Source organism: Mycobacterium sp. NGS50 (genome assembly GCF_059812545.1).
The window spans coordinates 1-108,240 of record NZ_JCALCW010000019.1 but is presented as its reverse complement, the minus strand read 5'-3'; the positions used below and the strand labels follow the sequence as shown (position 1 = coordinate 108,240).

105 protein-coding genes and 2 pseudogenes are annotated in these 108,240 nt (G+C 66.4%); 62 read left to right on the top strand and 45 right to left on the bottom strand.

The features are described from left to right. Nucleotides 1-78: 78 nt before the first annotated feature. A complete protein-coding gene (locus AC5Y36_RS15225) occupies nucleotides 79-1,521 on the top strand; it encodes a CCA tRNA nucleotidyltransferase (RefSeq protein ID WP_500041759.1) in 1,443 nt (480 codons plus the stop codon). A gap of 24 nt (nucleotides 1,522-1,545) precedes the next feature. Further along, nucleotides 1,546-2,049 carry a pullulanase gene (locus AC5Y36_RS15220; protein ID WP_500041758.1) on the top strand — a complete coding sequence of 168 codons (504 nt, stop codon included), beginning with the start codon at nucleotides 1,546-1,548 and terminating at the stop codon, nucleotides 2,047-2,049. Nucleotides 2,050-2,115: 66 nt separating this feature from the next. Here the strand turns inward: AC5Y36_RS15220 and AC5Y36_RS15215 are convergent, their stop codons facing one another. Both AC5Y36_RS15215 and AC5Y36_RS15210 read right to left on the bottom strand, forming a co-directional pair. Beyond that, the gene (locus tag AC5Y36_RS15215) at nucleotides 2,116-2,889 is read right to left on the bottom strand and encodes a TIGR03084 family metal-binding protein (protein WP_500041757.1); all 774 of its coding nucleotides are present in this window, start codon (nucleotides 2,887-2,889) and stop codon (nucleotides 2,116-2,118) included. Between the two features lie 72 nt (nucleotides 2,890-2,961). After that, entirely contained in the window at nucleotides 2,962-4,251 is a 1,290-nt protein-coding gene (locus tag AC5Y36_RS15210) for an MFS transporter (protein ID WP_500041756.1), read from the bottom strand. 124 nt (nucleotides 4,252-4,375) lie between these two features. Between AC5Y36_RS15210 and AC5Y36_RS15205 the strand changes: the two genes are divergently transcribed. Further along, complete coding sequence (locus tag AC5Y36_RS15205; protein ID WP_500041755.1) at nucleotides 4,376-4,981, top strand: YqgE/AlgH family protein; 606 nt, start codon at nucleotides 4,376-4,378, stop codon at nucleotides 4,979-4,981. On the opposite strand, the gene AC5Y36_RS15200 is transcribed toward AC5Y36_RS15205, so the two are convergent. The 3 genes from AC5Y36_RS15200 to AC5Y36_RS15190 form a co-directional block, all read right to left on the bottom strand. Continuing rightward, nucleotides 4,978-5,946 (bottom strand): bile acid:sodium symporter family protein, encoded by a 969-nt coding sequence (locus tag AC5Y36_RS15200; RefSeq protein WP_500041764.1) that lies wholly within the window; start codon nucleotides 5,944-5,946, stop codon nucleotides 4,978-4,980. The genes AC5Y36_RS15205 and AC5Y36_RS15200 overlap by 4 nt on opposite strands. Nucleotides 5,947-5,956: 10 nt before the next feature. Continuing rightward, a complete protein-coding gene (locus tag AC5Y36_RS15195; RefSeq protein WP_500041754.1) occupies nucleotides 5,957-6,289 on the bottom strand; it encodes a hypothetical protein in 333 nt (110 codons plus the stop codon). Between the two features lie 68 nt (nucleotides 6,290-6,357). Continuing rightward, nucleotides 6,358-7,371 (bottom strand): LpqN/LpqT family lipoprotein, encoded by a 1,014-nt coding sequence (locus AC5Y36_RS15190; protein WP_500041753.1) that lies wholly within the window; start codon nucleotides 7,369-7,371, stop codon nucleotides 6,358-6,360. 196 nt (nucleotides 7,372-7,567) lie between these two features. Between AC5Y36_RS15190 and leuS the strand changes: the two genes are divergently transcribed. Next, nucleotides 7,568-10,447, top strand: coding sequence for a leucine--tRNA ligase (leuS, locus tag AC5Y36_RS15185; protein ID WP_500041752.1), 2,880 nt, complete (start codon nucleotides 7,568-7,570; stop codon nucleotides 10,445-10,447). An 80-nt stretch (nucleotides 10,448-10,527) separates the two neighbouring features. Here leuS and AC5Y36_RS15180 read toward each other — a convergent pair whose 3' ends face one another. From AC5Y36_RS15180 to AC5Y36_RS15140, 9 genes are all read right to left on the bottom strand, one after another. Continuing rightward, on the bottom strand, nucleotides 10,528-11,193 hold the full coding sequence (locus tag AC5Y36_RS15180; RefSeq protein ID WP_500041751.1) for an SDR family oxidoreductase: 666 nt from the start codon (nucleotides 11,191-11,193) through the stop codon (nucleotides 10,528-10,530). Nucleotides 11,194-11,198: 5 nt separating this feature from the next. Next, nucleotides 11,199-11,699 carry a MarR family winged helix-turn-helix transcriptional regulator gene (locus AC5Y36_RS15175; RefSeq protein ID WP_500041750.1) on the bottom strand — a complete coding sequence of 167 codons (501 nt, stop codon included), beginning with the start codon at nucleotides 11,697-11,699 and terminating at the stop codon, nucleotides 11,199-11,201. A gap of 69 nt (nucleotides 11,700-11,768) precedes the next feature. Continuing rightward, nucleotides 11,769-12,515 carry an amino acid ABC transporter ATP-binding protein gene (locus AC5Y36_RS15170; protein ID WP_500041749.1) on the bottom strand — a complete coding sequence of 249 codons (747 nt, stop codon included), beginning with the start codon at nucleotides 12,513-12,515 and terminating at the stop codon, nucleotides 11,769-11,771. Then, entirely contained in the window at nucleotides 12,515-14,314 is a 1,800-nt protein-coding gene (locus tag AC5Y36_RS15165; protein WP_500041748.1) for an ABC transporter substrate-binding protein/permease, read from the bottom strand. Before AC5Y36_RS15165 ends, AC5Y36_RS15170 begins: the two co-directional genes overlap by 1 nt. 4 nt (nucleotides 14,315-14,318) lie before the next feature. Continuing rightward, on the bottom strand, nucleotides 14,319-15,116 hold the full coding sequence (locus tag AC5Y36_RS15160; protein ID WP_500041747.1) for an LLM class F420-dependent oxidoreductase: 798 nt from the start codon (nucleotides 15,114-15,116) through the stop codon (nucleotides 14,319-14,321). A gap of 31 nt (nucleotides 15,117-15,147) precedes the next feature. Further along, the gene (locus tag AC5Y36_RS15155) at nucleotides 15,148-16,035 is read right to left on the bottom strand and encodes an Rv0045c family esterase (RefSeq protein ID WP_500041746.1); all 888 of its coding nucleotides are present in this window, start codon (nucleotides 16,033-16,035) and stop codon (nucleotides 15,148-15,150) included. A gap of 82 nt (nucleotides 16,036-16,117) precedes the next feature. Continuing rightward, nucleotides 16,118-17,218 carry an inositol-3-phosphate synthase gene (locus AC5Y36_RS15150; RefSeq protein WP_500041745.1) on the bottom strand — a complete coding sequence of 367 codons (1,101 nt, stop codon included), beginning with the start codon at nucleotides 17,216-17,218 and terminating at the stop codon, nucleotides 16,118-16,120. Nucleotides 17,219-17,281: 63 nt separating this feature from the next. Beyond that, entirely contained in the window at nucleotides 17,282-17,824 is a 543-nt protein-coding gene (locus AC5Y36_RS15145) for a PadR family transcriptional regulator (RefSeq protein WP_500041744.1), read from the bottom strand. 189 nt (nucleotides 17,825-18,013) lie between these two features. Next, nucleotides 18,014-18,898: a DUF1707 SHOCT-like domain-containing protein gene (locus AC5Y36_RS15140; protein WP_500041743.1), complete on the bottom strand. Its 885-nt coding sequence runs from the start codon at nucleotides 18,896-18,898 to the stop codon at nucleotides 18,014-18,016. 82 nt (nucleotides 18,899-18,980) lie between these two features. Here AC5Y36_RS15140 and AC5Y36_RS15135 point away from each other — a divergent pair, with 82 nt between their 5' ends. Genes AC5Y36_RS15135 through AC5Y36_RS15125 form a run of 3 tightly spaced genes read left to right on the top strand, consistent with a single transcriptional unit; the run spans nucleotide 18,981 to nucleotide 23,465 of the window. After that, on the top strand, nucleotides 18,981-19,427 hold the full coding sequence (locus AC5Y36_RS15135) for a DUF5318 domain-containing protein (RefSeq protein ID WP_500041742.1): 447 nt from the start codon (nucleotides 18,981-18,983) through the stop codon (nucleotides 19,425-19,427). Then, complete coding sequence (locus AC5Y36_RS15130) at nucleotides 19,420-21,867, top strand: transglycosylase domain-containing protein (RefSeq protein WP_500041741.1); 2,448 nt, start codon at nucleotides 19,420-19,422, stop codon at nucleotides 21,865-21,867. The genes AC5Y36_RS15135 and AC5Y36_RS15130 overlap by 8 nt, the downstream gene beginning before the upstream one ends. Continuing rightward, on the top strand, nucleotides 21,864-23,465 hold the full coding sequence (locus AC5Y36_RS15125; protein WP_500041740.1) for a glycosyltransferase family 87 protein: 1,602 nt from the start codon (nucleotides 21,864-21,866) through the stop codon (nucleotides 23,463-23,465). The genes AC5Y36_RS15130 and AC5Y36_RS15125 overlap by 4 nt, the downstream gene beginning before the upstream one ends. A 51-nt stretch (nucleotides 23,466-23,516) precedes the next feature. On the opposite strand, the gene AC5Y36_RS15120 is transcribed toward AC5Y36_RS15125, so the two are convergent. Beyond that, nucleotides 23,517-24,026: a hypothetical protein gene (locus tag AC5Y36_RS15120; RefSeq protein WP_500041739.1), complete on the bottom strand. Its 510-nt coding sequence runs from the start codon at nucleotides 24,024-24,026 to the stop codon at nucleotides 23,517-23,519. 153 nt (nucleotides 24,027-24,179) lie between these two features. On the opposite strand from AC5Y36_RS15120, the gene rpsF reads away from it, so the two are divergent. From rpsF to AC5Y36_RS15090, 6 genes are all read left to right on the top strand, one after another. Further along, nucleotides 24,180-24,470: a 30S ribosomal protein S6 gene (gene rpsF, locus AC5Y36_RS15115; protein ID WP_500041738.1), complete on the top strand. Its 291-nt coding sequence runs from the start codon at nucleotides 24,180-24,182 to the stop codon at nucleotides 24,468-24,470. Between the two features lie 82 nt (nucleotides 24,471-24,552). Beyond that, nucleotides 24,553-25,071, top strand: coding sequence for a single-stranded DNA-binding protein (locus tag AC5Y36_RS15110; RefSeq protein WP_500041737.1), 519 nt, complete (start codon nucleotides 24,553-24,555; stop codon nucleotides 25,069-25,071). A 60-nt stretch (nucleotides 25,072-25,131) separates the two neighbouring features. Next, entirely contained in the window at nucleotides 25,132-25,392 is a 261-nt protein-coding gene (rpsR, locus tag AC5Y36_RS15105) for a 30S ribosomal protein S18 (protein WP_500041736.1), read from the top strand. 20 nt (nucleotides 25,393-25,412) lie between these two features. Then, the gene (gene rplI / locus AC5Y36_RS15100) at nucleotides 25,413-25,871 is read left to right on the top strand and encodes a 50S ribosomal protein L9 (protein WP_500041735.1); all 459 of its coding nucleotides are present in this window, start codon (nucleotides 25,413-25,415) and stop codon (nucleotides 25,869-25,871) included. Between the two features lie 466 nt (nucleotides 25,872-26,337). Continuing rightward, nucleotides 26,338-27,714, top strand: coding sequence for a replicative DNA helicase (dnaB, locus tag AC5Y36_RS15095; protein WP_500041734.1), 1,377 nt, complete (start codon nucleotides 26,338-26,340; stop codon nucleotides 27,712-27,714). A 154-nt stretch (nucleotides 27,715-27,868) separates the two neighbouring features. Then, nucleotides 27,869-29,206: an LAGLIDADG family homing endonuclease gene (locus AC5Y36_RS15090; protein WP_500041733.1), complete on the top strand. Its 1,338-nt coding sequence runs from the start codon at nucleotides 27,869-27,871 to the stop codon at nucleotides 29,204-29,206. Between the two features lie 102 nt (nucleotides 29,207-29,308). Here AC5Y36_RS15090 and AC5Y36_RS15085 read toward each other — a convergent pair whose 3' ends face one another. After that, nucleotides 29,309-29,911 (bottom strand): PaaI family thioesterase, encoded by a 603-nt coding sequence (locus AC5Y36_RS15085; RefSeq protein ID WP_500041732.1) that lies wholly within the window; start codon nucleotides 29,909-29,911, stop codon nucleotides 29,309-29,311. Nucleotides 29,912-30,152: 241 nt separating this feature from the next. On the opposite strand from AC5Y36_RS15085, the gene AC5Y36_RS15080 reads away from it, so the two are divergent. Continuing rightward, nucleotides 30,153-30,818, top strand: a complete 666-nt coding sequence (locus AC5Y36_RS15080) for a PadR family transcriptional regulator (RefSeq protein WP_500041731.1) — start codon at nucleotides 30,153-30,155, stop codon at nucleotides 30,816-30,818. Between the two features lie 10 nt (nucleotides 30,819-30,828). On the opposite strand, the gene AC5Y36_RS15075 is transcribed toward AC5Y36_RS15080, so the two are convergent. After that, nucleotides 30,829-32,535 (bottom strand): 3-ketosteroid-delta-1-dehydrogenase, encoded by a 1,707-nt coding sequence (locus AC5Y36_RS15075; RefSeq protein WP_500041730.1) that lies wholly within the window; start codon nucleotides 32,533-32,535, stop codon nucleotides 30,829-30,831. 143 nt (nucleotides 32,536-32,678) lie between these two features. Between AC5Y36_RS15075 and AC5Y36_RS15070 the strand changes: the two genes are divergently transcribed. The 8 genes and pseudogenes from AC5Y36_RS15070 to AC5Y36_RS15035 all read left to right on the top strand — a co-directional run bounded on the left by AC5Y36_RS15070 (nucleotide 32,679) and on the right by AC5Y36_RS15035 (nucleotide 40,908). Then, nucleotides 32,679-33,824 carry a 3-ketosteroid-9-alpha-monooxygenase, oxygenase component gene (locus AC5Y36_RS15070; RefSeq protein WP_500041729.1) on the top strand — a complete coding sequence of 382 codons (1,146 nt, stop codon included), beginning with the start codon at nucleotides 32,679-32,681 and terminating at the stop codon, nucleotides 33,822-33,824. After that, complete coding sequence (locus AC5Y36_RS15065; RefSeq protein WP_500041728.1) at nucleotides 33,821-34,111, top strand: ferredoxin; 291 nt, start codon at nucleotides 33,821-33,823, stop codon at nucleotides 34,109-34,111. Before AC5Y36_RS15070 ends, AC5Y36_RS15065 begins: the two co-directional genes overlap by 4 nt. Then, on the top strand, nucleotides 34,108-36,573 hold the full coding sequence (locus tag AC5Y36_RS15060; RefSeq protein ID WP_500041726.1) for a cellulase family glycosylhydrolase: 2,466 nt from the start codon (nucleotides 34,108-34,110) through the stop codon (nucleotides 36,571-36,573). The genes AC5Y36_RS15065 and AC5Y36_RS15060 overlap by 4 nt, the downstream gene beginning before the upstream one ends. An 82-nt stretch (nucleotides 36,574-36,655) precedes the next feature. After that, entirely contained in the window at nucleotides 36,656-37,147 is a 492-nt protein-coding gene (locus AC5Y36_RS15055; RefSeq protein ID WP_500041725.1) for a nuclear transport factor 2 family protein, read from the top strand. Beyond that, nucleotides 37,144-38,003, top strand: a pseudogene (locus AC5Y36_RS15050) (SDR family NAD(P)-dependent oxidoreductase). The gene AC5Y36_RS15055 and the pseudogene AC5Y36_RS15050 overlap by 4 nt, the downstream one beginning before the upstream one ends. Before the next feature lies 1 nt (nucleotide 38,004). Next, the gene (locus AC5Y36_RS15045; RefSeq protein WP_500041724.1) at nucleotides 38,005-39,027 is read left to right on the top strand and encodes an alpha/beta hydrolase; all 1,023 of its coding nucleotides are present in this window, start codon (nucleotides 38,005-38,007) and stop codon (nucleotides 39,025-39,027) included. A 2-nt stretch (nucleotides 39,028-39,029) separates the two neighbouring features. Beyond that, nucleotides 39,030-40,106 carry a hypothetical protein gene (locus tag AC5Y36_RS15040; protein WP_500041723.1) on the top strand — a complete coding sequence of 359 codons (1,077 nt, stop codon included), beginning with the start codon at nucleotides 39,030-39,032 and terminating at the stop codon, nucleotides 40,104-40,106. Nucleotides 40,107-40,125: 19 nt separating this feature from the next. Further along, entirely contained in the window at nucleotides 40,126-40,908 is a 783-nt protein-coding gene (locus AC5Y36_RS15035; RefSeq protein WP_500041722.1) for an SDR family NAD(P)-dependent oxidoreductase, read from the top strand. A 66-nt stretch (nucleotides 40,909-40,974) separates the two neighbouring features. Here AC5Y36_RS15035 and AC5Y36_RS15030 read toward each other — a convergent pair whose 3' ends face one another. From AC5Y36_RS15030 to AC5Y36_RS15005, 6 genes are read right to left on the bottom strand one after another with little or no spacing between them, the layout of a single operon-like run. Then, nucleotides 40,975-41,994 (bottom strand): acyl-CoA dehydrogenase family protein, encoded by a 1,020-nt coding sequence (locus tag AC5Y36_RS15030; RefSeq protein ID WP_500041763.1) that lies wholly within the window; start codon nucleotides 41,992-41,994, stop codon nucleotides 40,975-40,977. Between the two features lie 50 nt (nucleotides 41,995-42,044). Next, nucleotides 42,045-43,199, bottom strand: coding sequence for an acyl-CoA dehydrogenase family protein (locus AC5Y36_RS15025; RefSeq protein ID WP_500041721.1), 1,155 nt, complete (start codon nucleotides 43,197-43,199; stop codon nucleotides 42,045-42,047). Next, nucleotides 43,196-43,972: a crotonase/enoyl-CoA hydratase family protein gene (locus AC5Y36_RS15020; RefSeq protein ID WP_500041720.1), complete on the bottom strand. Its 777-nt coding sequence runs from the start codon at nucleotides 43,970-43,972 to the stop codon at nucleotides 43,196-43,198. Before AC5Y36_RS15020 ends, AC5Y36_RS15025 begins: the two co-directional genes overlap by 4 nt. Beyond that, nucleotides 43,969-45,393: an aldehyde dehydrogenase family protein gene (locus AC5Y36_RS15015; protein WP_500041719.1), complete on the bottom strand. Its 1,425-nt coding sequence runs from the start codon at nucleotides 45,391-45,393 to the stop codon at nucleotides 43,969-43,971. Before AC5Y36_RS15015 ends, AC5Y36_RS15020 begins: the two co-directional genes overlap by 4 nt. 18 nt (nucleotides 45,394-45,411) lie before the next feature. Then, nucleotides 45,412-46,518 carry a zinc-binding dehydrogenase gene (locus AC5Y36_RS15010; protein WP_500041718.1) on the bottom strand — a complete coding sequence of 369 codons (1,107 nt, stop codon included), beginning with the start codon at nucleotides 46,516-46,518 and terminating at the stop codon, nucleotides 45,412-45,414. 11 nt (nucleotides 46,519-46,529) lie between these two features. Next, entirely contained in the window at nucleotides 46,530-48,116 is a 1,587-nt protein-coding gene (locus AC5Y36_RS15005) for an acyl-CoA synthetase (RefSeq protein WP_500041717.1), read from the bottom strand. Nucleotides 48,117-48,215: 99 nt separating this feature from the next. Here AC5Y36_RS15005 and AC5Y36_RS15000 point away from each other — a divergent pair, with 99 nt between their 5' ends. Continuing rightward, the gene (locus AC5Y36_RS15000; protein ID WP_500041716.1) at nucleotides 48,216-50,141 is read left to right on the top strand and encodes a flavin-containing monooxygenase; all 1,926 of its coding nucleotides are present in this window, start codon (nucleotides 48,216-48,218) and stop codon (nucleotides 50,139-50,141) included. Continuing rightward, nucleotides 50,138-51,025 carry an SDR family NAD(P)-dependent oxidoreductase gene (locus AC5Y36_RS14995; protein WP_500041715.1) on the top strand — a complete coding sequence of 296 codons (888 nt, stop codon included), beginning with the start codon at nucleotides 50,138-50,140 and terminating at the stop codon, nucleotides 51,023-51,025. Before AC5Y36_RS15000 ends, AC5Y36_RS14995 begins: the two co-directional genes overlap by 4 nt. A gap of 4 nt (nucleotides 51,026-51,029) precedes the next feature. Here the strand turns inward: AC5Y36_RS14995 and AC5Y36_RS14990 are convergent, their stop codons facing one another. Both AC5Y36_RS14990 and AC5Y36_RS14985 read right to left on the bottom strand, forming a co-directional pair. Further along, nucleotides 51,030-51,641 (bottom strand): Dabb family protein, encoded by a 612-nt coding sequence (locus tag AC5Y36_RS14990; RefSeq protein WP_500041714.1) that lies wholly within the window; start codon nucleotides 51,639-51,641, stop codon nucleotides 51,030-51,032. Continuing rightward, nucleotides 51,634-51,975, bottom strand: a complete 342-nt coding sequence (locus AC5Y36_RS14985) for a hypothetical protein (protein ID WP_500041713.1) — start codon at nucleotides 51,973-51,975, stop codon at nucleotides 51,634-51,636. The genes AC5Y36_RS14990 and AC5Y36_RS14985 overlap by 8 nt, the downstream gene beginning before the upstream one ends. Nucleotides 51,976-52,075: 100 nt before the next feature. Here AC5Y36_RS14985 and AC5Y36_RS14980 point away from each other — a divergent pair, with 100 nt between their 5' ends. After that, on the top strand, nucleotides 52,076-53,311 hold the full coding sequence (locus AC5Y36_RS14980) for an NADH:flavin oxidoreductase (protein WP_500041712.1): 1,236 nt from the start codon (nucleotides 52,076-52,078) through the stop codon (nucleotides 53,309-53,311). On the opposite strand, the gene lipP1 is transcribed toward AC5Y36_RS14980, so the two are convergent. From lipP1 to AC5Y36_RS14950, 6 genes are all read right to left on the bottom strand, one after another. Further along, entirely contained in the window at nucleotides 53,288-54,211 is a 924-nt protein-coding gene (gene lipP1 / locus AC5Y36_RS14975) for a LipP1 family hormone-sensitive lipase (protein ID WP_500041711.1), read from the bottom strand. The genes AC5Y36_RS14980 and lipP1 overlap by 24 nt on opposite strands. Beyond that, on the bottom strand, nucleotides 54,208-55,056 hold the full coding sequence (locus tag AC5Y36_RS14970) for an IclR family transcriptional regulator (protein ID WP_500041710.1): 849 nt from the start codon (nucleotides 55,054-55,056) through the stop codon (nucleotides 54,208-54,210). Before AC5Y36_RS14970 ends, lipP1 begins: the two co-directional genes overlap by 4 nt. Before the next feature lie 203 nt (nucleotides 55,057-55,259). After that, nucleotides 55,260-56,726, bottom strand: a complete 1,467-nt coding sequence (locus AC5Y36_RS14965) for an FAD-dependent oxidoreductase (protein ID WP_500041709.1) — start codon at nucleotides 56,724-56,726, stop codon at nucleotides 55,260-55,262. Further along, the gene (bphC, locus tag AC5Y36_RS14960; RefSeq protein ID WP_500041708.1) at nucleotides 56,723-57,631 is read right to left on the bottom strand and encodes a biphenyl-2,3-diol 1,2-dioxygenase; all 909 of its coding nucleotides are present in this window, start codon (nucleotides 57,629-57,631) and stop codon (nucleotides 56,723-56,725) included. Before bphC ends, AC5Y36_RS14965 begins: the two co-directional genes overlap by 4 nt. Nucleotides 57,632-57,645: 14 nt before the next feature. Further along, nucleotides 57,646-58,827: an acyl-CoA dehydrogenase family protein gene (locus AC5Y36_RS14955; RefSeq protein WP_500041707.1), complete on the bottom strand. Its 1,182-nt coding sequence runs from the start codon at nucleotides 58,825-58,827 to the stop codon at nucleotides 57,646-57,648. A gap of 109 nt (nucleotides 58,828-58,936) precedes the next feature. Continuing rightward, a complete protein-coding gene (locus AC5Y36_RS14950; protein ID WP_500041706.1) occupies nucleotides 58,937-60,016 on the bottom strand; it encodes a 2Fe-2S iron-sulfur cluster-binding protein in 1,080 nt (359 codons plus the stop codon). 72 nt (nucleotides 60,017-60,088) lie between these two features. On the opposite strand from AC5Y36_RS14950, the gene AC5Y36_RS14945 reads away from it, so the two are divergent. The 13 genes from AC5Y36_RS14945 (at nucleotide 60,089) to AC5Y36_RS14885 (ending at nucleotide 72,930) form a co-directional block, all read left to right on the top strand. Then, complete coding sequence (locus AC5Y36_RS14945; RefSeq protein WP_500041705.1) at nucleotides 60,089-60,229, top strand: hypothetical protein; 141 nt, start codon at nucleotides 60,089-60,091, stop codon at nucleotides 60,227-60,229. Next, on the top strand, nucleotides 60,229-61,032 hold the full coding sequence (locus AC5Y36_RS14940) for a mycofactocin-coupled SDR family oxidoreductase (protein WP_500041704.1): 804 nt from the start codon (nucleotides 60,229-60,231) through the stop codon (nucleotides 61,030-61,032). Before AC5Y36_RS14945 ends, AC5Y36_RS14940 begins: the two co-directional genes overlap by 1 nt. Nucleotides 61,033-61,129: 97 nt before the next feature. After that, nucleotides 61,130-61,924, top strand: coding sequence for an SDR family NAD(P)-dependent oxidoreductase (locus AC5Y36_RS14935; RefSeq protein ID WP_500041703.1), 795 nt, complete (start codon nucleotides 61,130-61,132; stop codon nucleotides 61,922-61,924). 2 nt (nucleotides 61,925-61,926) lie between these two features. Then, on the top strand, nucleotides 61,927-62,775 hold the full coding sequence (locus AC5Y36_RS14930) for an LLM class F420-dependent oxidoreductase (RefSeq protein ID WP_500041702.1): 849 nt from the start codon (nucleotides 61,927-61,929) through the stop codon (nucleotides 62,773-62,775). Then, nucleotides 62,772-63,290 carry a nuclear transport factor 2 family protein gene (locus AC5Y36_RS14925; protein WP_500041701.1) on the top strand — a complete coding sequence of 173 codons (519 nt, stop codon included), beginning with the start codon at nucleotides 62,772-62,774 and terminating at the stop codon, nucleotides 63,288-63,290. The genes AC5Y36_RS14930 and AC5Y36_RS14925 overlap by 4 nt, the downstream gene beginning before the upstream one ends. Nucleotides 63,291-63,686: 396 nt before the next feature. After that, entirely contained in the window at nucleotides 63,687-64,460 is a 774-nt protein-coding gene (locus AC5Y36_RS14920; protein ID WP_500041700.1) for an MlaE family ABC transporter permease, read from the top strand. Next, nucleotides 64,457-65,317: an ABC transporter permease gene (locus AC5Y36_RS14915; RefSeq protein ID WP_500041699.1), complete on the top strand. Its 861-nt coding sequence runs from the start codon at nucleotides 64,457-64,459 to the stop codon at nucleotides 65,315-65,317. The genes AC5Y36_RS14920 and AC5Y36_RS14915 overlap by 4 nt, the downstream gene beginning before the upstream one ends. Before the next feature lie 10 nt (nucleotides 65,318-65,327). Then, nucleotides 65,328-66,515 carry an MCE family protein gene (locus tag AC5Y36_RS14910; RefSeq protein WP_500041698.1) on the top strand — a complete coding sequence of 396 codons (1,188 nt, stop codon included), beginning with the start codon at nucleotides 65,328-65,330 and terminating at the stop codon, nucleotides 66,513-66,515. Then, complete coding sequence (locus tag AC5Y36_RS14905) at nucleotides 66,512-67,543, top strand: MCE family protein (RefSeq protein WP_500041697.1); 1,032 nt, start codon at nucleotides 66,512-66,514, stop codon at nucleotides 67,541-67,543. The genes AC5Y36_RS14910 and AC5Y36_RS14905 overlap by 4 nt, the downstream gene beginning before the upstream one ends. Next, nucleotides 67,543-68,625 carry an MCE family protein gene (locus AC5Y36_RS14900; protein ID WP_500041696.1) on the top strand — a complete coding sequence of 361 codons (1,083 nt, stop codon included), beginning with the start codon at nucleotides 67,543-67,545 and terminating at the stop codon, nucleotides 68,623-68,625. The genes AC5Y36_RS14905 and AC5Y36_RS14900 overlap by 1 nt, the downstream gene beginning before the upstream one ends. Beyond that, nucleotides 68,622-70,094 (top strand): MCE family protein, encoded by a 1,473-nt coding sequence (locus AC5Y36_RS14895; protein WP_500041695.1) that lies wholly within the window; start codon nucleotides 68,622-68,624, stop codon nucleotides 70,092-70,094. The genes AC5Y36_RS14900 and AC5Y36_RS14895 overlap by 4 nt, the downstream gene beginning before the upstream one ends. Beyond that, nucleotides 70,091-71,356 carry an MCE family protein gene (locus tag AC5Y36_RS14890; protein ID WP_500041694.1) on the top strand — a complete coding sequence of 422 codons (1,266 nt, stop codon included), beginning with the start codon at nucleotides 70,091-70,093 and terminating at the stop codon, nucleotides 71,354-71,356. The genes AC5Y36_RS14895 and AC5Y36_RS14890 overlap by 4 nt, the downstream gene beginning before the upstream one ends. Next, nucleotides 71,356-72,930, top strand: coding sequence for an MCE family protein (locus tag AC5Y36_RS14885; RefSeq protein WP_500041693.1), 1,575 nt, complete (start codon nucleotides 71,356-71,358; stop codon nucleotides 72,928-72,930). The genes AC5Y36_RS14890 and AC5Y36_RS14885 overlap by 1 nt, the downstream gene beginning before the upstream one ends. A 6-nt stretch (nucleotides 72,931-72,936) precedes the next feature. Here the strand turns inward: AC5Y36_RS14885 and AC5Y36_RS14880 are convergent, their stop codons facing one another. Next, complete coding sequence (locus AC5Y36_RS14880; RefSeq protein ID WP_500041692.1) at nucleotides 72,937-73,443, bottom strand: Rv2253/PknI dimerization domain-containing protein; 507 nt, start codon at nucleotides 73,441-73,443, stop codon at nucleotides 72,937-72,939. A 256-nt stretch (nucleotides 73,444-73,699) separates the two neighbouring features. On the opposite strand from AC5Y36_RS14880, the gene AC5Y36_RS14875 reads away from it, so the two are divergent. The 5 genes and pseudogenes from AC5Y36_RS14875 to AC5Y36_RS14855 form a co-directional block, all read left to right on the top strand. Next, a complete protein-coding gene (locus AC5Y36_RS14875) occupies nucleotides 73,700-74,029 on the top strand; it encodes a hypothetical protein (RefSeq protein WP_500041691.1) in 330 nt (109 codons plus the stop codon). A 127-nt stretch (nucleotides 74,030-74,156) separates the two neighbouring features. Beyond that, a complete protein-coding gene (locus tag AC5Y36_RS14870) occupies nucleotides 74,157-74,477 on the top strand; it encodes an Rv2576c family protein (protein ID WP_500041690.1) in 321 nt (106 codons plus the stop codon). 323 nt (nucleotides 74,478-74,800) lie between these two features. After that, entirely contained in the window at nucleotides 74,801-75,391 is a 591-nt protein-coding gene (locus AC5Y36_RS14865; RefSeq protein WP_500041689.1) for an Rv1363c family protein, read from the top strand. Continuing rightward, nucleotides 75,388-75,993: a twin-arginine translocation pathway signal gene (locus tag AC5Y36_RS14860; protein WP_500041688.1), complete on the top strand. Its 606-nt coding sequence runs from the start codon at nucleotides 75,388-75,390 to the stop codon at nucleotides 75,991-75,993. Before AC5Y36_RS14865 ends, AC5Y36_RS14860 begins: the two co-directional genes overlap by 4 nt. 113 nt (nucleotides 75,994-76,106) lie before the next feature. After that, nucleotides 76,107-76,274: pseudogene (locus tag AC5Y36_RS14855) on the top strand (enoyl-CoA hydratase); the annotation flags it as partial. 183 nt (nucleotides 76,275-76,457) lie between these two features. Here the strand turns inward: AC5Y36_RS14855 and AC5Y36_RS14850 are convergent. Then, entirely contained in the window at nucleotides 76,458-76,892 is a 435-nt protein-coding gene (locus AC5Y36_RS14850; protein WP_500041687.1) for a hypothetical protein, read from the bottom strand. Between the two features lie 386 nt (nucleotides 76,893-77,278). On the opposite strand from AC5Y36_RS14850, the gene AC5Y36_RS14845 reads away from it, so the two are divergent. The 4 genes from AC5Y36_RS14845 to AC5Y36_RS14830 all read left to right on the top strand — a co-directional run bounded on the left by AC5Y36_RS14845 (nucleotide 77,279) and on the right by AC5Y36_RS14830 (nucleotide 80,150). Further along, entirely contained in the window at nucleotides 77,279-77,716 is a 438-nt protein-coding gene (locus tag AC5Y36_RS14845; RefSeq protein ID WP_500041686.1) for a nuclear transport factor 2 family protein, read from the top strand. Between the two features lie 369 nt (nucleotides 77,717-78,085). Next, nucleotides 78,086-78,337, top strand: coding sequence for a hypothetical protein (locus tag AC5Y36_RS14840; RefSeq protein WP_500041685.1), 252 nt, complete (start codon nucleotides 78,086-78,088; stop codon nucleotides 78,335-78,337). Then, nucleotides 78,334-78,942, top strand: a complete 609-nt coding sequence (locus AC5Y36_RS14835; RefSeq protein ID WP_500041684.1) for a hypothetical protein — start codon at nucleotides 78,334-78,336, stop codon at nucleotides 78,940-78,942. The genes AC5Y36_RS14840 and AC5Y36_RS14835 overlap by 4 nt, the downstream gene beginning before the upstream one ends. Before the next feature lie 317 nt (nucleotides 78,943-79,259). Further along, the gene (locus AC5Y36_RS14830) at nucleotides 79,260-80,150 is read left to right on the top strand and encodes an alpha/beta fold hydrolase (RefSeq protein WP_500041762.1); all 891 of its coding nucleotides are present in this window, start codon (nucleotides 79,260-79,262) and stop codon (nucleotides 80,148-80,150) included. 54 nt (nucleotides 80,151-80,204) lie between these two features. On the opposite strand, the gene AC5Y36_RS14825 is transcribed toward AC5Y36_RS14830, so the two are convergent. Beyond that, complete coding sequence (locus AC5Y36_RS14825) at nucleotides 80,205-82,343, bottom strand: DNA gyrase subunit A (protein WP_500041683.1); 2,139 nt, start codon at nucleotides 82,341-82,343, stop codon at nucleotides 80,205-80,207. 9 nt (nucleotides 82,344-82,352) lie between these two features. Then, nucleotides 82,353-84,386 carry a toprim domain-containing protein gene (locus AC5Y36_RS14820; protein WP_500041682.1) on the bottom strand — a complete coding sequence of 678 codons (2,034 nt, stop codon included), beginning with the start codon at nucleotides 84,384-84,386 and terminating at the stop codon, nucleotides 82,353-82,355. A 141-nt stretch (nucleotides 84,387-84,527) separates the two neighbouring features. On the opposite strand from AC5Y36_RS14820, the gene AC5Y36_RS14815 reads away from it, so the two are divergent. Then, the gene (locus AC5Y36_RS14815; protein WP_500041681.1) at nucleotides 84,528-84,773 is read left to right on the top strand and encodes an AbrB/MazE/SpoVT family DNA-binding domain-containing protein; all 246 of its coding nucleotides are present in this window, start codon (nucleotides 84,528-84,530) and stop codon (nucleotides 84,771-84,773) included. Further along, the gene (locus AC5Y36_RS14810) at nucleotides 84,733-85,179 is read left to right on the top strand and encodes a type II toxin-antitoxin system VapC family toxin (RefSeq protein WP_500041680.1); all 447 of its coding nucleotides are present in this window, start codon (nucleotides 84,733-84,735) and stop codon (nucleotides 85,177-85,179) included. Before AC5Y36_RS14815 ends, AC5Y36_RS14810 begins: the two co-directional genes overlap by 41 nt. A gap of 18 nt (nucleotides 85,180-85,197) precedes the next feature. Here AC5Y36_RS14810 and AC5Y36_RS14805 read toward each other — a convergent pair whose 3' ends face one another. Beyond that, entirely contained in the window at nucleotides 85,198-87,210 is a 2,013-nt protein-coding gene (locus tag AC5Y36_RS14805; RefSeq protein WP_500041679.1) for a zinc ribbon domain-containing protein, read from the bottom strand. A 132-nt stretch (nucleotides 87,211-87,342) separates the two neighbouring features. Here AC5Y36_RS14805 and AC5Y36_RS14800 point away from each other — a divergent pair, with 132 nt between their 5' ends. The 3 genes from AC5Y36_RS14800 to AC5Y36_RS14790 all read left to right on the top strand — a co-directional run bounded on the left by AC5Y36_RS14800 (nucleotide 87,343) and on the right by AC5Y36_RS14790 (nucleotide 89,243). Further along, complete coding sequence (locus AC5Y36_RS14800; RefSeq protein ID WP_500041678.1) at nucleotides 87,343-87,669, top strand: helix-turn-helix domain-containing protein; 327 nt, start codon at nucleotides 87,343-87,345, stop codon at nucleotides 87,667-87,669. Beyond that, nucleotides 87,576-88,016, top strand: coding sequence for a transposase (locus AC5Y36_RS14795; RefSeq protein WP_500041677.1), 441 nt, complete (start codon nucleotides 87,576-87,578; stop codon nucleotides 88,014-88,016). Before AC5Y36_RS14800 ends, AC5Y36_RS14795 begins: the two co-directional genes overlap by 94 nt. 336 nt (nucleotides 88,017-88,352) lie before the next feature. Next, nucleotides 88,353-89,243 (top strand): alpha/beta fold hydrolase, encoded by an 891-nt coding sequence (locus AC5Y36_RS14790; protein ID WP_500041761.1) that lies wholly within the window; start codon nucleotides 88,353-88,355, stop codon nucleotides 89,241-89,243. Between the two features lie 26 nt (nucleotides 89,244-89,269). On the opposite strand, the gene AC5Y36_RS14785 is transcribed toward AC5Y36_RS14790, so the two are convergent. The 4 genes from AC5Y36_RS14785 to AC5Y36_RS14770 all read right to left on the bottom strand — a co-directional run bounded on the left by AC5Y36_RS14785 (nucleotide 89,270) and on the right by AC5Y36_RS14770 (nucleotide 93,972). Beyond that, the gene (locus AC5Y36_RS14785) at nucleotides 89,270-90,286 is read right to left on the bottom strand and encodes a CobW family GTP-binding protein (protein WP_500041676.1); all 1,017 of its coding nucleotides are present in this window, start codon (nucleotides 90,284-90,286) and stop codon (nucleotides 89,270-89,272) included. 47 nt (nucleotides 90,287-90,333) lie between these two features. Beyond that, nucleotides 90,334-91,314 carry a PE-PPE domain-containing protein gene (locus AC5Y36_RS14780; RefSeq protein WP_500041675.1) on the bottom strand — a complete coding sequence of 327 codons (981 nt, stop codon included), beginning with the start codon at nucleotides 91,312-91,314 and terminating at the stop codon, nucleotides 90,334-90,336. A 167-nt stretch (nucleotides 91,315-91,481) separates the two neighbouring features. Continuing rightward, nucleotides 91,482-92,999 carry a serine hydrolase domain-containing protein gene (locus AC5Y36_RS14775; protein WP_500041674.1) on the bottom strand — a complete coding sequence of 506 codons (1,518 nt, stop codon included), beginning with the start codon at nucleotides 92,997-92,999 and terminating at the stop codon, nucleotides 91,482-91,484. Nucleotides 93,000-93,255: 256 nt separating this feature from the next. Further along, nucleotides 93,256-93,972, bottom strand: coding sequence for a hypothetical protein (locus AC5Y36_RS14770; protein WP_500041673.1), 717 nt, complete (start codon nucleotides 93,970-93,972; stop codon nucleotides 93,256-93,258). Between the two features lie 221 nt (nucleotides 93,973-94,193). Between AC5Y36_RS14770 and AC5Y36_RS14765 the strand changes: the two genes are divergently transcribed. From AC5Y36_RS14765 to AC5Y36_RS14755, 3 genes are read left to right on the top strand one after another with little or no spacing between them, the layout of a single operon-like run. After that, nucleotides 94,194-94,526 (top strand): hypothetical protein, encoded by a 333-nt coding sequence (locus AC5Y36_RS14765; protein WP_500041672.1) that lies wholly within the window; start codon nucleotides 94,194-94,196, stop codon nucleotides 94,524-94,526. Continuing rightward, complete coding sequence (locus tag AC5Y36_RS14760) at nucleotides 94,526-94,699, top strand: hypothetical protein (protein ID WP_500041671.1); 174 nt, start codon at nucleotides 94,526-94,528, stop codon at nucleotides 94,697-94,699. The genes AC5Y36_RS14765 and AC5Y36_RS14760 overlap by 1 nt, the downstream gene beginning before the upstream one ends. Next, a complete protein-coding gene (locus tag AC5Y36_RS14755) occupies nucleotides 94,683-95,666 on the top strand; it encodes a sigma-70 family RNA polymerase sigma factor (RefSeq protein WP_500041670.1) in 984 nt (327 codons plus the stop codon). The genes AC5Y36_RS14760 and AC5Y36_RS14755 overlap by 17 nt, the downstream gene beginning before the upstream one ends. Before the next feature lie 118 nt (nucleotides 95,667-95,784). Here the strand turns inward: AC5Y36_RS14755 and AC5Y36_RS14750 are convergent, their stop codons facing one another. Together AC5Y36_RS14750 and AC5Y36_RS14745 are read right to left on the bottom strand one after the other, a co-directional pair. Then, complete coding sequence (locus AC5Y36_RS14750; protein ID WP_500041760.1) at nucleotides 95,785-96,393, bottom strand: cutinase family protein; 609 nt, start codon at nucleotides 96,391-96,393, stop codon at nucleotides 95,785-95,787. A 241-nt stretch (nucleotides 96,394-96,634) separates the two neighbouring features. After that, nucleotides 96,635-97,858 carry a PucR family transcriptional regulator gene (locus tag AC5Y36_RS14745; RefSeq protein ID WP_500041669.1) on the bottom strand — a complete coding sequence of 408 codons (1,224 nt, stop codon included), beginning with the start codon at nucleotides 97,856-97,858 and terminating at the stop codon, nucleotides 96,635-96,637. Nucleotides 97,859-97,930: 72 nt separating this feature from the next. Here AC5Y36_RS14745 and AC5Y36_RS14740 point away from each other — a divergent pair, with 72 nt between their 5' ends. The 4 genes from AC5Y36_RS14740 (at nucleotide 97,931) to AC5Y36_RS14725 (ending at nucleotide 101,811) form a co-directional block, all read left to right on the top strand. Next, entirely contained in the window at nucleotides 97,931-99,022 is a 1,092-nt protein-coding gene (locus AC5Y36_RS14740) for a ferredoxin reductase (RefSeq protein WP_500041668.1), read from the top strand. 26 nt (nucleotides 99,023-99,048) lie between these two features. Continuing rightward, the gene (locus AC5Y36_RS14735; protein ID WP_500041667.1) at nucleotides 99,049-100,218 is read left to right on the top strand and encodes a fatty acid desaturase family protein; all 1,170 of its coding nucleotides are present in this window, start codon (nucleotides 99,049-99,051) and stop codon (nucleotides 100,216-100,218) included. Nucleotides 100,219-100,343: 125 nt separating this feature from the next. Beyond that, nucleotides 100,344-101,036 (top strand): DUF1906 domain-containing protein, encoded by a 693-nt coding sequence (locus AC5Y36_RS14730; protein ID WP_500041666.1) that lies wholly within the window; start codon nucleotides 100,344-100,346, stop codon nucleotides 101,034-101,036. Between the two features lie 19 nt (nucleotides 101,037-101,055). Then, nucleotides 101,056-101,811 (top strand): SCO6745 family protein, encoded by a 756-nt coding sequence (locus AC5Y36_RS14725; protein ID WP_500041665.1) that lies wholly within the window; start codon nucleotides 101,056-101,058, stop codon nucleotides 101,809-101,811. Nucleotides 101,812-101,827: 16 nt separating this feature from the next. Here AC5Y36_RS14725 and AC5Y36_RS14720 read toward each other — a convergent pair whose 3' ends face one another. Then, nucleotides 101,828-102,706 (bottom strand): alpha/beta fold hydrolase, encoded by an 879-nt coding sequence (locus tag AC5Y36_RS14720; protein ID WP_500041664.1) that lies wholly within the window; start codon nucleotides 102,704-102,706, stop codon nucleotides 101,828-101,830. Between the two features lie 8 nt (nucleotides 102,707-102,714). Further along, nucleotides 102,715-103,743 (bottom strand): fused (3R)-hydroxyacyl-ACP dehydratase subunits HadA/HadB, encoded by a 1,029-nt coding sequence (locus tag AC5Y36_RS14715; protein WP_500041663.1) that lies wholly within the window; start codon nucleotides 103,741-103,743, stop codon nucleotides 102,715-102,717. A 157-nt stretch (nucleotides 103,744-103,900) separates the two neighbouring features. On the opposite strand from AC5Y36_RS14715, the gene AC5Y36_RS14710 reads away from it, so the two are divergent. Further along, the gene (locus AC5Y36_RS14710) at nucleotides 103,901-104,902 is read left to right on the top strand and encodes a glycoside hydrolase family 6 protein (RefSeq protein WP_500041662.1); all 1,002 of its coding nucleotides are present in this window, start codon (nucleotides 103,901-103,903) and stop codon (nucleotides 104,900-104,902) included. 16 nt (nucleotides 104,903-104,918) lie between these two features. On the opposite strand, the gene AC5Y36_RS14705 is transcribed toward AC5Y36_RS14710, so the two are convergent. Then, nucleotides 104,919-106,091, bottom strand: coding sequence for a TerC family protein (locus tag AC5Y36_RS14705; RefSeq protein ID WP_500041661.1), 1,173 nt, complete (start codon nucleotides 106,089-106,091; stop codon nucleotides 104,919-104,921). 98 nt (nucleotides 106,092-106,189) lie between these two features. On the opposite strand from AC5Y36_RS14705, the gene AC5Y36_RS14700 reads away from it, so the two are divergent. Together AC5Y36_RS14700 and AC5Y36_RS14695 are read left to right on the top strand one after the other, a co-directional pair. Then, entirely contained in the window at nucleotides 106,190-107,647 is a 1,458-nt protein-coding gene (locus AC5Y36_RS14700) for an amidase (protein WP_500041660.1), read from the top strand. Nucleotides 107,648-107,725: 78 nt separating this feature from the next. Next, nucleotides 107,726-108,094 (top strand): SpoIIAA family protein, encoded by a 369-nt coding sequence (locus tag AC5Y36_RS14695; RefSeq protein ID WP_500041659.1) that lies wholly within the window; start codon nucleotides 107,726-107,728, stop codon nucleotides 108,092-108,094. Nucleotides 108,095-108,240: the final 146 nt, after the last annotated feature.

The window sequence follows — 108,240 nt, the reverse complement described above, 5'->3', positions numbered from 1 at the left end:
GAGGGCGTGTACCTCGACGCAATCTCGGCGCGAACCACCGGACGGTGCTGATGGTCCAGCGGACTAAACTGCCGCGACGTGTCCGAAACCGCCCCCGACCCCGAGCTGCTGACCGCGGCCGCCGTCGCCCTGCACCGGTACGCACCGGTACTGCGCGATCTCGGCGAGCTGTTCAGCGCGGCCGGTCACCAGCTGTACCTGGTCGGCGGGTCGGTGCGGGACGCGCTGCTGGGCCGGTTGAGCCCCGATCTGGATTTCACCACCGACGCCCACCCCGAGCAGGTGCAGCAGCTGCTGCGCAAGTGGGCCGACGCGCTGTGGGACACCGGCATCGAGTTCGGCACCATCGGCGTCGGCAAAAACGACCAGCGGCTGGAGATCACCACCTTCCGGGCCGACAGCTACGACCAGGTGTCGCGCAATCCGGAGGTCCGGTTCGGTGAGCGCCTCGACGACGACCTGGTGCGCCGCGACTTCACCGTGAACGCGATGGCGGTGCGGATCACCCCCACCGGTCTGGGCGACTTCCTGGATCCGCTGGATGGTCTGACGGCGCTGCGGGCCGGGGTGCTGGACACCCCGTCGGCGCCGGAGGTGTCGTTCGGCGACGACCCGCTGCGGATGCTGCGGGCCGCCCGCTTCGTCGCGCAGTTGGGGTTCACCGTCGCCCCGCGGGTGCGCACCGCCATCGAGGAGATGGCGCCGCAGCTGGCCCGCATCACCGCCGAACGGGTGGCCGCCGAAATGGACAAGCTGGTGCTGGGCGCCGACCCGGCGGCCGGCATCGACCTGATGGTGCAGACCGGCATGGGTGAGGTGGTGCTGCCCGAGATCGGCGGCATGCAGATGGCCATCGACGAACACCACCAGCACAAGGACGTCTACCAGCATTCGCTGACCGTGCTGCGCCAGGCGATCGCCCTTGAGGACACCGGCCCCGACCTGGTGTTGCGGTGGGCGGCGTTGCTGCACGACATCGGCAAACCCGACACCCGCCGCCACGAACCCAACGGCGGGGTGTCCTTCCACCACCATGAGGTGGTCGGCGCGAAGATGACCCGAAAACGGATGCGGGCGCTGAAGTACTCCAAGCAGATGGTCGACGACGTCTCGCAGCTGGTGTATCTGCATCTGCGGTTCCACGGCTACGGGGACGGGAAGTGGACCGACTCCGCGGTGCGCCGCTATGTCACCGACGCCGGCCCGCTGCTCGACCGGCTCAACAAGCTGGTCCGCGCGGATTGCACCACCCGCAACAAGCGCCGCGCGGCTCGGCTGCAGGCCAACTATGACCAGCTTGAGCAGCGGATCGCCGCGTTGGCGGCGAAGGAAGACCTGCAGCGGGTGCGCCCGGATCTGGACGGCAACGCGATCATGGAGTTGCTGGGTATTCCGGCCGGCCCGCAGGTCGGCGAGGCGTGGCGGTTCCTCAAGGAGCTGCGTCTGGATCGCGGGCCGCTGTCACCCGACGAGGCTACGGCCGAGCTGCTGTCCTGGTGGGAGTCGCGCGGGAACCGGTAGCGGCCGGGGGCCGTCTGACCCGGCATGGAGTACTGCTTGGGCGTCGGTGACGGCGCCGCGACGATAGGGGACGCCGCCCCCGACCTCGATCTCAACGGGGACGGCCGGCTGGACGCGATCAGTCTCGATTTCGACGGGGACGGCCTGCGCGACGACGCACTGGCCGACCTGGACGGTGACGGGATCGTCGACCACGCCGTGCTGGATCTGAACAACGACGGCCTTCCGGAGACCTACTTCACCGATGACGGGTCGGGGACCTGGGCGGTGACCGAGGGCATGCGCTGGTTCGGCCTCGACGGTGTCGAGCACGACGGCAGCGCCGTGGTGGACTTCGACGGGGACGGCGTGGCGAGCGATCGGCTGCTGGACAGCAACGGGGACGGGGTCGCCGATCGGGTGCTGCTGGGCGACGGTGCCGGCGGGTATCGCTCGGCCTATCTGGACACCGACGGTGATGGCAGTTGGGACCTCAAGCTCACCGATACCGACGGCGACGGAGCCGCCGACAGCGCGACGGCGCTCTGATGCCGAGTGTGCGGTTTCATACGCGACATGCCGCCGTTCGCGTACCAATTCGCACAGTCGGTGGCGCTAACGGCCCGCACCCGGTGGTCCCGCGAAAGCCTGCGCGATACCCAGCCACTGCCGGGCGTCGTCACCGGTCGCGGTCAGGTCCAGGCCCGCCAATGCCCGCCGCTGGGTGACCAGGAAACAGAAGTCCAGCGCCGAGCCGGTGACCCGCTGCGCGGCGTCCGCCGGGCCCCACGTCCAGACCTCGTCGTCGGGGCCGCGCAACTCGACGCGGAACTCCTCGGTGGGCGGGGTCAGGCGGTTCACCGCGTAGGCGTAGTCGCGGGTGCGCACCCCCAGGTGGGCGATGGAACGCAGTCGTGCGGTCGCCGGCCGCGTCACACCCAGGGCGTCGGCGACATCGGCGCCGTGCGCCCAGGTCTCCATCAGCCGTGCGGTGGCCATCGACGGTGCACTCATCGGCGGCCCGAACCAGGGCAGCTTGCGGCCCTCGGCGACCCCCAGCAGCGCGTCGTGCAGCCGGTGGCGGGTGCTGCGCCAGTCGGCGAGCAATTCGGCAGCCGGGGCCGCGGCCAGCTCGGCGGCCCCGGCGTCGACGAACCCGGTCGGGTCGGCGGCCGCCGCGGTGAGCTGCTCGGCGAAGCCGGCCTCGTCGGTGACCGAGATCAGTGCGACCCGGTCGGTCCACAGCAGGTGGGCGATCTGGTGGGCGATGCTCCAGCCGGGCGCCGGCGTCGGCGCGGCCCAGCGGTCCTCGGCAAGGGGTGCAACCAGGGCGTCGAGCTCGTCGCTCTCGGCGCGCAAGTCGGCGACGATCGGGTCAGCAGCGGCCATGGGTGCAGACTAACGCCCCCGTTGGCGCACCGAGGTCGACGTCGGCGCGGCGCGCACTCGCGATTGTCCGCGCTAGCGTCGATCTCGCGGCACCGAAGCGCGGCCGATCAGCGCGTGCGCGGCCAGCCCGGCGAGGTAGACCACCGCGCCGGTCAGCAGCAGCAACGGCGCGTGCCCGTCGGTGGGCATCACGGCGGCCGCCGCGCTGACCGACGCGATGAACGACATCCAGAACAGCGAATCCTGCACCGCGAACACGTGCCCGCGCAGCGCGTCGTCGACGTCGATCTGCATGGCCGTGTCGGCGCACAGCTTGACGGTCTGTCCCGCGAGCCCGAGCAGGAACCCGCACACCATCAACACCGGCAGGTACAGCGTGACCCCGGCGATCTGGACGACCGCCGCGGCGGCTAGGGCGCCGTTGGCGGTGGCGTAGCGGCCCCACCGCCGCACCGCCGCCGGGGTCACCACGTTGGCCAGGAACGATCCGGTTCCCGCGGCCGCGACGAACAGCGCCGCCGCACCCAGCCCCGCCACCCCTTCCGCGCCGACATGGCGGACCAGCACCAACACCAGCAGCGTGTTGATGCCGAACACCGTGCGGTGCGCGACCAGCCCGCTCAGGGTGGCTGCCACCGTCGGACGGTGGCGCACGGTGCGGATGCCGTGCAGCCAGCCGCTGGTCACCGCGTAGACCACCGATCCGTGGATGGCGCGTTTGGTGTCGTCGGGACCGAGCACCCGGGGCGCAAACCGCAGCGACTGCAGCAACGCGATCGCCACCGGGATCGCGACCAGGAAGATGATCGTGGCCGCGGCGTCGTCGTCGGCGCCGATCAGCCAGCGCGGCAGCAGCATGAAGTTGGCGCCCAGGAACGCCGCGGCCGCACCGGTGGCGACGGCCACCGAGTTCATCGTCACCACCTGCTCGGGCGGCACCACGTGCGGCAGCGCCGCCGACACCCCCGACGAGACGAACCGGGTCAGGCCGTTGGCGATCAGCGCGGCGCTGAGCACGGCCAGATCGCCGGCCCCGACGGCCAGCAGCGTGCCGATCACGATGACGACCGTCAGCCGGGCCAGGTTCGCCGCGATCAGCACCACCCGCCGGTCCCAGCGGTCCAGCAGCGCCCCGGCGAACGGGCCCAGCAACGAGTACGGCAGGAACAGCACCGCGAACGCGCCGGCGATCTCCCAGGGATCCGCGGCCCGGTCCGGGTTGAACAACAGGGCGCCCGCCAGGCCGGCCTGAAACAGTCCGTCGCCGAACTGGCTCGCCACCCGCAATTCCAGCAGCCGCCAATACGACGGCAGGCCGCGCGCCGCCCGCCACAGGCTGACGTGAGCACGCGGGTGAGCCACGGGACCTACTTCCGGATGCGGGGTGAGGCGGACGCGGGGCGCCCACCGAAATCAACAGTACAAATGTCGGACTGCGCTGTTCCTGTTCGCCACCGAGAGACGGTGCGGATGCCATGATGGGGAGATGGCCGCATCCGAGGACCCCGAGGACTATCTGGCACCCGTGGCCCACCGGGTGCGTGCGGGCACGCTGCTGCTGGCCAACACCGATCTGCTGGAGCCGACCTTCCGGCGCAGCGTGATCTACATCGTCGAGCACAACGACGGCGGCACTCTCGGTGTCGTGCTCAACCGGCCCAGCGACACCGCGGTCTACAACGTGTTGCCGCAGTGGGCCACCCTGGCGGGTAAGCCGAAAACGATGTTCGTCGGAGGGCCGGTGAAACGCGATGCGGCGCTGTGCCTGGCGGTGCTGCGGGTCGGCGCCGAACCGTACGACGTACCCGGTGTACGGGCGGTGGCGGGACGCACGGTGATGGTCGACCTGGATTCCGACCCCGAGGAGATCAGCCCGTTCGTGGAGGGGGTCCGGATCTTCGCCGGGTATTCCGGCTGGACGGTCGGCCAGCTGGACGGTGAGATCGAGCGGGACGACTGGATTGTCCTGTCGGCGTTGCCGTCCGATGTGCTGGCAGAGCCGGGCGTCGATCTGTGGGGCCGGGTGCTGCGACGGCAGCCGCTGCCGCTGTCGATGCTGGCGACGCACCCGATCGACGTCAGCCGCAACTAAGTCGGCTCGTTGGCCAGCCGGCTGGCGATCACCGCGCACACCACCAGCTGGATCTGGTGAAAGAGCATCAGCGGCAACATGATCAACCCGACGGTCGGCGGGGGGAACAGCACCAGCGCCATCGGCAGACCGGAGGCCAGGCTCTTCTTGGAGCCGCAGAACAGCAGCACGATCCGGTCGCCGCGATCGAACCCGGCCAGCTGTCCGACCGCGGTGGTGAAACCCAGCACTACGGCCAGCAGGGCGGCGCTGACCGCGGCGACGGCCAGCACCCGCCAGGCGTCGACGCTGCTCCAGATGTGCTCGGTCATCCCGATGGAGAAGGCGGCGTAGACCACCAGCAGGATCGAGCCGCGGTCCACGACTTTGGTCATCAGCGTGTGCCGGGCGATGAGCTCACCCAGCCACGGCCGCATCAGCTGCCCGACCGCGAACGGCAGCAGCAGCTGCAGCACGATGTCGCGGATCGCGGTGGCGTCCACCCGCGGCGCCCCGCTGGTGTGCATCAGCAGCAACACCAGCAGCGGGGTCAGCACCACGCCGACGATGTTGGACACCGAGGCGCTGACGATGGCGGCCGACACGTGCCCGCGCGCGATCGAGGTGAAGGCGATCGACGACTGCACCGTCGAGGGCACCAGACACAGGAACAGCAGGCCGTTGTAGAGGTCGATGGACAGCACCGACGGCACCAGGGTTCGGGCCGCGATCCCCAGGATCGGGAACACCACGAACGTCGTCGCCAGCACCAGCAGGTGCAGCCGCCATTGCCGCAGACCGTGCCAGGCCTGCTGGGGTGACAGCCGGGTGCCGTAGAGCCAGAACAGCACGGCGATCGCGATCTTGGTGACCACGGACAGAATCTCGGCGCCGGTACCGCGGGCCGGGAACGCGGTGGCCAACGCCACCACCGCGGCAAGGGCCAGCAGGAACGTGTCGACCGGGATGGCCGACAGCCGCCTCAGCACGGCGCGCTCAGCCGCAGGGCAGCGAGCACCCCGCGCAGCTCCCGCCGCAGGCGGGCTCGGTTTCGCGGCGCGCGATGTAGCGCGCGCCCTGCCAGGACGCGGCAGCGATGGTGCCCACCGCGCCGAGGACGCACACCACCACCACAACGGCGCCGCTGGGCGGATCGAGCAGCGCCACGGTCCCGGCCGCAGCCAGCATGAATGCCGCCGCCAACTGCGCCGGCGCCAGCGCACGCAACACGATGCCGGGGTCCCCCGAGCGGGGCCGGACCAGTGTCCGCAGCCCGAACAGCAGGGATGCGAGGGCCACGCAGAGGCACACCACACCCGTGATCAGCATGGATCCAGGATACGAGGCGTGTGCCGGTGGTCGTTGCCCGGCTCATCGCCGCAGCGCGAATCGGGAAGCTAACGGGCCGCTCCGGGTGCGGTGGCCTGCTGCGGTACGGCGGCGGGCGCGGGTGCCAGTGCCCGCCCGGGTGCGGTGCCCGGCCCGGGCGTCGACACCGGCCCGGGTGCGGGCGCGGCGGGCGCGGGGGCGGCGGGTGCAACGGGAGCGGGTGCGGTCCCCGGCGCACTGGCCGGCGCGGCCGCCTGCGCATGCCCGGGTGCGGCCACCCGGAAGCCGTTGATGATGGCATCGGTCGCGGGTGCGTTGCCGATGGAGCCGGCCGCGGCGGTGGTCACCGCCAGCGACACCAGATACCGCTCGGATCCTGACGTCGCGATGACGTAGCGCTGCGAGGTGTTGAGCAGCATTTCGTTCTGCCGGTAGGTGCCCTCGATGATCGACGACGGGAAGCCGTCGAAGGTCGCCAGGGAGGCGTTCGTGGCCCGCCACCCCTGTTGCAGCTGGTTGTCGACGAACCCGTGCGTGATCGCCTCGTTGGGATCGAAGTCACCGACCAGGCGGTACACCACAAGCTGCGCGTTGGGCGTGTACAGGGCACCCGAGCGCCGGTTGGCGATCACCGCGAACGCGTCGACCACGTTGGGGTCGGGTACCTGGGTCCAGCCGGCCGGTACCGGAAGGGTGATGTCCAGCGCGGTGAATCCCGCCGCCTGCTGCGGTTCGAGCCGGACGTTGTGGGCCGCGAAGTATTCGCGCAACGTGCCCGAGGTGGCCGGGACCAGCGTCGGCTGCACCGGTCCGGGCGGCAGGATCGCCGGGGCGGGCAGCCCGGGCGCGGTGTTCGGCGCCGGCGCCGCCGCGGGCACCGCAGGGGAGGGGACCGACGGAGCTACCGCCGACGGCCCGGCGCCGACTGCCTGAGGAGTGACATTGACCGGGGCCGGCAGCGGCGGGGCCGGGACCAGCGGATCCGCCGCGGCGATCCCGCCGGCACCGCAGCCCAGAATCGCGACCACGCCCGCGGCGAGGCCACCGATCAATCGCTGCCGGCTGCGAGCTGTGAGCGCCATGGCTGGTCCTTCCGAATTACCCCCGGTCCGGGCCGCGCTGCCCGACTCGAGGCGACTGTAAGCACGGCGGGGTGCAGGTCACCAGCACCGGAATGGAGCTGGAATCGAGCTGGAATGAAGCCCTGACCGCTCCGCAACGCTTCCGAGACCAACCGGGGCGGCCGGGCCGCGCAACCGCCCTCGTTACCCTGTGACGGTGAGTGAATCCCCGACCGGCGCCGGCGACGCGACCGCCGCGGACGCCCCCGCGCACCGTTACACCGCGGAGATGGCCGGGCGCATCGAAGCGACCTGGCAGGACAACTGGTTGCAGCGGGGCACGTTCAACGTGGCCAACCCGGTCGGCGATCTGGCACTGGCCGACGGCACCGACCTCTTGAAGGCGTCCGGCTCCAAGATGTTCGTCCAGGACATGTTCCCCTATCCGTCGGGCGACGGACTGCACGTCGGGCACCCGCTGGGCTATATCGCGACCGATGTCTACGCCCGCTACTTCCGGATGACCGGTCGCAACGTGCTGCACGCGCTGGGTTTCGACGCGTTCGGACTGCCCGCCGAGCAGTACGCCGTCCAGACCGGCACCCATCCGCGCACCCGCACCGAGGCCAACATCGTCAACTTCCGGCGTCAGCTGGGCCGACTCGGCCTGGGCCATGACAGCCGGCGCAGCTTCGCCACCACCGACGTCGAGTTCTACAAATGGACGCAGTGGATCTTCTTGAAGATCTACAACGCGTGGTTCGACGCCGCCGCCAACAAGGCGCGCCCGATCGCCGAGCTGATCGCCGAATTCGATTCCGGTGCGCGCACCCTCGATGACGGCCGGGACTGGGCACAGCTGTCCGCGGGTGAGCGCAGCGACGTGATCGACGCGCATCGGCTGGTCTACCGCGCCGACTCGATGGTGAACTGGTGCCCCGGACTGGGCACGGTGCTGGCCAACGAAGAAGTCACCGCCGACGGCCGCAGCGAGCGGGGCAACTTCCCGGTGTTCCGGAAGCGGTTGCGGCAATGGATGATGCGCATCACCGCCTACTCCGATCGACTGCTCAACGACCTCGAGCTGCTGGACTGGCCGGACAAGGTCAAGGCGATGCAGCGCAACTGGATCGGCCGATCCACCGGCGCAGCAGTGCTGTTCGGCACCGCCGGCGGCGACGTCGAAGTCTTCACCACCCGACCCGACACCTTGTTCGGCGCGACCTATCTGGTGCTGGCGCCCGAACATGAGCTGGTCGACGAACTGGCGGTCGAGACGTGGCCGGCCGACGTCGACCCGCGATGGACGAACTCCGCGGCCACCCCCCGCGAGGCGGTGGCCGCCTACCGTGCCGCCATTGCCGCCAAGTCCGACCTGGAGCGCCAGGAGAACAAGGCCAAGACGGGAGTCTTCCTCGGCAGCTACGCCACCAATCCGGTCAACGGTCAACCGGTGCCGGTCTTCATCGCCGACTACGTGTTGAGTGGTTACGGCACGGGGGCCATCATGGCGGTCCCCGGCCACGACCAGCGTGACTGGGAGTTCGCCCAGACGCTGGGCCTACCGATCGTGGAAGTCATTGCCGGCGGTGACATTACGGAATCGGCCTATGCCGGCGACGGCGTGCTGGTGAACTCCGGCTATCTCGACGGGCTGGAGGTGACGGCAGCCAAAAAGGCCGTCACCGAGAAGTTGACTGCCGATGGCCGCGGCTGGCAGCGCACCGAATTCAAGCTGCGGGACTGGCTTTTCGCTCGTCAGCGCTACTGGGGTGAGCCGTTCCCGATCGTCTACGACAGCGACGGGCGCGCCCACGCCCTGGATGAGTCGGCGTTACCGGTTGCGCTGCCCGACGTATCGGACTACGCCCCGGTCGCCTTCGACCCCGACGACGCCGGCAGCGAGCCGTCGCCGCCACTGGCCAAAGCCAGCGACTGGGTGCACGTCGAGCTGGACCTCGGCGACGGCCTGCAGTCCTACACCCGCGACACCAACACCATGCCGCAGTGGGCGGGCAGCTCCTGGTATGAGCTGCGCTACACCGATCCGCACAACTCAGAGCGACTGTGCGACAAGGAGAACGAGGCGTACTGGATGGGGCCGCGCCCCGACGAGCACGGCCCCGACGATCCGGGCGGCGTGGATATGTACGTCGGCGGTGCCGAGCACGCGGTGCTGCACCTGCTGTATTGCCGGTTCTGGCACAAGGTGCTCTACGACCTGGGTGAGGTCAGCTCCCGCGAGCCGTACCGCCGGCTGGTCAACCAGGGTTACATCCAGGCGTTCGCCTACACCGACTCCCGCGGTGCCTACGTGCCGGCCGCCGAGGTGGAGGAACGCGACGGCAAGTTCTACTACTCCGACTCAAGTGGCGAAGTCGAGGTTGCCCAGGAGTTCGGCAAAATCGGTAAGAGCCTGAAGAATTCGGTCTCACCCGACGAGATCTGCGACAGCTACGGCGCGGACACCCTACGGGTCTACGAGATGTCGATGGGCCCGCTGGAGATGTCGCGGCCGTGGGCAACCAAGGACGTCGTCGGCGCCTACCGGTTCTTGCAGCGGGTGTGGCGGGTGGTTGTGGACGAGAACACCGGGCAGACCCGGGTCGCCGGGCATGCCGCGGTCGACGACGACACGCTGCGGGTGCTGCACCGTACCATCGCGGGGGTGTCGGAAGACTATGCGGCGCTGCGGAACAACACCGCGGCCGCCAAGCTGATCGAATACACCAACCACCTCACCAAGGAGTACCGGGAGACGGTGCCGCGGTCCGCGGTCGAGCCGCTGGTGTTGATGCTGGCACCGCTGGCGCCGCACCTGGCCGAGGAGTTGTGGCATCGGCTGGGCCATGAGACCTCGCTGGCGCACGGCCCGTTCCCGGTCGCCGATCAGGCGTATCTGGTGAGCGACACCGTCGAATTCCCGGTTCAGGTCAACGGGAAGAAGCGCGGCGTCATCACGGTGGCCGCCGACGCGGACGCCGACGCCCTGGAGGCGGCGGCACTGGCGGATGAGAAGGTGCAGGCGTTCTTGGACGGCGCGGTCCCGAAGAAGGTGATCGTCGTCCCCGGCCGGCTGGTCAACCTGGTGGTCTAGGCGCCAGCTTTTACCGCGAGCAGACGCAAAAGTGCCCATTTTGACCGGAAATAGGGCACATTTGCGTCTGCTCGCCACACCTAGCGAGGCCGGATCACGACCTCGTGCAGATGGGCGTCGGGCGGTGCCGTCGCCACCTGGGCCACCACCGCCGCCACCGTCTCCGGCCGCAGAAAACGCTCGGGCCGGTACTCGCCACCTTCGTAGGCGACCAGATCACGCTGCATCGCGGTGTCGGTGCGACCCGGATACACGGTGGTCACCCGCAGCGACGGCTCGTCGTCGCGCAGCGAATCAGCAAACGCCCGCAGCGCGAACTTGCTGGCCGAGTAGGCGGCCATCCCCGGCGAAACCTTGCGTCCCGCACCGGAGTTGATGAACACCACCCGGCCCTCGCCGCTGCGTAGCGCCGGCAGCAACGCCAGCGTCAAGTCCACCGCGCCGAGCAGGTTGACTTCGAAGGTGGCCCGCCACTCCTCGACGTAGGATTCCGCGACACGGCCGGGCACGCAGACACCGGCGTTGTGCACCAGCACATCCAGCGAGTCGACGACCTCGGTGGTGGCGGCGATCATCTCGGGGTCGGTGAGATCGAGTTCCCAGGTGCTGGCTCCCAGCTGCATGGCAAGCTCGTCGAGCCGGGCCGAGGGTCGCCCGCCCAGCAGCAGGGTGTGCGTCGGGGCCAACGCAGTGGCGATAGCCGCGCCGATACCGCCGGCCGCGCCGGTGATCAATGCGGTGGGCATCGATGTCAGGACTGATGGTCGTCGGCCGAGGTGTCCTGGTCGCAGACCGTCTCAAAGGCGGCCAACCGCTCCAGCGGCGCCAACGCCTGCATCAGGATGTCCAGTTCGGGTTCGGACAACGCCGAGAGCATCGCCGCCAGGTGCGCGCGCCGGCTGGCCAGCGACTCACGGTGCACGGCCAACCCCTGCGGGGTGATGTCGACCAGCACCGCCCGCAGGTCGGACGGGTCACGGGTGCGGTTGACCAGGCCGATCTTCTCCAGGCGACGGATCGCGACGGTGGTGGTCGGGGTCCGCACCCGGGAGTGTGCGGCCAACTCGGTCATCCGGATCGGCCCACGGTCGATCAGGGTGACCAGGATCGACAGCTGGGCCAAGGTGAGCTCACCGGTGGTGGCCCCGTTGGGGTCACCACGACGAAGGATGGAGAACAGCATGGACAGGGCCCGGTGCAGCCCCTCCGCCAATGCCGTCACCTCGGGGGCGCTGGCTTTGCTCTCCGCCATAGTTTGCTAGTCTAACGTGCTTGCCGGTCCCGGCGAGGAAGGATCGGCCAGTCGGAGCGTCCTGGCTCGTCAGAGCACCTGGGACAGGAACTTTTGCAGCCGCTCGGTCTCCGCGGATTCGAAGATCTGCTCCGGGGGCCCGAATTCCACCACTTTGCCGTGATCCATGAACACCACGGAGTCCGACGTCGAACGGGCAAAACCCATTTCGTGGGTGACCACCACCATGGTCATACCTTCGGCCCCCAGATCGGCGATCAACGCCAGGATGCCCTTGACCAACTCGGGATCCAGCGCGGAGGTCGCCTCGTCGAACAGCATCACCTGGGGCTGCATCGCCAGCGCCCGGGCGATCGCCACACGTTGCTGCTGGCCACCCGAGAGCGCACCGGGCCGGGCCTCGGCCTTGTGTTTGAGACCGACCCGATCCAACAGCGTCAGCGCCACCGCGCGGGCGTCGTCCTCGGACAGCCCGCGCAGCCGCCGCGGCGCCAGCGCGACGTTGTCCAGCACGCTGCGATGCGGAAACAGGTTGAAATGCTGGAACACCATGCCGATGCGTTGGCGCAGCTGATCCGGGTCGTCGGTCAACACCGAACGACCACCCAGCAGCACGTCCCCGCTGTCGGGCTCGTGCAGCCGGTTCAGGGTCCGCAGCATGGTGGACTTGCCCGAACCGGACGGTCCGATCACCGCTGTCGTGGCGCCGGCGGGAACATCGATGTCCACCCCGCGCAGCACCTGGTTCTTCCCGAACGACAGGTGAATGTCCTTGCCCGTCAGCGAAACCGGCTCCCGAGTCTGCTCGTCGGCCATCACGTCATCTCCCCGGCGGCGGTAGCGGTCAGCAGGCCGGTGTCCTCGGCGTCCGCCGGCCGGCCCCGCCGCAGCCGGTCATCGACGACATTCACCAGGTAGGTCAGCGGAATCGTCAACGCCAGGTAGAGCACTCCCGCCGCAACCAGCGGGGACAGGCTTCCGGACTGGGCGTTGAAGTCGCGGCCGACCTGGAACAGTTCGCGCTGGCCGGCGATCAGGCCCAGGAAGTAAACCAGCGCAGACCCTTTCAGCAACGCGACGAACTGATTGACCAACGCGGGCAGCACCCGCCGGACGCCCTGCGGGATCACCACCAGACGCATCGCCGACGGGTAGCTGAACCCGAGTGCCCGGGCGGCCTCCAGCTGGCCGGACTCCACGCTTTGAATGCCGGAGCGGAAGATCTCGCCGATGTAGGCCGCCGCGGTCAGCCCCAGTGCGGCGATGCCCAGCGGATACGGGTTGTTTCCGGTCAACCCGCCGACCAGCGGGCCCAGCCCCAGCCCGATGAACAAGATGATCAGCACTTCGGGCAGGCCGCGGAAGATGTCGGTGTAGACCCGCGCCGGCCAGCGCAGCCAGCGGACCCGGGAGATTCCGGCGACCGCCAGTGCCATCCCGGCGACCAGGCCGATCAGCCCGGCGCTGATGGTCAGCAGCAGCGTGTTCGGCAACCCGACGGTGATCAGAACCGGCAGCGACTCGCGGTACAGCTCCCAGTCGAAGAAGGAGTCCCGCAGCTGGGCTAGCGTCGACTTCGGTTGGGGGGCCTCGGCTACCGGCTTGTGATGGTGTTCGGCGATCGCGGCGAAGTCGGGCAGGTGCACGGTGGCGGCGGACTTGGAGCCGGGTCGCCAACCCGGCGGCAGCGGTCGGGGCACCCAGTCGGTGTACAGCTGCGGCCAGGTGCCATCGGCGATGACGGCGTCCAGACCCGAGTTCAGCGCATTGAGCAGCGCCCGGTTCCGTTTGGACACCGCGTACGCCTCGAAGTTGCCCAGGCTGAACGTGTTCCCGACGACGGCGGCCGGGTCGCCCGGGCGAATGGTGTTGAGCGCCTCCAACGCCGGTGCCACCCAGGCGTCGACCTGCCGGCTCTTCAGGGTGGCGTAGAGGGTGATGTAGTCGGGAAAACGCACCGGCTGCATCTCCAGGGTGTCGACGACGTAGGCGTCCTCGACGGTGCCCTGCACGACACCGATCCGCTGCCCGGGGGCCAGGTCGTCATAGCCGGTGATCGCCGAGCCGGTCGGGACCACCAGCGACATGTAGCCGAAGTTGTAGCCGTTGGTGAAGTCAACCGTGCGTCGCCGCGAGTCGGTCGCGGTGATCGACGCCGAGCCGACGTCGAATCGCCCGGATGCCACCTGCGCCAGCATCCCGAAGAAGTCGGTGCCGACGAAGTTGACCTTCAGCCCCAACTTGCGGGCGATGGCCCGCAGCAGTTCGTTGTCGAAGCCGGTGTAGTGCCCCGCCGCGTTGATGCAGGTGGCGGGCGGGCTTTGCGACAGGGTTCCGACGGTCAGCACGCCGGGGGTGGACAGCCCGAGGGCGTTGACGTCCACCTCGTCGAGCGGGTCGACGTCGGCGGTCGTGTACTTGTCCTCGCGCGGCAGTTTGGCGTTGGCGAGTTTGGGCGGCAGCGCGATCGCGCTCTCCACACCCGGCGGCGAACACTGATCGGGTGCAGCCGTCGCGACCGGTGCCGCCGCCAGGCTGCCGACAATCAGCAGGGTGGCGACCAGTGCCGACCCCTTTCTGCCGAGCTGAGCTGCCCGGCTCGCGCAGAACCGCATTCGCCTACCGCTGATCGCGCCATCGACACAGCGCCTCGGCGCCGGTCAGGTCGTAGTCGGGGCCGCTGCTGCCGATGGTCAGCAGCCCCACCCCGAGGTCTGCCAGTGCGTCGGCCTCGGCGAGCAGCTCGTCGACCGTTCCCCGGGTCTGATCGCCACCGAGTGCCGCCGAGTGTTCGATCGTCGCCGGGTCGCGGCCCACCGCGGCGCAGTGCTCGGCCAGCACCGCGGCCTTGTGCGGGTAGTCCTCGGCGGTGGCGAAGCTGTGCCACATGTCGGCGTGTTCGGCGACCAGACGCAGGGTTTTGCGCTCGCCGCCGCCGCCGATCAGGATCGGGATCGATCGGACCGCCGGTGGATTCAGTTGGGCCAGCCGGGTTTTGATCCGCGGCATCGCGGAGGCCAGCTCGTCGAGGCGGCTGCCCGCAGTCCCGAACTCGTAGCCGTATTCGCGGTAGTCCCGGTGTTTCCAGCCCGAGCCGATGCCCAGGATCAGCCGGCCGTCGCCGATGTGGTCGACGGTGCGGGCCATGTCGGCCAGCAGCTCAGGGTTGCGGTAGGAGTTGCAGGAAACCAGTGCACCGATCTCGATGCGTGAGGTCTGCTCGGCCCACGCGCCCAGCATGGTCCAGCATTCGAAGTGCGGTCCGTCGCGGTCGCCGTAGAGCGGGAAGAAATGATCCCAGTTGAACGCGATGTCGACACCGAGATCCTCACAGCGCCGGACGGCGTCGCGGATCGCGCGATACTGCGGGGCGTGCTGGGGTTGCAGTTGCACGCCGATGCGGATGGGTCGGGTCATCTCGCCACCATATCGCCGGAATCAATGGGCATCAGGCCAGCGCCATGCGCAGCAGTTCGACCAGCACACGCGGCCGATCGCTCTGGACGGCATGCCCGGCGCCGGTCACCACGTGGCTCACCAGGCCCGGCGAGCGCTGGGCGTACTCGGCGACGTCCTCGGCGGTGACGAACGCGGAGTCCCCGCCGCGGACCAAAGTGGTGGGCGCGGTGATCGCCGACACATCGGTCCACAGCTCGGTGAAGTCCCCGACGGTGCGGATGGAGTCGTAGCGCCACGTCCAGCTGCCGTCGGGCAGTCGGCGCGTGTTGTGGAACAGGCCGCGCCGCAACGATTCCCGATCCCGGTGCGGGGCGGCCAGCGCGGTGGCCTCGAGCATCGAGGCGAAATCGGGAAACGTCCTATCGCCCTGGGCCAAGGCGACCGTCCCGCGATCGGCGACGCTCATCTGCGAATGCCGTTGCAACGCCGAGGGAGTGACGTCGACGATCGCCAGCCGGCGGACCAGCTCTGGTGCGGTGGCCGCCAGCCGGATCGCGGTCAGCCCGCCCAGCGACATCCCGACCACCAGATCGGCAGCCGGGGCCAGTTCACGCAGCACCGGTGCCAGGGCCGCGGCATTCTGCTGGGGCGAGTAGTCGCCGTCGTCGCGCCAGCCGGAGCGGCCGTGCCCGGGCAGGTCCACAGCCAGCGCGGGCTCACCGAGTCCGAGGATGACGGTGTCCCAGGTGTGCGCGTTCTGTGCGCCACCGTGCAGGAATACCACCCGCGGTGACGCGGTCCCCCAGCGCAACGCGCTGATCGCACCGACCTCGACGCGCTCCACCTCGGGCAACAGACCGACCACGCCGGCCTGTTCGGCGTTGCCGGGCAGCATCGCGAACTCGGACAGGCCCGCCAGTTCGTCGTCGGATAGCACTCTGGCGACGTTACTCCGGGTTGGCACCGCGATTACCCGGCAAAATTCGAACGGCTTGCCGGGTCAGCGCAGGGTCGCGGACCTAGCCGACGATGAACTCTTCGAGCTGGGTGCGCGCGACGTCGTCGGCCAGCTGCTTCGGCGGGCTCTTCATCAGGTACGCCGACGCCGGGATGATCGGGCCGCCGATACCGCGGTCCTTGGCGATCTTGGCGGCGCGCACCGCGTCGATGATGATGCCGGCCGAGTTGGGCGAGTCCCAGACCTCGAGCTTGTACTCCAGGTTCAGCGGAGCGTCGCCGAAGGCGCGGCCTTCCAGGCGCACGTAGGCCCACTTGCGGTCATCGAGCCAGGCCACGTGGTCGGACGGGCCGATGTGCACGTTTTTGTCCTCGACCTTGCCGGCCAGTGAGCCGGTCAGGTTGGAGGTCACGGCCTGGGTCTTGGAGACCTTCTTGGACTCCAACCGCTCGCGCTCGAGCATGTTCTTGAAGTCCATGTTGCCGCCGACGTTGAGCTGGTAGGTGCGGTCCAGCGTGACACCGCGGTCCTCGAACAGCTTGGCCATCACCCGGTGGGTGATGGTGGCGCCGACCTGGCTCTTGATGTCGTCGCCGACGATCGGCACGCCGGCGTCGGCGAATTTCTTGGCCCACACTGGGTCGGAGGCGATGAACACCGGTAGGGCGTTGACGAACGCCACGTTGGCGTCGATGGCGCACTGGGCGTAGAACTTGTCGGCCTCTTCCGAACCCACCGGCAGGTAGGAGACCAGCACGTCGACCTCGGCGTCGCGCAGGGCCTTGACCACGTCGACGGCCTCGGCGTCGGAGATCTCGATGGTGTCGGCGTAGTACTTGCCGATGCCGTCGAGGGTCGGGCCGCGCTGCACGATTACGTTGGTGGGGGGCACGTCGGCGATCTTGATGGTGTTGTTCTCCGAGGCGAAGATCGCCTCAGAGAGGTCGAAGCCCACCTTCTTGGCGTCGACGTCGAACGCGGCGACGAACTTCACGTCGCGGACGTGGTAGGGGCCGAACCGCACGTGCATCAGGCCCGGAACGTTCGAGGCGTCGTCGGCGTCCTGGTAGTACTGGACACCTTGTACCAGCGAGGACGCGCAGTTCCCGACGCCGACAATGGCGACTCGCACATCCGTCGACTGCGCGGTTTGCTCACTCATGGACGGTCTCCTTCTCCTACCTTCTGTCATGCTGTGTACTGCTGTGGGGTTACCCGGTTTGCTTCAGGTTTGTTCAGCTCGGCGCTGGGCCAAGTGCTCGGCGTCGATCAGCTCGTTGAGCCATTGGACTTCCCGTTCGCTGGACTCCAGCCCCAGCTGATGCAGTTGGCTGGTGTACCGGTCGAACGAGCTGCTGGCGCGGGCGACCGCGTTGCGCAGGCCTTCGCGGCGTTCCTCGACCTGCCGGCGGCGGCCTTCCAGGATCCGCATCCGCGCCTCGGCGGGGGTGCGATTGAAGAACGCCAGGTGGACGCCGAAGCCGTCGTCGGTGTAGTTCTGCGGCCCGGTGTCGGCGACGAGTTCGGTGAAACGACGCCGCCCGGCGTCGGTCAGCTGATACACCCGGCGCGCCCGGCGCACCGGGGTGCCGGCCGGTGCCGCGTCCTCGGCGATCAGGCCGTCGGCCTGCATCCGGCGCAACGCGGGATACAGCGATCCGTAGGAAAAGGCGCGGAAGGCTCCGAGCAGCCCGGTCAGCCGCTTGCGCAGCTCATAGCCGTGCATGGGCGATTCGAGCAGAAGGCCCAAGATGGCAAGTTCCAGCATCGAATCACCTCCTTTTGCTCCACGGTTACCGGCAGGCTGCTCGCCCGTTACCGCGTGGCGACGCTTCGCGCCATAGTATCGCTCCGATATATTTGCGCCAAGCCGACGGTGTTCGCCTGCTGTTCAGCGGCTGTATTACCTGGCAACGGCGACCCGCTGCGCCCGGCTTCGCCGCACTTGCGATCGCCGCTAGGACGGGTAGTTCACCCGCTTCACCGTGCCGTCGCCGGCGAACTCGATGGAGCCGCCGCCGTAATCGCTGGACACATACACCGACAGCGTCAGGGTTCCGGGCGCGGTCGGGTCGTTCGCCGGATCGATGATCAAATACGTGGTCTTGACGTCGGCGGACTTGATGCCGAGCGTCTCCGGGGCTCCGCGCAGGATCCCGACGGTGGCCTTCACGTCGAATGCACCCAGATCGACCAGGGTGGACCGATCGCTTTTGGCCGAGCTGGTCGGGTCGGAAAAGCCGCCGCGGTAGTAGTAGTCCAGCACCCGGCGCTCCTCGTGGGGGTCGGGGCGATCCAGCGACGCGTAGTCGGGGTAGATGACCAGCCGATAGCCCTTGGTGTCGCCGAACTTCTGGCGCATCTGCTCGAACAGGCCGGTCAGGCCGCCCAGCGAATGCAGCTGCTTGGGCGGGGTCAGCACCACCGGTGTGACGCCGTCGGACTTGGCGCCGGGATCGGACGTGAAGCTCAGCGGCGAGCTGGTGTTGCCGTAGACCATCCAGCCGATGCCGACACCCAGCACCACGGCGACGATCAGGGTGGCTGCCGTGACACCCCAGTTCCCGACCGGCAGCCGCGGCCGCAACGCCGGCAGCTGGACCGGTGCGCCGCCGGTCTGCAGATCCGACACCAGCGCGTGCAGATCGCCCAGCGTGACGGCGCTGGTCGCCGAGCCGATCCGTTCCCGGTGCTCGGTCATCGACAGCTGGCCCTCGCCGAGCGCGCCGTCGAGAATCCGGCACGTGTCGTCGCGGTCGCTGTCCTTGGCCCGCGTGGTCGCGGACTGCCGTATTGCCACGGCGACGATCGTAGAGTCGCGCCGATCCTCGTGCGACGGCATCGGCGGTACTCGCGGCCGCCGCGCAGTGGCGACACTCGGGACAGACCGTCGCCGCCGCCCGACTCGACGTACTCTGGTCAACGTGCGACTGCAGCGACAGGTGGTGGACTACGCGCTTCGGCGCCGCTCGCTGCTGGCCGACGTGTATTCCGGGCGGATCGGCGTCACCGAGGTCTGTGACGCCAACCCCTACCTGCTGCGGGCGGCCAAGTTCCACGGCAAGCCCAGCGCGGTGATGTGCCCGATCTGCCGCAAAGAGCCGCTCACCCTGGTGTCCTGGGTGTTCGGCGAACATCTGGGTGCGGTGTCCGGCTCGGCGCGCACCGCCGAGGAGCTGGTGATGCTGACCACCCGCTTCTCGGAGTTCGCCGTGCACGTGGTGGAGGTGTGCCGCACCTGCAGCTGGAATCACCTGGTGAAGTCGTACGTGCTCGGCACACCCCGCCCGGCGAGCCCGGCCCGCCCACGCAAGGGGTCACGCAATACACGGACGGCGCGCAACGGCGGCGCGCGTACGGCCAGTGAATAGCGAGGGAGGCGACGACCAGTCAGCCAGCAACGAGCCCAAGGGCTCACCGGCTGACCGGTTGCCGCACCGCCGGCCGGTTCCTGACGACGACCGGATGACCGCGATCATCCCGGCTGTGACCGATGACACCGCGCCGCATCTGCGGGATCCGATCGAGGCCGTCAAGGCGGCCCTCGACAGCGGGCGCCGGGAGCGCGACCAGCGGCTGAGCGGTGACAATCAGCCGCGGCGGCCCGAACCCGCCGCCCCACCCGAGCCCCCGCCACCCGCCGAGCCGCCGGCACCGACGCGTCGCCGCCCCCGCCAGCCACCGCCGCGGCTGCTGCCGCCGGTCAATTGGAAGTGGGTACGACGCACGCTGTACGCGGCCGTCGTGGTGATGGTGGCGCTGCCGATCATCACGTTCGCGATGGCCTACGCGATCGTCGACATCCCCCAGCCCGGCGACATCCGCACCAACCAGGTGTCGACGATCTATTACAGCGACGGCGGCGAGCTCGGCAAGATCATCCCGCCCGAGGGCAACCGGGTCGACGTCAACATCAGCCAGGTGCCCGTCCAGCTCCGCAACGCGGTGATCGCCGCCGAGGACCGCAACTTCTACACCAACCCCGGGTTCTCGATCAGCGGGTTTGCCCGGGCGATCAAGAACAACCTGTTCGGCGGCGACACCCAGGGCGGCTCGACCATCACCCAGCAGTACGTCAAGAACGCGCTGGTCGGATCGCAGCGCGCCGGCATGGGCGGCTTGGTGCGCAAGGCCAAGGAGCTGGTCATCGCCACCAAGATGGCCAGCCAATGGTCCAAAGACGAAGTGCTGCAGTCCTATCTGAACATCATCTACTTCGGCCGGGGCGCCTACGGGATCGCCGCGGCGTCCAAGGCCTACTTCGACAAACCCGTCGAACAGATCAACATCGCCGAGGGGGCGTTGCTGGCCGCGCTGATCCAGCGCCCGTCCACGCTGGACCCCGCGATCGACCCGCAGGGGGCCGCCGAGCGGTGGAACTGGGTGCTCGACGGCATGGTGGAGACCGGGGCGCTGTCACCGGCCGACCGTGCCGCCCAGGTGTTCCCGCCCACCGTCGCGCCCGAGCTGGCCCGCGACGCCGACGAGATCACCGGGCCCAACGGTTTGATTCAGCGCCAGGTCACCAAGGAACTGCTCGAACTGTTCAATATCGACGAGCGGACGCTGAACACCCAGGGGCTGCAGGTCACCACCACCATTGACCAGCAGGCTCAGCGCGCCGCCGAACAAGCCGTGACGAAGAACCTCGACGGCCAGAACCCCGACATGCGCGCCGCGGTGGTCTCCATCGACCCGCACGACGGCGCGGTGAAGGCCTACTACGGCGGTTCGGTGGCCAACGGTTTCGACTTCGCCCAGGCCGGTCTGCAGACCGGGTCGTCGTTCAAGGTGTTCGCGTTGGTCGCGGCGCTGCAGCAGGGCATCGGCCTGGGCTACCAGGTGGACAGCTCACCGGTAACCGTCGACAACATCAAGATCACCAACGTCGAGGGCGAGGGTTGCGGAACCTGCAGCATCGCCGAAGCGCTCAAACGATCGTTGAACACCTCCTACTACCGGCTGATGCTCAAGCTGAAGAACGGGCCCGAGGACGTCGCGGAGGCCGCGCATCAGGCCGGTGTCGCCGGCTCCTTCCCGGGGGTGCCGCACACCCTGTCCGAGGACGGCAAGGGCGGACCACCCAACAACGGGATCGTGTTGGGCCAGTACCAGACCCGGGTGATCGACATGGCGTCGGCGTACGCCACCCTGGCCGACGAAGGCGTCTACCACCGCCCGCATTTCGTGGCGAAGGTGGTGGACTCCGACGGCAAGGTCCTCTTCGACGCCGCCACCTCCGGGGACGACGGTGAGCAGCGCATCGACAAGGCCGTCGCCGACAACGTCACCTCCGCGATGCAGCCGATCGCCGGATGGTCGCGCGGACACAACCTGGCCGGCGGGCGCCCCTCGGCGGCCAAGACCGGCACCACCCAGCTGGGCGACACCGGCGACAACAAGGACGCCTGGATGGTCGGCTACACCCCGTCGCTGTCCACCGCGGTGTGGGTCGGCACCGCCGACGGCGATCAGCCGCTGAAGAACAGTTGGGGTGGTCCGGTGTACGGCTCCGGGCTGCCGTCGGACATCTGGAAGGCGACGATGGACGGTGCGCTCAAGGGCACCGACAACGAGTCGTTCCCCAAGCCGGCCGAAATCGGCGGGTACGCGGGCGTTCCGGCCGCGCCGCCGCCCCCGCCGCCCGGCCCCGAAGCCGGCGGGCCGCCCACCGAGATCACCATCCAGCCCACCATCGAGATCGCCCCCGGAATCACCATCCCGGTCGGACCGCCGACCGTTGTCCCGGCCGCACCGGCGGGACCGCCGGTCGGCGAGCTGCCCCCGCAAGCGCCCCCGCCGCCGCCGTGACGGGCCGAGGCGTGTCACCGGGGCCGTTGGCCACCGATCTGCGCACGGCCGATGACCGCGACTGCCCCAGCCGCACCGACATGCTGGGCAACGCCTTGTCCAACGTCATCGGGGGACCGGTGGGCCGGCACGCCGTGATCGGGCGGGGCAGGTTCTGGACGCCGCTGCGGGTGATGTTCGCCTTCGCGCTGGTGTTCCTGGCGCTGGGCTGGGTGACCAAGTCCCCATGCCTGCAAAGCACCGGCAGCGGCGCGGGCGATCAGCGGGTGGCCAACTGGGGCAATGACCGGGCGTACTACGAGTTGTGTTACTCCGACACCGTGCCGCTCTACGGCGCAGAGTTGTTGAGCCAGGGCAAGTTTCCGTACAAGTCCAGCTGGGTGGAGACCGACGGCGCCGGTGAGCCGCAAATCCAGTACGACGGGAAACGCGCGGTGCGCTACATGGAGTACCCGGTGCTGACCGGGGTCTACCAGTACGTCGCGATGGCGCTGGCCAAGACCTACACCGTGGTCAGCAAGCTGATCGCCATTCCGGTGGTCGCCGAGGTGGTGATGTTCTTCGACATCGTCGCGCTCGGGCTGGCGCTGGCGTGGCTGGTCACGGTGTGGGCCAGTGCGGGCCTGTCCGGCCGGCGGGTGTGGGACGCGGCGCTGGTGGCCGCGTCGCCGCTGCTGATCTTCCAGATCTTCACCAACTTCGACGCGCTGGCAACGGCTTTCGCGATGGCCGGGCTGTTGGCGTGGGCACGGCGCAAGCCGGTGCGGGCCGGGGTGCTGATCGGATTAGGCACCGCGGCCAAGCTGTATCCGGTGCTGTTCCTGGGGCCGCTGCTGGTGTTGGGGTTGCGGACCGGGCGGTTGCGGGAGGTGGGCCGCACCGCGCTGGCCGCCGTGCTGACCTGGCTGCTGGTGAACCTGCCGGTCATGCTGCTGTACCCGCGCGGCTGGTCGGAGTTCTTCCGGCTCAACACCCGCCGCGGCGACGACATGGACTCGCTGTACAACGTGATCAAGTCGTTCACCGGGTGGCGGGGCTTCGATCCCGGCCTGGGTTTCTGGCAACCGCCGCAGGTGCTCAACGCCGTCGTGATGGTGCTGTTCCTGTTGTGCTGCGCGGGAATCGGGTACATCGCGCTGACCGCCCCGCAGCGGCCGCGACTGACCCAGCTGGCGTTCCTGGTGGTGGCGGCGTTCCTGTTGACCAACAAGGTGTGGAGCCCGCAGTTCTCGCTGTGGCTGGTGCCGCTGGCGGTGCTGGCACTTCCGCACCGGCGGATCCTGTTGGCGTGGATGACGCTTGACGCGCTGGTGTGGATACCGCGGATGTACTTCCTGTACGGCGCCAGCAATCGGGGACTGACCGAGCAGTGGTTCACCGCAACGGTGCTGTTGCGTGATCTGGCGGTGCTGGGGCTGTGCGTGCTGGTGGTGCGCCAAATCTACCGGCCCGATCAGGATCTGGTCCGCTGGCACGGCCGCATCGACGACCCGGCCGGTGGGGTGTTCGACGAGGCACCCGACCAGCCGCCGCGATGGCTGCCGCCGTGGCTGCGCCCGGCGGCCGCGCAGGATCTTTCCCGTCCACTCTGCGTCTAGGGCGCGATTTCGGCGGCAGAGTCCGCCCTCACCGCAGAATCAAGGGGCGCGTCACAGCATCGAATCCAGCCGGCGGCGCACTACCCGCGGCTGGTACCAGCTCCACCCGGTGCCGATGGCGATCAGCGCGGCGAGCACGCCGAAGGGCACGGCGGCCAGCAGCAGACCGGTCCGAATCTCCGCGATCGTCACGATCGCGAACATCAGGACCAGGATCGGGGCGGTGACGACGATCATCGACCAGGACCTCGCCGCGCCGTCGAGGTAGATCTTGCCCAACCGGGTGGTGGCGGCCCGCACCGCCGCCGTCTTGGGCAGCGCCCCCCGGTGCAGGGCGGCGATCGCGTCCGAACGATCGGCGGAGCTGAGCCCGTCCACCGCTTCCCGGTAGGCGTGGTGGCTGCGTTGGGTCGTGGCGGCGGCCATCGCGCCGGCCGCGATGCTGACCGCGGCGAGCACCGCCACGTTCTGCACCCGGACCAGACCCAGGACGGCCGCGCACAGGAACATGAAGACGAGCGCACGCGCCCACCAAGGCAGCAGCAGAATCCGAACAGTCATCGCACGGCCGAGGGTAACAACGGCCCGGGCGCGGCCACGATTTCGCAGGTCGGACCCGCATCCGGTAGCCTGTGCAGGTTGCCGACGCAGGCGACCCTCCTGCCACGGAATCCGCCGTGGCCGCAGACGACCATAGGAGGTGATGAGGTTCCCATGCGTCCATACGAAATCATGGTCATCCTTGACCCCACTCTTGACGAGCGCACCGTTGCCCCGTCCTTGGAGACGTTCCTGAACGTCATCCGCAATGACGGCGGAACTGTGGAGAAAGTCGACATCTGGGGTCGGCGCCGACTGGCCTACGAGATCGCCAAGCACGCCGAAGGCATCTACGCCGTCGTCAACGTGAAAGCCGAGCCGAAGACGGTGTCCGAGCTCGACCGTCAGCTGGGGCTGAACGAGTCGGTGCTGCGCACCAAGGTGATGCGGACCGACAAGAGCTAGCCGAGGCGTGAACGACCTCGCAATGTCCGAGACGTTGCGTAGGCTCGCCCCAAAAGCGTGCAATCGATCCCAGGAGGGCCTTGTGGCTGCTGGTGACACCACCATCACCGTTATCGGAAACCTGACCGCCGACCCCGAGTTGCGGTTCATTCCGTCCGGCGCCGCCGTCGCGAACTTCACCGTCGCCTCGACGCCGCGGACCTATGACCGGCAAAGCGGGGAGTGGAAGGACGGCGAAGCGCTGTTCCTGCGGTGCAACATCTGGCGCGAGGCCGCTGAGAACGTGGCCGAAAGCCTCACTCGTGGAATGCGGGTGATCGTCACGGGACGGCTCAAGCAGCGGTCCTTCGAAACCCGCGAGGGTGAGAAGCGCACCGTGATGGAGATCGAGGTCGACGAGATCGGGCCCTCGCTGCGCTATGCCACGGCCAAGGTCAACAAGGTCAGCCGCGGCGGCGGCGGCGGTGGTGGCGGCGGCTTCGGCGGCGGTGGCGGCGGGCAGGCCCCGGCCGCATCCGGCGGCGCACCTGCCGAGGACCCGTGGGGCAGCGCCCCGCCGTCGGGTTCCTTCGGCGGCAGCGACGAGGACCCACCCTTCTAATCCGCGGCGTGCGAACAAGCACGCCCCACGACGAATCACAGAACGAAAAGAGATACACAGATGGCCAAGGCCAAATCCAGCAAGCGGCGTCCTGCGCCGGAAAAGCCGATCAAGACACGCAAGTGCGCGTTCTGCGGCAAGAAGAGCCAGCCGATCGACTACAAGGACACCGGTCTGCTGCGGACCTACATCAGCGAACGCGGCAAGATCCGTGCTCGCCGTGTCACCGGCAACTGCGTCCAGCACCAACGGGACATCGCGCTTGCCGTGAAGAACGCCCGCGAGGTGGCACTGCTGCCCTTCACCTCGGCGTCGCGGTAAGCCAGAACGGAAAGACGAACATGAAATTGATTCTGACCGCGGAGGTCGATCACCTGGGTGTCGCCGGTGACACCGTCGAAGTCAAAGACGGCTACGGACGCAACTACCTGCTCCCGCGCGGGCTGGCCATTGTGGCCTCGCGTGGCGCCGAGCGGCAGGCCAACGAGATCCGGCGGGCCCGCGAAGCTAAGACGGTGCGCGATCTTGAGCACGCCAACGAGCTCAAGGCGGCCATCGCCGGACTCGGCACCATTTCGCTGCCGGTCAAGACGGCGCCGGACTCCGGCAAGCTGTTCGGCTCGGTGAGTGCCGGCGATATCGCCCTGGCGATCAAGAAGGCCGGCGGGCCCAGCCTGGACAAGCGCATCGTCCGACTGCCCAAAGCCCACATCAAGGCCCTGGGCACCCACAAGGTGTCGGTGCATCTGCACCCCGACGTCGACGTCGCGCTCGACGTCGACATCGTCGCGCAGGCCTGACCAGCAATCTCCCAACACCCCGGTGGCGCCGTAATCGGCCGCCACCGGGGCGTTGCTGTATGGGCCAGCGAACTGTCGCCGCCAGCGGCCGGGTAGCGAAGCTAACCCGGCGTTCACACGTTGCCAATCCGGCAGTTACGCAACACGCCCGAGACGGCAACCTGACTCGACACGCCGAACGGATTGTCATCCACAGGTAATACACCTGCGTGTGGTGCCCTTATCTGCAGTGATACCGCATCGTCACGGGGTGATCCACAAGTTCTCCCCACCGCCTCAACACGGGTGGCGGTGCCTATCCACACGCGATCCACAACTTCATGAACAGCACCGCTTGGTGTCTTCGCTAGCAACATCTACCGTCTACCCGGCACGCGATGTCCGACCGTTGATTTACGGTGCGGGCACGGGCGACCAACGGGCGTTCGGGGGCTTTGGAAGTTTGGTCCCAGGGAGGTGGGGATAGATGGCGGTGGTCGACGACCTCGGGCACTCGGGCATCGAGGAGCCGCCGCGGGAAGACGTCGGTCGCCAGCCGCCGCAGGACCTCGCCGCCGAGCAGTCCGTGCTGGGCGGCATGCTGCTGTCCAAGGACGCCATCGCCGACGTGCTGGAGCGGGTGCGGCCCGGCGACTTCTACCGCCCGGCGCACCAGAACGTCTACGACGCCATCCTGGACCTCTACGGGCGAGGCGAGCCGGCCGACGCGGTGACAGTGGCCGCCGAGCTCGACCGGCGCGGGCTGCTGCGCCGGGTCGGCGGGGCGCCCTATCTGCACACGCTGATCTCCACGGTGCCCACCGCCGCCAACGCCGGCTACTACGCCGGCATCGTCGCGGAGAAGGCGCTGCTGCGCCGGCTGGTGGAGGCCGGCACCCGGGTGGTGCAGTACGGCTACGCCGGCGCGGAGGGCGCCGATGTCGCCGAGATCGTCGACCGCGCGCAGGCCGAGATCTACGACGTCGCCGACCGACGGCTCTCCGAGGACTTCGTGCCGCTGGAAGACCTGCTGCAGCCCACCATGGACGAGATCGACGCGATCGCCTCGCACGGCGGTATCGCCCGTGGCGTACCGACCGGGTTCACCGATCTCGACGAGGTGACCAACGGGTTGCATCCGGGGCAGATGATTGTGATCGCGGCGCGGCCGGGTATGGGGAAGTCGACGCTCGCGCTGGATTTCATGCGGTCGTGCTCGATCAAACACCGGCTGCCCAGCGTCATCTTCTCGCTGGAAATGAGCAAGTCCGAGATCGTCATGCGGCTGCTCTCGGCCGAGGCGAAGATCAAACTCGGCGACATGCGCTCGGGCCGAATGACCGACGATGACTGGACCCGGCTGGCCCGGCGGATGAGTGAAATCAGTGAAGCGCCACTGTATATCGACGATTCACCGAACCTGACGATGATGGAGATCCGCGCCAAGGCCCGTCGCCTGAAGCAGAAGTCCGACCTGCGGTTGGTGGTGCTGGACTATCTGCAGCTGATGTCTTCCGGCAAAAAGGTCGAGTCGCGTCAGCAGGAGGTGTCGGAATTCTCAAGGCAACTAAAGCTTTTGGCGAAGGAACTGGAGCTGCCGGTCGTCGCGCTCAGCCAGCTGAACCGTGGTCCTGAGCAGCGCACCGACAAGAAGCCAATGTTAGCTGATCTAAGGGAGTCAGGCGCCATCGAACAGGATAGTGACATGGTGATTCTACTGCACCGGCCCGACGCGTTTGAGCGGGACGACCCACGCGGTGGCGAGGCGGATTTGATTCTGGCCAAACACCGTAACGGCCCGACCAAGACAGTGACGGTGGCGCATCAGCTGCATTTGTCGCGGTTTACCAACATGGCGCACTGAGCTGTAATAGGTGGCGGCGCCACTGTTGTGCTAATACTGCTGCCGCCACCGCAGCACTCCGGTGGTTGGTGCCGCCTCTGCGTGTGCGCACATCCGGCGCGCACAGCTACTGACCATCGTTTTTGATGTCAGTGGGCGTCGATAAGTTGTTGTCATGAAGCCAGACAGCGCTTCGCCCGCGACTTTGGGCACAAGTGCAGCCGCATCAGCAACAGCGCATTCCCGTATCCTCCGGGCTGACAGTGGATCCGAGATTTCGTTGCCGGAATTAACGCGAACCGGCGAGATACCGCTGCTGTGGTCGGTGGACAACCGAAGGCGGCTGGTCCGTCGGAAAGGTGCAGGTCGCGTCGACATCAAGAGCCGTGAAATGTACCGGCTAAAGCTGGCCTCGGGTCGTGAGCTAGAGCTCGCTTCGGACCAGCAGTTCCTCAAGCTTGATGGCTGGGCGCCGGTGGCCGAGTTGGTGAAAGGGAGCAGGCTTGGTGTGCTGCGACGATTGGGTACTCCCGCCAGGCCGCAGCCCATGCATCAGTCCGAAATAATCCTGTTGGCGCACATGATCGGCGACGGATCATGTGTGCGGCGCCAACCGATCCGTTACGCGTCCGTCGACGAGGCAAACCTTGCGGCAGTGAGCATTGCTGCGGCACATTTCGGCGTGACACCGATTCGTGACGACTACCCAGCCGCCCGTGTGACAACGCTACGTCTACCGGCGCCGTACCGATTGACACACGGCAAGCGCAATCCCATTGCTGAATGGCTAGACGGCCTCGGCCAATTCGGGCGACGAAGTTACGAGAAGTACATCCCTGAACCCGTTTTCGCACTACCCACCGACCGGGTGGGCCTATTTCTGCGGCACTTGTGGGCAACCGATGGTTCGGTGCGCTGGGATAAGAAGACATCGCAAGCGAGGGTCTACTACGCCTCGACCAGCCGGCGACTCATCGACGGTGTGGTGAACCTGCTCCTCCGAGTTGGCGTGCAGGCCAGAGTCACGTGCACCCACAAGGCCGGTTATCGTGATTGCTGGTTCCTCTCAATTGATCGAGCGGTCAATCAAGTCAGATTTCTCACCCAAGTTGGCGTGCACGGCGCGCGCGGAGTTGCGGCGAATGAGGTTGTAGCCCAGCTGGCAGGCCGATCGCGGCGACCGGGCACCGACACCATCCCCATCGAGGTGTGGGATCACGTGAGAGCACGTATGACAGAACTAAACTGGTCAGACAAGGACTTCGCATTAGCGACAAAGACGAGGTTCGATGGCCCGCGCATGTGGACACATTGTCCCGGTCGAACGCGGCTAGATCGACTATCGGTTGTGCTGGAGAGCCCGTTCCTTCACGATGTCGCGACTGACGACATCTACTGGGACCGGGTGGTCAGCATCGCATACCTCGGCAGCCGTGACGTCCCTAGCTTGTTGCTCTGCGGTGATTATCCGGTGGTGATCGGTGGGGCACTAGTGAGGGACCCGAATCAGTAAATGTCCGCGCCGGGATAAACCCGGATCGTGAGAGTATCTCGGTGTAAAGCAACGGATATGCGGCCCCTTCGACGCTTTGACGTTAGGAGGGGACCCCGCCGCCTACCGTTTGTCGATACGAGGGTGGATGAACACACCTTCCGCGCGGACGGTGATACCCGCTGCAGTCGACAAGTGCCCGACGGCGAAGGTCTTCACCCCTTCAGTGCGGTCGACGCGTGCTTCGGCGTGCACCGGACCAAGCGCGGTGCCGTGTTCGTAGCGCAGCGTGAAGGTGCCCGTGACGGCCGGTTGGCCGGGTTTGTGGGCAGTGGCGCCGAGGATGTGGTCGAGGAGTAGCGCGCATATGCCGCCGTGAACATGACCAGGCGGACCCTCGTAGGCGGCGCCCAGTTCCAGATCTGCCCACACTCGACCGTCGGTATCGTGATGCACCGTCATCGGTGGCGCAATCGCATTGCGCAGACCCATCACGACGTTGCCCCACACTGCAGGTTGGCCGTTCGGCTGCCGTCGCATGCCGAACGATCCGGGCATGAGTGCAGAACTGAGCTCGTCGACGGCCGCATCGATTCGGTCGCGCGCGGATGCGATGTCAGAAAGGGCAGCCTCCGTGCGGATCGTAACGTCGATGAGCCGCCGCACCGACTGGGTTAGACCGGCGTAGACGCTTTCAACCGCATCGTCGCGGTTAGCGGAAGACATCGGTTAGCGCGCGTTGGGAGAGCGGTCGCCGGGGGCTACGACCAACGGGGCGCCAATAACGCGAGCATGGTGGCGTTGAGAACGCGGAGGCGTACGCGGCATGGCGCGGATTCCTATCTGTTGAGCTCTGTCGTGCGACCTAGCAAACAGACTGGCGGACCGTTGACACGCAGGCAACCTAGCCTCCCGGTCAGCGGATCATCGGCCGTGGCCGGGCCAGCCGGATTGCTAGTCTGGACGAGTGGACGAGTCCAAAGCATCCGAAGCGCCGCAGCTAGCGGCGACGAGTTGGGCGCTGTTGGGTCTGTTGTCCTACGAGAGCGAATTGTCCGGGTACGACATCCGCAAATGGATCGACTGGAGCGTGCGGTTCTTCTACGGCAGCCCGGCCTACAGTCAGATCTACTCGGAGCTGAAGAAGCTCGAGAAGCTCGGTCTGCTGACCTCGCGGGTCGACACCGAGGGCACTCGCAGCCGCCGGCTCTACAAGATCACTCCCGAGGGCTTGGAAGTGGTGACTCGGTGGGCTCGCGAGGGTCCAGTAGATCCGCCGACGCTGAAGCACTCGCCGCTCCTGAGGGTGACGTTCGGCCATCTGACCGACCCAGCCCGTCTCAAGGATGTGCTGGATCAGCATCTGGCCTATGTGGACGAGATGCAGCGCGCGGCAGCCAAAGACGCGCATTGGGCTGGCGCCGACCCATCATGGGCGTACGCGAAGATCGCGTTGGACTGGGCGGAGCGCTACTACGCGGCCGAGCGGGAACTGACCTTGAAACTGATCAAGGACCTCGACGAGGCAGAGGCGCATTTCCCCAAGGTGGGGCAAGGAGCCAAGATCCCGTGGCCCGACCACGAGTATTGGTACGAGGTCGAAAAGCGGGCCGAGGCCGAAGACGGCGATTGACCAGTTTCGGTCACAGGCTGCCGGCCGCATCGTGCGCGGCGATATAGCCGTAGACGAGTCCCTGCGCAATGGTCGCACCGGCACCGGGATAGGTATTCCCGAAGACGTTGGCAGCGCTGTTGCCGATCGCGTACAAACCATCGATCACCGTGCCGTCCTCGCGTAGCACCCGAGCACGCTCGTCGGCACGTAATCCGCCGCAGGTCCCGAGGTCGCTCAGCACCATTTTGACCGCATAGAACGGGCCTTTGACCAACGGCCGTAGGTTGGGGTTCGGAGTGACGGTAGGGTCACCGTAGTAGCGGTCGTAGGCACTACGTCCCCGCTCGAAGTCCGGATCTTGGCCGGCGAACGCGTTCTCGTTGAACCGTGCCACCGTCGCACACAGCTGGTCGGCGGGTACCCGCATCCTCGTGGCGAGTTCATTGAAATTGTCTGCACGAACGGCGATCCCGGCGTCAAACCAACTCTGTGGGATCGCCATCCGCGGAAACAGCTCCGCGGCAAACACGTAGCTGTTTCGATACTGCTGGTCGAACACGATCCACATGGTCTCCACGGGTGTACCCGCCGCTTCACGATCGAGGACGCACTGTCCGAAGCTCATGTAGTCGACCGACTCGTTAGCGAAGCGGCGGGCGTGCTGATCCACGATGAAGGAGCCGGGCAGGGAGCGTTCGGCCAGCATCACCGCCGGGGCGCAGCCCGGAAGCGGCGCGACCGCGGGAAACCACCAGGCCTGATCCATCAGGGCGATGTCGGCGCCGATGTCTTGACCGAGCCGGATAGCGTCGCCGGTGTTGGTGTCGGCGCCCAGGCTCTGATTGCGGCCCAGCGACTCGGGTTGGAACTTGCGCCGCATCTCCATGTCGTGGTCGAAACCGCCGGCGGCAAGGATCACGCCACGCCGCGCCGTCACGGTGAACCGGTTCCCGGCGTGCTCGACTATCGCACCGACAACCCGGCCGTCGTCGCCGGTCACGAGTCTGGAAAGTGTGGTGTCGATCCAGATCGGGATACCGGCGCCGAGCACGCCCGCGAATAAGCCCGCCGCCAAGGCTTGACCCCCGGCGGCGTAGCGCCTGCCCAGCGCAAGGCCGCCGACACCCTGCGCGAGCCGTTTGACCAGAGTCGGTACGCCCTTGCGGGGCACCCGGCTGACCAAGTTCAGCCAACGGTAATCCGCACCGGTGGTCGGCATGGGGATGCTGGCCTTCATCACCCCGGGGCGCAGATAGGGCAAGTACTGGCCAAGGATCGCCGTGTTCAGTGGCCGACACTCGCAGGTACGTCCGCTAGCTGACCCGCCGGGCTTCTCCGGGTGGTAGTCGGCGTAGTCCTTGGCCCAGAACAGGTTCATCGGCGTGGTGCGGCGAAGCATCTGCACGGTTGCCGGCAGGTGGCGCAGATAAGCCGCAGAGCGAGCTTGAGGGGCGGACTGTCCAACCAGCGCATCCAGATACGTCTGCGCCCGCGATGCAGGATCGCTACCCCCACACTCCTCGATGACGGGACTGGCCGGCAGCCACAGCGCGCCGCCGGAGCGGGCCGTCGATCCGCCGATGTGGCCTGACTTCTCGACGACGAGCACCGACAGGCCCCGTTCGTGGGCGGCCAGGGCAGCGGCTAATCCGGTACCTGACCCGACGACCAGCAGGTCTACCTCGGTATCGCAGATGGTCCCGCCGGCCGGGATGGTGGAGTGGGTAGCGATCACGGACGGTGACGATAGGGCCAAACCACGCTCCGGGAATTCCAACCTCCTGATGAGTGGAACACGGGCCTCCCAACCGGGCGATCTCGCAGTTGAATCAGGTCCTCAGCCACAGCGACCCCAGTTGATCAAAGGACGGAACGCAGATGACCACGCACACCGACGCTGACGCCATTCGGATGATCGAAGCCGGATCGGTGCCTACCAGGTTCGCACGCGGTTGGCATTGCCTCGGGCTGATTCGCGACTTCGGGGACGGGCAGCCGCACCAGGTCACTGCGTTCGGGCAGAAGCTGGTGGTGTTCCGCGGCGAGGATGAAGCCATCAGCGTGCTCGATGCGTATTGCCGGCACATGGGCGGCGACTTGTCACGCGGCACCGTGAAAGGCAACGAGATCGCTTGCCCGTTTCACGATTGGCGTTGGGGCGGGGACGGTCGCTGCAAGATGGTGCCCTACAGCAAGCGCACCCCGAAACTGGCGCGCACCCGGGCATGGCCGACGCTGCAGCAGGACGGCATGCTGTTCGTGTGGAACGACCCTGAAGGCAACGCGCCCCCGGCAGATGTGACCATTCCGCGCATCGACGGTGCCAGCAGCGAAGCCTGGACCGATTGGCACTGGTACACCACCGTCGTACACACCAACTGCCGAGAGATCATCGACAACGTCGTAGACATGGCGCACTTCTTCTACATCCACGGCTCACTACCGACGCATTTCAAGAACATCTTCGAAGGTCACGTCGCCACGCAGTACATGAAGAGCGGGGCTCGCCCCGACGTCGGCGACCCGGAAGGCAGCAAGCTGTTGGGAACCACGTCACTGGCGGCCTACCACGGACCGTCGTTCATGATCGATGAATTGACCTACCACTACGCGGACTTTGATCAGCGAACCGTGCTGATCAACTGCCATTACCCGATCGACGCCGATTCCTTTGTGCTGCAATACGGCATCGTCGTGGAGAAGAACGCGTTCATGCCCGAAGAGATGGCGATGCAGGCTGCGATCGCATTGGGAGACTTCGTCAAGATGGGCTTCGAACAAGACGTAGAAATCTGGCGCAACAAGACACGGATCGACAACCCGCTGCTGGTGGAAGAAGACGGCCCGGTGTATCAACTGCGCCGCTGGTACGAGCAGTTCTACGTCGACGCGACCGACGTCTGCCGCGACATGGTGGACCGGTTCGAATTCGAACTGGACACCACTCGCCCCCTGGAGTCGTGGATGAAGGAAGTAGAAGCAAACCTGGCTACCCGCGCGGCTGCCGTCGGATCAACGGAATGACGATCCGCACCGACAACCGCCTGAACGACGCCCCGATGGTGCCGGTGAACTGTCGGCGCTGCGGGGCTGAGGTTCAGGTCCGCAAAAGCAGCTGGAACCAGACCAGCGTGCAGTGGACCGATACCGCGCTAAAGCGATGTGAGGAGCGCTGCGCAGCAGTACATGTGGCCGCCTGTCAAAGCCGTACCAATTTCCTGACCTGCTCGGCCTTGGCCGAGTCGATCGTTGATGCCACCCGCACCGGGGCGCTGACCATAATCGATGAGAGTCCTGATGTTCGAGCGTGAGCCGTCTTGGCCTGCAATTGAATACCTTCAGCTCCCGATACGGCTCGATCACGATGCACGTTCTCCCACTGAGCGGGAACAAATTCTGTAGCAACCTCCCGCTGAGCGGGAACAACCGTTATCGCTTGCCAAGCACAGATGAAGAATCCCCTGAATCCGTACCCAGAACCGCGGATTACTGGAGGCAGAAAGTGATTGGTCGGCGTAGCAGCAAGCAGAATCATCGCTCCCGGAACGCGCAGCAGCCCCGTCGCCGCGCAGTCGGTCTGGGTGCTGGTGCTGGTGTGATGGTGGCGTTTGGGATGTTTCCGTTGAGCGCGTTGCCTTATGCGCATGCTGATGATTTCGGTTTGGGTGAGGTGATCAGTGATCTTCTCGGTGGGGCGACCGCTGGTGTCGGTGATGTCGCCGGTGCTGGTGCCGCCTTTAGCCAGGCTTCGTTGGAACTCGGCGGCCAGGGTTTCGAGGATGCAGTGTCGGCTGCGACAGCCCATCCGCTTGCTGCGGCTGTTCCGGTGCCGGATCTGGATGCTTCGTCGGTCGAAGGGTTCTTCCAGCAGTTCATCTACGACCCGATCCACCGCAGCATCGAGGGCTGGATCAACAGCTCGTTCGGCGAACAGGTCGATGGATTCATCAACCAGGTCTCGGGCCAGTTCCTGATCGGTGATGGTGTGGCCGGCACCGCCGATCATCCCGATGGCGGGGCCGGCGGTTTGTGGTTCGGTGATGGCGGCGAGGGTTACGACGCCAGTGGTAGCGCCGGGGTGGCCGGGGGCGCGGGCGGAGACGCTGCGGGCTGGTTCGGCAACGGTGGTGATGGCGGGGCCGGCGGCGCGGGTGCTGCAGGTGGAGACGGCGGGGCCGGCGGCTCACTGTTGGGCATCGGCGGACACGGCGGTGCCGGCGGCGCCGGTGCCGCGGGCGGCGACGGCGGAAACGGTGGGCAATGGTTCGGCATCGGTGGGGATGGCGGCAACGCCGGCGATGGCGGGGCGGGGTTGCCTGCCCTGGGTGGAGCCGGCGGTAACGCCGGCATGCTCGGCCACCATGGCGCGGTCGGCAGCTACGGCACGCTGGCCGGCGGCCCACCAAGCGACACAGTCGGCCTCAGCACCACGGGTACCTGGATCACCGATAGCGACGGACGGGTGGTCGAACAACACGGATTCAACTACACGATGGAATACTCCGGGTCGGGCAGTGACGGTGAAGCTGTGATCAGTGATGCTAACGCGGCGTTCCTGGCCGCCAATGGCTTCAACGTGGTGCGCCTGGCCATCTCGTGGGCAGCGATCGAGCCCGAGCCCGGTGTCTTCAATGACGCCTATCTCGCCTCGGTCGAGCAGACTATACAAACGCTCGGCAACCATGGCATCAACACGATCGTCGATATGCACCAAGATGCCTACAGCAGTGTTTTCGGGTACGACGGTGCACCCGCGTGGGCCGTCCAGGACGGCGGGCTCGCTAATCCCCAGTTGCCTTTCCCGTTCGCGATCTTCTTCAATCCCGCGGAAACACATGCGTGGGACGCATTTTGGTCTAACTCCGAGGGCCCTAACGGGGTTGGCCTAGAAAGCGATTACGCACAGATGTGGGAACACGTCGCTAACTACTTCAAAGGCAACGCAGACGTGGCCGGGTTCGAGATTATGAACGAACCGTACTCGGGCTCGCAGACCCTGCCCAGCCTCTTCGGCAGCGCGTTCTTCGAGGCGCAGGAGCTGACCCCGTTCTACGACCAAGTCGCATCAGCCATTCGGGCCATCGACCCGAGCACCCCGGTGTACTTCGAACCGAGCATGCTGCCGTCGACTGCTGGCTATCCCACCAGCCTGGGCACCGTCGACCTTCCCCACACCGTCTACTCCTTCCATGATTACTGTGAGTTTTCGCTAGGGCCGATATGCCTACCTGATGTTGCGGGAATTGTCGGCAACGCCGCAGCGTACGCGGGAGAGCACGGTATCCCTGCCGTGATGACTGAGTTCGGAAACAGCGCAGACACCAGCACCATAGCCCAAACGATGCTTCCCGCCGATAACGCCTCGATCGGTTGGACCGAGTGGGCGTTCTCCGGCCAAGGCGAGAACTCCCTGGTGTACAACCCCGAACTCCCGCCGACCGGCGACAACGTGAATACCGGAAACCTGGAAACGCTCGCAGAGCCGTATCCGCAGGTGGTTGCGGGCACCCCGGGTTCCTGGTCGTTCGACAACGGCACCTTCCAGTTCAGCTACACCACCGAACACGTGGACGGCTCAGGCGACTTTGCCGCCGGCTCACAGACCACCATCTCGGTGCCACAAGTCGAATTCCCTAACGGCTATCAGGTGAGTGTCACCGGAGGCCAGGTAATCTCGGCACCCAACGCCACCCAATTGGTCATCGCTTCAGATACGGGCGCGACCACCATCAACGTTGTCGTGAGCCCGGTCGCCGGCGGTGCAGGCGGGTAGGTCGCATGCGTCCTGCACATGGTGTTCCACTCACCGGTCATCGGCGGTGCTCGCGGCGCCCCGAGCAGGTTAACTGTCAACCATGAGCAACGAGATCACGCTGTCGGAGGTCCAAGAATTCATCGCCGGCTTCTGGTATCACTACGACCAGGGCCACTTCGATGAGCTGGGGTCTCGGATGGACGAACAGATGGAATACCTGAGCCGCTCCGACTCCGGCAACTGCCCGTTCGAGCACCTCCTGGCCGCCGAACTGCACGGTCGCTCCGAGACGCTGGCGTGGATGACCCAGCACCGCAACGAAAACCCCTACCCGCTGCGTCACCACGCAACCAACATCTTCCGCACCGGAACCGACGGTGCCGTCACCACCGCGCGCTTCTACCTCTACGTCAACCAGATCACCAACAACGTCCCCTTCGACGTGTCCAGCGGCGTCGTAGACGTGGGTATCCGGCGGACAGCGCACGGATTGGTGTTCACCTCGATGACGGTGGTGCTCGACGCAGAGGATTCCATCCCGTTTGCCGAGTACACCGCCAAGGCGGCCGCAGCCGGCACACTGCCCGGGTGAACGCACGCAGCCTGTTCGGTGGTGGCGTCGCCGTCATCACCGGCGCCGGCGCCGGGATCGGCGCCGGCCTCGCGCGATACGCGAGCCGGCTGGGAATGACGGTGGTCTTGGCCGACGTCGACGCCCAGGCGATCGCTCTCCTACGCGACGAGATCCGGGCGGCCGGCGGATCGGCAACCGACATGGCCTGCGACGTCCGCGATGCTGACGCCGTCGAAGAACTCGCCGGCAACGTCTACCGGGACATCGGCCCGGTGCGCCTGTTGGTAAACAACGCCGGCATCGAACAGTTCGGCTATCTGTGGGATACCCCGCTGACCAACTGGCGACGCGTCGTCGACGTCAACGTCAGCGGTGTCTTCTACGGCATCCGCGCGTTCTTGCCGACAATGATCGCCACCGAATCGCCGGCGTGGGTGTGGAACGTATCGTCCATCGGCGGCGTCGCCAGCGTTCCCCTCCAGGCGCCCTACATCATGAGTAAGCACGCAGTGCTTGCACTGACTGAATGCCTGCATTTGGACGTGCAGTCGGCTGGTCATAACCACATCCACATCCAAGCCGTGCTTCCCGGTGCAGTCGTGTCGAACATCTTTGAGTCGGCGGGCGGCGTGGACGCGGGCGACAGTGGCGCGGCCGAACAGCAGCGCTCGGCCATGCTGGATATCAAAGCCGAAGCAATGGACCCCGTGGCCGCCGCCGAAGTGCTGTTCGACCGCGCGGCGGCAGGCAAGTTCTATCTGCTCACCCAACCCGACTACGTCGGCTCGGCGATGACCGAGCGTGCTGCCATGTTGAACAGCCAGGCCCCCCGCGGCTGCGCACGCAGCAGCGATTCGACCCGGTCACGAACTGACATGCGCCCGCCCAAACTAGATCCCGATGCCGCGGATCGCGTCGCGTCGTTCGGTGAAATCGCCCCAATGCGGATTCGAGGGTTAGCAGCCGTCCGGGCCGGCCTCGAAGCGGCCGCCCATCCCCAGATGCCGGCGATGGCATCGGTGGAGGACGGCACCGTCCCCGGCCCAGCCGGCTCCGTCCCGATCCGGATCTATCGACCCGACGCTGGACAGGCGCTGCCCGTGTTGGTGTATCTGCACGGCGGCGGATTGGTGATGGGGTCCAACCATTCCTTCGAGCCGCTTGCGCGCGAACTAGCCCACGCAAGCGGTGCCGCCGTGGTCGCAGTCGACTACCGTTTGGCACCGGAATCTCCGGTACCAGCGCAATTCGACGATGCGTATGCGGCCACCGAATGGGTCGCCGCCCACGCCGGCGAACTCGGCGTCGACGCCAACCGGCTGGTGGTGGCCGGCGACAGCGCAGGCGGATCGCTGGCTGCCGCCGTGGCGTTGGCCGCCCGCGACCACGGCGGGCCCCCAATCCTGGCTCAGGTACTGCTGTATCCGGGTCTGGACCGGGATATGGGCGCAGCGTCGATCACCACGATGCCCGACGCACCGCTGCTGAGCCACGACGACATCGTCTACATGCACGAACTGACCGACCGCGAAGCGGGATCACCGCACGACGCCTACCGGGTACCGGCGTACGCGACCGATCTCAGCGGCCTTCCACCGGCGATCGTGGTCACCGGAGAGTGTGACCCCATTCGAGACTGGGGCGAACGTTACGCGGGCCGGCTATGCGACGCGGGCATCCAGACCACCCTGACGCGTTATCCAGGCATGTACCACGGATTCCTGATGCGCTCGGACACCACTGCGCGGGGGCGGCTGGCGATGGCAGAGATAGGCGCGTTGCTGCGTGCGAAATTCAGGCACCCGCTTACCGTTAACGAGCCTCCCGGCCAGCGGACCGTAGCCCCCAATGCGGGCCCGGTAGCGCCCACAATCGACCCAGACCACGCAAGGAGATGACCATGTTGACCGACGAACGGCGCCAGGAGCTGTCCGACATCCTTCGCCCCGCTGCCCCACCCCGTGAGATCACCGACGTCTACACCGCCGACCAGCGCGAGCGGTTGCTCGACGTCGTGCACACTCAGGGTCCGTGGAAATTGATCATCGCCCAGCATTTCGCATCAGCGGACGAACTGATGGCCACCATGAGCGGCGCCTTCCCGGAAGGCTTCACACCGTCGCTGGATCTGTTCTTGACACCAACCTTCCGGGGCTACCTGGCGAACTATGGCGCCGTCCTCTACCCGGAGCTGCACGACTGCTTCTACAACGCCGAGTTCCTCGAGAAGGCCAAGACTTATTGGAACGCGCAGTACGCCAAGCCACAGCTGATGCTGTTCAATATCAACGGCCCCTGTGCCAACCGTGACCCCGGCCATCTGGACTCGCCGAGCTTCCGTGGTGTGCGACACGAGAATGCGCCGACCTGGCTGTGCAGCGTGATGGGCAAGTCGGGACTGTTTACGGAGTACCTGATCAAGATGGCCCAGGTGATCACCTGGTTCTCGCTCGATGAAGGCAGTGGCTTCACCTACTGGCCCGACGGTCCGTTGAAGCCCCCCGCCCGCGTGGTGCCGCCGATCAACAACCGTGGCGTGGTGGTTCAGAACGAGATGATGATGCACCGCGGGGAAGCCAACGGACCGCTGGAACAACAAGTACCGTCCGGTCTCGCCTTCGACAGCGTGTTCACCGGTGACGCCACCGACCGCAACTACTGGCTGCTCAAGAACGGCGACGAAGTCATCGCCCGCCACCACACCGACGAGTTGCGCTTCCTGGTGCACTGGTCTGCCGAAGTGTTCACCGACTACGACGAACTCAAAAAGAACATGGACGGCTCCGACGACCTGACCATCGACCGTGCCATCGACATCATGGTCGACGACCTGGCTGGAAAGGGGATCAAACTCGACATCCCCAGTGAGCCGCTGCACGACCCGGTTTTCATCGCTGCACTCAACGCCGCCTACGACCTGGGCGGTCCGTCGCTCTACCCCGACGAGGCACCCGTGAGTGGATTTCAACTCGCCTGACCACCGAAAGGACTTCAACATGGACCGTTTCACCGACCGCCGCGCCATCGTCACCGGTGCCGGATCCGGAATCGGCGCGGCCACCGTGGCACGTCTGCTCGACGAAGGTGCCACTGTGGTGGCCTACGATATTTCCTCCGAAGGCCTTGCCGCGACCACCGTCCGAGCCGAAGAAGCAGGAACCGCAAAAAGACTGAGCACGGCACTACTCGACATCTCCCGCGAGAGCGATGTCATCGCCGCTGTCGAAGCCGCGTTGGCAGACCTTGGTGGACTGGAGGTGCTCGTCAATGTGGCCGCAATGCAAACCTGCTCGCACACACACGAAACCACCCTCGAAGACTGGAACAGGACGCTGGCAGTCAACCTGACTGGCACCTTTCTGATGACCCGCCAGTCGTTGCCGGCCCTTCTGGAATCCGGTCGTGGTGTGGTGGTGAACTTCACCTCGACCGCAGCGTCGTTCGCCCACCCGTATATGGCTGCATATGCGGCCAGCAAGGGCGGCATTCTGAGCTTCACGCACTCGTTGGCACTCGAATACTCCAAACAGGGACTGCGGGCAGTCAATATCCAACCGGGCGGGATCTCGACGGCACTGGCCAATTCCACACTGGAGAAGATGCCCGAAGGTTACGACATCGGCTTGTGGGCCAAACAGACACCGTTGCTGCATGGCAAAGACAGTGAGATCCTTGGTGATCCGAGCGCAGTCGCAGCGGTGATCGCCATGGCGGCCTCTGACGACGGAGCATTCATCACCGGTACCGAGATCCGCGTCGATGGCGGTGCACACGCCTGACCGCGCCGCTGCACATCAGGCGTCGGTGAGCTAACGCATGTGTAGGCCGTTCTGCGCGAAGTCGTCCTACTCGCCGATCGACCCGCTGCCGTCCGCGATCAACGGCCATAGCTGTCGGATGCCCGCCGCAACGGCAGAAGCGGCTACTTGCCGATCCCAGAATTGCACCGAACCAAACTCTGAACGCCAGGCCAGGGCCGCGCGCGTGTATTCGTGCAGTCGGTGTTCATGGGTCGTGGCGATCGCTCCGTGGACTTGGTGGGCATTGCGGGTGACCACCGACGCGGCGTGTCCCGCGCAGGACCGCGCCACCGCGATGTGAAAGTCGAGATCGGCTGATTCCCAGCCAGACCCGAGCGCCATGGTGAGTGCAGCCTCGGTGGCCGCGCGGGCGAGTGCTGCCTGGGCTGCAGCATCGGCGATCAGATTCTGGACTGCCTGGAACTGGCCCAGCGGGCGTCCGAACTGAATACGGGAAGCTGTGTGCTCGATGGACATTTCCACGGCGCGGTCTAGCGCCGCGCACACCTGAATGGCGCGTACCAGCGCCGATCTGCGCTTCAGCTGGTTGACCAACTCGACTGACACCACCTCGCCGACCATGGTCGCGGTGTCAACAGTGACGGTGTCGCGCGGCTCACCGATCAAGTTGACCCCGGATCGCATGGCCACCGCTGAGGCGTCGACCTCACCGAGCCGGTACTGATTGCCCTTCTGCCACACCACCACGATCCGATCCGCGTCAGCGGCCCAAGGCACCGAGGCGCGGGGCTGTGTGGCGGTCGGTGCCAGATAGACGGTGCGGACCGCATTATCGAGGGGTTGGCCCGTGGCCTCCATCAGCCAGCACGCCAACAGGTCATGCTCGGCCAGCGGAACCCGCACGCCGTGACGTACCGCAGCGGACGCCAGCTCAGCGGCTTCGTGCCAGCTCGCCCCGCTGCCGCCACGATCGGGAGCTCCGGTCAAGCGGACCAGGCCGAGCGAATCGAGACGCTGCCACAGCGTGCGGTCCAAGGCGACGCGGCCATCCTGAGAGACGGGTGCCGCGCTCCTCCGATAGTCGGCGAAGACGGCGTCCATCATGGCCACCAAATCCGGATCCACGGTCGGGTTGGTCGACAACTTCGTGACAGTCACCGCATGCCCAATCCCCGCGCGATGACACCACGCAGCACTTCGTTGGTTCCGCCGCGCAACGTGAAGCCGGGGCGTTGGTCGACAGCGTGGGCCACCATCTCCGCCCACTTCGGCGTGACCGGAGCCTCGTCGCCGGTGCGAATGTCGGCCAAGTCAGCGATATCGCCTTCAAGCGTGGTGCCGAGCACCTTGACGACCGCGGCCGACACGGCGGGATTCTCACCGCGTTGCAACGCGCCCGCCACCGCGCTCGACATGTGATGCAGACCAGCGACGCGCGCCACCAGCCGTCCCAATTCGGCATCCGCCGAACCAGGTTGCGCGGCAAGCTGGTCAACCGCACCAGCCAGAAGCGGGAAGGTCGACAGAAGACGTTCCGGGCCGCTTCGCTCGAAACTGAGTTCGGAGGTCACCTGGGTCCAGCCCTGCCCGATCTCGCCAAAGACCATCGCATCGGGCACGAATACCGCATCGAGGAGCACTTCGTTGAAGTGGTGCCCGCCGTTCATCGAGATGACGGGTCGGACTTCCACGCCTGGGGCACGCAAGTCCACGATGAACTGCGCCAGCCCGGCGTGCCGATGCGCCGGGTCGACCGCGTCGGTACGCGCCAGCACGATGAACGCATGCGCACGATGGGCTCCCGAGGTCCATACCTTGGTGCCCGTCAGCGCCCAGCCGCCATCCACCCGGGTGGCCCGGGTGCGGACGCTGGCCAGATCAGACCCCGAGTCCGGTTCGCTCATGCCGATCGCGAAGAAGCAGTCGCCGGCGACAATGCGCGGTAAGAACTGTCGCTTCTGCTGCTCGCTGCCGTACTTGAGCAGCGCGGGCACGATCTGGCGGTCGGCAATCCAATGCGCGGCCACGGGTGCACCGGCGGCCAGCAGTTCCTCGGTGACCACGAATCGCTCCAGAAACGACCGGCCGTGCCCACCGTATTGTTCGGGCACGGTCATCCCCAGCCAGCCGCGACGGGCCAGCGCCTTGGTGAAGGTCTCGTCCCAGCCACACAACCAGGCGTCGACGGTCGGTGTGAACGCGCCGGCGGCCAGTTGTTCGGCGAGGAAGTCGCGCACCTCGGCCCGTAACGAATCCAAGCCGACGTTCTCACCCGCCGGGGGCACCAGCCGCGACAATGCAGCGGTCATGACGTCTTCCATTTCGCGATCCGCCGCAGATGCTCGGCATCGTGGTGGGCCAGCGGTTGCATGGCCGCCGCCATCGCCAGGGTCGATTCCAGCGACCCGGTCGCGGACTCCCGTAGTAGGCGCTTGGCCATCCGCAGCGCCTGCGACGGGTTCGCGGCGATCCGCTGGGCCAGTGCGGTTGCGGCATCGAGCAGGTCCTCGTGCGGCACCACGTCGTTGACCAAGCCCCACGCCAGCGCCGTCGGCGCGTCGATACGGTCCCCGGTGAAGGTCAGTTCAGCGGCGCGGGCGTGACCGATCGCACGGGGGAGGAACCAGCTGCCGCCATCGCCGGGGATCAGCCCGAGTTGGACGAAGCTTTCGGCGAACGATGCCCGTTCGGAGGCGATGCGGATATCGCACATCATCGCCAGGTCGCAGCCGGCCCCGATCGCTGCACCATTGACGGCCGCGATCAGCGGAACCTCAAGCCGGCCCAAGGCGCGGGGAATGCGTTGGATGCCGTCGGTGTAGGCGTAGCGCTGCTCGATCGGCGGCAGACCGAACATGCCCTGCTGATCGGCCATCTCTTTGACGTTGCCCCCGGCGGAGAAGATCTTGCCGGCCCCGGTGAGGATGACAGCACGGATTGTGGTGTCGCGGTTGACGGCATCGACATTGGACTCGAACGCCGCAATGCACTCGTCACCGCTGATCGCGTTACCGACCTCTGGCAAGGTCAGAGTCCAGCGCTGAACCGGTCCGTCGCCCGCGGTCTGCAAGGGTGTGCTCACTGATGCTCCTTGAGCTGAAGGGATTTGGTCTGCAGGTACTCTTCGAACCCGAAGGCGCCGAGCTCGCGGCCGATACCCGACTTCTTGTAGCCCCCGAACGGAGCGACCGGGTTATACGCGCCGCCGTTGATGTCGAGTTGGCCGGTCTGCACGCCTCGGGCGAAGGCGATCGCGGTGCCGTCGTCGCCTGCCCACACCGCCCCCGACAGTCCGTAGGGGGTTGCGTTCGCGATGCGCAGCGCATCGGCGTCGTCGGTGAACGGGATGACCGCCAACACCGGCCCGAACACCTCCTCTTGGCCGAGTTCGGAATCCGGATCGACGTCAGCGAACACGGTGGGCGCAAGGTAGTAGCCGCGGTCTCGCAGCGGCTCGGCGCCGCCCACCACCAGTCGGGCACCATCACGCTGGGCCCGTTCGATGAACCCGCGCACCGCTTCGAATTGCGAGCGCGACGCCACCGGCCCGATCCGCGTGCTGGGGTTGTGCGGATCTCCGACGGTGTAGCGGGCGGCGGCGGCCTCGATCAGGTCAAGCGCCTCGCCGTAGCGGTTTTCGGGCACCAGCATGCGCGTCCATGCCATGCAGGTCTGGCCGCCGTTGAGAAACGCGTTGCCGACGCCTACTTTGACCGCGGTGGCGAGGTCGGCGCCGTCGAGGATCACGTTGGCGGACTTTCCGCCGAGTTCCAGGGCGACTTTCTTGATCGACATGCCGGCCAGTCCTCCGACACGGGTGCCCACCGCGGTGGAACCGGTGAACGACACGAAGTCGACAGCGGGGTGTACTGCGAGGTGTTCGCCGATCACCGCACCGCTGCCGGAGACTAGGTTCAGCACTCCGGGCGGCAATCCGGCATCGGCGCAGGCCTCGATAAACTCGAACACAGATAGCGGCGCCTCGTTGCTGGGTTTCAGCACGACCGTGCAGCCGGCTGCGATAGCCGGCACGACTTTGGCGACAACTTGATACAGCGGGTAGTTCCAAGGGGTGATCGCCGCGACCACGCCGTAGGGTTCACGCAGCACCAGCGAATGCCCGAGACGCTGCTCGAAATCAAACCGCGCCAACACGTCCGCGAATCCTTTGGCCACTGCCAGCGGCACCTGAGTCTGCACCGACTGTGCGGTGCGCACCGGGGCGCCCATCTCGTTCGTGATGATTTCGGCGATATCCGACAGCCGGGTTTCCATGGCGGCGATGACCCGCCTCACTCGGTCTTTGCGTTCGGTGACGCTGATGCCCGGGTCGAAGGCACGGCGTGCGGCGGCCACCGCGGCGTCTACGTCGGCGGTGTTGCCGTTGGGTACATGACCGATCACCGTTTCGGTGGATGGGTTGATGACGTCGATGCTGCCGCCGCCGGACGGGGGAACCCACTGGCCGTCGATGAATAAGGTGGTGCGCTCGTAACTGTGCATGGTCGTCCTTGCTGGGGGTCAGGGCACGATGCTGGCGCGAACGTCGCGCTTGCCGTCGGCTGCGGCGAACGCCGCATTGATGTCGTCGAGGGAGTAAGCCGCCGCTGTCAGCCGTTCGAGAGGCAGCTGATGCTGGTGACGGTCGAGGAAGCCCAACGCGCGTGAGAGCACGTCCGGGCTGTAAAGCGATACGCCGACCATGGTTTTGTTGGCGAAGACGAAGCGGGATGGGTCGAAGGCAAAGGTTTGACCGATGTTGATGTTGCCGATCTCTACGTAGCGGCCGAACTGCCCGAGCATCTGCAGGCCTTCGTCGATCGCCGACGGATGCCCGACGACTTCGACGACGACATCGGCGCCGTGACCGCCGGTCAGCTTGCGTACGGCTTTGGCCCGATCCTTGCCGGTGGAGACTTCACCCAGGTTGATTATGGCGTCCGCGCCAAATGCGGTAGCCAGTTCCAGGCGTTCCGGCACCCCATCGATGGCGATGACATTGGCGGCGCCACGGGCTTTGGCGACCGCAATCGCATACAGGCCGAGTGCGCCGGCACCTTGCACCACGACGTGCTCACCCAGCTGTTGATCGACCCGCTCGAGCCCGTACATCACCTGCGACAGCCCGCAGTTGGCGCCCGCCGCGACGGCGTCCGAGACGCTGTCGGGCACCGTGTAGACGACCGCGCCCGCGGGCAGCAGGTAGTAGTCGCCGTAGCCGCCGACAAAATAGGGCGGCTCGTCTGCGCGGCCCAACATCGCCATCGTCAAATTCAGGCAGGCGTTGCGTCGCCCGGCCAGACAACTACGACACTGATGACAGGAGTAGAAGTACGGGAACACCACGCGGGTGCCCGCGCTCAGTGGCTGCCCGTTCGAATCGGATTCCACGCCCGCCCCAAGGACTTCGACAGCGCCTATCATCTCATGGCCGAGAACCGTCGGCAGCTGGCCGCCCAGACCACGGGTCGCGAACGTCCCATGCCAGGCGTGCAGATCGGAACCGCAAATGTTGACACGAGTGACGCGGATCAGGATCTGACCAGGTCCCACGGCAGGCAGCGACACCGTCTCGATCTGGAATGGCATGCCGGGCTCGTCGAAACGGGCGATACGGCCGGTGTACACGTGGTGTCCCTTCAGTTGCTGGTGAATTGGGAGCTGAACTGCTCGCGCAGATGACGTTTGAGTAGTTTGCCGCTCGGGTTCTTGGGTAGAGAGTCGACGAAGTACACGTGTTTGGGGGTCTTGAATCCGGCGAGGTGATCACGGCAATGACGCAGCACCTCATCTTCGGTCAAACTGTTCCCCGCGCGGGGTACCACGGCGGCAACTACCGCTTCGACCCACACCGGGTGTGCTAGGCCGAACACCGCAGCCTCCTCAATTCCCTTGTGTAGGTAGAGAATTTCTTCGACTTCGCGGCTGGCGACGTTCTCCCCGCCGGTTTTGATCATGTCCTTCTTGCGATCGACCACGTACAGGAGACCGTCGGCGTCGAAGTAACCGAGGTCACCCGAATGGAACCAGCCGCCAGCGAACGCCTGGGCGGTGGTGTCTTCGGCGTCGAGGTAGCCCAGCATCAAATGTGGGCTGCGATGGACGATTTCACCGATCATCCCGTCGGGAACCGGGTTGTTGGAGTCATCGATGATGATGGTCTCGACGTTGACCACGGGCCGCCCGGCCGCCCCGGCGTGGGCGTCTTGCTCGTCGGGCTGCAGTGCGCAGGCCAGGGGGGCCATCTCGGTTTGGCCATAGAAGTTCCACAGCCGTAGGTTGGGTAGCCGCTGACGCATTTCGAGCAGGATCTCGGTCGGCATCGGTGAGGCGCCGTAGTAGCCCTTGCGCAGGCTGGACAGGTCTACCTGGTCGAAGACGGGGCTGCGCAGCAGGCTGATCCAGACCGTCGGTGGGGCAAAATAGCTTGTGACCCGGTGGCGCTCAATGGTGCGCAGCACCAATTCCGGGTCGGGGCGGGGCAAGATGATGCTGGTTGCCCCCAGATAGATGTCGGTGGCCAAGAAATTGTCCAGTTGCGCGCAGTGGTACAGCGGCAGTGAGTGGGTCTCGATGTCGTCGCCCGTCATGGATCCGGCGACGATGGTGCTGATGTACTGCCACATCAGACTCCGGCTGCTGTGCATGACGCCTTTTGGCCGCGATTCGGTTCCGCTGGTGTACATCACCCTCAGGACCTGATCCTCGTCGACGTCGCAGACAGGTACCGGGCTCGTCGTCGTCAGCCATTGCGCGAAATCGGGCCATCCGCTCGAGCAGTGTTGACCCGGGCGGACCAGGGCTGCCTTCGTGCGGACGCAACCTGCGAGGTTCATCGCCTGCTCGGCGGTGGGAACGAGATCGACCTCGGCGATGAGGCCGACGGCCTTGCTGTGGCCGAGGATGTAGGAGATCTCCTCGGCGGTCAGCATGAAGTTGATCGGGACGAGCACCACGCCAGCGCGGGCAGTGGCAAATGCCAGGACCGCATACTGCCAGCAGTTACGCGACAGCAGCGCGACGGCGTCGCCTCGGGTAATGCCGTTGTCGTGCAATCCCGCCGCGGCCCGATCTACCGCATGATCGAACTCGGCGAAGCTCAACACGACCTCGCCGTCGATGATGGCTGTCTTGTCCGGGTGCCGACGCGCCGATCGGCGGGGGATGTCGCCGAGGGTGTGGCTGCGGGCCCGCCCGATGAGAGCGGCCAGGTCGTCTGAGTGCACGGCCGCAGACTAGGCAGTGCAACGCCGTCGCGGGAGTTCGTCTCCCGCTGAGTAGACACTGCGGGGTGCTTTCCCGCGAAATCGCTCAATACTGGTGGCATGATCGCCGCAACTGAACCGTCGTCGCCCGCAGATGCCGTCGTGGACCCCGCGATCCTGCGCGCCCACCTCCTGCAGGCCGACCCCGGTGTGTTGCTCGCGGTGCTCGCGCAGGTCACCGGCGACCCAGCGGTGATCGATCGTTTCGCGTCGAAGATCGGCTACCGTCCCGATCCACCCGAGCAGGCAGGGACAACAGATCCCGCCACGATGCGGGCGCTGGCCGACGAACTCATGGCCGCACTGCGCCGACCCCGACCGACGGATGCGGTGCCGGCGGAGGATCGTGACTTTTTCGCTCGGCTGCTGCCGGTCGCGCTGGGCACGGAGGTGGATGACGAGCAGGTGGACCTGCTGCTCGAGCAGGGTGGCTTCCGTCCGCGGCAGCCCACGTTGCCGCGCACCGTGCCGATACCGTCCACCACTACGATGGCGATCATCGGCGCGGGCATCGCCGGCATTGCGGTCGCGCTGGCCGCCGCCGAAGACGGCGTGTCGTTCGAGATTTTCGAGCGCAACGACGAAGTCGGCGGTACGTGGCTGACCACCACTTATCCGGGTATCGGCGTCGACACCCCGTCGGCCTACTACTCCCTGTCCCGTGAGGTGAACCCGGACTGGTCGAACTACTACCCGCAAGGAGCGGAGTATCAGGCGTATCTGGTGTCCATGGCCGACAAATACGACCTGCGCCGCAATATCCGATTCGGCACCGACGTCGAGGCTTTGTGGTGGGACGAGGACCGCGACCAGTGGCAGATCCGCTCCCGGACCGCCGATGGAACCCAGGCAATCGACTATGCACGGGTGGTCGTCACCGCGGCCGGGTACCTGAACCGGCCCCGCTTCCCGGACTGCAAGGGCCGCGAGACGTTCGCGGGCGTCAGCATCCACTCGGCACAGTGGGACCCGGCCCTGAGCTTGCGGGGCAAAAAGGTGGCGATCATCGGAGCGGGCTGCACCGCGGTGCAGATCGTGGATGCCTGCGTCGACGAGGTCGAACACTTGACGGTCTTCCAACGCCAGCCGCACTGGGTGGCTCCGCGTAAACGGCTCACCGACGAGGTTCCCGAACATCGCCGCTACCTCGGTCGGGTGCTGCCGCACTACGCGAAATGGCACCGGATCAAGTCGTACTGGGGCACAGCCGACAACAACTACCCGATCATTCTGCAGGACCCCGAGTGGGCCAAGACCCATCTGTCCATTTCACCGGCGAACGATGTGCTGTTGCAGATGTGCCTAGACTACATCGACCGGACCTTCGGTGCCGGAACGGAACTGGCACGCAAGGTCACACCCGACTTCGCCCCGTATGGGAAGCGGATCATCCGCGATCCCGGAGGCTACTACGCCGCGCTTACCCGCGACCACGTCGATGTCGAGGACAGTGAGCCAGCCGAGATCAACGCTGCCGGTATCGTCACCGCCGACGGCCGTCAGATCGATTTGGACGTCATCATCTACGCCACCGGATATCACCTGGACTTCCTGTCCACCATCGACATTCGCGGCCGCGAAAACAAAACACTGACTCAAGAGTGGGGCGACAGCCCGCGCGCCTACCGCGGCGGCACCGTTCCCGGATTCCCCAACCTTTTCATCACCTCAGCACCCAACTACAGTCCGGGACACGGTGCGGGAGCCAACTTTTCGATGGAAGTCCTGGCCCACTACGTCCTCGAATGCCTGCAATTGATGGCATTACACGATGCGACCACCATGGAAGTGACGCAGCGTGCCTTCGACGACCACGTCGCCGGAATCGACGAGGCGATGAGCCGCACGGTGTGGTGCCACACGCCCAACGCGCATACGTATTACCGCTCAGGCTCGGGCCGCGTCGTCGTCGCAACACCGTACCGGCTGGTCGACCTTTGGCAGCAGCACCGCGCACCGATCGAGGAAGACTTCGTCCTGCGATGACTCAACTTCTGGCTGGAAAGACCGCGCTGGTGACCGGCAGCAGCCGCGGCATCGGACGTGCGATCGCGCAACGCCTGGCCGCCGAAGGCGCCACCGTCGCGGTAACCGCCCGCGCCTACACCCCCTCGCCGTCGGTGCGCCACGGGACCACGTCGGCCATTCCCGGCACGATCGAGGAAACACGCGCGTTGATCGAAGCAGCCGGCGGCTCGGCGTTCGGGCTGGCTGCCGACCTGGAGGACAGCGACGCCCGCAATGGACTCATCGACGCAGTGCTCGAACGCACAGGTCGCGTCGACATCCTGGTCAACAATGCCGGGTTCGCTGACTATGCAGTGATCGAAGACATGACGCTGGAGACCTTCGATCGCACCGTCGAACACTATCTGCGGACACCGTTCCTTCTGACGCAGGCTGCCGTGCCACAGATGCGCAAGCAGGGAGCCGGTTGGATCGTCAACATCGGGTCGGTGACCGGCGTGGCGCCGGTGCGCCCCTACCGGGACTACAACAAGGCCGCCGGAGACGTGATCTACGCGTCCTGCAAGGCTGCGCTGCACCGCTTCACCCAGGGCGTCGCGGCCGAGCTCGTCGACGCCAATATCGCCGTCAACTGCGTGGGTCCCTCGACAGCGGTGCGCACCCCCGGTGCGGCGTCGCTCATTCCCGCCACCTTCCCGACCGAACCCGTCGAGTATCTGGCGGAAACGGTGCTGGCAATGTGCCATCTGCCCGCGGCTCAACGCACCGGTCTGGTGGCGTTCAGCCTGCACTACCCCTGGTCGCAGCGGCTACCGGTGCACACCCTCGACGGCGCCGACGTGCTGCCCCCGCTGCCGCCCCCGGCAACGGCAAACCCGAACGTGCGGCCGGCCGGGTTCTGAGCTGTCACAGCAGCGGTGCGCTGAGCGTGCAGAAGCTGTGACACACCCGTTCCCGGATGATCACATCGGTGGTCTCGGGATCAAACCAGCGGTCCACCACCGCCCAATGAATCGGGTGCATCAAGTACCGGCCCATCAGTCCCGCCACGTCGCTGAATTCCTGTTCGAAGACGTGCGTCCACGCACTGGCTCCAATCGCGGAATCGACCCGACTGAGCTGCCAGGCGACAATGGGGTCCACATACTGTGGCATCATCGCCAACTCGTGCTCGAACGCTGACACCGTCTGGGGATCCACCTCAGGGGCCACGCGCAGCAGCAGCGCCCGGTACACGCCACCGCGACCGCGGCGCGTCGCGGTTCCGCCATACGTTGCACCGTTGACCCGGGTGATCGCCGGGTCGTTGAGAACGTCGTCGAACCCGGACTCACCCCAACCGGTTTCGTCGGGAAACCGCAGATGCACCAGAACATCGCCGCCGTTGCGTGAACCAGGCAGCGTCGGTTCGACGACCGCTGCGCTGGGCGAGGCCTTGACGGCCGCGTCACGCAATCCCAGAAGAACCTCACCGCGCGCATCGCTGTCGACATCGAGGAGGCGGAGGACGCTAAACATTGCACAGGCCGTCGACATCAGCGGCCGCGGCCGCGACGCTGCGGGTGCGCTCGACAACCAGATCGGTGATGCTGCTCCACCATTGCGCCACCGCCGGATCCGGCCGGCCCTTCCACGTCATCTCCCACCAAGCCTGCGGCGTAGGCAGCGACCAGGTGATGGTGACGACATTCGTCCGGTCAGCGAACCAGATCGGTGGGCTGACCAGCACTCCGCACAGCGTCATTCCGCGTGCGCGGGCGCCCGGCACGTAGTCGGCCAAGTACGAGTCGACGAACTGCCGCGCGCACCCCGCAGCGGTGACCACGCGGTCGACGACGAACACCTCGGTCATGCCCTGAGATTAGTGCGGCCGCAGGGCGATGCAGCACGGATTTCCCGCCCACCGGGAAGCCCCCGTTGACGCGGCTGCCGGATACCGCGACGGTGATCTGGTGAATGATCCGTTCAGCCCCGCCCAGCTGGGACCGGTGGCGCTGCGCAACCGTGTCATCAAAGCCGCTACCTCGGAAGGCCGATCACCGGCGGGCCTGGTGACCGATGAGTTGATCGAGTTTCACCGGACTTTCGCCGAGGGCGGGGTCGCCATGACCACCGTCGCCTACTGTGGCGTGTCGCCCCAAGCCGCCAGCGCACCCGGACAGATCGTGATGAGCCTCGCCGCCCTGCCCGGGTTGCGCAAGTTGACCGATGCGGTCCACGCCGCAGGAGCCGCGATCTGCGCGCAGCTCGGCCACGCCGGTATCGTCGCCCCCAAGAAGCTGACCGGCGTTACGGCGCTGGCCCCCAGCCGCTTCATCAACCCGACGTCCATGGCTTACTGCCGCGCGATGTCGATTTCCGAAATCCAGACGGTCATACGTCAATTCGGTAGTGCGGCGCAAGTGGCGATCGATGCGGGATTCGATGCGGTCGAGCTGCACTTCGGTCACCTCTATCTGCCCAGCTCGTTTCTGAGCCCGTTGATCAACCGCCGCAAAGACGGCTATGGCGGATCCATCGACAACCGGTCCCGGCTGGTTCGCGAGATCGCCCAGCATGTCCGTAGCGTTGCCGGCAATCAGATCGCGGTCATCGCCAAACTAGACATGGACGACGGTGTGCCCGGAAGCATCTGGCTCGACGAAGCACTGCGCACGGCCCAGCTGCTCGACGCCGACGCCACGCTGGATGCCATCGAACTGACCCAAGGATCCTCGGTCTACAAACCGATGTACTTGTTCCGCGGCGACGTGCCGGTCAAAGAGTTTGCACAGGTGATGCCGCGTCCGCTGAAACCGATCGTGCGCATCTTCGGAAAGCAGACAATGGGTGTCTACCCCTACCACGACCTTTACATGCTCGAGGCGGCACGGCAGTTCGTGCCGGTCATGAAGAGCACCAAACTCATTCTGCTGGGCGGCATCAGCGAACGTGAGCACCTGGAGACCGGGCTGCGCGAAGGGTTCGATTTCTTCGCCATGGGCCGAGCGTTGCTCCGCGAACCCGACCGGGTCAACACCATGAGCGCAACGCCCGCCTCGCGTAGTCGCTGCACCCACAACAACAAGTGCATGGTCACAGTGTTCGGGCGCACCCATTGTGTGCTCGATCCCGGCCAACGTTACGGCCATGACGCCACGCTCGGTGACGACAAACCGGCATCGCTACCGGGCCAGCAGCTCACCTAACGCACGGCTGGCTTGGCGACGCGCGCGGTGAGCGATGTCGAACATCGGCATGGTCATGAAGCCATGGACGCCGCCTTCGAACGAACACCGGGTGGTCGGTACTCCGGCAGTCTGCAGGGCGTGAACATAGGCGGTGCCCTCGTCGCGCAGCGGATCATGGCCGGCCAGAACCACGACGGCGGGCGGTAACCCGCCCAGTTCCGCGCGCAGCGGGCAGGCGTACGGGTGTTCCCGATCCCCAACAGTCGGCACGTACTGATCCCAGTACCACTGCAGCGCCGGGCGCGGGTTGTAGAAGCCGCGTCCGAACAGACGGTAGGAACTGGTGTCGAAATCGGCGGCGATCACCGGATACAGCAAAAGCTGCGCCGCCAGCGCGGGCGCACCGCGGTCGCGGGCCATCAGTGTGGCCACGGCGGCAAGGTTGCCGCCGGCGCTGTCACCTCCGAGCGCGACACGCGCCGGGTCGGCGCCCCAGTCGGCCGCACGCTCGACCGCCCAGTTCAGGGCCGCGTAGAGGTCCTCGGCCGCGGTCGGCCAGCGGTGCTCGGGAGCCAACCGGTAGCCCACCGACACCACCACGGCCGGAATCAGATTGGCCAGGTTGCGGCAGAGTCCGTCGTGACTGTCCAGATCGCAGAACACGAAACCACCGCCGTGGGCGTAGACCAGGATGGGCAGCGGTCCGGCCGCTTCGGGACGGTAGACGCGGACATCGATGCAGCCACCGTCCACCGGGACCTGGTGCTCAGATACTGCGGCCACCGGTTCGGGTTGCGGGTTGGGGACGAATCGGTCACGGATCGCGGCCCGCGCTTGGGCACCGGTCATCGTGTGTACCGGCGGGAAACCTGAATCCAATGTCTCGATCAGGTCGGCGATTTGGGGGTCGAGACTCATGCGGGCTGCAGAGTCGGCGACTGCCGCACCTGCACCGGCCGTGGTGTGCTGCTCCCGCGCAGCGGACGGAGGGGCTGCAGTGTCGGCGCCACCTGGCCGGGTCCATCTTCGGCGTTGCGCCAGATGCCCATCGCCGTCATCCGCACTGGGGCGGTCAGTCGCTGGTCGAACGTCATGCGGCTCGTCGGGCCGCAGAGCGACACCGCGGCCACGGCCCGACCGGCCGGGCCGATCGGGGCGGCCACACACCCGAAGCCGGCCAACGACTCCTCTCGCTCGGTGGCAACACCGTGTTCGCGCACCTTGGCCAGTTCGGCCGATAGCTGCGAGGCGGTGGCGATCGAGAATCGGGTCTTGCGGGCCGTCAAGTCGACCTCAACGGATTCGTTGTAGGCCAACAGTGCCTTGCCGATCGCCGTGCAGTGCGCCGGCTGGCGTCCGCCGACGCGGGTGGGGATGACGGTACCCAACTGATCGCCGATCTTCTCCAGGTACACCACGTCCGAGCCGTCGAGTACCGCCAAATGGACAACCAGGCCGGTCGCTCGGTGCAGTTCGCGCAGTAGCGGAATGGCGCCGCGGTGAATGCGGTCCTGGTGCAGTGCCAGCGATCCCAATTCCACTAGCCGCACGCCCAGTGCGTAATCGCGGCCCTCGCGGCGCAGCCAGCGCAGCTCGACCAGTTGCTCGAGCATCCGGTGGGCCGATGAGCGCGGTAGACCGGTACGGCGCACAATCTCGGCCAGCGTCATCCGGCCCGGGCCCTCGAAGGAATCCAGTACCAGAGACACGCGGTCGATGAGGGCGCTGGGCGGTTCGCCAGCCTTGTCAACAGCCATCGTCATCAGGGGCCTCCACACCTCGTACCCGCCGCAACAGTCATATGACTATTAGGTATATGACTGTTTGTAGCACATCGGTGTGGCAGTTGTCACTTGGTTGCCGTCAAGTGCGCGCAGTTACGTCACCGGCCGTAGGTGAGACAGTCGGGTCGCGTTGAGCCGGTGATCGACGTCGTCGGGGGTCGTTAGGCGGGGATTGTCGGTCGTCAGCCCGTCGCGGCGCTGTGGCCGGCACGACGACCGTAGAAGCTGCCGTCGCCCAGCGACACGCCGCTGGCGTAGCCCCAGGCAGCCAAGCCGGCGCTGCACCGGCCTGCGGCGTACAACCCGGGAATGGGTGCGCCGCTGACATGGAGCACCTCGGCCTCGAGTGTGGTGTGCAGGCCGCCGAGAGTGAACCCGCCGGTCGACTCCCGCAGATCGATCGCGCCGACGGGGGCGCCGACCGGCCGCAGCCACTGCTTCTTCTTGTGCAGCAGAGGGTCCTCACCCCGGGCTGCGGCCTCGTTGTAGGCGGAGATGGTGGATTGCAGGGAGCCGGACGCCAGTCGCATTTCCGACTCCAGTTCGGCGACCGTCTCACACACCCAGGTCGGTGGCCGTGTCATCAAGTGTGGCGACAGCGAGGCCAACGCCTCCTGCTGGGCCGCGTCGTCGAGGATCAGATACGCGGTGTTGTTCTGGTGATACAGCGTCAGCTGTCCGACGCGGCCCGGATAGGTGTCCTCGGCGACGTAGCGCTGTCCGCGTTCGTTGACCAGCACCCCGCGCACCAGCTGCTGTGGGTCGATGAACAACGCGACCTCAGTGGCGTCCATATGAGCAAGATCGGCGCCGAGCGCCTGCGCCATCCGGATGGCCTGACCGTCGTGCTGCTCAATCGAAGCGGCGGGACGCCCGGCGATGCGCGGCGCGTAGCGGGCAACCATCGCCTCGTTGTAGGCGAAGCTTCCGGTGGCCAGTACCACGCCCCGACGCGCACGAATATTGATCTCCTCGCCGTAGCGCCGGGCCCGGATCCCGACGACGCGGCCGTCGGACTCCACGATCAGGCACTGCACCCGCACGTCATAGAGTGCGCGCGCTCCAGCGGCGGTCGCGGTATCGACTAGGCCCTTCATCAACATGTAGCCGGCGCTGGCCTCACCCTGCTTCTTGTTGAGCATTTGCGGGATGTGGCCGCGGGGAGCGGGTTCGGCGATCGTATTGAACGGGTACGCGTTCTCCCCGCCGCTGTACATCAGCCCCTGATCGCCCATCGGCTCCCAGCCGGGCTCACCGAAGAACTCGGCCTTGAACGGCACCTCGCAGCCGACCAGCCAGTCGAAGTGGGCCACACTGCCTGAGCAGTAGTCGGCGATGCGGTTCACGTCAGCACCAGGCCCCATGGCCGCGGTGAGAAACGCCGCCATGTTCTCGACCGAGTCGCTGAACCCGCACGCCGTCTGGAGTGCCGTGCCGCCACCCAAATAGATGAATCCGCCGGCCATCGCCGCGGCCCCACCCCAGGATCCGGTGCGCTCCAGGACGAGGACGTCGGCGCCGTCACGCGCCGCCTGCACCGCAGCTGCGGCGCCCGCAACACCGTAGCCGGCGATCACCACGTCGGCCTGGTGATCCCAGCCAGCGATCTCCGCCGCCGATACGGGGGTGACGTCTCCGGTAGATGTCATGGTCGCATTGCCGCCGGCAGGTCAGACACCCACTGGTGACCCCAGTAGCTGTCGGCGGTGATTTCCTCGGCGGTATAGAAGGTTTCGTCGACCCGCATGCCGTCGGTGCCGAACTCGATGTCCCAGTCGCCGGGCGCGCGAACATAAAACGACACCATCTTGTCGTTGGTGTGCCGGCCCAGCGTCGACGACAGCTGGAAACCTTCGGCGTTGACCCGGTCCAGGGCCTGGCCCACCGCATCGAGGGTGTCGACTTCCACCATGAGGTGGATCAGGCCTGGATCGCAAAGGTTCTGTGCGGGGCAGACCGCCAGGCTGTGGTGGCGCTGGTTGACACCCATGAACCGGACCCGGAGCGGCCCGAATTCCGGTGGAACCGGAACTCGGAAGGCTCCGCGGGATCTGAACCCCAGGACTTCGGTGTAAAACGTGAACAGGCCGTCGACGTCGAGCGCCGGAAGCACCACGTGACCCAGACCCTGCTCACCGGTGACGAACCTGGCGCCGAACGGGGTGACGACCGGTGAGTGATCAAGGACTGCACCGTGATACACCTCCAGGGAGGTGCCGGCCGGGTCTTCGAAGGCGATGACCTCCTCGACGCGACGCGCGTCGGCCTCGTCGAGCGATAGCTGTTTGAATGGCACTTGCGCAGCATCCAAGGCAGCTTGCACCTGCTCCAGGCCGGCGTGATCACGCACCTCCCAACCGACTGTCATGATCTTGTCGACCGCCCCGGCGACCACGATGATGCGCGCGGCGCGTTCGTCCATCCGCAGGTAGAGCGCGGACTCGTCGGGCCCGGTGCCCTGCGCGAATCCCAGCACATTGAAAGCGAAGTGACGCCACCGCTCGATGTCGGAGGCCGCGACGGTGACGTAGCCCAGGCCCTTGATCAATCCCATCGATGCCTCCCCGCTCAGATCATCGCCCGCAGCGGACCCTGTGGATCCACGCCCAGCGAACTCAGCGCCGAGGCGTGGTACACCGTGCCCGGGACGTGGATGGCGTGTGCCTGACCGACGTGCACATCGCGCCAGTACCGTTGCAGCGGCTTGTCCATCCGAGCCGCATTCCCTCCGCATCGCGCAAAGATCTCATCGACCGCCGACACCGCGCGCCACACCGCGCGCACCTGGGTACGTCGGCCCGCGGCGCGGTCCTCGAACGTCACTTCGTGACCGGCGTCCACCAGGTCGTAGATCCGGTCGGCGTTGGTCAACAACTCCTGGCGGGCGGCGTTGATGTCCGCGGCGGCCTCACCGATTGCATACATGACGTACGGGTCGTCCTTGATCGCCACACCACTGGAGTTCACGCGTTCGCGCTGGTAGTCCAGCGCCGCCGCCAACGCGCCTTCGGCGATCCCGATCGTCGCCGAGCTGATGCCCAGCGGAAACATTGTCGACCATGGCATGAGGTAGAGCGTTTCGGTCATCCCAGCGTCGCGCTGAGCGCTCCCGTCCATCACCTTCATCGCGTCCATCGTTCGGTACGTCGGCACGAACGCGTCCTTGACGATGATGTCTTTGGAGCCAGTACCGCGCAGGCCCACGACATTCCACGAGTCCTCCACGATCTCGTAATCCGCGCGGGGAAGGATCATGTGCAGCATCTGCGGCGGCATCAACGGTTTGCCGTCGGCGTCGCCGATCATCGCGCCCAGGAAAATCCAGTCGCAATGGTCGGTGCCGGAGCTGAATTGCCAGCGCCCATTGAAGATGTATCCGCCGTCGACCGGCTTGGCCACACCTTGGGGTGCGTACGGCGAGGCAACCCACGTGTCGACGTCATCGGCCCAGATCTCGGCGGCGACCCGCGGATCGGCGTAGGCGAGCTGATAGGGATGCACGCCGACCACGCCGTTGATCCACCCCGCGGACGGATCCAGCGCCGCGGTGGCCATCACGGTCTCGGCGAACTCGCGTGGATGTACCTCAAGGCCGCCATGGACCCTGGGCTGCAAGAGACGGATATGGCCCGCCGACTTCATCAGCTTGACCGTCTCGTCGGTCAGTTTGCCGATCTTCTCGGCGTGGGCGCCTTGCTCGCGCAGTTGGTCGGCGATGGCATGCACCCGATCGATTACCCGTTCAGTCATCCTCTGGTCCTATCGTCCGTGGCTGTGCTGTTGATGGTGTACCCCCGTGCCGCTGGCCGGGGGAGCAGATCCCGGTCAGTGGAAGGTTGGTGTCGTTGTCGCAGGTGACTCAGAATTCGATGTGTAGGTCATCGGAGACGGGGGTGGCCTGACAACCGAGGATCAGGCCGTCGGCGCGGTCGTCTGGCTCAAGGATCTCGCAGGTGGCCATATCGACGTCCCCGCGCAACACGGTGGCCGCGCACGATCCGCACTGACCTTCTTTACAGGAGTACGGCACATCAAGGCCGGCGGCGAGCATGGCGTCGACCAGTGTCGTGTGCCGAGGCCACCGTAGACGGTGACTCGTGCCGTCCACGTCGACCTGAACGACTGCGACGTGGCTGTCGTCGGTGTCGGTTGCCGTGCGGACGGCTTGATCGGAGAACGGGTCGCCCGAAAGCGACTGGAACGCTTCGAGGTGGACCCGCTCGCGCGGCACTCCCGCCTCGGACAGCGCTGATTTGACGGCTTCCATGAATGGTGCGGGACCGCAGACGAACGACTCAAAGCCCGCCGACCCCGTGAATACAGTGTGCACAAACCCAGTCAACTGCGCCCGGGTCGGCAGCCCCTGTACCGATTCCAGCCAATGCAGCACTGTCAACCGGTCGGCGTAACGGGCGGCAAGCTCACGTAATTCGGCGGCGAAGATCACCGACCGCTCGTCTCGGTTGGCGTAGCACAGGACTACGCGGCCGGTGCCTGCCACCAACACCGATTTGAGAATCGAGATGACGGGTGTAATGCCGCTGCCTGCTGCCCACAGCACGAAGTCCCCGTCGAGGTCCGTGGGCGTGAACACACCGGACGGTGGCAGCACCTCAATCGTGTCGCCGGTAGAAACGTTGTCGCACAACCAGTTGGAGCCGTAGCCCTCGCCTATCCGTTTGACGGTCACCTTCGGTGCGGGATCGATGTGCGGTGAACTGGCCAGCGAGTAGCAGCGTGCCACCGATCCGGTCGCATCGCTGGGCACCCGCAACGTCAGGAACTGTCCGGGACGGTAGGAGAAGCGGTGGCGCTGATCGTCGGGGATGTGGAACACCAGGGAGCGGGCATCGTTGCTCTCCTCGATGACATCGGACACGGTTAACAGCACGCCGCGGCCCCTAGCGAAGACTTCCTCCTCGGTCTCGACATTGGTCATGGGCCGACATTCTGGCTCGTGGCGTCGGCGTCGACAACCCGGTGGGTCCGATAGCCGGGAGACTGCGTCCCGATGTCCGCTGACCGGGAAGGTGGGCGCGCGGACGCGCCGGGACGCACTACGGTGCGCGGTGTGACCGGTGGATCGATAACCCGCGTGGATGTGCTGATGATGCTCGGCGACAAGGGATTCCCGCTACGCGAGGCGCCGTGATGTCGGGGCTGACCGGCAAGGTCGTGGTCGTGACCGGCGCCGCGCGCGGTACCGGACGCGTGCACTGCCAGCGCTTTGCCGAAGAAGGTTGCGATGTCATCGCCTTGGACATCGCCGCGCTAACCGACGACCTTCGAGGCACCGCCGCGCTGGTGCAGCAATTCGGGTGCCGCTGTGTCACCGCAGTGGCCGACGTCCGGGACGGTGCGGCGCTGGTGGCCGCGATAATCGCGGCGGTCACCGAACTCGGCCGCCTGGATGTCATCGTCGCCAACGCCGGTATCCATGGCGGCGACGCCCCCGCGTGGCAGATCACCGACGATGCCTGGCGGCAGGTGTTGGATGTGAACCTCACCGGAGTCTGGCACACCGTCACCGCTGGGGTACCGCACTTGTCGCCTGACGGAGGCAGCGTCGTCATCATTAGCTCCACCAGCGGATTACGCGGCACGGCCGGTGCCGCTCATTACGCCGCCAGCAAACATGCGGTGCTCGGATTGGCCCGTACGCTCGCGAACGAGTTGGGGCCACGGCGCATTCGAGTCAACACGGTGCACCCGGGCGCCGTCGGCACCGCGTTGGTCCGTAACGCGGCCACGTTCAAGCGTCTTCGTCCTGATCTGGAGGACCCCACCGAAGCCGATGCCGCCGAGGTCCTCGCCGCGCGTCACCTCCTGCCGGTCCCGTGGGTGGAACCTGTCGACGTGGCCAACGCCGCCGTGTTCTTGGCATCCGAGGAAGCCCGCTACATCACAGGAGCCCAACTGGTTGTCGACGCCGGCCTGACCCAGAAGACGACATGACGGGCCGGCTCGCAGCTAAGGCGGCTTTGATCTGCGCCGCCACTTTACCCGTCGACGCGGGCGCCACCCAACACCGAACGGAAAGAGGGGTATCAGCATGATCGACCGCACCAAGTACGGGCCATGGGCCGTGATCGCCGGCGGATCAGAAGGTGTCGGCGCCGAATTCGCCCGGCAGTTAGCCGAGGCGGGAGTCAACCTCGTGCTGATCGCTCGCAAACCTGGCCCGTTGGAGCAGACCGCGCAACGATGCCGGGAGTTGGGTGCACAAGTACGCCCGTTGTCGGTGGATCTGCTTGAGCCCCAGTCCGTGTCAAAGATCATCGATGAAACCGCGGATCTTGAGGTCGGTTTGCTGATCTACAACGCGGGTGCCAGTACTTGCAACGAGCTGTTCCTGGACACCGAACTACGTGAGTTCCAAGCTGTCACGGACCTGAACGTCACCCGGATGCTGGCGATGGTTCAACACTACGGACGGCTGATGGCAGATCGCAGGCGCGGCGGCATCATGATCATCGGCTCACTGGCGGGCTACATGGGGGCCTGGCGACACACCATCTACGCCGGCGCCAAGGCGTTCTCGCGGGTGTTCGCCGAGAGCCTGTGGCTCGAGCTCCGCGACTGCAACGTCGATGTTGTCGAGCTCGTATTAGGTGTCACTCGGACACCCGCAATGGAGCGTGTCGGCCTCAACTTCGATGCCCCTGGGGTCGTGGTCAACGAGCCCGCGGAGGTCGCCGCGGAGGGACTGGCGCATCTGGGCGACGGACCGGTCTGGGTTGCGGGCGGCAATGCGCCCCGCGCGAAAGCCAACAGCGCGCCGGACCGGGCCCGGGTGGTGCTGGAGGCGCACGAGGCGATCAAGGCGCTGATCGCCGGAGCGCACTGACTGTGCGCCTAGGTGTGGCCACGCCTGTGGTCGTGCAAGTCCCAGGGGCGTCGTCGCCCTGGGAGGCGGGCGCCGGGGTTTCCGAACTGGCGCGCATCGCCGCGGCAGCCGACGATTTGGACTTCGAGTACGTGACGTGTTCGGAACACGTAGCCGTTCCCATCGTCGACGCCGCGAGCCGGGGTGCGGTGTACTGGGATCCGCTGGCCACGCTGTCCTATCTCGCCGCGCACACGCGGCGCATCCGTCTCGCGACCTCGGTACTCGTGCTGGGGTACCACCACCCTCTGCAGATCGCCAAGCGGTACGGAACCCTCGACCAGATCAGCGGCGGACGCGTGGTACTCGGTGTGGGCATCGGCACGCTTGTGGAGGAGTTCACCCTGCTCGGGGCTCAATGGACTCAGCGGTCGGCCCGCGCTGACGACGCGATCCGCGCACTGCGTGCGTCGCTGTCCACCGCGACACCGCGGTATGACGGTCAGTTTCACAGCTACGACGCTGTGACGGTGCTGCCCCATGCACAGCAGGCCAGGGTGCCGATTTGGGTCGGCGGCCGCAGCGCGGCTTCGTTCCGACGCGCCGTGGAACTGGCCGACGGCTGGATGCCCTTCGGTCTGTCGGCCGAGCAGATCCGCGCCATGCTCACCGCCGTAGAGGTACCGAGCGGATTCGAGGTCGTGTTGTCGGCGGCGGTGGATCCTGAGGCCGAACCGGCCCGCGTCCGCACCGACTTGGCGACGTTGCGTGACGCCGGCGCCACTGCGATCACCTGCACCGTGCGGGCCGACAGCGGCCAGCACTACTGCGACCAGCTCGCCCGACTGCGGGACATCGAGAGGCAGCTATGACCGACGTCGACACCTTGACCCGGCTCCAGCGGATGTTGGACGAGCACGACATTGCCAAACTCATCGCGTCATACGGACCAGCCGTCGATGCCGGGCAAGCAGACGACGCAGCACGCCTGTGGGCGGCCGACGGAACCTACGACGTCGAGGGCTGGCAGATGGCGGGAAGGCGCGGTGTCCGCGACATGGTCGCCTCGCCCTCACACCAGGAATTGGTGGCCAGCGGGTGCTGTCACTTCCTGGGGCCCGCCGTCGTCACCGTTGAGGGGAACCATGCCGTGGCGGTGTGCGAATCGCTCGTCCTGCTCCGCCGCAACAGTCAGGTCCAGTCGACCGAGGATTACCGGGTGTGGCGCGCGACCGCCAACCACTTCGTACTCGACCGCATCGACGGTGACTGGCAGATCATCAAGCGAGCCAGCCGCATCCTCGACGGCGACCCACACGCGCATGCGTTACTTGCTGCAGGTTTGCACGGCATTGCAGCGCCCACCGACGAACGGGATGGAAGCTAGACGTACAGAAAAACCCTATTCTTCTCCTGCGGCGGTGATTGTCGATACCGTCACCGGAGCGGTCCCAGGGACGAGATGCACTGCCCTACAGCACCCTTTACGCCGACCAGCGCCGAGTAATCGCCTTGAATATGCGCGACGCCGATACAAGCGCTGATCACCCATCCGCACGACCGATCGTTCACTATCTCGGCCTTGGACTCCGAACCAGGAGCACCGCGACACTCCCGCGCATGGGCATTGTCGAACCCCCGCTGTGGCGGCATGGTGCCAAGTCTCCCGATGGGTGGGAACACAACTATCCGTGGGTGGAGCGGAGTGCCATCCTTCCTCTCGGACCGCGTGTCTGGCGTCACACCGCTAAAACGCTGACTTACGTAGGAAGGAAACGGACACATGCCGCCGCACCGACAACTTCCCGCTTCGCTGCAAGCGGTCGGTGGGTTGTTCGCCATGTCGGTCGACGCCGCAAAGTTCGCTGTTCGAAAGCCTTTTGAATGGCGCGAGTTCATCGACCAATCTTGGTTCGTTGCACGCGTGTCGCTTGCTCCGACGCTGCTGGTCGCGATTCCTTTCACCGTGCTGGTGTCGTTCACCTTGAACATCCTGTTGCGCGAACTCGGCGCCGCCGATCTGTCCGGGGCCGGCGCAGCGTTCGGAGCGGTAACTCAGGTGGGGCCGATGGTGACGGTGTTGATCGTGGCCGGTGCCGGGGCCACGGCGATGTGCGCCGACCTGGGATCGCGCACGATCCGCGAGGAGATCGACGCCATGGAGGTCCTCGGAATCAACCCCGTTCAGCGGCTCGTTGCTCCACGGATGCTGGCCTCCGGCCTGGTCGCACTACTGCTTAACAGTCTCGTCGTGATCATCGGAATTCTCGGCGGCTACTTCTTCTCGGTGTTCGTCCAGGCCGTGAACCCCGGAGCGTTCGCGGCGGGCATCACCTTGCTGACCGGAGTCCCCGAAATGATCATCTCGTGCGTGAAGGCCGCGTTGTTCGGACTGATCGCTGGCCTGGTGGCCTGCTACCGCGGGCTCACCATCTCCGGTGGCGGCGCCAAGGCGGTGGGCAACGCCGTCAACGAAACCGTCGTCTATGCGTTCATGGCACTGTTCGTGGTCAACGTGGTGGTCACCGCCATCGGCATCCAGATGACGACACGATGACCGGATCTGCGACGGCGCTCCGGCCGTCCTACCCGCGCTTTTCGCGGGCCGTGCGCGGGCCGACGGCGGCTGTCGGCGGCATCGGCGACCACGTGTTTTTCTACGGCCGGGCGTTGAGCGTGGTGCCCTATGCCGCCGCACATTACCGCCGCGAGGTCATCCGACTGGTCGCCGAAATCAGCATGGGTGCAGGAACGCTCGCGATGATCGGCGGAACGGTGGTCATCGTCGGGTTTCTCACTCTGGCGACGGGTGGGGTGCTGGCGATCCAGGGATACAGTTCATTGGGCAACATCGGTATCGAGGCGCTGACCGGATTCCTTGCCGCTTTCATCAACGTGCGCATCTCGGCTCCGATTGTCGCTGGCATCGGTCTAGCCGCCACCTTCGGAGCCGGTGTTACCGCACAACTGGGTGCCATGCGGATCAACGAAGAGATCGACGCGCTGGAATCGATGGCGATCCGCGCGGTCGAGTATCTGGTGAGCACCCGCATCGTGGCCGGAATGCTTGCGATCACCCCCCTGTATTCGATCGCGGTGATCCTGTCTTTTGTTGCCAGTCAGTTCACCACGGTGGTGTTGCTCGGTCAGTCTGGTGGCCTGTACGACCACTACTTCAATACCTTCCTCAACCCCATCGACCTGTTGTGGTCCTTTCTGCAGGCGCTGCTGATGGCGTTGGCCATCCTGCTCATCCACACCTATTACGGCTACTTCGCGAGCGGTGGACCGGCCGGTGTCGGTGTGGCCGTGGGCAATGCGGTGCGTACCTCGCTGATCGTGGTCGTGTCGATCACGCTGCTGGTCTCGCTGGCCGTGTACGGCTCCAACGGCAACTTCAACCTGTCAGGCTAAGAGAGATCCGATGTCGCGTGAGGCTGCACGTCTGCTGGTGGGTCTGGCCACCATCGGGGCGATCATGGCGATCGTCGTTGGTGCCGCGGTCCTATTCCGAGGCGGAGCGACCGCGACTGCCTCGGTGACGGTGCTGTCACCACGAACCGGACTGGTGATGAATCCCGACGCCAAGGTCAAACTGCATGGCGCCCAGGTAGGCAAGGTCGTCTCGATTGATTCGCTGCCCGACGGGCAAGCCGCCATCCGATTGGCTATGAATCCGGCTGACCTGCAATTGATCCCGGTGAACACGGCCGTACAGATCGTATCTACCACGGTATTCGGGTCCAAGTTCATCGACTTGGTCCCGCCGAAGGATCCGTCCCACGAGCCAATGTATCCGGGCCAGATCCTCGACGCCGGACACGTCACCGTCGAGATCAACACGGTCTTCCAACAGCTGGTCGCGGTTTTGTCAGAGATCCAACCGGAAAAGCTCAACGAGACACTCGGCGCGCTGGCGCAAGCGTTCAACGGACGCGGCACCAAGCTCGGCCAAACCATGTCGGACCTCGATGCGCTGCTGACGAAGATCGATCCCAGTTTGTCGAATCTGAGCCACGAGCTTGCCGTCGCCCCGCGGGTGACCGATGCCTATGCCGATGCCGCGCCGCACCTGATCACCATCGCGCAGAACGCGACCCAACTAAGCAACACCATCGTCGATCGACGACACGACCTGGACGCACTGCTGATCAGCGCGATCGGATTGGCCGACATCGGCAACGAGGTGATCACCACCAACGCTGATCCGCTGACCGACGTGATGCGCCTGCTGGTGCCCACCACCAACCTGACCAACCAGTACAACCCCGCGCTGACCTGTGCGCTCAAAGGACTCGAACCCCTGGCGATGGGACCGCCGCAGCCGCTGCCGGGCGTCATGCTGCTGGACTCATTCCTACTGGGAACCGAGCGCTACCGCTATCCCGGCAACCTGCCGAAAGTCGCGGCAACCGGCGGCCCCCAGTGCATGGACCTGCCCGATGTCGGGTTCGGGCAACGGCCGCCGTTCGTGGTCACCGACATCGACGCCGACCCCGCACAGTACGGAAATCAGGGAATCCTGCTGAACTCCGATGCCCTCAAACAGGCGCTGTTCGGCCCGCTGGACGGCCCCCCACGCAACACTGCACAGATGGGACAACCGGGATGACGCTGGGTAGCGTGAGCGCCATCAAGTTCTGCATATGGGCGATGGCCATGCTGCTCTGCACCGCAGCACTTTTCGTCATCTTGGGGCAATACCGCACCGGTGCGACCAACGGCTACTCGGCAGTGTTCTCCGATGCATCCAGCCTTAAAGCCGGTGACTCCGTGCGGGTTGCGGGCATCCGAGTCGGAACGGTAACCGATGTTGCGCTGCGATCCGACAACAGTGTGCTGGTGAGCTTCGACGCCGACCGCGATGTGGTCCTGAACACCGGAACCAAGGCGGCGGTGCGATATTTGGACCTGGTCGGCAACCGGTATCTAGAATTGCTGCACAGCCCCGGATCGACGGAAGTCCAACCACCGGGATCACAGATACCCGCCGATCGCACCGAGCCGGCATTGGATCTCGATCTACTCCTGGGTGGCCTCAAACCCGTCATCCAGGGCCTCAACGCCCAGAATGTCAACGCCCTGACCAACTCCCTGATCCAGATCCTGCAGGGCCAAGGCGGGACCGTGGAATCGCTGCTGTCCCAGACGACAGCGTTCACGCAGGCGATCGCCGATAACGGCCAGACCGTACAGCAACTGATCGACAACCTGAAGACCGCGGTCGCGACCGTCGCGGACAACGGTGACCAATTTTCGGGCGCGGTCGATCGGCTCCAACAACTCGTCACCGGTCTGAGTGAGCAACGCGATCCCATCGGGGAGGCCATCACCGCCCTGGACCGGGGGACAGCGTCGTTGGCCGATCTGATGATCCAGGCCCGACCACCGCTGTCAGGCACGGTCGACCAGCTGACGCGCCTGGCGCCGCTGCTCGACAACGACGACGCGAAGGGCCGTATCGATCTGGCGCTGCAGAAGGCGCCGGGCAACTACCGCAAGCTCGTCCGACTCGGCGCGTACGGCAGCTTCATCAACCAATACCTGTGCGGCATGAACATCCGGGTCACCGATCTGCAGGGGCGTACCGCGTACTTCCCCTGGATCATGCAATACAACGGCCGCTGCGGGGAGCCCTGATGCTGAAATACCGCGGATCCCAACTCGTCCGCAACGGACTTATTGGGATCGTCCTGATCGTGCTCGTCATCGCCGTGGGGCTGCACCCGCAAACTCTTTGGGCGTGGGCCACATCGATCACGTATCGGGCACTGTTTGTCGAGGCCGGGGGGCTGGCGCCCGGCAATGATGTGAAGGTGTCAGGCGTCACGAAAGGCACCGTCACCGACGTCGCCCTGAGCCGCGGCAAAGCAGTGGTGACCTTCACCGTCGACAGCACGGTGCGGCTGGGCAGCGACACCACCGCTCATATCCGAACCGGGACGGTGCTTGGCGCGCGGACGCTAACCCTGGAGCCTGCGGGCGCCGTGGCAATGCACGCCATGGACACCATCCCGCTTACCCGGACGTCATCGCCGTACTCACTGACCGAAGCCACCAGCGACTTCACCACCAATACCGCCGAAACCGATACCGCCGCGCTCACCCGGTCTCTGGACACATTGTCCGACACCATCGACCGGATGGCTCCGCAGCTCGGACCCACCTTCGAGGCCGTGACCGCCCTGTCACGAACACTGAACGGCCGCAACGAATCGTTGGCCGGTCTGCTCAAGAGTGCCGCCGAGGTGGCGAAGATTCTGTCGCGACGCAGCCAGCAGGTCAACACTCTGCTGCTGGACGCCAATGCGCTGGTCGGAGTGCTCGACCAACGCCGGTACGCGATCGTCAATCTGCTGGCCAATACCTCGGCAGTGGCCCAGCAGCTTTCGGGATTGGTGCGCGACAACGAACAAGAACTCGCCCCCACCCTGCAGAAGCTCAACGGCGTGACTGCAGTACTGGAGAAGAACCGCGACAACATCGCCCAAGCCCTAGCCGGGCTTGCCAAATACCAGGTCACGCAGGGTGAATCGGTGAACAACGGCTGGTACTACAACGCGTTCGTCGGCAATCTACTGCCCTCGCAGACCCTGCAGCCCTTCCTCGACTACGCCTTCGGCTTCCGCCGCGGCGTTAACGCCGGACAACCCGCTGACAACGCCGGCCCTCGCGCCGAATTTCCATGGCCGCACAACGGAATTCCCGGAGGAAGCCGATGACAGCCCGGCACCGTACCCGGCTCGCCCGAACCATGCTTGTGTTGTTGGTGGTCCTGGCGGTCGCCGGCGCTGTGGTGTTGGTGCAGAACACCATGCTGCGCCCCACCACGATCACCGCCTACTTCACCTCGGCCACCGCGATCTACCCCGGCGACGAGGTCCGCGTCGCCGGAGTCAAAGTTGGCACCATCACCAGCATCGAACCCGTCGGAGAACAGGCCAGGATCACACTGTCCGTCGACCACAAAGTGCCCATCCCGGCGCAGGCCACAGCGATCATCATGGCCCAGAATCTGGTCGCCGCACGCTATGTACAGCTGGCGCCCGCCTACGAAGGCGACGGGCCGACAATGACCGACGGCGCGCAGATCGGTGTCGAGCGCACCGCCGTACCCGTCGAGTGGGATCAGGTCAAAGACCAGTTGATGCGGCTGGCCACGGATCTCGGGCCGGTCAATGGATCCTCAGCCACCTCGCTCAGCCACTTCATCGACAGCGCCGGCAACGCCATGGACGGAAACGGAGACAAGCTGCGCCAGGCGATCAGTCAGCTCTCCGGCGTAGGACGCGCTCTGGCCCAGGGCAGTGGAAACGTGGTTGAGATCATCAAAAATCTACAGATCTTCGTCACCGCCCTGCGCGACAGCAACACCCAGATCGTCCAATTTCAAGACCGATTGGCGAGCGTCACAAGTGTCGTGGACGGTAGCCGCTCGGATCTGGATGCCGCGCTGACCAACCTGGCGAGCGCGGTCGGCGACGTGCAGCGCTTCATCGCCGGCAGCCGCGACCAGACCGTCGAGCAACTTCAGCGACTCAACAACGTCACCCAGAACCTCGTCGACAACCGGCTGAAGCTCGAGAACGTCCTACACGTGGCGCCCAATGCAATCGCCAACGGGTACAACATTTATAGCCCCGACAGCGGCACAGCCGTCGGGGCGTTCGCCATGTCGAACTTCGCCAACCCGGTCATGGTGGTGTGCGCGGCGATCGCCGCGGTCAAAAACGCGACGGCCGCCGAGACCTCGAAGCTGTGCGCTCAGTATCTCGGGCCGGCCCTGGCATTGATCAACTTCAATTACCTTCCCATGCCGTTCAACGCGTACTTGCGCAAGGCACCCAGCCCGGAGAACCTGGTGTACAGCGACCCCAACCTCGCACCGGGTGGCACCGGCGGTCGACCACAACCAGTGGACGAACCCCCCGCGGTGTCGGCCTACACCGGAGCCGATGACGTGCCACCACCGGCCGGCTGGGGAGCACCACCCGGTCCGCCCGGCACCTATGCGCCCCACGGACTGCCGGCCGCACCTGCACCCGCGTTGTTCCCGGGCGCACCGATCCCGCCTGGCGTGGCCGCCGCGCCCGATGCGGAGGGGCAGCCACCGCGGACCCTGCCCGACATGCTGCTTCCACCCGAAGTAGCCGCACCCTCGACACCCGCCTTCACGGGGGGAACGCCATGACCTCACGAGGCTTCACGCAGGTAGCGGCGATGGCGTGCGGTGCTGTGCTGACATTGACGGGCTGCGCCTTTCACGGGCTGAACTCGCTGGCGCTACCCGGCACTGTGGGACGCGGATCCGGCGCGGCGGTCTATCACATCCAGCTGGCCAATGTCGCTACGTTGGAGCCGAACTCGCCGGTCATGATCGCCGATGTCATCGTGGGCAGCGTCTCGAAGATGACGGTACGTGACTGGTGCGCTGACGTGGAGGTCTCGGTCAAGCCCGGCGTGATCGTGCCGGCCAACGCCGCCGCCACGGTCGGACAAACCAGCCTGCTGGGCTCGATGCACATCGCCTTGGACCCCCCTCTGGGGCAGCCCCCGGCCGGGCGCTTGACTCCCGGTGCAACCCTGGGGCTCAGCGACACCGCGACGTACCCGTCGACCGAGCGGACGCTGTCGTCACTGTCGGTGCTCGTCAACGGTGGGGGTCTGGGAAAGATCGGGGAGCTGGTCAACGAATTCAACACCGCGCTGAACGGGCGCCAGGGCCAGATCCGCGATCTGCTGACTCGCCTCAACGACTTCGTCGGCATGCTCGCCACGCAACGAGACGACATCAACGCCGCCATCACCGCGTTAGACCGGCTCGCCGGCACGCTAGCCGGCCAAAGCGACGTCATCACCGAGGCGCTGCAGCACATCCCGCCGGCACTGGACGTGCTGATCCAGGAGCGGCCGCGAATGACGACGGCGCTGCAGAAGCTCGGGGTCTTCAGTGACACCGCTACGAAACTGATCAACGCGACTCACGACGATCTGCTCACCAATCTGCGCAACCTCGAGCCGACCGTGCGTGCGCTGGCCGACGTCGGACCGAATCTGGGTGCGCTGCTGGCGTTCGTGCCGACCTACCCGTACCCGCAGAACTTCATCGATCGCGCGATCCGCGGCGATTACCTCAACGAGTTCATCACCTTCGACTTCACCGTTCCCCGCCTCAAACGAGGACTGTTCCTGGGCACCCGCTGGGGCCAAGAAGGCGCCCCATTGGTGCCCGCACCCGGTGACCCCTGGTACGCCAACTACTCCAAAGACCCGCTGGGAGTGCCGTTGACACCCGTGCCCACCGCTGTCGCCACCATGCCCCCCTTGATCGAGGGGCCCCCCGCGCAAGGTCAGGCGACTGAGACGGAATCGTCCGGCGCAGCCCCGGGCCGATCACCCAGTCTGAGACCACCTGGGCCTGCCCCGGACGGCTCGAACGGAGGCGGCAACTGATGCTCACCCGCTTCGTCCGCATCCAGCTGGCCATCTTCGTCGTCGCCGCCATCGTTGGCATGACGGTGATGGTCGTGGCGTACCTGCAAGCCCCCACCCTGTTGGGGATCGGGCGCATGACGGTCACTCTGCAACTGCCCGGCACCGGCGGTCTCTACCGGTTCTCCAACGTCACCTATCGCGGCGTGCAGATCGGCAAGGTCACCGATGTGCGACCCACCCGCGAGGGCGCGGTGGCCACACTGTCGTTGAACACCACACCTAAAGTCCCGGCGGATCTGCACGCCGCGGTGTCAAGCGTCTCGGCGGTGGGGGAGCAATACGTCGACCTGCAACCCCGCAACGAATCAGGACCCTACCTGCATGACGGATCCGTCATACCACCGGAAAACACATCGATTCCCCAGGCCGTCGGACCCATGCTCGATCAAGTCAGCGCGCTCATCGGAAGCATTCCCAAAGACAAAATCGCCCCACTGCTGAACGAAACACTCAAGGGATTCAACGGATCCGGATACGAGGTCGGGTCGTTGCTGGACTCGTCGTCGACACTGATCGGCGACGCCAACGCGGTGGCCGATCAATCCCGGGCACTCATCGACGACACTCGCCCGCTACTCGATGGACAGGCCGATTCCATCACCGTCATCCGAACGTGGGCACGCAGTATCGCCGGAATCAGCCAACAGTTGGTCACCAACGATCCGCAGGTGCGTACCGTGCTTGCCGACGGATCCGGTGCAGCCGACGAGGCCTCCCGCTTGTTCAAGCAAGTCTCACCCACCCTCCCGGTGCTGCTGGCCAATCTCACCAGCCTCGGCCAGGTCGGGGTGACCTATCACCCATCGCTAGAGCAGCTCATGGTGTTGCTGCCCCCCGTGGTTGCTTCCACGCAGTCCTACGGTGCGCCGAAGAACAATCCCACGGGCATGGCGCTGGGTGACTTCACGCTGAACATCGGCGACCCGCCGGCATGCACCGTCGGATTCCTGCCCCCACCACAATGGCGTTCCCCGGAGGACACCAGCGACATCGACACCCCCGACGGGCTCTATTGCAAACTGCCGCAAGATTCTCCGATCGGCGTCCGCGGAGCCCGCAACTATCCCTGTATGGGCACCCCGGGGAAACGCGCGCCCACCGTCGAAATCTGCAACAGCGACCAGCCGTATCAGCCGCTGGCCATGCGCCAACACGCCCTTGGCCCGTATCCGATCGATCCGAGCCTGATCGCTCAGGGCATACCCCCGGATTCCCGGGTGGATCGAGACGCGACCATCTACGGCCCACCCGAAGGAACCCCGCTCCCGCCGCCGGCGTCCGCGGCTCCGGTGCCCGACAGCCCAATGCCCGGGCCGTCAACCGACGCACCGCCAGCGCTTCCCGGTCCTGAGGCGCCGGGAGTCGCCCCGAGTGGATTTACTGCCGCTGGGCCCGGCGGACCGTCGATCGCGATAGCCACCTATGACCCCCGCACCGGTCAATACGCGAGCCCCGACGGAACGGTCTACCGTCAGTCCGATCTGGTGCCCCACGTCGGTGAACGGACCTGGAAGGACCTCTTCCCGACCTGAGCCGGGTTAGCCGGTCTTGATGAGCTTGAACGGCATGGTGATGAACACGACCTTGCTGCTGCCGCACGAGCCGCTGACGCCGGTTGTGGCGTCCTCACCGAGCAGCGTCGATGAGGTCGGGTCGGTGCCGCTGCCATCGGGGGTTGCGGGATAGAAGCGGAATACCTGCAAGCCCGGCCCCGCGGTGCCATCGGGGCACGGCTGCCAATTGTCGACCGCCTTCTTCACATACCAGACACCGCTTTTCATGTAGATGGGTGCGGTCCAACCCCAGTCGCTGACCACGGTTCCGGCGCATTCGGTGGGGTAGCTACAGCTGGTGGTGATCGACCACGTGCTGCGGATGCTGGCCTCGTCGTGATAAATGTCGTTGGTCTTGGCCCATTCGCCGTTCGAGGTAGCGCTGTAGCTGCCGTTGAGTCCCCACTCCGGGGTCGCGTAGGCCAGCGGAGTGGCGATACCACTAATCCCAGCCGCAGCTGCCACCACCACGGCTGCCGTTGCCATCCGCATCGCCGACTCCTCACTACACCGCATGGCGCGGCCGGACCATAATCACCGGGCGCCGAAACGCGCATCGTCGCGTGTCTCGATGCGGCGGCACCTCGCGCACCTTTTCTGCGGGTAACTGTGCGGCCTGTTCGGCCTTCTGGCGGGCAACCTCCCGCCCAGTGGACATTGCGATGGCAGAGGTTGCCCGGCGTGCCACAGTGTCGGCGTGCATTCACCTACCGCCGCCGTAGTTGCACTACTCCTTGCCGTGACATTGATGCCTGGCGGAGCGGCCGCGGCACCACCCAGCACCTGCGACGACCCGTCATGCGTGCCGGGGATCACCGGCGGGGTGGTCCTCGGCGCCCCGTGCCCGGACACCTCCCACTACGTTTTTGGCACCACGTCATGGGGCAGATTGGTGTTCTGCGGGTCGCCGCGCAGGTATGAACCCCGGTACTTCCGCTCTCCGCCGCTTGCCGGGATCCGCGAGGCGAACACGGCCTGCAGTGGGTCGGAGAATTCCGTTGCCCAAGCGCCGGACGGGCTGTTCTTGAGCTGCGTGGCCACGGACGGTTCGAGTCGGTGGGTTCGTGGCGATGCGTAAGAATCTGCGGCGAGACATATGGTGCCGGTCGCTGCGCCACGCTGCGTGCGCAATCGTGCTCGTTGGGCTCGAGCTCAGCACCGCCACAGTCACGCCCGCGTGTGCAGACGAGCCGACGCCACACCGGGTGACCTACACCGTAACCACCCAGCAAGCCGCTTCTGCCGACATCTACTACCGCGAGGTCGACCCCCCGTCGTGGGCGGACTACAGCCACAACCCGTATCAGTTCAGCCCCAAAGACGACGTAGCACTGCAGCCCGGGGTGCCCTGGGTTCGCGAGGTGACGTTGGCGGACCCGCAGCGGTGGGCGATGGTCGCCGTCGGTGTGACCCCGGCGATGCCAGCGGGGACACCGGCCGTGCACTGCCAACTGGCGGTGGACGGGGTCGTGGTCAACCGCAGCGAAGGTCCCAACGGTGCGCTGTGTTCAGTGCGGCCCTGGTGAACGTCGGCAGAGGCGCCGCGCACGTCAATGCCCGCTGGGTGGGAACCTCGCCGTCCAACACCATCAGGTCGAGATAACGTGGCCGGCCGGCCGCCCACACGTTGCTCGGACGTCTCGCATTGGGGCAGCGACGAACCCGGAGGTACACAATGCGGTTGAGGAGTCGCCGAGACGCGGCAGCCGATCCCACGCCGCGCGACGGCACGGCTCACGCAAAGACCGGAATCGACCCGTCGCTGGTCCGCGAAGCTGAGGCCGAAGCCGCCGTGGCCGAGGCTCGCGCCGCCGCCGCACGTACACGCGCCCGGGCACTTCGTGCCCGCATGCCGGACAGCGTCGGCGACGAGGCAAACACCGAAACCACCGACGTCGATGACGAACTCACGGCGGCATCCACACCGGCGTCGAGCCGCCGGCGGCGACGCCCGCGATCTTCATTGGCGACGGCGATCACGCTGCTCGCGGTCCTCACGGGTGTGGCGCTTGCGGCAGCCAGCGGACAGATGTGGTGGCACCATCAACAGGTTGTGCGCGACCAGCACCATCGGGCCGAGTTCGTCGCTGCCGCAACCCAAGCCGTCGTGACATTGATGTCGATCGACAGCGCGAAGGCCGAAGACAACGTGGCGCAGATCATCGCCAATGCGACGGGTCAATTCCTCGATGACTTCCAGTCCGCGGCAGACGACTTCGTCCGAGCCGCCCACGACTCCAAGTCGGTGACAAAGGCGACCGCGCGGGCCTGCGCCATCGAAACGATGACGCCGCATTCGGCTATCGTCCTGGTCACCGCCGCTACGACCGTCAGCAACTCCGCCGGCGCAGACCAGCAGCCCAGGAACTGGCGTCTCAGCGTCGACATGGTCCGAGAAGGGCAACAGATCAAGCTGTCAAAGGTGGAGTTCGTACCGTGAGCATCAGCACCGACAACGAAACCGCTTCCAGCGCAGGTTTGGACGAACAGGAACTCGCCGCCGCGAGCGCGGCTCACGCGCAGAACGCGACCGCCGGCGACGGTCGGTGGACGCGGCACATTGTGGCGCGATGTCACCAACTGGCGCTCGCCTGTTTCGTGTTGATCTGCGCGGGCGTGGCAGGTGCCCTGTTCTTCGGAACCTATCGCGGTGACTCCGCCGCTGCCGATGCAACCGCATCAGTGCTCACCGCTGCACAACAAGGAAGTTCGGCGTTGTTGACGTACGCCCCAGATAGTTTGGACCGCGATCTTGCAAACGCACGGTCACAGCTGACTGGGGACTTCTTGACCTATTACAGCCAGTTCACGGACCAATTCGTCGTTCCTGCCGTCAAACAGAAGAATATCCACGCCACGGCATCGGTGGTGCGAGCGGCAGCCGTGGACGTGTACCCCGGCACCGCGCAGGTGCTGATCTTCTTGAACCAGACCACCACCAGCCGCGACAACCCCGCTCCGGTGCAGACGGCCAGCAGTGTCAGGGTCGGTTTGACCAAGGTCAGTGGGGACTGGCGGATCTCCTCGTTCGACCCGATATAACCAGGGGTGTCCTGTGACGGGCTCAACTCCCGCTCAGCGGACACGGGCGTCGATACGGAAGGGCGCGCGGTGCACTGTGAACAACGATGCACCGCGAGCGGCGAAGGGCTGAGATGACGACTCCAAACGGCGACAGCGTGACGTACGAGATCCGCGAGCATGTCGCGGTGGTGACCATGAACCGGCCGCGCTACCGCAACGCCCAAAACTCGGTCATGACATACGCGTTGGACGCTGCTTTTCAACGCGCGGTCGAGGACCACGAAGTCCGCGTGATTGTTTGGCCTGCATCACTTCGCTCACGCGCACAATGCCGAGATCGGCACAGGATCCCTGGGCGGGATGGACGCCAAAGCCATGGCAAGCCAGGATACCAACGCAAGATAATCGGTCGAAAACAGTCGCCGGAGCCCTTGAATGGGCCCGGCGGTTCTCAGCCGCGGGCATGCGGTCGGTGGACGGGTCTACATGCGTAGCAGTTCGAATGGGTAGGTCACGGTTGCGCCGGGCGCACCGTCGCAGCCCGCTGAGAACGACGACGCCAGCATCCCCGAGCGCGTCGTGGCATCCCAGGAATAGACGTCGAGCGTGGAGATGACGGGGCCGTAGTAGACGTCGCCGCAACGCAGCCCGTCAGGATTGTCGACTGTGAGCGTGTAGCGGCCGTTGGCCAACTGGGCATTCCCTTGGTACGGGAATGCTTTTGCTATGGGTTGGGGAATCGCTTGAACGTGCACGCATTCGCCAGAACAGCTCGACACGACCCATAGCCACGTGTGGAAGTCGTGACGGCCCTGAATGTGCAGTTCGAAATTGCCGTGTGGCGATTCCGCATATGCCGCCGGCCCCGACGCCAGCGCAACGACGAGCAAAGCGACACTTAGCAGCAGGGACTTCATGGCCACCCCTCCTTGCTGCCGTCGTTGATGATCCGCCGAATCGCGACGTCCGGCACGGCGATAACGTATTCGTCGCAGCAGGCGCGCGTCGACGACATGTCCGCTGAGCGGGATACTCGTCACGGCCGCCCGCGTCAACTTCGGCGACGCACACTGGTACGGACGTCGCGCGGACGGCCCGAAGCTCCGCGCCGCCGAACATTGGTCGCTGGAATGCTTGCGGCGGCCAGCGCAGTGCTGGTCAAAACGGCTGCTGGAGTGTGCGAGAGCAACATCGTCCCGCCCAATGGACATCCCACGCGACAACGCAGAGAGATTCGGCAGAATCCTCGGACGAGGCCGAACCTGATTAGGTGAAGCGGAATCCACATCGAATGGGGTGATGCATGAATCCACGCGAAGCGGTTCCGGCCGATGATGAACGTGACATCCAACGAGCATTGATCAGATTCGCCCGCGCAATGGATGACCGGGACTGGAACGGACTGTCGCAGATCCTCGCCGAGGACGCGATCGGCGACCTTGGCACCGGGCGACTAGAAGGCAGCGCGGCGATCATCGAACTGATCCGCGGATTCTTGGACAACTGCGGAACCACCCAGCATCTGCTCGGCAACGTGCTCATCGACGTCGACGGTGACCGAGCAACCAGCAGGGCCTATGTGCACGACCTACACCTCTCGCACACCAACCCAGAACTGACATTTCACACCCTGGGCGACTACCGCGACAGGTGGGAGCGCCGCGGCGGGCGCTGGTGGTTGGTCGAACGCATCAAGGACAACCGTGGCACTGTCGGCTCCCTCGACGTGTTCGCTGGCTGAGCACGGGCAGACCGCTCGAAGCCAAGTAGCCAATACTCCAGGTACGCCCCCAGTGCGGACTGGGTCTCGGGCTGCCTCAGGTCCGTGGTTACGGACCTTCCACAACACTTCGTAGGGCTCGGGTGCGTCAGTATGCCGGTGGAAATTGTACTGGCCGGCTCCTGGCGACCACCCGCTGCTTACGTCGAGAGACGTTGGCAGCTCGCGGATACACCACGCGCCTTTCAGCCCGGCGCATCTCCGTCAACGCACAACTGGTCCGTCTTGAGTTGGCGAAACAGGGGGTGCACGGGACTCGCCCCTAGAAACTCTTGACGTTGTATCGCGTAGAAATTACTATTGACACATCGCAATAGTATGGGGATCATAGTGAACAGCGACATCGCAGACCTCGCTAAATGGGCGGAGTCCCAAGGTTGGACCGTCAACGACGACACCAAGGGCTACACCAGGTTCTACGACGTCCGCGGCAATTACATCGCGCACTACCCCGCCACGCCGAGCAATCCGCGACGACGCATGGCAGACCTACACGTCGCCTTACGCAAAGCAGGCCTGCAGGTACCGCCGCCCAGCAAGAAAGAACAGCGCGCACAGCGCCGAAAGGAGAGGGGCCGATGAACGACTGGGTCGCCACCGTCAGCTACGCGCTTGACCCCGCAGCGGAGACGATGGACCGCTGGTCCGAGCAGTTCGACGCCACGGTGTCCCGTATTCCCGACCGTGGTGTCATCGACGTGACGGTCTACGCGCCCGCCGAGCTGCATCTGACCGACGTCATCGCCAAGTACGTGGACAGCATCAGCGAGGTCGTCGGCACCGAGCCCGCCGGCGTCGAGATCGTCCGAGAGGACGAGTGGCAACGGCGCGCCGCCGCCCCAACCATGCCTGAACTCATGTCAGCCGCCGAGATTTCCGATGAGCTGGGTGTGGCGCGTCAACGAGTGCATCAACTGCGTTCCACTGCCGCGTTTCCGGCTCCTCTGGCCGAGCTGCGCGGCGGCGCAGTATGGGATGCCGCAGCAGTTCGCAAGTTCGCTCGGGAATGGGAGCGGAAGCCAGGTCGTCCGGCCAGGCGAACCAGCCGCCGAACGGGCTTCCTCGAATCCGGCCAGCTCGTCGACCTCACCCATATCGAGGACAGCCACGGCATCGTACTTACCCAGTCGGACCTTAACCGGATGTCATCGGAGGAGCTCTCTCGGATGCTCGGCGAGGCTAAGTAAGCGCCGCCGCCTACACGTCAGGTCAGGGTCGACTAGCGTGCCTGTCTACTTTGAATTTTTTCACCTCCCGAAGTACGTCACGAGACGCCGGTACCGACCGGCCAATCGGGATGGCCACTGGTTAAACGCTGTCTTGCCGTAGCCGATGCAACCGGCCACATTCTCGTGCCGGCCAGTCAGTACTGGCTGGATGGCTGCCGACCACATCATCTCGCTAACCTCGATATGTGCCGGAGCCACCGAACCCCCCGCCACCGCAACAGGGTCTTCGCCGAGATCGAGCCAGTGCCGCAGGTGTAGGCGGATCTCCAAGCCCCATCGTTCTCGATGTGGAGGGCTCCGGTGTCCAACCGCCGGTCACCACCCGGGTGCGTCGGCTGTTCTGGCTGCTGGAGCGCGTGGCACCCGCGATCGGGTCGCGGTGGGCGGTCGAATTGTGGTGTACCCCGCCGGTCCTCGAATCGAACCTGCGTATGCCGCCCGGCGTACCGCCTGGCCAGCCGCTGGAAGCGCACTGGAACGGGCACCGGATCGTCGGCGAGTCCTGGGGTGAGGGGCCGCCGGTCTATCTCGTGCACGGCTGGGGCGGGCGTCGCCCGCACCTGGGCATGTTCATCAAACCGCTCGTCGAATCCGGGCATCGGGTCATCGCGTTCGACCTGCCCAGCCATAACGAATCCGAGCCGGGCGCACTCGCGCCCGGTCGCACCACCGCCATCGAGTGCGCCGAAGCGGTGGCGGCCATGATCCGCACCCACGGACCGGCCCGCGCTGTCGTCGCCCACTCGCTGGGGGCCAACGCGACCGCATTCGCGGCATCGTGGGGCACGACGGTCGGGCGTCTGGTGTTTCTCGCGCCGATGGGCGAGTTCCCGATCTACTTGGATCTCTTCGCCGCGCGCCACAACTTCGGTCGACGCATACGCGCCGGCCTGCATCGACGCCTGGAACGCCGAATCGGCATGCCGCTCGAGGACACCAACATGGTCCGGATCGCCGAGCGCACCGACTATCCGCCGCTGCTGCTCATCCACGACCCCGATGACCCCGACACTCCCTACCTGACGAGCGAGAAGGTTGCTGCGTCATGGCCGGGCGCGCAACTGATGACGACGAAGGGGCTCGGCCGGCTGGCGCATTTCCGAATCTTGCGGCATCGCCCTGCGATCCGCGCGGGCATCGAATTCATCGGCCCCGCACCGGTATGAAATAGCCCTTGGCCGCAAACCGGCGAGCCCAATACTGCAGCGCCGCGACCGGCGCTATCCGGCCGGTGCCACGTCTGCGCCGGAGCCCTTGATCGACGCCTTGGCCCGGTTCTCAGCCCGCACTCGCTTGCTGCCCCGTACGAACCCGGTCGCCGATATCGACGCGGCGAGCAGCGCGTCCTCGCCCTTGACGAACGGGTGGAACCCGACGCCGGCACCGCCGCGGCCCTTGACCGGAATGTCAGCGACTTCGGTGACCTTCCAACTCTTTTCCGCGATCGACAGGATGGCCTCCCCGTTGGCGCACGTCACCGGCAGTGCCGCGATCACCTCGTCGCCGTCGGCCGCCAGTTTCACCCCGGCGACGCCGTTGCCCGCAATGCCCTGCGGATTCACCGCGGCCGGGTCGATGCGCAGGATCTTGCCGCGTCGGGTCACCAGCGCCAGGTGATGTCCGTCGGCCAGCACCCCCGAGCGCAGCAGTCCGGTGATATCCGGTGCCACCGGAATATCGCGGGTCTTGTAGGGCAGACCACCACCGGTGGTGAACTTGACCCGGCCGTCGGTCCACACCGCCCACCCCAGGCCGGAGGTGAGCAGCTCGCCGTGGCTGTCGGAGAACACGCCCTGGTCATCGAGACGCCAGGAGGCGTTGACCTTGCGCTCGCGGGGCCCGTTCTCGTCGGCGCCCGCGGTCACCGGAGTCGCCTCGGCGTCCAGGACGGTGCGACGGTCGAACTCGGGGCCTTTGAACAGTTTCGCGGTCTCCACCAGCTCTTTGTCGATGACCGCCCGTCGCGCATCGGCGTTGGACACCAGTTCGGTGAGCTCCGCGAACTCGGCGTCCAGCTTCTCCGCCTCGGCCCGCAGTTCGATCACGTCCAGCTTGGTCAGCCGGCGAAGCTGCAGTCCGAGAACGTAATTGGCTTGCTCCTCGTCGATCTTGAACCGCTCCTGCAGGCCGGTGCGGGCGTCGTCGACGGTGTCCGAACCCCGGATGACCGCCACCGCGGCGTCGATGTCCAGGTGGATGGTCATCAGACCGGCGACCAGATGCCGACGGGCGGTGACCTTTCCCAGCCGGTACTCGCTGCGGTGCAGCACCACCGAATCGCGCAGTTGCAGGAAGGCGGCGATCAGTTCACGCACCGACCACCAGCGCGGCACCCGGTTCTCGTCCAGGGCAACCAGGCTGGCCGCGAACGTCGACTCCAGCGGGGTCAGGGCCAGCAATTGGTCGCGGATCTGCTCGGCACTGTGGCCGCGTTTGGCGGTGACGACGATCCGCAGCCCGTTGCGCCGGTCGGTCAGATCGGACATGTCTGCCACCCCGGCCAGCTCACCGGACTCCACCAGAGCCCGGATCCGGTCCTGCACAGTCGAACTGGCGACACCGGGTGGCAGTTCGGTGACGATGACGTTCTTGCCGTCGACGGACACCGTACCGCGCACCGTGAACGCGCCTCGACCGGTCGTGATGTACTCACGCAGCCCGACGGTGCCGACCACGGTCGACCCGCATCCCCAGTCCGGGCCGGGAATGAGTTTCACCAACCGGTCGTCGGTCATGTTCGGCCGGGCCAGCAGCGCCCGGCAGGCGGCCATGATCTCGCGGGGATTGTGCGCGGGCACCTTGGTGGCCCATCCCTCGGCGATTCCGACCGCACCGTTGCACAGCAGCACCGGCCACTGGGCCGGCAGCATGGTCGGCTCGGTCCACTCGCCGTCGAACGTCGCCACCATCGGCACCGCGTGATCGTCGAGTTCGGCGGTCAGCGCCGCACCCGGTGCCGACAGGCGCATCTCGGTGTAGCGGTCGGCGGCGGGGATGTCCCCCTGGATGCGCGGGAATGCGCCTTGGCCGTCAATGACTTTCACGCGCTGGAACTCCGCGGCCATCAGTGCCGCGGCCCCGTACATCGACGCGCCGCCGTGCGGGTGCAGGTTCCCGGTGACCGCCGAGCAGACCTTCGAGGACTTCTGCGGTTTATTGCCGGGCAGCAGTTTCGAGTCGTGCATCTGGTAGAGCAGCCGCCGCTGGCCGGGCTTGAGTCCGTCGTAGGCGGACGGGATGGCGCGGTCGCTGACGCTGTAGAGCGCGAAGGTCAACTGGTAGTGGTTCCAGTAGTCATCGGCGCTCTGGTCGAGGACCAGGTCGGGATTCTGTTCGGCAACCTCAAGGGTGGCGGTCACGGTCGTCTCCTAATCCAGGTCCAGCGCAGCGGTGTCGACGCGGGCGGCGACGTCGGCCATCCAGGTGCGCCGGCCCTCGGGCGGCCCGCCGAACAAGATGTGGTGCAGGTTGTGTCCGCCGTCATCGAGGTTCACGCGAATCACGGTGCGCCGCTGCGGATCCAGTACGGTGTTCCAGAAGTCGTCAGCATCCATTTCGCCCAGGCCCTTGTTGCGTTGCACCTCCACCTTGCGTTTGGAGGTGGCGCGCAGCTGGGCCACCGCGGCGTCACGCTCGGATTCGTCCTGGCAATAGATTCGCTGGGTGCCGTCCTTGACGACGAACAGCGGCGGCAGCGTCACGTACACCATGCCGGCTTCCACGAGTGGACGGTAGAAGTCCAGGAACATCGAGATCAGGCTGGAGTTGATGTTGCCGCCGTCGGGGTCGGCGTCGGAGGCGAACAGGATCCGGTCGTAGCGGCACTGCTCGGGGTCGCACTGCTCGCGTACCCCGCAGCCCAGGATGCGTTCGATCGAGTCGAACTCGTCTTTGGCCCGCGCCTTGCTCACGGTGAAGCCATAGACGTTGGGCGGCTTGCCCTTCAACGGGAAGGCCGCCTGAAAGGTTGCGTCGCGCGCCGCCTTGATGGTGCCCAGCGCGGAATCGCCCTCACACAGGAACAGCTCGGCACCCGACCCGCGGCCCGATTCCCGGCTGGGCAGCAACTTGGGCGGCAGGGACAGATTCGTACCCAGCCCCTTGGCTTTCGATGCCGCACGCGATCGCGCCTTGGCGCCCTCGGCGCTGCGCCGGGCGCGGGCTGCCTCCAGCGCCAGTTTCGTCCAGAGCGACACCGCGTCGATGTTGTTCGGGTTGGCCGCCCAGATGGTGATGCTGCGGGTCACGTCCGGAACCATCGCCAGGTTCAGGGACCGTGACGACACCGCGGTCTTGGCCTGGGAGTCCCACCCCACATCAGGTGCGCGGGTGTCCACGGCCAGCGCGGTGACCGCGGCGAAGTCCTGGGGTTCCGGGCCCGCTTCGCCCTTGGCCAAACCCAGATCACGGATCCGGGAGGCGCGATCGGCCAGCGCCTCGGAGAAGCCCCGCACCGCGGCCGTCAGATGGGATCCGCCGCCGGGGGTGCGCACCGTGTTGCAGAAGGCGGCCACGGTGGCCGGCTCGGCCGGGCCGGCGGTCAGCGACCAGCGGAACGGGGTCGGGCCGCGCCCGGTGGTGTACTCGCCGCGGCCCTCGACGACGGCACGCACCTCGGGTGGGGGAGTGCCGGCCGCGGTGCACATCAGGTCCAGCAGGGCATCGGTGCCCCAGGGGCCATTAAACGGCTCGAGCAACGCCGGCGGAACCTCGTCGCCGGGCCAGCCGTCGTCGACAACGATCAGGTGCACCCCGGGCGACATCCGCGCCGCGGCGTGCGCCCGCAACAGCACTTCCCCGATATCCACGCCTGCATCGGGCACCACGGACGGGTCGAACAGGATGCGCACCGTGGTGCCGTGCGCGTCGGGCTTGCGGTTGCTTAAGCCCCGCAGCTTCTGCGTGTCGGCGCGGGTGAACGGGGCGTCCGGGTCGAAGTCCTTCCCGTCGAACGCCCCGGGGTAGCCGCGGCCGAAGCTCTGCAGGTAGGTCTTACCGGCCCGGCGTACCGTCACGTCGGTTCGGGCGGAGATGAAGACCGCCGCGGCGGCACCAATGCCGTTGAGTCCCGCGCCGGTGCTCGTCGCGTCGGCGTGCTCGGAGAACTTGCCGCCGGCCCGCGCGGTGCCCAACGTCTTGACGATGCCGTTCTTGCCGGTGGCCGGGTCGGAGTCGACGGGCAGGCCGCGGCCGTCGTCGGCGACGCTGACCGAGCCGTCGGCATTCAGGGTGATCGTGACGGTGGACCCGCCGTGGTCGGGGACGGCCACCTCTTCGATCGCGTTGTCGACCAGCTCACGCAACGCCGTGTTGAGCACGTCCAGGCCCAGGTTCACCGCCGGCCGCAGGCGGGTGTGTTGGACGTCGTCGAGTTCGGTGATATCTGCGGCGTTGTAGCTCACTGCTGTCCTTTCCTGCCGCAGGAATGGTAGGCGGCGCACCCGACACTTTCGTGCATCCGGGGCGGTGTCGGCGGTCACCTTCTCCGGGCGACGCCATGCCTGGTCACGACCATTTTGCCAATCGAATGGTAATCTGATGCCATGAACGTGACGGTGGACCGACTGGGGCGCCTGGTCATTCCGAAAGCGCTGCGCGTGGCGCTGGGAATCACCCCCGACACACAGCTCGAGCTGATTCCCGACGGATCTGGTCTGCGGATTGAGCCCGTCCAGCGCCATGCCCGCGCGATCGAGACGCGAGACGGCCTTCCGGTACTCGGCCGGGTGGAGGGCGCGGTGCTAACCGATGACGACGTACGCCGGCTGCGCGATGACATCCAGCGATGACCGCTGGGCCTGCGACACCAGCGTTGCCATCGCCGCTCTTGATTCGACCCACGAAGCCCATGCGGCCTGTCGCCGAGTTCTTGTTCAGCGTCGCCCGGCGCTCGCCGGCCACGCGGCGTTCGAGACGTATTCGGTGCTCACCCGCCTGCCTCTCCCACTTCGCCTCACCGCAGATCAAGCGGCCTCGGTCCTGGTGAAGGCCTTTCCGGCCGAGTGTTGGCTCGACGCCCCGGCGACCGCCGATCTCTTCGGCCGGCTCGCCGGGCTCGGCGTCGTCGGCGGATCGGTGTATGACGCTCTTGTTGGTCAGGCTGCCTCGGCGAATCGGCGGGTGCTGCTGACCCGCGACCGTCGGGCAGAGCGCACCTACCGCGTCCTCGATGTGCCATACCAGTTCGTCGACTAAGGGTTGACCCGTAATTGGTCATGCGGCGCCAACCAGTTTGGGGTCTGGTTGTTTTCGGCTGGTCCCGCGACGTCCACGTTGTGGGCGTGGTCTGTTCGGGGGTGGGCCGGGTGCCGCTTGTTCAGCAGAGGCCACCACCGGGTGGTGGCTGCCGGTCCTGGCCGGTCCTTCACCGGGTGGTGTTGGTGGCTGGTACCGGTTGACTGAACCCTCCCACTCTTGCGGGGAGGCCAACCCATCGCGGATTGCGTGGGCAAGTCGGTAGTCGACGACCGCGGTGCGCGGATCGTCGGGATCAGTGAAGTCGACGCAGGCCGCCAGGACGGCCGACACGATGTCGCGGTCGGCGCGCAGCCCGCAGTGTGGGCACTCGTGGCTGCGCTGCGCCAGGGTTTTCGCCACGCGTGCACCACACAGGCAGTGCTGGGACATCGCGGTGGCGTGGGTGCTGGCCCGATAAAGCCGCCCGCCGGCGGCGTGGCATTCACACTGCAGGGCGGTGGCCAGCATGCCGGGGCTGAACAACGCGATCCGTTTGCCCCACAGCCGCGCCCAGGTGGAGATGCGGCAGTCTTCGATGGTGATCGAATTGCCGTGGGTGTTTACGATCGCCGCGGCGACCTCGTTGGCGCGGGCTTGTTTGGCCTGGCTGGCGCGGTGTGTCGCTCCGCGGTGATCACAGCGTGTTCGCCGGTAGGCCTCGGACAGTTCGTCTTTGCGGTATGCGCGCAGTGGCACCCCATCGGCGCGGACGTGCCGCGCCCCACCCGGATTGGCGACCTGGCGTTCTGACAGTCCTGCCGCGGCGCGGCGCTGCGCCCGTTTCCGCTGACGCACCGACGGTGCGTACTGGTCGGCGTTGGTGTTGCGCCGCGACCGATCCAGGGCGCGTTGGCGGTCACGGGTTTTCTTGGCGGCACGGCTGGCGGCACGCTGGTGGGCCGGGGTGCACAAGATCTGCTCGACCGCCAACTGCTGCGGATGCTCCGCGGAGAACGAGGCGACCGACAGGTTGGACACGTTGGCATCCACACCGGCACGACGACCAGCCGGGATCTGTTCGCGGCGGGTGATCGTCGACGGCGACTGATAGCCGGCCTGGTGCACCAGCAGGTGGGCGTAGTAGCGCCAGCCGCCGGGCGCTTTGCGGTCACGCACCCGCACCAGGTCGATCTTGTGCCAGGTGCTCGGGTCGGCCAGGAAATGCGCGAGGTGCGGCCACTTCCCGGCACCGGCCGGTAACCGTACCGGCAGGACCAAGTCCCCGCAGAGCAGGCCGGTGAACACCACCGCCAGGGCCCCGTCGTAATCCCACCACGACCTACTCACCGGCCGCGCAGGCGCCGGTAGGCGGCCCGGCTGGGCCAGGATCGATATCCCTGTCGGCTGGCCAGCGGCGTCGTGGGCGGTCCGCACCGACGCGGGCAGCCGCGGGTGCCGGTAGGCGCCCAGGTGCCCATCCAGGCTGCCGGCCAGGCGGTAGGTCTCCCACGTCGGCTGGGCTTTGGTGTGCGAGCGCGCCCGTCCGGGAATCCGGGTGAAATCCCACCACGACCCCACCCGCGGCGGGCCATGCCGACGCCCCGACGCATCGGTGAACAAATGCCGGTCGATCGTTTCCCAAACCTCATCGGCCACATGCAGGCCCACCGCCTTAGTGAGGTGCTCGCGCATCCACCCACTGGCCTCGATGTGACATTTGGCTGCGGCCTCAATGCCCTTGCGGGACAACCCCAACCGCTCCCGTAATGCCCTCGGGTCTTCCGCGCGTTCATGATGGGCGACCCAATACGCCCGGCACCGGGCCGCGGCGTCACGCTGCAACGCCCGCCGCAGCCGAAACACCGCCTCCCACTGGGCTTGCAGCCGCCGCCGGGCCCGCTCATCGGCGGCGTCGAGTTCCAGCCGGATCACCGACACCGGCCCGCCGTAGCTGAAGTTAGGCGCCTTGGACTTCCCCCGCCGCCGCGCCGCACCCACGACGCCATCACCGCCGGTCGCGGCCATGGTGTCGGTGGGCGTGGCTGCCATGGAACCCATGCCACCACAAGCCACCGACAACGAGCGACTACCGGCCGATACCGCACCTGCCTACCGCTCACCGGCTTAACCGACCACCAGTTCCACACCGTGCTCACGCCCATCGGCCATCAACTCGCCCCTGTGTCCCGTGGCCGCCCGTGGAGCATGCCGCTGCCCGTGCCGGTGCTGCTGGTGCTGATTCATCTGCGCACCAACCTGACCACCCGTGCGCTGGCCGCCTTGTTCACCACCAGCCAATCCACCGTCGACCGGATCATTCACCACCTGGTGCCGGCGCTGGCCGCCGTTGTGCACCCCACCCCCGACCACCACTCTGCTCACCCGTGGATCATCGACGAAACCCCGATCCCGGTGTGCACGACCAATCGATCACTGCGATCAGCAAAAACCACCGCCGCAGCACCAACACCCAGATACTCATCAACGCCGACACCCGCCACCTCGTAGCCGTTGGCCAGTGCTGGCCCGGAAACCGAAATCATGTCGTCGTGGCGCGCCCGACCGTCGCTGGGCTCATCGACGGTCCCCGGACCATCCTCGGAGACGGCGGCTACCGCGGAATCACCACCATCACCGGCCCCCCACGCGGACCCGGCGACCGGATCATCCACCACGACCACTACCGCCGACACCGGCGCATCCGCGCCCGCGTCGAACACGTCATCGCCAGCATCAAGGACTGGCAAATCCTGCGACAACGCCGCCGCCCAGAAGACGCCATCAATCACAGCCTTCACATCATCGCCGCACTCTGGAACCTCAAATGCTGCGGACAATTACGGGTCACCTCCTAGCCGGCGGTGGGTAACTCGCCTACATCTCACGGCTCCTCGCTCTCAGCGGTGCTCGCCTCCGAGGCGGGAGACAAGTACATGCCCCGTCTTGATCTTCGGGGACCACTGAAGAAATGACACGAGCTTGAGACAAAGCGGGTGACATGAAATGAGGCAACCGGCTTCGCCGCAGGTCAGAGTGCCGTCACATGGCGCGCAGCGTGAGACCCATGATCGCTGCGGACCGGATCATCTCGCTAACCTCGATATGTGCCGGACCCAACGAACCGACCACCCGCTCGACGACGTCGTCGCCGTGACCGAGCCAGTTCGGGCGGCGGCGGTTCTCCGAGCCCAATCGTTCTCGACGTGGAGGGCTCCGGTGTCCAACCGCCGGTCACCACCCGGGTGCGTCGGCTGTTCTGGCTGCTGGAGCGCGTGGCACCCGCGATCGGGTCGCGGTGGGCGGTTGAACTGTGGTGTACCCCACCGGTCATCGAGTCCAGCCTGCGTATGCCGCCCGGCGTACCGCCTGGCCAGCCGCTGGAAGCGCACTGGAACGGGCACCGGATCGTGGGCGAGGCCTGGGGCGAGGGACCGCCGGTCTACCTCGTGCACGGCTGGGGCGGGCGTCGCCCACACCTGGGAATGTTCATCAAACCTCTCGTCGAATCCGGGCATCGGGTGATCGCGTTCGACCTGCCCAGCCATAACGAGTCCGAGCCGGGCGTACTCGCGCCCGGTCGCACCACCGCCATCGAGTGCGCCGAAGCGGTGGCGGCCATGATCCGGACACACGGGCCGGCGCACGCGGTTGTCGCCCACTCGCTGGGGGCCAACGCGACCGCATTCGCGGCATCGTGGGGCACGACGGTCGGGCGGTTGGTGTTCCTCGCGCCGATGGGCGAGTTCCCGATCTACCTGGATCTCTTCGCCGCGCGCCACAACTTCGGTCGGCGGATACGCACCGGCCTGCATCGACGCCTGGAACGCCGAATCGGTATGTCGCTCGAGGACACCAACATGGTCCGGGTCGCCGAACGCACCGACTATCCGCCGCTGCTGCTCATCCACGACCCCGATGACCCCGACACTCCCTACGTGACGAGCGAGAAGGTTGTCGCATCATGGCCAGGCGCACGCTTGATGACGACCGCGGGACTCGGCCGGCTGGCGCATTTCCGAATCTTGCGGCATCGCCCTGCGATCCGCGCGGGCGTCGAATTCATCGGTCCCGCACCGGTGTGAAAAGCCGTTGCCGGTATAGCCACCGGCTAAATGCTGTAGTGCCGCAAGCGTTGCAGCCGCCGCATCCCGGCGGCGGCCACCTTCTCGCCGGCCGGGCGCAGCGCCACTTCAAGCCGCTCTCGAACGTCGTCGGTGTCGAGGTGCGTACCAATCGCGACGAGGTGGCTGGCCCCCGCGCCCGCCGGCGCGACCGTCACGTGGACGGACGTGCCGACGACGTTGACCAGGTAGCGGCGTTTGCCGATCGCGACGGTGCCCTTCATCCGGTAGACGCCATGGGGCGGCTGTTCGAGCAGGTCGATGAGCGGTCCCGGGTCGACAGCGCCGTCGCCCACGACAGTGACCGACGAAGCATGCACGTGATGGTGGTCATCGGCGGCCTCCTCGATGAGTAGCTCCCGAAACGACATCTGCCCGGCCGCGACACCGTCGTTGACGTCGTAGAGCAGCCGGGGATCCACGCGTCCCGCCACTGCACCGACCACGTGAGCATCGGGATTCAGTTCGCGCACACGATCTTCGACCCGACGCAGGGCATCGTCGCGAGCATCCTCGGCGATACGATCCAGCTTGTTGACCACGACCAGGGACGCCGCGCCGTAGCGCGACGGCGGCGCGGATTCCGTGTCGACGGTGTCGAAGTGCTCCACCGCGTCGATGACGTCGACAACACCGCCGTGGCGTATCCGATCCACCCCGCTGAACCGGATAACCCGCGATATCGCCACCGGTTCGGCCACCCCGCTTGCCTCGACGATGATCGCATCGAGCGCCAGTTTCGGGTCGGTCAGCTTCTCCAGCGCGTCGTCGAGGCCGCCCTCATCGGGCAGGCAGCAGATGCATCCACCGGCGATCGACACCGGTTCGTCGACCTGGCCCGTGACCAGGCCGGCGTCGACGTTCAGTTCACCGAAGTCGTTGATAACCACCCCGACTCGCGCTCCCGGCGCGCGGAGCACATGGTTGAGCAACGTGGTCTTGCCCGCCCCGAGGTAACCAGTCAGCGCGATGACGGGGATAGCGGGAGCGTTGCGGTCGACCATCCGGCCATTATTGCCGCCGCACCGAAACAGCTGCCAAGCAAACGGCGCTAGACCTCGGAGGGGAACCAGAAGTCGAGTGTCTGCTCGACCCCGCCCCAGTCGAGGCCCATCCAGTCGCCGAAGAAGTCTTCGATCTTGCCGAAGGCGCTGTAGACGAACGCCACCGCCGAGTAGAACAGGCCCTCCCACCAGCCGCTGTCGATCAGCCCGTGGCCCCACGCGTTGAGCCAGGCGCCGAACTGATCGAAGTCACCGGAGATATCGATGTCGGTGATCATCCCGTCGGTGGTTGCCATGTGGTTGGCCACCTCGTCGGGGGTGAGCCCCAGATACATCATGTGCTCGTAGAACAAGCCGAGTTCGGAGGTGGAGGTGGGGTCGGTGACCGGGTCGCCGGGGATCGTGTAGTCGGTGACCGCGAACGCGTTGTTCGGGGTCTGGACGCCGGTCAGCAGAGCGGTGTCGAAGAAGTCGGGGGACGAGGCCCCGCCCCCATCCAGCGAGGCGGTATCCGCGCCGACCGGGTTACCGATGAAGACAAAGTGCAGCGCCCCCGGGTCGACGCCGTCGTGGCTCAGCTGGGCCATCGCGATGGAACCGGCCGTGGCGCCCTGCGACCAGCCAAAAATCCACAGCGGATGGTCGGCATCGTAGGCGCCCGGATTGGCGTCCAGCTCCGCGTGCACCGCCCGAACGATCTCGGCCGCCCCCACAAAGCTGCTGTGGCCCTGCTGGATGAGGGCCGGGGTGGTCAGCACTTGCAGCGGCGCGTCACACCCGATGGAACCGATATCGCATGAGGCCGGGTCGTCGCCGGCGTCGAAGCCCAGCGGCTGCAGAAACAGATCGGCCGCGGTCTGGGCGAAGGTCGCCGACGGTGTCGACAAGATGGTCGGGCCGACGAAGATGGCGGTGTCGGCAAGCAGGGTGATGTCGGCAGCTACGGCGTGGACCGTTGGGGCAGCGAGCACCCCGCCCGCCACGGTGCTGGCGATCGCAATCGGCGCGAAGGCCCTGGTCAGCCTCACGGGGTACCCCTCCCACTGCTCTGACGGCGGTCCGAACCACTCCCGCGCTACGGAGCCTCGTAGCTAAAGATCAGACGAGTAAACCCAAAGCATTAGCTGAGAACGAATCATGGCAGGGGCGCCGGGCGGAGTCAATGAACACTCGGAAGCGCCACTTGCACCCGCGATCAGTTGCCGTAGAGATCTAGGGCGGTGCCGGTCACCGTGGCCACGTCGCCGCTGAGCCCGGCGATGGGCGGGCCGCCACGCTGATGGATCACGTTCGCGAGGACGATCACGTAGGTGTCCGACCCGGGGTCGATCCACAGCGTCACCCCGGTGAAGCCGGTATGGCCGAAGCTGCCGACGGGAAAGATCCGGCCGCGTGGCCCGGAGTGCGGCGTATCAATATCCCAGCCCAGGCCGCGCAGGTTCTGCCCCCTGATCGCCGGATAGTTCGGTGCGAGCAGGGGATCGGTCGGGTTGGGTGTGGTTGCGCACGCCTCCCGGGTGGCGGTGTTCGCCGCCACGAGCTGCGCGGGGTCATGCCCGGGCTGCTGGGGTGTCGTCATCATTTCCACGGTCGATTGCCGCAGCGGAAAGGAGCTCGGACGCCCGGCGAGACGATCGAGTAAGGCTTGCGTGTACCGGCCGACGTCGTGAGCTGTGGAGAACACCCCGGCGCTGCCGGCCACCCCGCCCATGCGGCGCGCGGTCGGATCGTGCACGGTGCCGCGAAGCAGGTGATCGTAGTCGGGGTTGATGCCCGGGGTGTCCTCGTCGTGCGCGGTCGGTGCGATGCGGGCCAATAGGTCGGTGCTCCAGGTACCTGGCGGGCATGGACCGACCGAGGACGCCCGGGTGTCGAACGCAATTGCGGTGCCGATGATCTGGTGCGGACCACACGCCTTGATCGCGGGAAGAAAGCGGGTGTCGGCCATGCCCAGCGGCGCGAAAACGTGGTCCTGCACGTAGGTATCCAATGATTGCCCGGTGATCTTCTCGACCAGCGCGCCCAGGATGATGAAGCCGATGTCGGAGTAATGGAACGTCTGGCCGGGACCGAATTCCAAGGGCGCGGCAAGGGCCCGATGAATTCCGTCCGCTTTGTCCGCTCTTGCCAGGCCCCACGGACCCTGGTGACTCAGGTCGCCGCCGATGCCCGAGGTGTGTGTGAGCAGCATCCGGAGCGTCACCTGCGCCCGCTGCGGGTCGTGCGACGCGTTGAATTCGGGCAGGTACGTCTGTACGGCATCGTCGATCCGGATTCGGCGTTGCTCGTAGAGCTGCAGCACCGCCGTCGTGGTCGCGAGGCTCTTGGTCAACGACGCCAGGTCGAAGATCGTGTCCTCGGTCATCGGTTCAGCGGGTGACGGCGTTCCGTCGAGGTTCGGTTCGCCGGCCAGCTTTCGTGCGCCAAAGGCCTGGCGGAAAACGATGTTGCCGGCATGCCCGATCTGAACGACCGCGCCCGGCAGCCGGGGTGCGGCAACGGCATCGTTCATGAGCTGGGAGACCGGCCCGAACAGCTCGTCACGCGGCAGGTATGGCGCGTCGTCATGACGGGTGTGCGGTGCGCTGGTTGCCGGAGGGCTGGTGGGAGGCCTCGGCTCGGCCGAGCGTCCGCACGACAGGGTGACTGCGAGCGCCAGCCAGACGAGCCCGACGGCGCAGAGCCGAGCGACGCACGATCTCACCTTCACCACGAAGTCGACGGTAACTGGGCGCACCGCCAGTTGCCGATACCATCCGCGTGCCTGGAGCAGCCAACGCAGGAGTGGCATTCGCTTCCATTCGTCCTGCCACGACTGCAGCGCCAGATGCGCGGTGTTGCCATCGCAATATCCCCACTTAGTCGACGATGGTTCCACCGGTCGGTTGGCGTTGACCGCGTCCGAACGCGTCTAAGCTTTTTGTTCGATGCCGAGAATTGTTCATCTCCGGCGATAGCGATGACCTGAATCAGCGGATGGTGATCTCGCCCATGTCGATCGCGACCAGCAGGGGCTCGGGGACGAGCTGGTAGTCGCCGTACCATGCGTAACCTCGTCGCGTGGTCGGGATGATGATGCCATCGACGGCGCGGTAGTCGGCGGCGTAGAGCATCCCGGGAGCCCCGCCGATGACGTCGATGGTGAAATCGTGGCGGCGCAGTAACCCATCAGGTCCGAAGCACGAAATCTGCTCGCGGGTATGACTTGTGATGCGACCTGGGAAGGTCACCTTCAACCGCCGCCAGGTTTCACCATCGACCTCGACCGGAGGGATCTCTTCGGTGATGAATCCGGGCCAGGTGTAGACGAACGGTATGTTCAGATAGGTCCACAGTGCCTCCCCAGTGAAATAGGCGAGATGAATGTCATCCCAAGGGGTCTCGAGCTGATGACCATCAAACGACCTCTCCGGATCGTCGCGCGCGTCGATGAGCCTGCCGTCACGTCCCTGGACGACGACCCGAGAGGGCTCAAAGACCGACCGCTTGTCTTGACCGTCGTAGTCCATGGTGAGCAGCTGCCGTTTGGTGTCCACCTCGAAGCGAACGTCCTTGACGGCGTCCGGCTTGCCCTTGAGTTGGAAGAGGGCCCCGGTGATCGACGCGTCGACGGTGATCGATTGGCCCTGATTCCATCGATCCAAGCCACCATGCGCGGCGACCGCGCGCTCAAGTAGATCGGCCATTTCTGCTCCTGCTCCCTGTGGCTCGCTGCGCAAGCTCCCGCCAGTATCGAGGCGGCTTGACGCAGAAAGTCATCGCTGATGGTGCGAGCGGTTGCGTGTGGGATCAGCGGATGAGCGGCAGTTCAAGGCGCCGGGGTGACCCAGTTGATTGGTGCCGCCGACTGTCTTGTCGCCGATGAATTTGGCTGGTGCGTGGCCTCTGTAGTGGTGGGAGGTGTGTGGTGAGAAGAGCCGCGGTGGTGCAGTACTGCACCACTCCAGAGACCGCGCAGCGCAACCGCGAGCTGATCGAGAATGTGCTGTTCGAGCTGGCTGCCCGAGATCCCGGGGGTGTCCAGTATCAGGTGTTGATGGTCGACGACGGAGTTGGATTCATGCATGTGGTGGCATTCGACGGCACCGCCGATCCGTTCGCGGAGTGCGCCGCCTACCGCGAGTTCCACCGCGAGTTCGCCCAGCGCCTGGCCACATCACCGGTAGTGACGTCTGCGGCGTTGATCGGCTCTTATCCCGACCGCTGGCTCGCGCCGAATGAAGCAGGCGAGGACACCTAGTGACCGCATCCCATGGCGACGAGGTTGGATCCCCGATCCGCCCCTCAGCAATAATGGCCGAGGGAAGCCGCACCTACCGGTTCGTTGATCTCACTCCCGAGGGTGGTCAGCGCTACATTGAGCCGTGGCACCACACCTACCGGGCGGCGGATCGTCATGAGCACCACCACTGATAGCGGGGGAGCGGATTTTGCGCGGCTTGCCGAGCCGTTTCGGCGGGAGCTGGTCGCGTATGGCTATCGCATGCTCGGCTCAGTCGACGACGCTGAAGAAGTCGTGCAGGACGTCTACCTGGCCGCGTGGCGGGCGTACGAGGGTTTCGAAGGGCGCTCATCGCTGCGCACCTGGCTGTATCGCATCGCCACCCGGGCGTTCGTGAAAGCCCTTGAACGCCGCAAGCATCGCCCGCTGCCCTCGGATCTGCATGCTCCGGCCGCCGACCCCGCCGCGCAGATCTTGGCCGGTGATCCAGAGCTGACCTGGATACAGCCCGCACCCGATTCGCTGCTGGCCGACACGACAAGCGACCCGGGCGTCGTCGTGGCTGCTCGTGACACCATGCGGCTGGCGTTCGTCGCCACGCTGCAACTCCTTCCGCCGCGCCAGCGCGCGGTACTGATTCTGCGGGAGGTATTGGGTTGGTCCGCAGCCGAAGTCGCGGCGCTGCTGGATCTGAGCGTGGCGGCAGTCAACAGCGCGTTACAACGCGCCCGCTCGCATCTGCCCGCGGACAGCGATTCGCTGGTGCAGCCGTCTGAGGGGAGGCAGCGTGAGCTGCTCGACCGGTACGTCGCCGCGTTCCAAAACGCCGACGTTGACGAACTGGTTGCAGTGTTGACCGACGACGCGCGCTACGAGATGCCGCCGTTTCTTACATGGTTCGAGGGCAGCGCGACGATCGGCGCCTTTCTTGGCCCGCGCATGCGTGGCTTCGGCAACACCCCGGTCCTACGCACCTCGGCCAACGGACAACTCGCAGTTGCGCTATACCCGGCGACTGCTGATGGGCAGCATCGCCTGCATGCCCTACATGTGCTCACCGTCGGGTCGCGGGGCGTCGGACGGGTCGTGGCCTTCATGGACATCGACGCGTTGCGCCGCTTGGACCTGCCCCACGTGCTGCCGACCGAAGCAACGTGATCACCGGAGATGAACCCACCGGCGGGCGATCAAGTGCGACACCACTGCATCCGTCAAGTGTCTAGTCCTAGCCGCCGCACCAGTTCCTCAGCCGCGCCGCGTATCACAGTCGGGACGACTACACCCGTGCGTTGACGTGCCGGGCGGCCCACTGCGCCCCGAGCCTGACCAGCCCGGATTCCGGGTAATGGACATGGCGGTTGAAGTCCGTGCCAGGCGAACAGATGGGATCGCCGGGCACGCACAGATCGGCGGTGCGGGAACCGAAGACCGGGCTCATGAGCGTCAGCGGCTGACCGATGCGGGCCGAAGGGTTGCCGAAGACGACGACCGAGGCGATGTGCGAAACGGCGGCGGCGGGAAGTGGCGCGTTGTAGCCGACCGCACCGATCGGCGCGGTGGTGACCACGTCGACAACGGCCGCACCCTGCGAATAGCCACCCAGCACGATGCCGGTTCCCGGGCACTCTTGGGCGACCGCCTGCACGCGCCGGCTCATGTCGGTGGCGCCGGCCGCGGCTTTCGAGAAATCCAATGTTGCCGGGTATTGCACCGCGTAACTGGACACGGACTTGCCTTGCAGCATCGGACGCAGCGTGTCGACGAACGACTGCCCGACGACGCCGATGCCTGTCGGTTCATCGGTGCCGCGCGCGAAGACAACTTCTACGTCTGAACAGGCGGGCGCGGCGGACGCGGCGGGAGTTGCGATCCCCGGAACGACCATGGCCGCGGTGATGACCAAGGCGAGGTGGCCGACCCGAGCCGCGGCGCGGACCGGCGTTGCTCTCCAGGACCCGGGCGACACCCTGTTGGACTATACCCAACTGTCACGTTTGTCACTCCGGTAACAGAATTACGAAGCGCAGACGCGTCTGACCGGTCTCCCCGCGCCGAGAGTGCAGCCATGCAGGGGTTCTCTCGAACTTCTCCTGCGTGGATGCACTTTCGCGGCGTGGTCAGACGGCTTACCCGCGTGACGATGGCAACGGGATGTTCAAGGCGAGCGTCAGTTCCAAAATGGTCGCTGGATCGTTGAGCCGGTCGCCGTAGAGTTCGCGTAGCTGGGTCATGCGGTAGCGCACTGTCTGGGCGTGAATGAACAAGTCGGCGGCGACGGCGTCGCGCTGGCCCTGGTGCAGCACCCAGGACCGCAGTGTCTCGGTGAGCCGCTCGGCGCTGCTCGGCCGCAACGCGTCCAGCGGGGCCAGGACCCGGCGGCGCAGATCCTCGGCGGCCTCGCGATCGGCGGTCAGGACGAGTTCGACGAGGTGGTCGTCGGTGTCGACCACCGTCGTGTCGTCGGGCAGCGACAGGTCGCGTGCCCGCAGCGCCCGGCGATACGACGATCGCGCCGCCGTCCACGGGCGGGCCGGCCCCACCAGCGCCCGGCGCCCTTGCAGCGCGGTTCGAAGTTGGCTGCGGGCACGGCCACCCAGGTCGGGCACCAGCAGGACGGCCAGCGCCGCGGTCGGGTCGACATCGGGCAGGTCCTCGCTGAGTTGCAGCGTCGACTGACCGAAGCGTGCTGCAAGCCCGCGGGTTTGGCGCTCGGAGACCACGACGGCGGTCAGCGTGGTCGGCGGTTGCCAACCGGCCTTCTCGGCGCTGGCGTGCAAGGTCGCGGCGGGTTCCCCGGCGAGCAGCTGGCGGGCGAGGCGCTCGAGATAGCGCTGTCGCACCCGGCCGGTGGTGGCCAGCTCGTCGGCGTGGCCGGCCACACTGGACGCCGAGAGCTCGTCGATGAAGGCGAACACCAGCTCGGCAAAGCGGGCGACCGCGTCGGCGGACAGACCCGCATCGACCGCGGTCGCCGAGAGCTCGCGCCAGGCCACCCGGGCGCCGACGCGATACGCCGACAGCAGAGCATCCATCGAGCGGCCGTTGCGGGCTTCACCCCGCCCCAACTCGTAGGCGCCGTCGAGTGCCGGCGACAGCGTCGCGGCCGGGTCGGAGTCCTGCGCACGCACCGCCAGCCGCAGAAAACCGCCGAGCGCCATCTGCACGGCGTTCTCGATGTTCTGACCCATCCGGCCGCTGAAGGCGTCGGCGTAGCTGGGCACTTCGACCGTCACCGCACTCACGGTGCGTTCCGCCATCCGGGGCAGCACCGCCTGCAACGCGGCGGCGACGTCATCGCCCAGGTCCAGACCGGTGAAGCGTGGGGCAGGAGACGACAAACTATCCCTCACGAACAAAAGATGGATCGACATTCACGCCTGACAACCAAGACTTTATAACCATTGCTCAGCGAAGGTGGGGATATGACAACAACAGCACCCCGACCCACCGTCGTCGGCGCAGTGCGTGACCGGCTCATCCAGCTTGCCGAGCGGGTCACCACCCCGCTCGTCCCGTCCGACTACCTCGACGTCATCGATCCGCTGCGTTCCGCCAGCGACCTGCGCGGACGCATCGTGGCCATCCACCCCGAGACACGCGATGCCGTCAGCGTCGTCATCAAGCCGGGACGCACCTGGCGCACCCATGTCCCCGGCCAGTACGTCCGCGTCGGCGTCGACGTCGACGGGGTCCGGCAATGGCGGGCCTATTCCCTGACCTCGACGACCCGGCGGCCCGATGGCCACATCGCCATCACCGTCAAGGCCATTCCCGACGGCGTCGTCAGCAACTACCTGGTGCGACGCGCCACGGTTGGCACCGTCGTGCAACTCGACCAGGCCACCGGCGACTTCACCCTCGGCTCCCCGGCGCCCGCAAAGGTCCTGTTCGTCACCGCGGGCAGCGGCATCACCCCCGTCATGGGCATGTTGCGCAACCTGGCCGACCAGGCGTCCGATGTGGTGGTTGTGCACTCCGCGCCGACCGCCGCCGACGTCATCTTCGGCGGCGAGCTGCGAATGATGGCCAGCCAGGGCCGAATCCGCCTGGTGGAGCGGCACACCGACACCGACGGCATGCTCGAAGTGGCCGAATTGGCCGGTCTGGTCGACGATCTCACCGACCGGCAGACCTGGGCCTGCGGCCCGGCCGGAATGCTCGACGCGCTCCAGGAGCGTTGGGACGCCGCCGGCATCGCCGATCGACTGCATATCGAGCGGTTCCGGCCCGCAGTGATCGCCACCGGCGAGGGTGGCACCGTGACGTTCGCGAACTCCGGCACCGTCGTGGAGGCCGACGGAGCGCAGACCCTGCTCGACGCCGGCGAAGCCGCCGGGGTGTTGATGCCGTCGGGCTGCCGGATGGGCATCTGCTTTGGCTGCGTCGCCCCGCTGCGCCAGGGCGCGGTGCGGGATCTGCGCTCCGGTGAGCTCACCACCGCCGCACCCGGCGACAACGTCGCGATCCAGACCTGTGTGTCCGCCGCGGCGGGCGCCTGCGAAATCGACCTTTAAGACCCCGAGTCCGAGGAGACATCGACATGACTGCTCTGCAACGCAAACACGACAACCCGATCGCGCATCTGAGCGACGAGGACATCGAGAACCTCGGCGCCGAACTCGACGCCATCCGCGCGCAGGTGATCGCCAGCCGCGGCGAACGCGACGCTGCCTACATCCGCAAGGTGATCGACGCCCAGCGCAAGCTCGAACTCGGCAGCCGCGCGCTGCTGCTGTTCTCGCTGTTCCCGCCGGCGTGGATCGTCGGTACGGCGGGCCTAGCCGTCTCCAAGATCATCGAAAACATGGAGATCGGGCACAACGTGATGCACGGGCAGTGGGACTGGATGCGTGACAACAAGATTCACTCGACCACCTGGGAATGGGACAGCGCCTCACCGTCGGACATGTGGAAGCACTCCCACAACGAGCTGCACCACACATACACCAACGTGTTGGGCAAGGACCAGGACCTGGGCTACGGAATCATGCGGGTCGACGAAGATCAACGTTGGACGCCGTTCTACCTGTTCCAGCCGCTGACCAACTTCGTCAACGCCTGCTTCTTCCAGTACGGCATCGCGGCCTACGACCTGCAGATCGGCCGCTACCTCAAGGGCAAGTCCGACAAAGAGGTGTTCCGCCGCCAGGCCAAGGCGGTGCTGGCCAAGGTCGGCAAGCAGGCGCGTAAGGATTATCTGCTGCATCCGCTGTTGTCGGGTCCCTCGGCCCTTACGACGTTCACCGCGAACCTGACCGCCAACCTGATCCGTAACCTCTGGACGCACTCGGTGATCATGTGCGGGCACTTTCCCGACGGCGTGCAGACCTACGAGAAAACCTCGATCGACGGCGAGACCCGCGGACAGTGGTACCTGCGCCAGATGCTCGGCTCGGCCAATATCTCCGGGGGCCGGTGGATGCATTTCATGACCGGCAACCTGTCGTTCCAGATCGAGCACCACCTGTTCCCCGACCTGCCCAGCAACCGCTATCAGGAGATCGCCCCCAGGGTGCAGCAACTCTTCGAACGCTACGGGCTCGCCTACGTCAGTGGTCCGCTGCCCAAGCAGGTGGCGTCGGCGTGGAAGAAGGTGTTCCGGCTGTCCCTGCCCAACAACTTCGCCCGTAAGGCGGTTGCCGCCGCCAGTCCCGCCGCGGTCACCCGGATCCTCTTCGGTAAACCGGAACCGGAGAGGGTCGCGGCCTGAGCTCTGCTACGTCCGGTGGCCGAGATACGCTTCCCCATGTGACGCCCTCCGCCTCACGGCGCGAAGTCCTCCGGTATGCCGCGCTACTTGCACCGACGCTGGCTGTTCCTGGTGCATTCGGCGCGATGAGCAGCGCGCCCGAGGCCGCCGCCAGCGGGCTGGGGCTCGCCGATTTCACCGACAAACTGGTCTCACCCGAGCAGCTCAAGGCGGCCGGATTCGACGGCGCACTGGTCTACGTCTCGGAGCTGCGGCCGGGTGCCACCTTCGATTTCAAGCCGGTCACCCGCGACTATGCCGACCGATTGCAGGCCGTCGGACTACAGATCGTCAGTTGCTACCAGTTCGGAAAACCGGGATGGGCCACGCCGTCGGATTACACCCGGGGCTATGACGGTGGTGTCGCCGACGCCCGGACGGCGTTGCGAAACCACACCGCGGCCGGGGGGCCGGCGAGCGCGCCGATCTTCTTCAGTGTCGATGAGGACATCGACTCCAAGGCCTGGAAAAGCCAGGCAGTCCAATGGTTTCGGGGTATCAACTCGGTATTGGGCGTGCAGCGCACCGGCATCTACGGCGGGGTTCGGCCATGCGCCTGGGCGGTCGCCGACAATGTGGTCGGACAGTCGACCAGTGCGGGCTACCGGTGGGTGTGGCAGACCCGGGCATGGTCGGGAGGTGAGCGGGAGCCGGCCGCGGTCCTATTCCAAACCGAGGTCGTCACGGCGGCCAACCCGGGGGTCGAGATCGGCGCCGCACACCTGGACGTCAATGATGTCCTTGCCGCCGATTTCGGCCAATGGAGCCTGGCCCGATGACGAGATTCGAGGAGACACGATGAGCGACACCATGTCCGACGCCACCGCTGCCACGGGAGCGGCGATGGAGCAAGCCGTCGCGGTTTTCATGCTGCATCCGGAGACCTTCGCCGAGAGCATCGCCGCCGGCTACCAGAACCCGTTGGCGGGATACGTCGCCGGTCGTGGGGGAGTGCTGGGTGAGGCCAGCGGCCCCATCGTCAGTTCGGTGTTCGCGGTGTTCGAACCGACCGGGCTGGGCGCGATGTGGGACGAAGGCGTCGCGGTGCGCGGCGCAGCCGCTGCGGCCCAACTGTATTGGGACCAGACCGCCGGATTCGGGCGTAAGTACCTCTCGGGTGCGCAGGGCTTGGAGCGTATCGCCGGGCTGGGGGAGAAGGTGATCAGCGAGACGCCGATCGCGGGGTTGCCGTTGTTCGCGGGCTGGCGCACGATGCCGCTCGCCGATGATCCCGCGGGCCGCGCGCTGCAGGTGATGTTCGTACTGCGGGAGCTGCGTGCCGGTGTGCACTTTCACGCGCTGATGATGTCCGGGATCACGCCCGTCGAGGCGCACATGCTCAACAAGGGCCATCAGTACGCGGCGATGTTCGGCTGGCCCGAACCTTTCGCCGACGGCGCCGAAAAGAAGGACCGCTACGTCGAGATCGAGCAGGTGACCAACCGCCGCATGGCGGAACTCTTTGCGGCCGCGCTCGATCCGGCCGAGGTCGAGGAGCTGGCCCGGCTGAGCACCGCGGCGCTGGCGTCGATGCGGGCCAACCTCCCGGGCTGAGACCCTTCAACACCACTCACGCCTGCACGGACGTCGCCAGGAATTCGCGGACCAGCTGGGTGAACACCTCGGGCTGGTCGTAGGGGACGATGTGGCCGGCGTCGGCGACGGTGACCAGACGCGATCCCGGGGTGGCGGCCTGGGCGGCGGCCAGCGAGCGCGCACCGACCAGCCGATCGTCGTCGCCGCGCACCCACAGGGCGGGAACGCAAAGCCCCACCAGCTCGGGCAGCAGGTTCAGCCGCATCGCAAGGGGGCCGTAGGCGGCGATTTGCCAGTCGTCCAAGGCCTTTTCGCGGTACCGCTGTTTGGCGCGGGCTTCCTCGATGACGGCCGCGAGGATCGCGTCGAAATCACCGGTCTGCTCACCCGCGGTGAGACTGGCGATCATCGACCGGCGAATGGCATTGGGGAACCGGGCGAGGTACCACGTGCTCCAGCGCAGCAAGCCGGGCGTGTGCATGGTCAGCCAGGTCAGGAACTGCGCCGGGCGTTTCGCATCGAGACCGCCGGGGCCGGCCGCCACCAGGGCGCTGACCCGCTCCGGATGATCCAGGGCGAATCCGGTGGCGATGCCGGCGCCCAGCGAAAGACCGACCAGCGCTGCCCGCGGCAGCTCCAGCGCGTCGAGCAACGCGAGAAGAAACCGGCGGAAGAAGCGATCGTCGAGCACACCGCGCCATGGCCGGCTGGCGCCGTGGCGGGGCAGGTCGATCAGGTGCACCCGGTGATCGGTTGCCAACGCCGGGGCGACACGGCGCCACACCCCCTGGGCGGTGTCCAGCATGCCCCCGTGCAGCAGCAGCACCGGTATCCCGGTGTCGCCGGCACGGTAGAGGCGTACCGGTCCACCGCAGACGGTGAGGTCGGTGTAGGTGTCGAACAGGTCGGCCACGCCCCGACTCAGCGGAAGCGGACGTTCAGCGTGGCCAGGCCGAAGATCTTCTTGTCACCGGACTTCGCGCCGACCAGCAGCACGCCGGTGCGGGTCTCGGGATCCAGCGACTTGATCTTGCCGCTGAACTCGATGTCGGCGCCCTCCTTGGCCGACACGATCGCGGGCGCCGACAGCCGCACCGCATAGCGCGTCACCGCGCCGGGATCACCCGACCAGGCCGAGACGAACCCGGCACCCAGACCCATGGTGAGCATGCCATGGGCGATCACGTCGGGCAGCCCGGCCAGCTTGGCGAGCTCCTCGTCCCAGTGAATCGGGTTGGCGTCGCCGGCCACGCCGGCATAGTTGACCAGGTCGCCACGAGATAGTCGAGTGTGGCGCACCGGCAGCGCGTCGCCAACCTCCACGTCGTCGAAAGACGGTGTGCCCAGGGGTCGGGTGGTGTCCGGTTCGGCGATGCGCACCGCGCCATCGGGGCGCAGCGTCTTTTCGTACGCCGCGGCGGATTCCCCGATGTCGAGAATGTTGACGTCGTGCATCATTGCCTTTTGGACGGCGGCCTTGACGCCCGGGCCGATGTCCTCGGCGGTGACGCCGACAACCGTGGTGTGCAGGGTGTGCACCACTTGCCCGGCCGTGTCGGTGAAGGTGTTGGTCACGGTGATCAGATCTCTGCCGGCGATCCTGCGCACCGACGTCAGTTCGACGTCAATGGTCAGCTCGTCGCCCTCCACGATCGGGCGATGCTGTTCGAAGACTTCTTCGGTCTGCACGTAGGTGTCGTAGCCGACGACCACCGACTCGAACATGCGCCGATTGCACGCCATGCCCGGGGTCGAGGTGAACGTCAGCGGCGCCACCAGACCCGAGTAACCGAGCTTGGCGGCGGCGTCGACATCCCAGTGCGCGGGGTGGTAGTCCTGCACCGCGCGGGCATACTCGCGCACCTTCTCGCGGCCCACCAGGTAGGTGCCGTCCATCTGGTAGTAGTGGCCGACCCGCAACTCCATCGCCGACGCCTCTGCTGAGGTCATGAGATTCTCAACCGTTCTATCGGCTGGTTCGGTGAGGCCGACCAGTGCACACTAACGCGCCAGAAGATCGCGATACACGCGGATAGGCGTCGCCGGTTCACCCCCGCGTCACCCGCACGGGGTGGCCCGAGAGCAGCGCTTACGGTAACTTTCGACTGTGATTTTCTCAGCTGCCGCTGCTCTTGCGCGAAGCCTCACCCCTTTCCTGGCGGCTGCGGCCGTCATCGCCACCGGCCTATCGGCGGACCCGTCGGCCCCCGGGATACGCCTGGCCGACGCGGAGAACCCGTTGGGCGCCATGCCCTTCTACGTCGATCCCCTCTCGGCGGCTATGGGCGCGGCGACCAGGGCCGATCCGCCGAGCGCCGAGCTGACCAGGATCGCCAACACCCCGCAGGCGTACTGGCTCGACCAGGCGTTCTCACCGGGCAGCGTCACCGCCACGGTGAGCCGACACACCAGCGCGGCCCAGGCCGCCGGCGCCATGCCGGTGCTGGCGCTGTACGCCATCCCGCATCGTGACTGCGGAAGCTACGCGGCCGGCGGATTCGGCTCGGGCGACGCCTACCGGGCGTGGATCGACGGTATCGCCGCAGGCATCGGCGCCGCACCGGCGGCGATCATCCTGGAACCCGACGCCCTGGCGATGGCCGACTGCCTCTCCGGAGATCAGCGTCAGGAACGCTTCGACCTGATCCACTACGCGGTCGACACGCTGAGCAGCAACCCGGCCACCGCGGTGTACGTCGACGCCGGGCACTCGCGCTGGGTCAGTGCCGGCGAAATGGCCGCCCGGCTCAAGCAGGCCGGCGTCGGGCGCGCGCGGGGCTTCAGCCTCAACACCACGAACTACTACACCACCGACGAGGAGATCGGCTACGGCGAAGAGATCTCCGGGATGACGGGCGGCGCTCACTACGTGATCGACACGTCGCGCAACGGCGCCGGGCCGGCGCCTGAGCATCCGCTGAACTGGTGCAACCCGGATGGTCGCGCATTGGGTGCCGCGCCCACGGCGAACACCGCGGGTGCGCACGCCGATGCCTATCTGTGGGTCAAGCGGGTCGGTGAATCCGACGGAAGTTGTGGCCGCGGGGAGCCCGCCGCGGGCCGCTTCGTCAGCCAATTCGCCATCGACCTGGCCCGCAACTCCGGCTAGAACCGGCTGGCCCCGGTCACCGGACCGCTTGGGCGTGTTCGGCACCCACGCGTTCCAGCAGCTCCAGCAGGTCCGGCTCGTTGTGCGTCAGCTGGGGGTCGAGGTCGAGTATCTGATCGTGCTCGTGCAGTAGCTGCGCAAAGATGTGCTCGCGTTGGACCTGGGTGCTCTCGGAGTCGAGATACGCGATGGCGTGCCGCCGCGCGTTGGCGACCGCGGTCTGGGCTTTGCCTCTGCGGCTGAATAGGGAGGCGACGACGGTGACGCTGAGTACCCCGACGATCACCACCAGCGACAGGTCGGTGCGGAATTCGACGACGTCAAGCGGTTGGCCGCCGTTGATGAACGGGATGTTGTTCTCGTGCAGTGCGTGCAGGATCAGCTTCACCCCGATGAACCCGAGGATGACGGCCAGGCCGTAGGACAGGTAGACCAGCCGGTGCAGCAAGCCGTCGATCAGGAAGTAGAGCTGCCGCAGGCCGATCAGGGCGAACGCCGTCGCGGTGAAGACGATGTACACGTTCTGGGTGAGGCCGAAGATCGCCGGGATCGAGTCGATCGCGAACAGCACGTCGGTGCCGGCGATGGCCACGATCACCAGCAACATCGGCGTCATCGCCCGCCGACCGTCCACGACCGTGACCAGCTTGTCCCCGTCGTAGTGCTCGGTGGTGTGGATGACCTTGCGCGCCATTCGGATGACGACGTTGCCGGCGCCGTCTGACACCTCGCCGTGGCCGGGCCTGAACCAGTTGACCGCGGTGACGAGCAGGATCAGCCCGAAGAAGTAGAAGACCCAGGCGAAGGCGTCGATCAGCGCCGCACCGAGGAAGATGAACCCGCTGCGGGCGATCAGCGCGAAGACGATCCCGAACAGCAGCACCTTCTGCTGATCCTCGCGGGGCACCCGGAAGCTCGCCATGATGATCAAGAACACGAACAGGTTGTCGACCGACAGCGCCTTCTCGGTGACATACCCGGCGAAGAACTGTTCGCCCGCTTCAGGGGCGCCGAACGCCAGCACCCCGACGCCGAACAGCAGCGCGACGCCGACATAGGCGCCCGACCAGACGGCGGCCTCCCTCAGCGTCGGAACGTGGGCCTTCCGGACATGAAAGACCAGGTCGAAGACCACCAATCCGACCAGTCCGATGATGGTCAGTGCCCATACCCAACCGGGAACGTCCACGAGACCATTGCATCAGGCTCAGGCGAACGGCAGTCGACGCCGCATGAGACATCAGGCAAACCCTGGCCACGCCGGTCCGGTCGGGTAGAACCAGACATATGAGCCGACTTGCCGAAGAAACCCGATGGATGGATGCCACCGACCAGGCGGCGCTGGTGGCCGACGGCGAGGTCACCCCGACCGAGCTGCTGGAAGCCGCCATCGAGCGCATCGAACAGTCGAACCCCGCGCTGAACGCGGTGGTCATGAAATGGTTCGACTACGCGCGCGCGGTGGCCGCCGACCCCGCCGTGCCGCACGGACCGTTCCGCGGCGTCCCGTTCCTGCTCAAGGACCTCTACACCAACGTCGCCGGGCAGACGCTGTCCAACGGCAACATCGCGCTCAAAGAAGCCGGCAAGATCGACAGTTACGACACGGCCCTGGTGGCCCGGTTCAAGGCCGCGGGCCTGGTAATCGCGGGGCGGACCAACACCCCGGAGTTGGGCAGTTTGCCGACCACCCAGCCACTGGCCTGGGGGCCGACCCGCAACCCGTGGGCGCTGGATCGGACGCCGGGCGGGTCCAGTGGTGGGGCCGCGGTTGCGGTGGCGACCGGCATGGTGCCGTTCGCCAATGCATCCGACGGCGGCGGCAGCATCCGCATCCCGGCATCCTGCTGCGGGATCGTGGGTCTCAAACCGAGCCAGGGTCGCACCACACTGGGTCCGACTCGCAGCGAGGCGGGGCTCGGCGTGGAACTGTGCGTCAGCCGCTCGGTGCGCGACACCGCGGCCCTGCTCGACGCGGTGCGCGGGCCCGGTGTCGGCGACGCGGTGATCGCGCCGGCGCCGCAACGCCCATACGTCGACGAGGTCGGCGCCGATCCTGGGAGGCTACGGATCGGGCTGCTCGACGTGCACCCGCGCGGCGACGTTCTGCACGAGGACTGCCGCGCGGCGGTGCGCGCCGTGGGGTCGATGCTGGAGGGCCTCGGGCACATCGTCGAACCGGCGTGGCCGGACTGCCTCGCCGACACCACGTTGCCGCGCAAGTTCATGGCGCTGTGGGCCGCGCAGATGGGGATGGCCGCCCGTGAGATCGCCCGGATCCTCGGACGGGAGGTGACGGCTGCGGACATGGAGTTGGTGAACTGGGCCGTCGTCGAGCAGGCGCAGCGATTGACCGCCGTCGACTACGCCGTGGCGCTGGAGGCGGTGGCGACGTTCCGGCGTGCGCTGCAGCACTGGTGGGCCGAGGGCTGGGATCTGTTGCTGACCCCGACGGTTGCCGAGCCGCCGCCCCTGTTGACGGAGTTCGAAAACGATCCCGCGCATCCCACCGCACCGCAGCGGCGGGCCGGGCGGTTTTCCGCATTCACCCCGGCGTTCAACATGAGCGGACAGCCGGCGATCAACGTTCCGCTGTACCGCAACGCCGAGGGCCTGCCGATCGGTGTCCAGCTCGCCGCCGGCTACGGCCGTGAGGACGTGTTGATTCGTGTTGCCTCGCAACTGGAGTCGGCGCACCCGTGGTCAGGTGTGCACCCGGCGATCCCTGGACGCGGTGGTGTCTGACAGCTCCGGCCGTTAGTCGTTGAGACAACGACCAAGGTCGGCCCTACAGTGAGAGATATTCGGCCGAAGGGAATCCCGATGATCGAGCTACTACCGGACATGCCGCAGGGAGTCATTGGAATCCGGGTTTCAGGTCGGTTACGCGGTGACGAGCTACGAGAGATCAGACCATCCCTCCAGGGGCTTTTGCAGACCGGCGAGATCCGGATCGTAGAAGTCATCGCTGCCGATTACGACGGCTTCGGCCCTGGTGGGCTGGTCGAGGATCTCAAGCTCGGCCTCGGTACGGTCTTGCCGCACCATGCGGCGTTCAAACGAATTGCGATCGTGTCCGACAAGGATTGGGTCGCTCATGTTCTGCATGCGCTGGAGTGGATGATTCCCGGCGAGCTCGCGGTGTTCGGACTTGCCGACCTCGAGCGCGCCAAGAAATGGGCTGCCGGCTGAACCAGCACGCAGGCAGGTAACAAACTGGGTGCGGTCAACCGTTCGGCTGTCACGCGGCTGCGTTGTCGGGTGGTCCGTTGGGTAGGTGGTGTTCGGGGTGGTGGAAGGTGTTGGTGGCGCCGGGTAGGCCGAGCTCGGGCGGTGGG

What these genes read in the sequence shown, in the direction of transcription:
- AC5Y36_RS15220 (WP_500041758.1), top strand. Translation starts at nt 1,546, where the DNA reads ATGGAGTACTGCTTGGGCGTCGGTGACGGCGCCGCGACGATAGGGGAC.
- AC5Y36_RS15215 (WP_500041757.1), bottom strand. Translation starts at nt 2,889, where the DNA reads ATGGCCGCTGCTGACCCGATCGTCGCCGACTTGCGCGCCGAGAGCGAC.
- AC5Y36_RS15205 (WP_500041755.1), top strand. Translation starts at nt 4,376, where the DNA reads ATGGCCGCATCCGAGGACCCCGAGGACTATCTGGCACCCGTGGCCCAC.
- AC5Y36_RS15195 (WP_500041754.1), bottom strand. Translation starts at nt 6,289, where the DNA reads ATGCTGATCACGGGTGTGGTGTGCCTCTGCGTGGCCCTCGCATCCCTG.
- AC5Y36_RS15190 (WP_500041753.1), bottom strand. Translation starts at nt 7,371, where the DNA reads ATGGCGCTCACAGCTCGCAGCCGGCAGCGATTGATCGGTGGCCTCGCC.
- AC5Y36_RS15180 (WP_500041751.1), bottom strand. Translation starts at nt 11,193, where the DNA reads ATGCCCACCGCATTGATCACCGGCGCGGCCGGCGGTATCGGCGCGGCT.
- AC5Y36_RS15175 (WP_500041750.1), bottom strand. Translation starts at nt 11,699, where the DNA reads ATGGCGGAGAGCAAAGCCAGCGCCCCCGAGGTGACGGCATTGGCGGAG.
- AC5Y36_RS15170 (WP_500041749.1), bottom strand. Translation starts at nt 12,515, where the DNA reads ATGGCCGACGAGCAGACTCGGGAGCCGGTTTCGCTGACGGGCAAGGAC.
- AC5Y36_RS15165 (WP_500041748.1), bottom strand. Translation starts at nt 14,314, where the DNA reads ATGCGGTTCTGCGCGAGCCGGGCAGCTCAGCTCGGCAGAAAGGGGTCG.
- AC5Y36_RS15160 (WP_500041747.1), bottom strand. Translation starts at nt 15,116, where the DNA reads ATGACCCGACCCATCCGCATCGGCGTGCAACTGCAACCCCAGCACGCC.
- AC5Y36_RS15150 (WP_500041745.1), bottom strand. Translation starts at nt 17,218, where the DNA reads ATGAGTGAGCAAACCGCGCAGTCGACGGATGTGCGAGTCGCCATTGTC.
- AC5Y36_RS15145 (WP_500041744.1), bottom strand. Translation starts at nt 17,824, where the DNA reads ATGCTGGAACTTGCCATCTTGGGCCTTCTGCTCGAATCGCCCATGCAC.
- AC5Y36_RS15140 (WP_500041743.1), bottom strand. Translation starts at nt 18,898, where the DNA reads ATGCCGTCGCACGAGGATCGGCGCGACTCTACGATCGTCGCCGTGGCA.
- AC5Y36_RS15120 (WP_500041739.1), bottom strand. Translation starts at nt 24,026, where the DNA reads ATGACTGTTCGGATTCTGCTGCTGCCTTGGTGGGCGCGTGCGCTCGTC.
- rpsF (WP_500041738.1), top strand. Translation starts at nt 24,180, where the DNA reads ATGCGTCCATACGAAATCATGGTCATCCTTGACCCCACTCTTGACGAG.
- rpsR (WP_500041736.1), top strand. Translation starts at nt 25,132, where the DNA reads ATGGCCAAGGCCAAATCCAGCAAGCGGCGTCCTGCGCCGGAAAAGCCG.
- rplI (WP_500041735.1), top strand. Translation starts at nt 25,413, where the DNA reads ATGAAATTGATTCTGACCGCGGAGGTCGATCACCTGGGTGTCGCCGGT.
- dnaB (WP_500041734.1), top strand. Translation starts at nt 26,338, where the DNA reads ATGGCGGTGGTCGACGACCTCGGGCACTCGGGCATCGAGGAGCCGCCG.
- AC5Y36_RS15090 (WP_500041733.1), top strand. Translation starts at nt 27,869, where the DNA reads ATGAAGCCAGACAGCGCTTCGCCCGCGACTTTGGGCACAAGTGCAGCC.
- AC5Y36_RS15085 (WP_500041732.1), bottom strand. Translation starts at nt 29,911, where the DNA reads ATGTCTTCCGCTAACCGCGACGATGCGGTTGAAAGCGTCTACGCCGGT.
- AC5Y36_RS15070 (WP_500041729.1), top strand. Translation starts at nt 32,679, where the DNA reads ATGACCACGCACACCGACGCTGACGCCATTCGGATGATCGAAGCCGGA.
- AC5Y36_RS15065 (WP_500041728.1), top strand. Translation starts at nt 33,821, where the DNA reads ATGACGATCCGCACCGACAACCGCCTGAACGACGCCCCGATGGTGCCG.
- AC5Y36_RS15055 (WP_500041725.1), top strand. Translation starts at nt 36,656, where the DNA reads ATGAGCAACGAGATCACGCTGTCGGAGGTCCAAGAATTCATCGCCGGC.
- AC5Y36_RS15045 (WP_500041724.1), top strand. Translation starts at nt 38,005, where the DNA reads ATGCGCCCGCCCAAACTAGATCCCGATGCCGCGGATCGCGTCGCGTCG.
- AC5Y36_RS15040 (WP_500041723.1), top strand. Translation starts at nt 39,030, where the DNA reads ATGTTGACCGACGAACGGCGCCAGGAGCTGTCCGACATCCTTCGCCCC.
- AC5Y36_RS15035 (WP_500041722.1), top strand. Translation starts at nt 40,126, where the DNA reads ATGGACCGTTTCACCGACCGCCGCGCCATCGTCACCGGTGCCGGATCC.
- AC5Y36_RS15030 (WP_500041763.1), bottom strand. Translation starts at nt 41,994, where the DNA reads ATGATGGACGCCGTCTTCGCCGACTATCGGAGGAGCGCGGCACCCGTC.
- AC5Y36_RS15025 (WP_500041721.1), bottom strand. Translation starts at nt 43,199, where the DNA reads ATGACCGCTGCATTGTCGCGGCTGGTGCCCCCGGCGGGTGAGAACGTC.
- AC5Y36_RS15015 (WP_500041719.1), bottom strand. Translation starts at nt 45,393, where the DNA reads ATGCACAGTTACGAGCGCACCACCTTATTCATCGACGGCCAGTGGGTT.
- AC5Y36_RS15000 (WP_500041716.1), top strand. Translation starts at nt 48,216, where the DNA reads ATGATCGCCGCAACTGAACCGTCGTCGCCCGCAGATGCCGTCGTGGAC.
- AC5Y36_RS14995 (WP_500041715.1), top strand. Translation starts at nt 50,138, where the DNA reads ATGACTCAACTTCTGGCTGGAAAGACCGCGCTGGTGACCGGCAGCAGC.
- AC5Y36_RS14990 (WP_500041714.1), bottom strand. Translation starts at nt 51,641, where the DNA reads ATGTTTAGCGTCCTCCGCCTCCTCGATGTCGACAGCGATGCGCGCGGT.
- AC5Y36_RS14985 (WP_500041713.1), bottom strand. Translation starts at nt 51,975, where the DNA reads ATGACCGAGGTGTTCGTCGTCGACCGCGTGGTCACCGCTGCGGGGTGC.
- lipP1 (WP_500041711.1), bottom strand. Translation starts at nt 54,211, where the DNA reads ATGAGTCTCGACCCCCAAATCGCCGACCTGATCGAGACATTGGATTCA.
- AC5Y36_RS14970 (WP_500041710.1), bottom strand. Translation starts at nt 55,056, where the DNA reads ATGACGATGGCTGTTGACAAGGCTGGCGAACCGCCCAGCGCCCTCATC.
- AC5Y36_RS14965 (WP_500041709.1), bottom strand. Translation starts at nt 56,726, where the DNA reads ATGACATCTACCGGAGACGTCACCCCCGTATCGGCGGCGGAGATCGCT.
- bphC (WP_500041708.1), bottom strand. Translation starts at nt 57,631, where the DNA reads ATGGGATTGATCAAGGGCCTGGGCTACGTCACCGTCGCGGCCTCCGAC.
- AC5Y36_RS14955 (WP_500041707.1), bottom strand. Translation starts at nt 58,827, where the DNA reads ATGACTGAACGGGTAATCGATCGGGTGCATGCCATCGCCGACCAACTG.
- AC5Y36_RS14950 (WP_500041706.1), bottom strand. Translation starts at nt 60,016, where the DNA reads ATGACCAATGTCGAGACCGAGGAGGAAGTCTTCGCTAGGGGCCGCGGC.
- AC5Y36_RS14945 (WP_500041705.1), top strand. Translation starts at nt 60,089, where the DNA reads ATGTCCGCTGACCGGGAAGGTGGGCGCGCGGACGCGCCGGGACGCACT.
- AC5Y36_RS14940 (WP_500041704.1), top strand. Translation starts at nt 60,229, where the DNA reads ATGTCGGGGCTGACCGGCAAGGTCGTGGTCGTGACCGGCGCCGCGCGC.
- AC5Y36_RS14935 (WP_500041703.1), top strand. Translation starts at nt 61,130, where the DNA reads ATGATCGACCGCACCAAGTACGGGCCATGGGCCGTGATCGCCGGCGGA.
- AC5Y36_RS14925 (WP_500041701.1), top strand. Translation starts at nt 62,772, where the DNA reads ATGACCGACGTCGACACCTTGACCCGGCTCCAGCGGATGTTGGACGAG.
- AC5Y36_RS14920 (WP_500041700.1), top strand. Translation starts at nt 63,687, where the DNA reads ATGCCGCCGCACCGACAACTTCCCGCTTCGCTGCAAGCGGTCGGTGGG.
- AC5Y36_RS14915 (WP_500041699.1), top strand. Translation starts at nt 64,457, where the DNA reads ATGACCGGATCTGCGACGGCGCTCCGGCCGTCCTACCCGCGCTTTTCG.
- AC5Y36_RS14910 (WP_500041698.1), top strand. Translation starts at nt 65,328, where the DNA reads ATGTCGCGTGAGGCTGCACGTCTGCTGGTGGGTCTGGCCACCATCGGG.
- AC5Y36_RS14905 (WP_500041697.1), top strand. Translation starts at nt 66,512, where the DNA reads ATGACGCTGGGTAGCGTGAGCGCCATCAAGTTCTGCATATGGGCGATG.
- AC5Y36_RS14900 (WP_500041696.1), top strand. Translation starts at nt 67,543, where the DNA reads ATGCTGAAATACCGCGGATCCCAACTCGTCCGCAACGGACTTATTGGG.
- AC5Y36_RS14895 (WP_500041695.1), top strand. Translation starts at nt 68,622, where the DNA reads ATGACAGCCCGGCACCGTACCCGGCTCGCCCGAACCATGCTTGTGTTG.
- AC5Y36_RS14890 (WP_500041694.1), top strand. Translation starts at nt 70,091, where the DNA reads ATGACCTCACGAGGCTTCACGCAGGTAGCGGCGATGGCGTGCGGTGCT.
- AC5Y36_RS14885 (WP_500041693.1), top strand. Translation starts at nt 71,356, where the DNA reads ATGCTCACCCGCTTCGTCCGCATCCAGCTGGCCATCTTCGTCGTCGCC.
- AC5Y36_RS14880 (WP_500041692.1), bottom strand. Translation starts at nt 73,443, where the DNA reads ATGCGGATGGCAACGGCAGCCGTGGTGGTGGCAGCTGCGGCTGGGATT.
- AC5Y36_RS14875 (WP_500041691.1), top strand. Translation starts at nt 73,700, where the DNA reads ATGCCTGGCGGAGCGGCCGCGGCACCACCCAGCACCTGCGACGACCCG.
- AC5Y36_RS14865 (WP_500041689.1), top strand. Translation starts at nt 74,801, where the DNA reads ATGCCGGACAGCGTCGGCGACGAGGCAAACACCGAAACCACCGACGTC.
- AC5Y36_RS14850 (WP_500041687.1), bottom strand. Translation starts at nt 76,892, where the DNA reads ATGAAGTCCCTGCTGCTAAGTGTCGCTTTGCTCGTCGTTGCGCTGGCG.
- AC5Y36_RS14845 (WP_500041686.1), top strand. Translation starts at nt 77,279, where the DNA reads ATGAATCCACGCGAAGCGGTTCCGGCCGATGATGAACGTGACATCCAA.
- AC5Y36_RS14835 (WP_500041684.1), top strand. Translation starts at nt 78,334, where the DNA reads ATGAACGACTGGGTCGCCACCGTCAGCTACGCGCTTGACCCCGCAGCG.
- AC5Y36_RS14815 (WP_500041681.1), top strand. Translation starts at nt 84,528, where the DNA reads ATGAACGTGACGGTGGACCGACTGGGGCGCCTGGTCATTCCGAAAGCG.
- AC5Y36_RS14810 (WP_500041680.1), top strand. Translation starts at nt 84,733, where the DNA reads ATGACGACGTACGCCGGCTGCGCGATGACATCCAGCGATGACCGCTGG.
- AC5Y36_RS14805 (WP_500041679.1), bottom strand. Translation starts at nt 87,210, where the DNA reads ATGGCAGCCACGCCCACCGACACCATGGCCGCGACCGGCGGTGATGGC.
- AC5Y36_RS14785 (WP_500041676.1), bottom strand. Translation starts at nt 90,286, where the DNA reads ATGGTCGACCGCAACGCTCCCGCTATCCCCGTCATCGCGCTGACTGGT.
- AC5Y36_RS14770 (WP_500041673.1), bottom strand. Translation starts at nt 93,972, where the DNA reads ATGGCCGATCTACTTGAGCGCGCGGTCGCCGCGCATGGTGGCTTGGAT.
- AC5Y36_RS14755 (WP_500041670.1), top strand. Translation starts at nt 94,683, where the DNA reads ATGAGCACCACCACTGATAGCGGGGGAGCGGATTTTGCGCGGCTTGCC.
- AC5Y36_RS14750 (WP_500041760.1), bottom strand. Translation starts at nt 96,393, where the DNA reads ATGGTCGTTCCGGGGATCGCAACTCCCGCCGCGTCCGCCGCGCCCGCC.
- AC5Y36_RS14740 (WP_500041668.1), top strand. Translation starts at nt 97,931, where the DNA reads ATGACAACAACAGCACCCCGACCCACCGTCGTCGGCGCAGTGCGTGAC.
- AC5Y36_RS14735 (WP_500041667.1), top strand. Translation starts at nt 99,049, where the DNA reads ATGACTGCTCTGCAACGCAAACACGACAACCCGATCGCGCATCTGAGC.
- AC5Y36_RS14730 (WP_500041666.1), top strand. Translation starts at nt 100,344, where the DNA reads ATGAGCAGCGCGCCCGAGGCCGCCGCCAGCGGGCTGGGGCTCGCCGAT.
- AC5Y36_RS14725 (WP_500041665.1), top strand. Translation starts at nt 101,056, where the DNA reads ATGAGCGACACCATGTCCGACGCCACCGCTGCCACGGGAGCGGCGATG.
- AC5Y36_RS14715 (WP_500041663.1), bottom strand. Translation starts at nt 103,743, where the DNA reads ATGACCTCAGCAGAGGCGTCGGCGATGGAGTTGCGGGTCGGCCACTAC.
- AC5Y36_RS14700 (WP_500041660.1), top strand. Translation starts at nt 106,190, where the DNA reads ATGAGCCGACTTGCCGAAGAAACCCGATGGATGGATGCCACCGACCAG.
- AC5Y36_RS14695 (WP_500041659.1), top strand. Translation starts at nt 107,726, where the DNA reads ATGATCGAGCTACTACCGGACATGCCGCAGGGAGTCATTGGAATCCGG.